Genomic DNA, 112,984 nt, shown 5'->3' on the forward strand with positions numbered 1-112,984 from the left:
GCCGCCGGAAGCTCCTCCCGAAACGCCACCAGTGCGCACGACGCGCAGCACGCCGTCCGCGCCCAGGCCGCGTTGCCGGTCGCACAGCGCCTGGACGCGCGCGGGAGTCAGGTCCAGCTGGTCATCGAGGTCGGGCAGGATGACGAAGTCGTTCTCCGTGCCGTGCCCCTTCACGAACTCCACGGCACCAGGTTACCGGCGGCTTCGACGAGATCGGGGCGTGCACCGTCCAACCAGGTGATGCGCTGGTCACGCCGGAACCACGAACGCTGCCTGCGGACGAACCGGCGGGTGGCGCGTTTGGTCTCCTCCGCGGCGAAGTCGATCGTGCACGCTCCGTCCATTGCGGACAGCACCTGCTGGTAGCCCAGGGCGCGCGAGGCCGTCTTGCCGTCGCGCAGGCCGAGCTTCACGAGGGCGCGCACCTCGTCTTCGAGACCGGCGGCGAACATCAGGTCCACGCGCAGGTCGACGCGGGTGTCCAGTTCGGACACCTCGCGGTCGATGCCGATCTGGACGGTGCCGTAGCGCGCCGGGCCGGGCTTGGGCAGGTTCGCGGAGAACGGTTCGCCCGTCAGCTCGATGACCTCCAGCGCGCGCACGATGCGGCGTCCGTTCGTAGGCAGGATCGCGATCGCGGCGGCCGGGTCGAGCTCCCGCAGGCGCCGATGCAACGCCTCGGGACCGGCCTCGGCCAGCTCGGCCTCGTAGCGCTCCCGCACCGCGTCGTCGGTGCCGGGGAACTTCAGGTCGTCGAGCACCGCCTGCACGTAGAGGCCGGAGCCGCCGACGAGGATCGGCGGACGACCGGCGGCGAGCAGGCGTTCGATGACGGCGCGCGTCTCGCGCTGGTAGGCCGCGACGGACGCGGTCTCGGTGACGTCGAGGACGTCGAGCAGGTGGTGCGGGATGCCGCGACGTTCGGCCATCGTCATCTTCGCGGTGCCGATGTCCATGCCGCGGTAGAGCTGCATGGCGTCGGCGTTGACGACTTCTCCCCCGAACCGTTCCGCGAGCGCGACGGCCAGGTCGGACTTCCCGGTCGCGGTGGGGCCGACAACTGCGATGGGTGTGATCACGGGCGCTCCCAGACGGCGACGTGGTAGCCCACGCCGAACGGTGCGAAGAACTCGGCGCTCGCGCAGCGCCACGGTCCGGGCACGCCGGCGAGGACCTGCCACGCCGCGCGGCCCTGCGCGCCCAGCTCCCTGGCGAGTTCGGAGTCGAGGTCGAGCAGGCCGTCCACGTCGGCGGCGGCCAGCAGATCGTGCACGTGCGAGTCGAAAGGTCCCGAACGCTCGTCGTGGGAACCTGGCGAACGCAAGCCGTGTCTGGTGGAGCCGTCACCGAGGATCAGCAGCCCGCAGTCCTCGGAAGCGAGTTGTTGTCCAAACGAGACACAGTCCGATGGCGGCAGATCACGAGGCACGAGCTCAATGCGTGACACCTCGACTGCGCACTGTTCCCGCAGCCAGGCGGCGATTAGCACGGGCAACGGAATCCGGGGGTCTGGAATCCCGTCACCGCCGAGTGACACGATGACATCGACCCCATAACCGAGAAAACTTCCCGACAGCGGCGGTACGTGGGTCGCCGGGCCGCTGTCGTCGACCGCGACAACGACCCACGGGGCGGGCAGTTTCCCTGCTGCCGCAAGGGTTGCGGCCCGCACGGGCTCGGTTTCTGCGGCGGCTCCCGCGACCAGTTCTGGCACCAGAAGTGGGGGGTGCGGCACCACCGCGGCACGGGTGATCACGACGAACCAGGCTACCTATCGTGGACTCCCAGTACCGAGTCGAGCTCTGACCTGTTTGAATGCGCGCGGGGAACTGGGGACGGGAGACCCTCCAGCGCCCGTATTGCATCGGCCCCGCCAGTGGCGGGGCGCCCGTGGCAGGCACGGGCGTCAGATGGGAGGAACCGGCGATGTCGGAGCAGGACAGCACACCGGAGGTCGCGGCGGAGACCGCCCCGGCCGAGGGTGGAGTCGAGGAAACGCCGAAGGAGACCGTGCAGGCGACGCCTCCGGCCGTCCCCGTGGCGTCGGACCACCCTGACCGCTGGGGGCGCGTGGACGCCGACGGCACCGTGTACGTGAAGACCGAGGACGGCGAACGCGCCGTCGGGTCGTGGCAGGCGGGCGAACCGGTCGAGGGCCTCGCGCACTTCGCGCGCCGGTTCGACGACCTGCGCACCGAGGTCGAGCTGCTCGTGACGCGGCTCCAGTCGGGAGCCGGCGACCCGAAGCATGCCCTGACCAGCGCGAAGCACGTCAAGGAGCAGCTCGCCGACGCGGCCGTGGTCGGCGACCTCGCGGCGCTGGCCAAGCGCGTCGACTTCGTGCTCGAGCGGGCCGAGGCGGGCATGGAGAAGGCGAAGGAGGCCAAGGAGGCCGCCCGAGCCCAGTCCGTGGCGCGCAAGCAGGCGCTGGTCGACGAGGCCGAGTCGATCGCGAACGAGTCGACCCAGTGGAAGGTCGCTGGCGACCGGCTGCGCGCCATCCTCGACGAGTGGAAGACCATCCGCGGCGTCGACCGCAAGACCGACGAGCAGTTGTGGCGCCGGTTCTCGAAGGCGCGGGACGCGTTCAACCGCCGTCGCGGCTCGCACTTCGCGGACCTCGACCGCCAGCGCTCGGTGGCGAAGTCCGCCAAGCAGGCACTGGTCGAGGAGGCCGAGAAGCTCGTCGACTCCGACGACTGGGGCCCCACGGCCGGTCGCTACAAGGAGCTGATGGTCGAGTGGAAGGCCGCCGGGCGTGCGCCCAAGGAGGCCGACGACGCGCTGTGGCAGCGGTTCCGCGCCGCGCAGGACGCGTTCTTCCAGAAGCGATCCGAGGCCTTCAGCGAGCGTGACGCCGAGTTCGCGGCGAACGCGAAGCTGAAGGAGGAGCTGCTCGCCGAGGCCGAGACGATCGACCCGTCGACCGATCTCGAGGCCGCGCGCCAGCACCTCTACAAGATCCAGGAGCGCTGGGACGCGATCGGCAAGGTGCCGCGCGAGCGCATCCGCGAGCTCGAGGGCAAGCTGCGGGCGGTCGAGGAGAAGGTCCGCGGTGCGGTCGACGCGCAGTGGCGTCGCTCCGACCCCGAGGCCGAGGCCCGCGTGGCGCAGTTCCGCGAGCGCGTGGAGCAGTTCGAGGCGCAGGCCGCGAAGGCCCGTGCCGCGGGCGACAAGCGCCGCACCGAGCAGGCCGAGGCGCAGGCCGCGCAGTGGCGTGAGTGGCTCGCCGCCGCCGAGCAGGCGCTGGCGACCCGCTAGTTCCGACCCTGAAGGCCTCCTCTCCCACGCGCGGAGAGGAGGCCTTCAGCGCGCGAGACGCCAGTGCTGGTCGGGCGTGCCGGTGCAGGACGCGAGGTAGAGCCAGGTCCCGTTCGCGTACGAGCCGTTGTTCGCGACGCTGAGACAGGCACCGAACTTCACGCTCGCGTACTGGGTGGTGTTCTGCGTGCGCCACAGCTGCGCCTCGCTGCCCGAGCAGATGTTCGCCACCACGTGATCACCGCGTTCGGGATCGCTCACCGGTTCCAGGCAGCGGTTCACCTGGTCGTTGCGGATGCGGAACGTCCCCGCGTCCGTGAACTCGCGCACCCAGTGCGGCTGGTAGCTCGGTTCGGTGCCGGGCGGGTGGCGGTCCCAGATGACCGCGTCGTGGTTCGGGTTGTCGTAGAAGTCGATCGCCTTCTGGTCGTTGTTGGACGGCAGCAGGTAGCCCGGCCCGTCGTTCGCCGGTGGCGTGGACGTCGGCTGGGGCCCGACAGTCTGTTGCGGCTGCTGGACCGCCGGCGGTAGCGGCCTCGGCGGAGCGACGGTCACGGCAGACGGTTGCGTCGTCGTCGCGCGCGGCACGGACGTCGTGGTCGAGGAAGCAGTGGTCGAAGCAGGCGGCGCTGACGACGAGACGCTCAAGGACGCGGGCTTCTCAGCTCTGCCCAGGTTCGCGACCACGACGAGCAGTCCGAGCACCACGACACCGGCGACCACGGCGACGCGCACCAGCAGCGAACGCTTCGGCGGCGGGTAGTTGATGGTGAGATCACGGCCGACGTCGCCCACCTGAACGACATCGCCGCCGACGTTGCCTCTGGTGCTGTTGACGACATCGGTCATTCCACCGCACCTCGACTCACGATCACCGTTGCCGGGATGGGAATCGAGCACGCACCGCGATCTATTACAGCTGAGGCGGCCGGGAAGCCGCGATCCTCACCCACTTCACCAGCAGCACGATCACCGCGACCACCGCGATGATCAACCCGGCACCCGGACCCGGTCCTATCGCCTTGTTGCTCGTGGTCGTCTGCTGCGTCCAGATCGACAGCACACCCGTGACCGAGCCGGCGAACAGGCCCAGCGCGCACACCCACGCCAGACCCCAGCGGCGGACCGCGAGCGTGATGCCGGAACCGAGCACACCGACACCGAGCGCGAAGAAGGAGAACAGCCGCGGCACGAAGCTCGTCGACTCCCCGAGCACCACGGAAAGGCCCGTGTCGTCGCCGACCCACGGCAGGATCAGCGACACCAGCAACGCCAGCACCGCGATCGAGATCGTGAGCGCGCCGGTGCCGGGATCGATGCGGCGGGCCGCCTGCTGTTCCACCGCGTCGATCTCCTTGCGCAGGTACTCCTCCTCGCTCACTGCGCCGAACACCCCGACACGGCGGGCAGCGGAGCCGGAGCCCCGAACGACGGCAGCCCCAGGCCGACACCCGCCGTCTTGGGCTTGATGCCCGCCTCGGACCGGTCGCCGGCCCTGGTGCGGCGCCACGTCAGCGGTTCGCCGTCCGCGACGAGGTAGTGCGGCGCGGCGTAGGTCACGACGGTCTCGACGACGTCACCGGGACGCGGAGCCGTGGCACCGGGCGTGAAGTGCACGAGACGTCCGTCGCGGGCACGGCCGCTCATCCGGTGCGTCTCGGCGTCGCGCTTGCCCTCGCCGGTCGCGACGAGGACCTCGACGGTCCTGCCGACCTGCTCGATGTTCAACGAGTGCGTCATCTCGTTCTGCAGCGCCACGAGCCGGTCGAAACGCTCCTGCACGACGGCCTTGGGCAGCTGGTCCGGCAGCTCGGCGGCCGGCGTGCCGGGACGCTTGGAGTACTGGAACGTGAACGCCGACGAGAACCTGGCCTGGCGCACCACGTCGAGCGTGCCCTGGAAGTCCTCTTCGGTCTCACCGGGGAAGCCGACGATGATGTCCGTGGTGATCGCGGCGTCCGGCATGGCCGCGCGGACCTTGTCGATGATGCCGAGGTACTTCTCGGTGCGGTACGAGCGGCGCATGGCCTTGAGCATGCGGTCCGAACCGGACTGCAGCGGCATGTGCAGCTGGTGGCACACGTTCGGCGTCTCGGCCATCGCGGCGATGACGTCGTCGGTGAAGTCCTTGGGGTGCGGGGAGGTGAACCGCACGCGTTCGAGGCCTTCGATGCCACCGCAGGCGCGCAGCAGCTTGCCGAACGCGAACCTGTCGCCGAACTCGACGCCGTAGGAGTTGACGTTCTGCCCGAGCAGCGTCACCTCCAGCACGCCCTCGGCGACCAGCGCCTCGACCTCGGCGAGCACGTCGCCGGGACGGCGGTCCTTCTCCTTGCCCCGCAGGGACGGCACGATGCAGAACGTGCAGGTGTTGTTGCAGCCCACCGAGATCGACACCCAGCCCGAGTAGGCGGAGTCGCGGGTGGCCGGCAACGAGGACGGGAACGTCTCCAGCGCCTCGAGGATCTCGACCTGCGCCTCCTCGTTGTGCCGCGCGCGTTCGAGCAGCACCGGCAGCGAGCCGATGTTGTGCGTGCCGAACACGACGTCGACCCAGGGGGCGCGGCGGACGATCTCGCTGCGGTCCTTCTGCGCCAGGCAGCCGCCGACGGCGATCTGCATGCCGGGCTTCGCGGCCTTCTGCGGTGCGAGGTGCCCGAGGGTGCCGTAGAGCTTGTTGTCGGCGTTCTCGCGGACCGCGCAGGTGTTGAAGACGACGACGTCGGCCTGCTCGTCCTCGGCGGCCCGCGCGTAGCCAGCGTCCTCCAGTAGACCGGCGAGCCGCTCGGAGTCGTGCACGTTCATTTGACAACCGAACGTGCGTATCTGGTAACTGCGGGTCACTGCAACCAACCTTTCGTCGGGTGCAAGCGTAGAACGCCCGCGTGGCACGATGCGCAGGTGCTGGGACGAGTGCATGCCGCCGTGAGCCTCCTGACCGCCGCAACGGTCCTGACGGGCTGTGGCAGTACGGTCGAAGACATCAAGATCACGATGGCCACCGGCAGCGAGGGCGGCGTCTACTACCGGCTCGGCAACGGCCTCGCGGACATCTGGAGCGGCCGCCTCGGCATCGTGCGCCCCCAGGTCGTGGCGACGGCCGGGTCGAAGGACAACGTCACCCGGCTGGTCAACGAACAGGCTCAGGTCGGCTTCTCCCAGGCGGACGCGCTGGAGGAGGTCGAGGGCTCCTCGCGGCTACGCGCGCTGGCCCGCATGCACGACGACTACCTGCAGGTCATAGTGCGTGCCGACCTGCCGGTGACGAAGCTGCGCGAGCTGTCGGGGCTGCGCGTGTCGATCGGCGCGGACGAGTCGGGCGTCGAGATCATCGCGAGCCGGCTGCTCAAGTCGCTCAACGTCACACCGCAGACGGTGAACCTCGGTCTCGAGGAGTCGGCCCAGTGGATGCGCGAGGGCAAGCTCGACGCGTTCTTCTGGTCGGGCGGGTTGCCGACGGCGCGCATCACCCAGCTGACCAAGGAACTCGGAGTGCGGCTGCTCGATCTGAAGGACGACCTGCCGGGGTTCCGCGAGCAATATCCCGTATACGGGTCCGCGACCCTGCCGGCTTCCACGTACAACCTGCAGTCCAAGCCGATCATCACGCTCGTCGTGCGCAACTTCCTGCTCGTCCACGAGAAGATGCCCGACGACGTCGCCGAGGCGCTGGTGCGGCAGCTGTTCGCGGGCCAGCCCGAGCTCGTGAAGGCTCATTCGGCGGCGCGGACGATAGAGCAGCGGTCGGCGATCGAGACGTCACCAGTGCCGCTGCACAACGGCGCCATGCGCTACTACCGCGACACCAAGGTCTGATATCCAATATATTAGCTTGGGGTCAGATCGCGGGTAGCTCGACGACGACCTTGAGGCCGCCGTCCTCCGGCGACTCGAGGCGCACCTTCCCGCCGACGCGCTCGACGACCAGGCGCACGATCGAGAGACCGAGACCCGAACCGGGAACGTTCTGGTGCGCCGGACTGCGCCAGAACCGGTCGGTCGCCCGTTCGAGCTCGTCGGGCTGCAGACCGGGCCCGTGGTCCGCCACCGAGAGCTGGACGACGCCGTCGGCCTTCCGGACGTCGACCACGATCAGCGTTCCCTCGGGCGTGAACTTCAGCGCGTTGTCGAGCAGCGCGTCGAGAACCGTTTCGACGCCACGCGGAGGCGCGAGGGCCATGCCCACGCGCTGCCCGTCGAGCACAAGATGGACTTCCTTGGCCTGCGCCGCCGCCTGCCACGCCGACAGCCGCGCGGCCACCGACTTGTCGACGTCGACCGGCACCGGGTCGACCGAACTGGACTCCGCGCGTGCCATGGCGAGCAGCTCGTCGAGGATCCGGTTCAGCCGGTCGGTCTCGCTCAACGCCTCCACCTGGTGTACCTCGGCCTCGGCGTCGACGTGACCCTCCAGGTTGGACAGCCGGAGTTTCAGCGCCGTCAACGGGTTGCGCAGCTGGTGCGACGCGTCGGCGACGAAAGCTCGTTGCGCGGCAAGCACATCGCTCACGTTCGCGGCCATCTGGTCGAACGAGCGGCTGAGCTGCCGCAGTTCCGGTGGCCCGCTCTCCGCCCCCACCGGCGGCACCGGCCGGCCGGACACCACCGCGGCGAGCAGCTTCCCGGTCGCGTCGTCCAGCGCCTGCACCGGGCGCAACGTCCACCGCACCACCGGCAGCGCCAGCAGCACCGCGAGCGCGAGCACCAGCAGGCTCGCCGCGAGCAGCAACCCCCACCAGGCCAGGACCTCGAACCGGGTCTTCGACGTCGGCGAGAACGTGATCACCGCTCCGCGCACCTCGCCGTCGACCAGGACGGGCTCGGCGAGCACCAGCTCGGTGTCGCTCCACGGCATGAACAACGGCGGCGCGACCGGCAGCCGTCCGGCCAGGGCCTTGCTCACGAGGTCCTGGACGGCGCTGTCGCCGAGCGCGAGGTCGTTGCGGGAGGCGACGAGCGGCACCGTCGGCGCGTCACGGCCCACCACTGCCACGCCGATGCCGTAGAGCTCGCCGTACCGCTCGAGTTCCGGCCGCAGCAGGTTCGGCTTGTTGTCGATCAGCGGGCGCTGGGCCAGCGAGGCGAACCGGCTGGTGTCGGTGAGCCGGTCGAGGAACATCTCCTGCTGTTCCGCGGCCGCCACACCGCGCCCGAGCGGCAGGCCCAGCCCGACGAGCACCAGCACGATCAGGGCGAGCACGACGCCCAGCAGCCGGGACCTCACGAGCCGTCACCAAACCCGATCAGGTGAAGATTCACGACGCCTGGCCCAACCGGTACCCGACGCCGCGCACGGTCTCCAGCAGCGCCGGACGGCCGAGTTTGGTGCGCAGCGTGGCGACGTGCACGTCCAGCGTGCGGTTCGCGCCGGACCACGTCCGCCCCCACACCTCGGCGAGGATGCGCTCCCGCGTGCACACCGCGCCACCCGCCGCCATGACCAGCGCGAGCACCTGGAACTCCTTGCGCGAGAGGGCGACGGATTCACCTGCCACGGTGACTTCGTGGCGTCCCAGGTCGACCCGCACGTCGCCGGTCTCGAACACCTCCGTCGACACCGCCCCCACACCGACGGGATCGGCGCCGCGACGACGGCGCACAGCGTGCACGCGCGCGACGAGCTCGCCCACGTCATAGGGCTTGACCAGGTAATCGTCGGCTCCCGCGTGCAGGCCCAGGATCCGGTCGTCGATCTCCCCTCGCGCCGACACCACGATGATCGCGACGTCCGACGCCGCCCTGATCGCACGGCACAGCGTCACACCGTCCATGTCGGGCAGACCGAGGTCGAGCAGCACCACGTCGACGCCGGTGAGGCGGTCGAGCGTGCCGCGTCCGGTGGCCTGCCGGTCCACCTGGAAACCCCGTCTGGTCAGGGCTGGGACCAAGGCCTCTGCGACCCTGTCGTCGTCCTCGACGAGCAGCACGCGCACTTTCGCTACCTCCCGGGCAACCGATGTCTGCCTGTGACAGAGTTGAGACCCTAAGTCTTGCTCAATGTCCTGGACTGGTGTGGTGCGTGACACCTAGGTTTCCGCCAACGCCGACGACCCCAAATGGAGGACTGGATGACTGCCGCCTCTACCTCGCCGATGATTCGCGTGGCGGGTGTGGACAAGTTCTTCGGCCCGCTGCACGTGCTCAAGAACGTCCAGCTGGAGGTGCCGAAGGGGCAGGTCGTGGTCGTGCTGGGGCCGTCGGGTTCCGGTAAGTCGACCCTGTGCCGGACCATCAACCGACTCGAGCCGATTGATTCCGGTGTCATCGAGGTCGACGGTCAGCCACTTCCCGCCGAAGGAAAGGAACTGGCCCGCCTGCGCGCCGATGTCGGCATGGTGTTCCAGTCCTTCAACCTTTTCGCGCACAAAACCATCGCCGAGAACGTGATGCTCGCTCCGGTGAAGGTGCGCAAGACGCCGGCGACCGAGGCGCGCAAGACCGCGATGGAGTTGCTCGAGCGGGTCGGGATCGCCAACCAGGCGGAGAAGTTCCCGGCTCAGCTCTCGGGTGGGCAGCAGCAGCGTGCGGCGATCGCCCGCGCGCTCGCGATGAAGCCCAAGGTGATGCTGTTCGACGAGCCCACGTCCGCTCTGGACCCCGAGATGGTCCAGGAGGTCCTGGACGTCATGACGGGCCTCGCCAAGGACGGCATGACGATGCTGGTCGTCACCCACGAGATGGGCTTTGCCCGCAAGGCCGCGGACCGGGTGATCTTCATGTCCGACGGCGAGGTGGTGGAGGACTCGACTCCGGAAGAGTTCTTCTCGGCCCCGAAGTCCAACCGCGCGAAGGACTTCCTTGGCAAGATCCTGACTCACTAGAAGTCAGCCCACTTTCGAACGAATGGCAGGAGAAGGACGATGAGGGTTCGCACCCTTGCGGCGGTGCTGCTGACGGGCGCACTGGCCCTGACCGCGTGTGGCAAGGAGGGCAGCCCGACCGACCAGGGCGCGCCCGCCGGCCTCTTCGAGGTCGCCAAGGACGTCAAGGTCGACGGCTCGCCCACGTTCGAGAAGGCCAAGGCGCGCGGCAACCTCGTCATCGGCGTCAAGGAAGACCAGCCCGGCCTGGGCTACAAGGACCCGACGACGAACAAGTACAGCGGGTTCGACATCGACATCGCGCGACTGGTCTCCGCGAAGCTGGGCTTCGATCCCGAGAAGATCCAGTTCAAGACGATCCAGTCCGCTGCCCGCGAGCAGGCGCTGATCAACGGTGACGTCGACTACTACGTCGGCACCTACACGATCAACGCCGGCCGCAAGGAGAAGGTCGGCTTCGCCGGTCCGTACTTCGTCGCCGGTCAGGACCTGCTGGTGAAGAAGGACAACACCGACATCACCGGCCCGGAGACCCTCAAGGGCAAGAAGGTCTGCTCGGTCACCGGCTCGACCCCGATCAAGCAGATCCGGGAGAAGGGCTACACCGAGCCGGAGAACATCCTGGAGTTCCAGGGCTACTCGCAGTGCGTCACCAAGCTGCTGAACGGTGAGGCCGACGCGGTCACCACCGACGACGCGATCCTCAAGGGCTACGCGGCCGCCGAGGAAGGCAAGCTGAAGGTCGTCGGCAAGACGTTCTCCAAGGAGCCGTACGGCATCGGCCTGCCAAAGGAGGACAAGGCCCTGCGCGACAAGGTGAACGACATCCTGCAGGGCGCGCTGGACGACGGCACCTGGCAGAAGATCTACGACGGGACGCTCGGCAAGTCGGGTTCGAAGGCGCAGAAGCCGACGATCGACCGCTACTGACGTCGCTCACGTGGCCGGTGGATCCCGCGTGGGTCCGCCGGCCGTTCCATTGATGGCGGACGGACGGCAAGGAAACCGATGAGCGTCCTCACCAACCACCTAGATCTGTTCCTGTACACGTTCGGGCAGACACTCCAACTCTTCGCGATCTCCGCGGTGCTGTCGCTGGTGCTCGGCACCATCCTCGCGGCGCTGCGGGTCAGCCCAGTGCCGGTGTTCCGGGGCATCGGCGCGACCTACGTGACGGTGCTGCGCAACACGCCGTTGACGCTGGTCTTCGTCTTCTTCGTCTTCGCGTACCCGCTCCTGGAGATCGTGAAGATCGAGCCCTACACCGCGGCGGTCGTGTCGTTGTCGCTCTACACGGCGGCATTCGTCTGCGAGGTCGTGCGGTCGGGCATCAACACCGTGCCGGTCGGCCAGGCCGAGGCGTCGCGCGCGCTCGGCCTCACGTTCACCCAGATGCTGGGCAACGTGGTGCTGCCGCAGGCGTTGCGCTCGGTCGTGCCGCCGATGACGAGCACGATGATCGCGTTGCTGAAGAACACGACGGTCGCCTCCGGTTTCGCCGTCGTCCAGGCGGGATCGATCCGCGACTCGCTGTCCGAGGCGGGTGAGAACGTCCTGTTCGGACTCCTGTGGGTGGCGATCGGGTTCGTCATCCTGGTGATGCCGCTGACGTACGTGCAGCAGGTCTTCGAGAAGCGGTGGAGCGTGGCCCGATGAGCATGGTGCTGTTCGACGTCCCCGGTCCGAAGGCCCGCGTCCGACACAAGATCATGGCTGTCGTCGGCATCGCCGTGGCGCTCGCGGCGGTCGTGTACGTGGTCATGCGGTTCATCGCCACGGACCAGTTCTCGGCCCGCAGGCTCGACTGGATCAACTACAAGCAGATCCAGCTCTCGCTGGTCGAGGCGATCGGCAACACCCTCAGCGCGTTCGCCCTCGGCGCGGTGCTGGCGCTCGTGTTCGGCGCGATCTTCGCGGCGGCCCGGTTGTCCGACCACGGGTGGGTGCGTGCTCCCGCGGCGGTGATCGTCGAGATCTTCCGCGCCATCCCGCTCGTGATCATGATGTTCTTCTTCTACTACGGCCTTCCCGTGGCCGGGGTGAAGCTGAGCGCGTTCACGGCGGTCGTGATCAGCCTGATGCTCTACAACGGCTCGGTGCTCGCGGAGATCTTCCGCGCGGGTATCAACGCACTGCCGAGAGGCCAGAGCGAGGCCGCGTACGCGCTGGGCATGCGCAAGACGCAGGTGATGATGCTCGTGCTGCTGCCGCAGGCGTTGCGGGCGATGCTGCCGACCATCATCAGCCAGCTCGTCGTGTTGTTGAAGGACACCGCTCTCGGCTTCCTCATCACCTACGAGGAGCTGCTGCGCTGGGGCACGCGCATCGGCAACGACGCGGTGAACTTCGGTCGTCCGATGATCCCGGTGATGATCGTCGTCGCCCTGATCTACATCGGACTGTGCCTGTTGCTGACGTGGCTCGCGAACTACCTCGAGAAGCGCAACCGCCGCAACAAGAAGGTCATCCACACCGACGACGACGCTGCCGCCCAGGTCCAGCTCGGCGCGGCGTCCACCGCCGTCGGCGGCGGACTGACCGTCTGAGCCGGCTCGAACGACGGGGCGTGTCCACACCGGACACGCCCCGTTCGCTGTTTCAGGAGTAGACGTTCCAGTCGACGACACCGCACCAGGCGTCCCCCACCGCACCGACGACGCCCAGACAGAACGTGGTGCCGGCACGGAAGTTCGTGCCGATGCGCCGGCGTGAGCGATCACCCGCCGGAAACAGGACAGGGCTGCCCGCCACCCGGTGGTCACCGTCGCGGTACCAGCGGATCTCCAGGTCGGCGGAACTGGACGTGACCCGCAGGTAGACGTCCGAGCCGTCGGCGGTGATCGTGCGGACGGCGAGCAGGTCGGCCGATGCGGTTCGCATGTGCCGCAACGTATCGACGTCAACGGAACCAGGTCGTCTCACGAACAGTGGATCTCGCGTCAACTTTCGCGGTACGCTCTCGGTTGGGGAATCTACTGCGGTGACGTCACATGAATGAGGGGCATTGTGACGCGCGTGCTTGTGGTTGACGACCAGCCGTTGTTCAGGGCGGGCCTGGTCGCGTTGCTGAACGCCGCACCGGAGCTGACCGTCGTCGGTGAGGCCGCGGACGCCGCCACCGCGGTGCGGCTGGCGCAGACGTGCGCACCGGACGTGATCCTGCTGGACATCCGCCTGCCAGGGCTCACGGCGCTCAAACGCGTCGCTACGTCCGCGCGGGTGCTGGTGCTGACGTCGTTCGACCTGGACGAGTACGTCCAGGAGGCGTTGCGGCTCGGCGCCGCCGGGTTCGTGCTGAAGGAGTCGGAGCCGGCACGGCTGCTGGCCGCGATCAGCGCGGTGGCGTCCGGCGAGATGCAGTTCAGCCCGACGGTCATGCGCCGGCTCGTCGCGGCGTATCTGCTGGGCGACGCGCGCTCCGCACCGTGGGTCCCGGTCGGTCTCGACGACCTCACCGAACGCGAACGCGAGGTCCTGAGACTGGTCGCCACCGGCATGACCAACGCCGCCATCGCGAGCAAGCTGAGCGTCACGGAGGGCACGGTGAAGACGCACCTCAACCGCGTGATGACGAAGCTGCGGCTGACCAGCCGGGCGCAGGCCGTGGTGACGGCCTACGAGTCCGGGCTGGTCACGCCGCAGCTCGCCGGGTGACTACGGACGCCGGAACAGCTTGTTGCCGAGCCAGACGATCGGGTCGTACTTGCGGTCGGCGACGCGCTCCTTCATCGGGATGAGCGCGTTGTCGGTGATGTGGATGTGCTCGGGGCACACCTCGCTGCAGCACTTGGTGATGTTGCAGTACCCGAGCCCGTGCTCGTCCTGCGCCTGGTCGACGCGGTCGGCCGTGTCGAGCGGATGCATCTCCAGTTCGGCGACCCGCATGAGGAACCGCGGCCCCGAGAACGCCTCCTTGTTCTCCTCGTGGTCACGCACCACGTGGCAGGTGTTCTGGCACAGGAAGCACTCGATGCACTTGCGGAACTCCTGCGAGCGCTCGACGTCGACCTGCTGCATCCGGTACTCGCCCGGCGCCAGGTCCTTCGGCGGCGCGAACGACGGAATCTCGCGCGCCTTGGTGTAGTTGAAGGACACGTCGGTGACGAGGTCGCGGATGATCGGGAACGTGCGCATCGGCGTGACCGTGATCGTCTCCGACTCCTCGAAGACCGACATCCGCGTCATGCACATCAGGCGCGGCCGGCCGTTGATCTCCGCCGAGCACGAACCGCACTTGCCGGCCTTGCAGTTCCACCGCACCGCGAGGTCCGGTGCCTGCGTTGCCTGCAGCCGGTGGATGATGTCGAGCACGACCTCACCCTCGTTGACCTCGACGGTGAAGTCCTCCAGCGCGCCGCCGGAGTCGTCACCGCGCCACACCCGGAACTTCCCCTGGTAGCTCATGCCAACTCCTCGGCGGTGAGGTACTTCTCCAGCTCGGTGCGGTCGAACAGGTCCAGCAGGTCGCTGCGGATCGGGATCTGCGGTTTCTCCTCCACCACCGCCCCATCACCGGATGCCGTGCACACCAGCAGCTTCCGCCGCCACTCGGCGTCCATCGACGGGTGGTCGTCTCGGGTGTGGCCGCCCCGTGACTCCGTTCGCAGCAGCGCCGCCTTCGCCACGCACTCCGACACCAGCAGCATGTTCCTCAGGTCGAGCGCGAGGTGCCAGCCCGGGTTGAACTGCTGGTGCCCCTCGACCGTCAGCGACTGGGCCCGCTCCTTGAGCTTCTCCAGCCGTTGCAACGCCTCTTCCATCTCACCGGCGCGGCGGATGATGCCGACGAGGTCGTTCATCGACTGCTGCAGCTCCATGTGCAGCGTGTACGGGTTCTCGCCGCCCTCCTGCTGGAAGGGCTTGAGCGCCGTCGCCCGCGCCTCGGTGACGGATTCCTCCGACACGACAGGGCGGTCGGTCATCGCCCGCACGTACTCCGCGGCGCCCGCGCCCGCGCGTCGGCCGAACACCAGCAGGTCCGACAACGAGTTGCCGCCCAGCCGGTTGGACCCGTGCATGCCGCCGGACACCTCACCGGCGGCGTAAAGGCCTGCGACGGACGAGGATCCGGTGTCCGGGTCGACCTCGACACCACCCATGACGTAGTGGCACGTCGGGCCGACCTCCATCGGCTGCGCGGTGATGTCCACATCGGCCAGTTCCTTGAACTGGTGGTGCATCGACGGCAGCCTGCGGCGGATCTCCTCGGCGGGCAGACGCGTTGACACGTCGAGGAAAACGCCGCCGTGGGGTGACCCGCGCCCGGCCTTCACCTCGGAGTTGATCGCGCGCGCGACCTCGTCACGGGGCAGCAGCTCCGGTGGGCGCCGGTTGTTGGCCTGGTCGGTGTACCAGCGGTCGGCTTCTTCCTCGTTGTCGGCGTACTTGTCCTTGAACACCTCGGGGATGTAGTCGAACATGAACCGCTTGCCGTCGGAGTTGCGCAGCACGCCACCGTCACCGCGGACGGACTCGGTGACGAGGATGCCTTTGACGGACGGCGGCCAGACCATCCCGGTGGGGTGGAACTGGATGAACTCCATGTTGATCAGCGACGCGCCCGCGCGCAGTGCCAGCGCGTGGCCGTCACCGGTGTACTCCCACGAGTTCGAGGTGACCTTGAACGACTTGCCGATGCCGCCGGTCGCGAGGATCACCGCCGGCGCCTCGAACAGCACGAACCGTCCGGACTCGCGCCAGTAGCCGAACGCGCCCGCGATGCGGTCGCCGTCCTTCACGAGGTCGGTGACGGTGAACTCCTGGAAGACCCGCAGGCGTTCCTCGTAGTCGCCGAACTCCCTGTGGTCTTCCTGTTGCAGCGACACGATCTTCTGCTGCAGCGTGCGGATCAGCTCCAGGCCGGTGCGGTCACCGACGTGGGCGAGGCGCGGGTACTCGTGGCCACCGAAGTTGCGCTGCGAGATGCGGCCGTCCTTGGTGCGGTCGAACAGCGCGCCGTAGGTCTCCAGCTCCCAGACCCGTTGCGGTGCCTCCTGTGCGTGCAGTTCGGCCATCCGCCAGTTGTTGAGGAACTTGCCGCCGCGCATGGTGTCGCGGAAGTGCACCTGCCAGTTGTCGCTCGAGTTCACGTTGCCCATGGCGGCGGCGATGCCACCCTCGGCCATCACCGTGTGGGCCTTGCCGAACAGCGACTTGCAGAGAACGGCGGTGCGCATGCCGTGCTCACGGGCCTCGATCGCGGCACGCAGACCGGCACCACCCGCGCCGATCACGAGAACGTCGAACGAATGCCTTTCCAGCTCGGGCAAAACCACTCCTTAGTTGATGAAGCGGAGGTCGGAGATCGTTCCCGAGGCGACCAGCGCGACGTAGAGGTCGGTCAGGCAGACGAAGATCAGCGAGGTCCACGCCAGCAGCATGTGCCGGTTGTTCAGCTTCGAGATCTGCGTCCACATCCAGTACCGGACCGGGTGCTTGGAGAAGTGCTTGAGCCGCCCGCCCGCGATGTGGCGGCACGAGTGGCACGACAGCGTGTACGCGGCGAGCAGGCCGACGTTGACGAGCAGGATGATGTTGCCCAGTCCGACGCCGGTGCCGAACGCGAGAATCGCGTCGTAGATGTTGATCAGCAGCAGGATCGAGGCCGCGTAGAAGAAGTAGCGGTGCAGGTTCTGCGCGATCAACGGGAACCGGGTCTCACCGGTGTACTTGCTGTGCGGCTCGGCGACGGCGCACGCGGGCGGTGACGCCCAGGCGGCCCGGTAGTAGGCCTTGCGGTAGTAGTAGCAGGTGATCCGGAATCCCAGCAGGAACGGGATGATGATCACCGGCGGCGTCAGGAAGCCCGGCAACGCCGGGAACCACTGACCGAAGTGCGAGGCCGCCGGGATGCACTCCTCGGTGAGGCACGGGGAGTACATCGGTGTGAGGTAGTGGTACTGGTCGACCCAGTAGAAGTCCCCCTGGAACGTGCGGAACGCCGCGTAGATCGAGATGAGCAGCAGGCCGACGAAGGTCGTCAGCGGCGGCAGCCACCATCGGTCCGTGCGCAGAGTCCTGGCGGCGATCTCTGCCCTCGCCATTACTCACCTTTCTGGGGGTCCACGCCGTTGTGGAGGAACGCACAACGGCCCCCGCGTCACGCGGGGGCCGTCTGGTCAGCTCGGCTCAGGTCCGGTTGCGGTAGCCACCGAGTCCTTCGTCGTCTGCGTCCTTCCACAACGACTCGTCGTAGGGCGTGTCGGGCACGACCACGACCTCGCGTTCCACCTGGGGAGCTTCGCGCTGCCTCGGGGTGCTGAGGTCGACGAGTTCGGTGGCGTCGATGTCCATGCGTTCTACGTCGTTGGCAAGGCGTTGAACGGCCGCCACGTCGCCGTACCTGGCGCGCAACGAGCTGACGCAGTGCCGCATCTGACCGATGACCCGGCGCAGTTCGACGATCTCCGTGGACGTCATGGGACACCTCCGTTCCAAGGTCGTGCCCCGCACTCTGCCCAATCTCAAGCCATGTGACAAGCACCACACGCCAACATTCGCAACTGGATCCTTCTCAGCTACTGAATCGTTTTTGTGTCGACGACCAGCCATGACTTACTGTGTGTGGCGTCACGCCCGTCCGTGGGACGCCACCGTTGTCGTCTCGTGAGGGCCCCACCACGGCCCGTGATGCCCCGGAGAGACCCATGAGCCAACTGCATCCCGTACTGACAGAGGTCACACGCCGGATCGCCGCCCGCAGCGCCGATTCGCGTCGCGTGTACCTCGAACGTGTGACCGCAGCCGCGCAGGAAGGTACCTCCCGCTCCGGCTTCGCGTGCAGCAACCTGGCGCACGGCTTCGCCGGCATCACCGGCGGCGACAAGGCGGCGCTGCGGGCGCTGCGCAAGTCCAACGTCGCGATCGTCTCGTCCTACAACGACATGCTGTCGGCCCACCAGCCGTTCCAGGAGTACCCGGCCTGGATCAAGGACTCGGTCCGCTCGGCGGGCGGCGTGTCCCAGTTCGCGGGCGGCGTGCCCGCGATGTGCGACGGCATCACCCAGGGCCGCGAGGGCATGGAGCTGTCGCTGTTCAGCCGCGACGTCATCGCCATGTCGACCGGTGTCGCCCTGTCGCACGAGATGTTCGACGCCGCGGTGCTGCTGGGCGTCTGCGACAAGATCGTGCCGGGTCTGCTGATCGGCGCCCTGTCGTTCGGCCACCTGCCGTCGATCCTCGTGCCGGCCGGCCCGATGTCGACCGGCCTGTCGAACAAGGAGAAGGCCCGCGTCCGCCAGCTCTACGCCGAGGGCAAGGCGACCCGCGAGGACCTGCTCGAGGCCGAGGCCGCCTCGTACCACTCCCCCGGCACCTGCACGTTCTACGGCACCGCGAACTCGAACCAGATGGTCGTCGAGGTCATGGGCCTGCACCTGCCGGGCGCCTCGTTCGTCCCGCCGGGCACCCCGTTGCGCCGCGCCCTGACCGAATACGCGGGCCGCCGCGCCGTGGCGATGGCCCGCGGTGACGACTACACGCCGATCGCGCACATCGTCGACGAGAAGGCCGTGGTCAACGGCGTCGTGGCGCTTTTGGCCACCGGTGGCTCCACCAACCACACCATGCACCTGGTCGCGATCGCCGCCGCCGCAGGCATCGAGCTGAGCTGGGACGACTTCTCGGACCTGTCGTCCGTCGTGCCGCTGATCGCGCGCGTCTACCCGAACGGCAGCGCCGACATCAACCACTTCCAGGCCGCCGGCGGCGTCCAGTTCGTCGTCGGAACCCTGCTGGACGCCGGCCTGCTGCACAACGACGTCACCACCGTGGCGGGCCGCGGCCTCGACCGCTACCGCCAGGAACCGAAGCTGGCCGACGGCTCGGTGGTCTGGGTGGACGGCCCCGGCCGCTCCCTCGACCTCGACGTCCTGCGCCCGGCCTCCGACCCGTTCGCCTCCGACGGCGGCCTGCGCATGCTCTCCGGCAACCTCGGCCGCTCGGTCATCAAGGTCTCGGCGGTGGCCGCGGAGAACCACGTGGTCGAGGCGCCGGCCCGCGTGTTCACGACGCAGGAGGCGTTCCAGGAAGCCTTCAAGGCGGGCGAGCTCGACCGCGACGTGGTCGTCGTCGTCCGCCAGCAGGGCCCCCAGGCCAACGGCATGCCCGAACTGCACAAGCTGACCCCGCCCCTCGGCGTCCTGATGGACCGCGGCCACAAGGTCGCCCTGGTGACCGACGGCCGCATGTCCGGCGCCTCGGGCAAGATCCCGGCCGCCATCCAGCTGACCCCGGAGGCCGCCGTCGGCGGTCCGCTCGGCCGGGTCCGCGACGGCGACATCGTCCGCCTCGACGCGACCGCCGGGACGCTGGAGGTCCAGGTGTCCGCCGACGAACTCGCCTCGCGCCCGCTCGTCGACTTCCCGCCGACCGGCCGCGAGTGGGTCGGCACCGGCCGCGAGTTGTTCGCCGCTCTGCGCCGTACCGTCGGACCTGCCGACCGCGGCGCGACGGTGTTCGGCCCCATCACCGCCGACCACTTCGCCCCGGTCACGCACCACTAACTCAACCCCGCACCACCAATATATTGCCCTCCCCCACCCGCTGACCTGCTCCTTAGCAACGACTCTTTGGACTTCGTCGTCAAAAGACCCATTGCAAAGGCCGCAGCGACGCCCGACCCCGCCCGCCGACCGACCAGCCCGGCAGCCCAACCCGCCCGGCTCCCGCCGCCTGCTCGACAGCCTTTGCAATGAGTCTTTTGACTTCGTCCGCAAACGTGTTTTGCATCCGGGTGGGCAGCGACGGGCCGAGGCATGCGATATATCGGTTTTCGATCAAGGAGTGCGCTCGTGACCAACGGTGACAAACTTCGGGTGACCACCGGGGCAGACCTGCTCGCGTTGTCGCCTGTCATCCCCGTCGTCGTGGTCGACGACGCCGACCACGCGGTGCCGCTCGCCCAGGCGCTGCTGCGCGGAGGCGTTCGTGTCATCGAGCTGACGCTGCGCACGCCTGCCGCGCTCGCAGCGATCGAGAACGTCGCGCGCGAGGTGCCGGAGATCGTGATCGGCGCGGGCACCGTCACGGCGCCCGAACACGCCGAGCAGGCGGCGAAGGCGGGGGCGGCGTTCCTCGTCACGCCCGGCACGACCGAGCGGGTGCTCGACGCCGCCGACGCCACCGCGCTGCCGTATCTGCCGGGCGCGGCGACGGTGTCCGAGGTGATGCGGCTGGCTGAGCGTGGGCTCACGGCGCTGAAGTTCTTCCCGGCCGAGGCGGCGGGCGGCGTCGACTACCTGAAGTCCATCGGCGGGCCGATCCCGCACGTCAGGTTCTGCCCGACCGGCGGCATCACCCCGCAGACCGCGCCGAACTACCTCGCGCTGCCGAACGTCGGCTGTGTCGGCGGCTCGTGGCTCGCCCCCAAGGACGCGCTCAAGAGCGGCGACTGGGACCGCATCGAGACGCTCGCCCGCGAGTCCACCGCGCTCGGGTAACCGGGGTCACGAACCGGAATTTCGGCTCACATCACGAGACCGGCGTTCCACCACGTTGGATTGTTCACCCAACGGGTGGTGACGCCGGTCTCCAATTGACGGGAGCTTGATGAAAGGTGAACCAAACACCCGCCAATTGAGATTTCCACCGGAATAACGCTCAGCTCCCCGGTGTCACACTTGCTCGTTGCAATGAAGCACGAGAGGAGCGGGTGTGGCTGTCCAGGAAGCCGACGTGGCGGGGTTGGTCGGGGAGCAGCTGACGATGTCGGCGTTCAACCAGCTTTCCGGCAGTCTGGGTGGTTATTCTTTCGTCAAGGTGGTCGTCGACAGGCACAACGGCACAATCCACTTCTTGAACAACGCGCGCCACGAGTTCCATGCGCTCTACATCGGCCAGGAGATCCTGGGCATCGGCGAGCAGGAGATGCGCGCGCGGATCGACGAGTTCAACCAGAGCTTCTACCACGCCGCTGACCGGCGGTTCTTCCTCGGCATCCTGTCGCTGCACCAGCGCGAGGACAAGCGGATGTTCTCGCTGGAGACCGTCGAGGTCGACACGATGTCGGCCGACATGATCGAGTTCTTCTACGCGGAAGTGCGCGGGAACATCGACGCCGCCGTGCCGTTGTTCTTCAAACCCGCCAACCACCTCCAGGAACAGGAGGTCGCAGAGGTCCCCGTGGAAAGACTTCCACGGATCCTGGCGCACGAATTGTTCTCGACCGCGGAGTTCGTGGCGTTGAATCCGGGCACCGCGAAAGGTCGGCTGCGCGCATTCCGCACCGCGCACGAGTACCGGGAGAACACGCTCGAGTGGTTCGACATCGTGGTGATGCACCGCGTTCCCGACGACATTCCGAGGCTCGCCGGCATCATCAACGCAAGCCACACCACTCCCCTGTCGCACACCAACGTCCTGGCGACCGGCTGGTCCATTCCGAACGCCATCCAGATCGGCGCGTTCGACCTGATCGACCGCGAGAAGCTGAACGGCCAGTGGGTCGAGTACGAGGTGTCGCCGAAGAACGCCGGGGTCGCGCTGCGGCTGATCGACGAGCCGGCCGACCTCTGCCAGCGCCCCGCCTGGTACGCGCAGCGCGTCACGCTCGAGGAGCCGGAGGACACCTACAACCCGATCCTCAACCTCGGCAAGATCCGCTACAACGACAGCCACCGCTACGGCACCAAGGCCGCGAACCTTGGCGAACTGCACCACGTGCTCGCCGCCGAGACGCCGCGGCGCCTCCTCGGCTTCTTCTCGGTGCCGCGTCCGCCGCGCGACAACCTCATGCCGTACCTCGCGAAACTCCTCGGCAAAGAGGAGAGCGACGACCTGCTGGCCGCATCCCGGCAGTTGCTCGCTGAACGGGTGCGGGTGCCGCGCGGGATCGCGTTGCCGTTCTCGATGCACCAGGGATTCCTGGAGTCGTCGCCGAAGATCCAGCAGGCGATCGGCAAGCTGAAGATGGCGCTGGAGCTCAACGCCCGCGAGATCGACCCGTTGTGCGTGGAGCTGCAGCGGCTGATCCGCAAAACCCGCGTGCCCGACTACCTGCTGTCCGAACTGGACACGGCTCTCATCGAGAACCTCGCGGGGGTACGGACTTTCGTGGTGCGCAGCTCGTCGAACGCCGAGGACCTCGCCGGGTTCTCCGCCGCGGGCATCTACGAGTCGTACAACCACGTCACCAGCGCCGAGAAGATCGTCGAGTCGGTCAAGGAGGTGTGGGCCTCCCTCGTCTCCGCGCGCAGCGTGCGGCTGCGTCAGCAGGCCGGCATCTCGCTCGACGACTGCTTCATGGGCGTCGTGATCCAGGAGCAGGTCAACGCGGACTTCGGCGGCGTCATGGTCACGACGAACCCCATGAACCGCAACGACTTCCGCAACGTCTACATCAACGTTTCGCCGAACGTCACCGACGTCGTCGAGGGCTCGAAGCAACCGATGCAGTACCTCTACTCCACTGTGGAGGGTGGCGGCCGCACGGTCTCGCTCGGTGACGCGAGGGAAGACCTCAGCACCAGGGCGCACGCACAGCTGCAGCGGCTCGCGATCGTGGGCCGTTTGCTGCAAGCGCACTTCTCGCCGGACTACACGTTCGACTCACCGGTCGACATCGAGTGGCTCGCCACCGACGAGGTCCTGTACGTCCTGCAGCTTCGGCCCTACTCGATCTGATGCTGGGTCTTCGCGTACCGGCGACTCCGGAAGTGGCGCGTGCCGTCCGCCTGACGTACGGCTTCCAGTTCTTCTTCGGGCTCCTGCTGTGGATCCCGATCTTCTACGAGTACCAGAAGCAGCTCGGGCTGAGCGACGCCGAGATCTTCGGCATCCAGTCGATCTACTACATCGCGTTCTGCCTCATGGAGATCCCGACCGGCATGGTCGCGGACCGCTTCGACTACCGCACGTCGTTGTGGCTCGGCGCGAGTGTGCTGGTGATCGCCAACATGGTGCCGGTACTCGCCGGCAACTACACCGGTTTCCTGGCGCACTTCCTGCTGATCGCGCTGGCCAGGTCGTTGATCTCGGGTGCCCAGAGCGCGTACCTGTACGAGTACCTCAACGCGCACAACGCCGGGCACCTCTATCTGAAGGTCGAGGGTGTCGGACGGTCGTACAGCCTGGTCGGCAAGATCGTGTACTGGCCGGTCATCGGTCTGCTGATGCAGTGGAACATGCCGTCTCCGTACTGGCTGACCGCGATCAACGCCGCGATCGCGGTCGTCCTCGCGTTGAAACTCCCACCGATTCCGGGCCGGCAACGGCCGGAAGGCAAGACTTCCAAGCTGCTCGCGGGCGTCGGCGGCGCGTTCGGAGCGCTCAGGAAGTCGCGCTGGCTGCTGCTGTTGATGGTCCAGGGCATCGCGATGTTCACGCTCGTCCGGATTCTGCAGGTGAACCTGTTCCAGCCGGTGCTCGAGTCCAAGAACGTCTCGGTCACCTGGTACGGCTCGGTGCTCGCCGCCATGACGATCTTCGAGGCGGTCGCCGCCGCACGTCCGCACTGGCTGTCGAAGAAGATCGGGCCCGCGAAATCGGTGTTCCTGCTGACCGTCGTGATGGCGTTGTCGATCGGCTTCATCGTGCCGTCCGGCGGAGTCGCGACCATCGTGTTGCTGTGCCTGTTCTCCGTGACCGCGGGCATGAGCTTCCCCATCCAGAAGAAGCTACTCAACGACGCGATCCCGGATTCCCGTTATCGTGCAACGCTTCTGTCGATGGAGTCCATCATGGACCGTGCCGTGTGCGCGGTCGTCGCGGTCGCGCTCGGCGCCTACCTCGCTGGCGGGCAGCTCAACGGGTTCCTGGTGCTGTCGTCGGCCGTCACGGTCATCCTGATGGCACTGTTGGCGGGACTGCTGATCGCGGTCAGGACCACAAGGCGGCGACGAGCTCAGCTCGTCCCGTGATGCCGAGCTTGCGGTAGGCGCTCGACAGATGCAGCTCCACCGTGCGGCGGGTCAGGTGCAGGGTCTCGGCGATCTGCCGGTTCGTCAGGCCCTGCGCCGCCATCCGCGCGACCCTGTTCTCCTGCCGGGTCAGGCCCTGCACCTGGTCGTCCCCGTCGCGAACCTCGTCACCGGCGAGCTTGGCCAGCGGGTGCGCGCTGAGCTGGCGGGCGAGGTCGAACGCGCGGCGCAGGTGCGGCGCGGCGGCGTCGGTGCGGCCCTTGCGCCGCAGGTGGTGGCCAAGCCAGTACAACGACTGGGCGTGCAGCAGCCGGTGCGGTGACGAGGCGAGAAGCTGTTCCGCCTCGGCGAGGACGTCGATGTCGTCCGTGCTGATGCCGACGCTCATCAACGCGGTTCCGATGACCCGCGTGGAACCCCACCGCTTGGCCAGATCCAGCTCCTCGTGCGCGAGCCGGGCAGCGTCGTCACGGTTGCCCAAAGCCAGGTGCGCGCGCACGGCGTGGTGCCGCCACGCCAGCAGCGCTGGGTTCGGCATGTCGCGCTCTGCGAGCCGCCGGCCCGTTTCCAGCAGATCCTCCAGCGCGCCCTCCGCGTGGCACGACGCCAGCTTGAGGCGGCCGCGGGCATAGCGGATGTTGATGTGCTGCAACAGGTCGCCGTCTTCGGTGACGAGCGGGGCGGCCTCGTCGAACTGTCCCATCTCGATGCACACCTCGGCGAGCTTCGCCGTCGCCAGCAGTACGGCAGGACAGTCCGTGTTTCCCGTCGAGACCGGCGGCGTCAGGAACGTGTACGCGCGCGAGAGATCACCGCTGTTGTGGAAGGCGGCGGCGCGAGCGATCATGCTCAGCATTCCGCGGCGCAGATGCGGGTCGTGCGAGACCGGCGCGGTGCTGTGCGTCAGCCAGAGCTTGTTGATGTGCTCCGGGTTGTCGGCGAGCACCGGCACCAGGAACGTGAAGAGGTAGGGCTCGCCGAAGACATCGACCCACTCGCCGTCGAGTGCTTCCAGTGCGCGCTCGACCGCTTCGTCGGACGAGTCACCACTGCGGGCGTTGCCGACCGCGAGCAACGCCAGCCGCGCGCGCTTCAGGTTCGGGTCCTGTGGGATGTCGCCGATGAGGTCGTCGAAGTACTTGCCCGCGCAGTTGGCCATCCGGGCGTCGCGGTTGGCGGCGAGGAGGTAGGTGGTGCAGACGATGTTCCAGACCATGTCGCGGTCTTCGGGCAGCAGCCGGGCGACCACCATGATCGCCAGCGACACCGCGAAGTGCGCGTCCGAGCCGGTGCACATGTTCTGGATCAACGACAGCGCGACGTTCGCGGCGAGGTGCGGGTCCTCGCAGGCGGTCAGCGCGTCGCGGACCCGGTCGCGGCCATCCCTGTTGTCCTTGAGGTGTTCGGCGTGACCGAGCTCGACCTCGATCGACAGTCGGTCCTCATCGGACAGGTGTTCCTCGAGCGCCCGTTCGAGGTGCTCGACGCCACCGACCTCGCGCAGCAGGTCCACCGACCACGGCAGACGGACGGACCTTGCCTTCAGCACGTGCTCGGCGACACGTTCGTCCGGAGCGTCGGACTCGAACAGCAACCAGGCGGCACGGGCGTGCGCCGCGGAGCGGACGGCGATCGGCATGTCGGCGAGAATGCTGTTGCGCACGAACGGATGCCGGAACGTCAGCGGGTCGGTGTCGGCGAGTACACCGAGGCGGACGAGCGTGTCTACGGCGGGCAGCGCGTCGAAGCCGGTCAGCGCGGACAGCAGTTCGAGTCCGGCGTCACCGTCGAGCACCGCCGCGGACCTGGCGACTTCGGCGGCGCCGGTGTACTCGCGCAGCCGCATGGCGATCATCTCGCCGACCGCGGCCGACCCTTCGCCTTCCTCCCGCAGCAACGCCTGCAGCAGGTACGGGTTGCCGCCGGTCAGCTCGTGGCAGCGCTGCGGATCCCTGTCCGGGAAGTCCTCGGTGAGTTGCGCGATGGCCGTGACGTCGAGGCCGTCGAGGTCGATGCGGTGGGGGTGGGCGCCGGCGATCTCCGGCAGCGTGACCTCGTCCGTGGACAGGTAGCCCTGGGAGGCACCGAGAGCCATGACGACCGGCATGCCCTGCAGGCGCGGGCGCAGGTAGGCGAGTGCGCGCTTGGAGAAGGTGTCGGCGACGTGGACGTCGTCGACGACCAGCAGGATCGGTCCCTTGCGGGCGGAGTTCGCGGCGCGCGCGTACAGCTCTTCCAGGTCACGCTCGTTCGCGAGGCACGGTGCCAGCTGGCGGACGACGGCACCCGGTAAGTGGCTCTCCAGGCGGGCGCTCTTGGCCAGGCGGACCGTGAAGCCGCGTTCGCGTGCCTCGGCGGTGAAGGCGTCGAGCAGCGCGGACTTGCCGATGCCGAAACCCCCGGTGACCACCACGCAGGAGGCCGTGCCGTTCAGCGCGTCGTCCAGCAAACGTCCGAGAGCTGCGAGTTCCGCGTCCCGGCCGAGTAGTGGAGATGTCACCTCTACCTGCCCCCGCCTTCGGTACCGAGAGGACCGCGGCTCGAAGGTGTCGGTGTTCCTTCGGTGCGGACCGTAAAGACCTGCGCTTCGTCGTCGGGCAAACTTACCCACAGGTAACGGTTAACGGAACTGCGAGCTGTCCGGGAGCGAGCGATGATCTGGGCCAGGCTGGTGCGCGGGTGGCTCCGCCTCGCCTGCCTGCTCACGGGATCACACGTGACGGAACAGCGGAAACGGCTCACCGCGAACGGGCTCAGCGCGAGTCAGGGTGCCGACCTCGACCGCGTCGTCGACATGCGAGGCCAGCGACTCCGCTACCGAGAGCACCGCGGCAATGGCCACCACGACGCCCGCCGCGACCAGCAGGATGCTGCGGGTGACGGGGAACTGGCGAGGCGCCTCGGGCTGACTGACGACCTGACGCAGCACCGGCGCGAACACGCCGAAGTCGGCCGCGTCGCGCCGGCAGCTCTGGCACCCGGCTAGGTGCCGGGAGAAGATCACGTGCTGGGCGGGGTCGAGGACCCCGAGCACATAGGCCGCAACATCACCGCACGGCCCATCGGGGCTCGTGCGGTTGCCGTCGTTCATGGCTGTGTGCACCTGCCCGTGATGTGGTTGACGGATCACCATCACGCTAGCTCCTGTCCTGCAGCGCCCAGCGGATCGTGTGCATCGCCTTGTACAGCCGGGACTTGACGGTTCCTTCGGGCACTCCGAGAATGATCGCCGCCTCCTTCACCGTTCGTCCCATGACATAAGTTTCGTAGATAGCCGAACGGTGTTCGTCACTCAATTGGCGTACAACATCGGTAATGACCATCACCGAAAGTGTCTGCTCCGTGTCGTCCGGAGATTCGGCGATGTCGGGGCGAAGCAATTCCACTTCCTGTGGGCGCGCCTGCCGGCTGCGCCATCCGTCGATCACAATGCGACGAGCGACAGTACAAAGCCATCCGCGCAACATCCCGGGTTCACGAACAAGGTGCGCGGAGTTCTGCCAGGCCCTGATCAACGTCTCCTGGACGACATCTTCAGTCCATTGACGGTCGTAGTTGGTCAGACACAGGACCTGCGAGAACAACATCCGCTGGAACTGTCCGTAGAGCAGCGTCAGCAATTCCTCGTCCTGCTGGGCTTCGGCAACCCTGCCCTGATCGACCATGAAGCTTGCGACCTCCCCAGATATCGGCGACGTCTTCGCTTCGGGCGGCGGGCCTAGCGACTCGGTGGCCGAGTGGAATCTCTCGCATAGTACCCCGCGAACGCGAAATCCTCTCGGGTACGTAAATTCAGCCCGAATGGTTCGCAGATTTTAGTGTGATGCACGTCACATCGACATCTGCGCATGTCCCGTGAACCGGCGGCCAACCTGCGCGTATCACCTTTGAAGGCAGCTCGATCGCGGGAGGGAACGGGCACTATGCGTCACCGGTTGGGCACTCTGGGGCAGCACGCAGCGCTTTTTGCCGTTACGTCAGCCGTATTCGTCGGGGCTTTCATCGGAACAGTTCCAGCGAATGCACAGTCCACAGAGGTGCAACCCTCGGACCGCTCTTTCATGGTATCCCTTCGCCAAGCCGACTCGTGGTTGATACCAGTCAGCAAAGAAGCCCCGGCACGCTCGACCAATGCGGGTATCAGCAATGCCGGAAGGGACATCTTCGAAGGGCATTCCCGACTCGACGTCGATCTCCTCAAAGCCGCCGGCGAACTCGGCGTGGTGCTGCCGAACGACGTGAGCAGCGAACACCAGTCCATCATCAACGAGATGGCAGGACGCACCGGTGACAACCACGACCGCGCCTACGCGACGATCGTCCGGCAGGCGCAGGGTGGCCTTCTCGTGATGGCGACGCAAACGCGCGCCACAACGCAGAACACCACAATTCGCACACTCGCCCACCAAACCGTGCAAATGCTCATCCGCACGATGACGGTCCTCGAAAACACCGGACTGGTCGACCCGTCCGCTTTCGAATTGGTGACGGCCAAAGCTCAGGTGAACGCGGTCCGCGTCATCGGCAAGAACGTCGAACCGTCGGACCGGGAATTGCTCGTTCTGCTGATGCAGCATGCGCTGTGGCAGAAACCGGCCAGCCGGGAGAGCTCCGACCGCGCCCGTGACGCGAAGGTCCGCAAGGTGGCCGGCCAGCTCGCCGCCGAGCACACCCAGCTCGCCGCCGCGGTGAACGAGGCCGCCGGCCAGATCGGCGTGGATCTCCCGGCCGAACCGACGACCGAACAGAAGTCGTGGGCCAACGCCATCTCGTCCAGCTCAGGCGAGGAACTCGACCGCATGTACGCGAATCTGTCGCGTGCCGCCGACGGCTCACTCATCGTCCAGGTCGCCCAGGCACGCGCGACGACCAAGAGCGTCCCCGCACGGGTCGCCGCACAAACCGGTCTGACACTCCTCCTCAAGCACATGCTCCTGCTGGAGGGCACCGGCCTGGTGAAGTCGAACTCCCTGCAGATGACCGACGTCCCCGCCATCACCCAGCCCAGGTCCAACGCCAGCCCGCAGGCCCAGCCGGACGACTCCTCCACGAGCATCGGCTTCCTCACCGGCATCGCGGTCCTCGTCGTCGCCGGCGCGGGCACCCTCTGGCTCGTCCGAGCCATCGGCCACCGCGGCGAACACCGCCGCTAGCTCCACCGATATATCGGCCGCCGCCCTCGCCGACCGATATATCGCCGCCCGGCAAGCCTTCCGCCGGCCCGCCGGGCCAGCCGTCCCGCAGCCTTAGCAACGACTCTTTTGACGACGTCGTCCAAAGACTCGTTGCTAAGGCGCAGGTCCGCTGGGTGGTGGGTTGACATAATCAGGGTGAAAGGCGAAAAGTGCCGAGGACCTCGATGCCGGAGCTATCGGCGTTCTGACCGTTGGCTCGGCTGTCTCGGACGACCGCGACGTGGTCCGCATCGGGCGGGGAGGCACCACGACGGTGAGGACGCGTGGGGTGTCCGAGCTGATATATGGATCTTGAGGGAACGTTTCGACGTTGCTGCCGATGCCCGCCCAGACCGGTACGCGACTGATGGTGCGGCCGTCGCGGTTGCGGACCTCGACGTAGTCGCCCGCGTCCTGGTCGCGGAAGAGGCCTACGGTGACGTTGACGGGGTGTTGCTCCAAGAGCCGGACGCCGTCTGCGGCGAACTCGAAGATCAGGCGGACGGATCTGGTCAGCGGAACGTCGGTCATGGCGCGCGCCTCCAGGGGTGGGCAGGGCTCCCTTGTATGAGGCATCGGCCGCGAGGCTAAGTACGTGTCGGCGTCTGTGCTGTGTCCACCCGTTCGACGGCATGCGCTTCGGTGATGTCGACCGCTTCCCACTTGTCGACGAGCCGGTCGATCACCGAGGCCGGCACCGGTTCCGGGCGGGCGCGGTTGCGGGCGTGGATCACGGACTTCGGGGCTTCGAGGCCGATGAGCGTGACTCGAGCGCGGTAGTCGGCGGCCAGGCCGATGCAGCGGTCGCGGAGCTGGCGGGAGATGTTGGTCGCGTTCCAGACGAACCGCTCCCCCGCGCGGAGCAACGTCCGCGCCTCTTCGAAAGCCGCAGCTGCTACGGCGCGTTGATCGCCGTAAGGGGCGATGCCAAGCCGTGAGCGCACGGAGTCGAGACTCACCACCTGCCAACCGGGCCGATTGGCAGCGATCCAGTGGTCCTTACCCACGCCCGGCAGGCCGGACAGCACGGTCACCTCGACGCGCGTGTCGTCATAAGCGGCGTAGTCCGGATCGCGGCCGGGAGTGCGGAAGTACTGGAACCGCGCGTGGTCGGACGGGAAGTCGCGCGGGCGGTCGAGGCAGTCGCGTTCGCGGCAGTACTCCTCGAACAGGGCGATGTTCTCCAGCACGGACTCGGCGTCGCCGCAGATCCGGCCGAGGATGTCGGCGCGGGCCAGTGTCGCCAGGTCGTCGTTGCGGGCGAGCAGGCTCACCCGGAACGCGATGCGGTCGAGGTCGGGTCGTTCCAGCGCCCAGAACGGCACTTGGTGGTGGCGCACCAGCGCGGCGACGTGCTCGCGCCAGGCGATCGGGCGGTCCATCTCCCACAACAGCTTGCGCACCAACAGGTCGCCGGCGCGGGAGTGGCCGTGTGCGGTGACGCGGCCGTCCTCGATCTGGGTGCGGAACGGCTTGGCGACGTCGTGCAGCAACACCGTCGCGAACAAGCGCACCCGATCGAGTTCCGAACGGGCTCGCCACTCCGGCAACGAGACGAGCGCCTCGCAGGCCATCCGGGTGTGCGTGGCGACGTCACCTTCCGCGTGGTGGATCGGATCCTGTGGCACGCCTTCCAGTGCGCGCGCCCACGGGAACACCGAACGGACGGCTTCCCAGGAGAAAGTCCATTGTGGACCAGTTGGACAGAGTTCCTCAAACACCGGACACCACCCGGTTCGGCAGGATCGGGCGGTCCTGCCAGTGGCTGCCCGAGTCCAGCACGGCGGTGAGGAACGTCGGCCGCACCCACTTGTAGCGTTCGACCGTGCGCCCGTCCTCCTCCACCTTGATGTAGAGGCCTTCCATGTGGTCGTCGGAATCTGTTTCCGCGACAACGGTTTCCGGGTCCTGGCCCACGGCAACGGCCGCCTCGACGAGCACGTCACGCCAGCCGGGCGTGCGGCACGTGGACGGGCCGATCAGCGAGGTCAGGTCCGTCAGCTTGCGCAGCGGGCCCTCGTGCAGCACCGGCACGGACACCACCGGCGTTCCTTCGAGCACGCGGCGACGTTCCGGTGTGGACAGGAAGTCACCGGTCTCGCGGTCGAGCAGGTCGAACTCGCAGAAGTGGTGCGGCAGCGCGTCGTAGAACACGGTGTGCTTGGCGTACAGCCATTCCCCGTAGAGGACGTAACGCGTGCCGAGCCGCTCCCACAGCACGCTCTGGTGCGTCGCGGCCCACGCCTTCAGCGGCGCGAACTGCCGCTCGCGCGGTCCGCCCGTCAAGAAATGGCCGCGTGACTGCAACTTCAGCGCACCGGCGGAGTCGAAGCTGATGCCCGCGTTGGCACCGTCGAGCTTCTCCTCGACGACCAGGTGCCGTCCCGCGATCACGCGGAACGGCACCTGGTCGAGGTCCTCGTCGCCCGGTTGCAGGCGCGAGCCCTCGAGGTGGGGCGTTCGCGGATACTTGCGCAACATGCCCCGATTTGTAACCCGTCCGAGCGCCCGCTCGCGAACGGTTTACGCCTGACCGACGAACGCGGCCTTGTCCGAGTTGAACGTCGGCTCGAACACGAGCTGCATCTCACCCGGCTCCGCGCCGACGGAATACGCCACCTCGTAGGTGTAGGTCTTGCCGGGCAGCACCGTCGTGTTGTCGACGGTGCTGCTGCAATCTCCGCTGCTGTCGAACACCTTCGAGACCTTCTTCCCGTTGAACTGCGCGTCGTTGCCGAGCGACAGCAGCGCGGTCTCGAACGCGGCGCTCGCGCCGTTGGTGATGGTGACCTTGAACTTCACCGCGCGGGCGATGTCCTGCGGCACCGCGTACTGGCCGGGTGTACACGCGACGGGTGCCGCGACCTCGACCGAGAGGCCGTTCGCCCACGTGTAGCGCTTGCCCCACGTCGGAGGATCGGTGAGCGCTTCCTGTTTCAGGGTTTCGCTCCCGGCGCCCTGGTCGAGGATCTTGTCGAGCTCTTTGACCGCGGCCTGCTGTGCCACCACGGTGAAGACGATCGCCAGGACGCACAGGACGACGCCGATTGCCGCGAGGATCTTGCGCGTGCCGAACAACGCGATGATGCCCAGCACGAGCCCGACGAAGGCCGCGATCGCGGTGAGGTTGTTGAAGATGATGATCGGCGAGCCGACGACACCGACGATCCCGAGGATCAACGCGGTCCAGGCCAGCGCACCGAACCGCGTGGGCTTCGGCGGTGCGACCGGTGGCGGTGCGTAGACGGGCTGCGTCGGATATGTCATCACGGCTCCTGGCGGTTGCGGTGTGTGACCACGACGTCGATTGGTCTGCCTTACCCGTTAGCGCCCGCACTGCGGCGTCACTCGATCGAGTTGCCGATGGCACGTCAGCCGACTTCCGAAGGTAGCGAGATGGCTACGATCCGTACAGGCTGGCACTGGATGCCATCCCCGAAAGGAACCCTGCACATGGCACGACGACTCGTCGGAACCCTGCTCGCGGCGATCGCCGCACTCGGCGTGACGACGGCACCCGCACAGGCCGCCGTCGACTTCACCGGCACCGTGAGGCTCAGCAACTGCTCCGGCTCGCTGGTCCGCTTGCCGAGCTCAACCTCCGCGGACAAGGCGCTCGTGCTCACGAACGGGCACTGCGTCGAACTCATGAAGGCCGGCCAGGTGATCGTCGACCGGACGCTGTCGCGGGCGCGTACCTTCGGCCTGCTCGACGGCTCGGGTTCGGAGATCGCGACGTTGAGGAGCACCAAGCTCCTCTACGCGACGATGACCGGCACCGACGCCGCGCTGTACCAGCTCGACACGACGTACGGGCAGATCCAGCAGCAGCACGGCAGCCGTGCGCTGGAACTGTCGGCCTCGCACCCCGTGGCGAAGACGGAGATCCGTGTCGTCTCCGGCTACTGGAAGCGGATCTACTCCTGCCAGATCGACGGCTTCGTGAACCAGCTCAAGGAAGCCGACTGGACCTGGCGTGACTCGCTGCGCTACACGTCGTCCTGCAACACCATCGGCGGCACTTCGGGTTCGCCGATCATCGACAACGTCAGCGGCAAGGTCGTCGGTGTCAACAACACCGGCAACGAAAGCGGCGGCCGCTGCACGATGAACAACCCGTGCGAGGTCGACGCCAACGGCAAGGTCACCGTCCGCAAGGGCATCAACTACGGCCAGCAGACGTTCGACTTCGTGTCCTGCTTCGGCCCCGGCACGGCGCTGGATCTGTCGCTGCCCGGCTGCAAGGTCGCGAAGCCGTAGACACGACGAAAGCCGGGGCGCCCCTGCAGCGCCCCGGCTTTCCGCTTTCACTACCGCGCCGCGCGGACGATCAGGTCGGCGACGGTCTCCGGGTGGGACACGGCCACCGAGTGCGAGGCGCTGCCGACCTCGACGACGGCTCGGGCGTGGGCGCGCTCGGCCATCCACTTCTGCGCCGCGACCGGGATGTTCTTGTCCTTGCCCGCCACCACGAAGTACGACGGGATGGTGCGCCACGCGGGCTCGCCGGCGCCTTCGGTCAGCGCGCTGTCGTTGACCGGTCGCTGTGTCGCCGCCGCGATGGTCGCGTCCTTGCGGGAGAGGTCGGCCGCGAACTGCTGCCAGTACTTGTCCTGCTGGATCGCGAAATCCTTGGTGCCGTCACCGAGATCGATGATCTGCAGCGTGTCGCCCAGCGTGCCGCCGGGGAACTTGTTCGACAGCTCGAGCGCGCTCTCGCCCTTCTCCGGGGCGAACGCCGCAACGTAGACGAGCGACTTCACGTTCGGGTTGCCCAACGCCGCCTGTGACTCGACCATGCCGCCGTAGGAGTGTCCGGCGAGAACGATCGGGCCGTCGATCGAGGCGAGCACCTTGCGCAGGTAGTTGGCGTCGTAGCTGAGGCCGCGCAACGGGTTCGCGACCGCGACGACCGGGAAGCCCTTGCGCTGTAGGCGTTCCACGACACCGTTCCAGCTGGACGCGTCGGCGAACGCGCCGTGCACGAGCACGATGGTCGGCTTCTTGACGCCGGACTTCTCGGCGTCGTCCGCGGCACCGGCACCCGACGGAACAGAAGCAGCCAGGGCCAGCAGGGCACCGAGAAGGACGAACACCTTACGAACTCGCATTGGTCTCTCACTCTCTCGTCAGGCACCGCGGTGGCGGTGCATCGCGCTCGATTGGATCGTGCACGATGTAAATTACCCGACGAGATACCTCGCGCGCGACGTGTTTCAGGCCACTAACGCTCGGCGCCGTGCTTGACCCGGTGCAGGGCCTTCCTCAGGACGGCGATCTCCTCATTGGTCATGCCGAGTGCCTCGCCGAGGCGGTTGGTCATCTCGGCACCGATCCACCGCAGGTCACGCCCCTTGTCGGTGAGCTGGACGAGCACCGAGCGTTCGTCGTCTGGGTGCGTGACGCGGACCAGCAGGCCGCTCTTCTCGAGCCGTTTGATCAACGGTGACAGCGTGCTGTACTCGAGGTCGAGCTCCTGGACGAGCTCCCGGATCGGCCGTGAGTCCCGCTCCCACAGCAGGAGCATCACCAGGAACTGCGGGTAGGTGATGCCGGCCTTGTCCAGGATCGGGCGGTAGAAGCCCGTGACCGCTCGCGACGTCGTGTACAGGTCGAAGCAGAGCAGGTCTGCCACGGTGGGGGTGGCGGCGGACGGCGCGTCGGGAGTGGTGCTCACGGGCTTCAGGCTACTCGGGACGAACCGGTCGAGCGGCGAGATCGGTTACACCGCGTCGCCGGACGGTTCGGGCCAGGCGAGCACGGGGGTGGGGCGGACGACGAGGTTGAACACGTCGGCCAGGCCATACGGGGCGTAGACGCGCCACCGGTCGTCGCGGTCGGTGCGGATGCCGAGACAACACGTTGTGGCCGCGAAAGAGTCGATGGCCGCTTCGGTGGACGGATAGGGCTCGCAGGGAACTGCCGAAGTAGTCGGAATACCAGAGGTGCACGCGGGCCTCGTTGCGGATCTCGATCTCGACCGGCAGGTCGCCAAGGCGTGCACGCCCGCCTGAATGACCTCGTTCTCGGCGTTCCAGCCGAGGTCGGAGTCGTCGAAGCAGAACAGGTCGTAGTCCCTGATGCCCTGCCGGCGGAGAAGCGCCTCGACCTGGGCGTCCAGGGCCAGTCGGCCGATCTGCACGCCAGCGGGCTCTACGACCAGGGCTCGTCCAGAGCCGACGCCTCGTCGCCTGCCGCGCGCAGCTCGTCGCGCACCACCCGGTACGCGAGCCCTTCCGCGTAACCCTTGCGCGCCAACGCCCCCACGAGACGGCGGATCTTCACCGTCTCGTCCACACCGGACATCGTGCGCAGGCGTTTGCGGACCAGCTCGCGCGCCTTCTCCTCCTCGGCCTCGCCGTCGACCGCGGCGACCGCTTCGGCCACCAGCTCGTCGGCGACGCCCTTGCGGCGCAACTCCATGGCCAGGGCGCGGCGGCCCAGGCCGCTGTAGTTGTGCCGCGACTGCACCCACATCTCGGCGAACTGGGCGTCGTCGATCAGGCCGGCGCGGTCGAACTTGCCGAGGACGGTCTCGGCCACGCCGGGGCTGATTCCCTTGCGCAGCAACGCCTCGTTCAGCTCGTGCCGGGATCGGGCGCGAGCGGTGAGCAGCGCGTAGCAGATGTCGCGTGCTTTGCGCTGCTCCTCAGCCTCGTCCAATCTCGCGCCCTCTTAGAACTCGACCGGCGCGGCGGGAGCCGACTCGTCGGCGTCGAGGGTGGCGCCGATGCCGAGCTTGTCCTTGATGCGCTTCTCGATCTCGTTGGCGATGTCCGGGTTGTCGCGCAGGAACTTCCGCGCGTTCTCCTTGCCCTGGCCGAGCTGGTCGCCCTCGTAGGTGTACCAGGCGCCGGACTTGCGCAGGATGCCCTGGTCGACGCCCATGTCGATGAGCGAGCCCTCACGCGAGACGCCCTGGCCGTAGAGGATGTCGAACTCGGCCTGCTTGAAGGGCGGCGCGACCTTGTTCTTCACGACCTTGACCCTGGTGCGGTTGCCGACGGGCTCGCCGCCGTCCTTCAGGGTCTCGATGCGGCGGACGTCCAGACGCACGGAGGCGTAGAACTTCAGCGCCTTACCACCGGTCGTGGTCTCCGGGGAGCCGAACATCACGCCGATCTTCTCGCGCAGCTGGTTGATGAAGATCGCGGTCGTGTTGGACGCGTTGAGCGCACCGGTGATCTTGCGCAGCGCCTGGCTCATCAGGCGGGCCTGCAGACCGACGTGGTTGTCGCCCATCTCGCCCTCGATCTCGGCGCGCGGCACGAGGGCGGCGACCGAGTCGATGACCAGGATGTCGAGCGCACCGGAGCGGACCAGCATGTCCGCGATCTCGAGCGCCTGCTCACCGGTGTCGGGCTGGGACACCAGCAGCGCGTCGGTGTCGACGCCCAGCTTCTTCGCGTACTCGGGGTCGAGCGCGTGCTCCGCGTCGATGAACGCCGCGATGCCACCGGCCTTCTGCGCGTTCGCGACGGCGTGCAGCGCCACGGTCGTCTTACCCGAAGACTCCGGACCGTAGATCTCGACCACGCGCCCCTTGGGCAGGCCGCCGATGCCGAGCGCCACGTCCAGCGCGATCGCGCCGGTCGGGATCACCTCGATCGGCGCGCGGCCCTCTTCGCCGAGGCGCATCACCGAGCCCTTGCCGAACTGCTTGTCGATCTGCGCCAGGGCCAGCTCGAGCGCCTTGTCCCGGTCGGGTGCTGCGGGTGCCATCTTGGGTCCACCTTTTGTCGTCTGCCGTTGCTTCGTCATGTTGGACCTGACGCTACTGGCGGGGTCTGACAATTTTGCGAAGCCGGGGTCGGAGCCACTCTAGCCGAACACGTGTTCGAGCACACGCGACACTCCGAACAGCCAGCTCAGCGACGATTTCCGGGAACTTCGAACGCGTCGCAGACCGCGATCCAGACCTCCTTGGCGCCGATCCCGGCCTCCAGCGCCTGGTCCGCGGTGCGGCCGCCGAGGGACGACAGCACGTGGTCGTGGGCGATCATCTCGGCCCTGACCTGGCCGAACTCCCCTGCCATGAGTTTGCGGAACATGGTGATGCGCACCGGAAGACACTAACGAACGGGCCTGCGCAGCGATGCGAAGAGGCACACGATCAGCAGCGGCAGCGCTGTGCACCCGACGATCAGCCCGAGCACGCCGTACGACCATGTCGTCACGACGATCCCGGACACTGCACCACCAACGGCCCCACCGACGTTCATCAGCAGATCGGACAGCCCCTGCGCGGCCGGCCTGTCCTCGACCCGCACCGACTCGGTCAGCAACGCGGACCCCGACACCAGCCCCGCCGACCAGCCGAAGCCGAGCACCGCGAGGCCCGCGGCGAGTTGCGGAGCGTCGTGAGACGGCGCCATCCCCGCGATCGCGGACGCCGCCACCACAAGCGACGCGCCGATCGCGAGCACCGGCACCCGTCCCAGCCGGTCCGCCATCCACCCGAACAACGGGCTCGCGGCGTACATCGCGGCGACGTGCAGGCTGATCACGACGCCGACCACGCGCAACGACGACCCGGCGTGGTTCATGTGCACCGGCGTCATCGACATCAGCCCGACCATCGCCGTGTGGCACAACATCACTCCAACGAGTGCAAGTCGAGCCATCGACCCGAGCGATCCCCAGATCTTCAGGCCACCGGGCGTGCCACCGCCGGAACAGTGCTGGGATTCAACCGGTCGAGTGCTTTTCACGACGACCAGCGGGTCCGGCCGCAGCCCGAACTGGATCACCAGCACCGCCGCGCCGAGGACAAGAGCGGCGAGCAGGAACGGTCCCGAACCCACCGGCAGGCCGAGGGAAGCGGCCATCCGCCCGGCGGGATCCGCGAGGTTGGGACCGATGATCGCGCCGATCATCGCCGCCCACACCACACGGGAGAGCTCACGCGCACGACGTTGCGGATCCGCCAGATCCGTTGCGGCATAACGGGCCGCGTAGTTCGCGCTGGACGCCCCTCCGAACAGGAGGAGTCCCACCAACAACATCTGCCACAACCCGGCGCTCACGGCGACAGCGGCCACCAACGCACCGAGCGCGCCCATGCCGTAGCCGAGGATGAGCGCGGGACGACGCCCACGCCGTTGCGCGAGACGGGCACCGGGCAGGGCGAGCAACGCGGCACCGGCGACGGCCGCGGTCTGCGCGAACCCGCCGACGGCATCGGACCCGGACAACGACGCGGCGATCAACGTGCTGATCGCGAGGCCGATCGTCACCGCGGCCGCCCCCAGGACCTGGGTGCCGGTCAGCACACGAACGACCTTGCGCTGCACGCGTTCGACCTGCGGCGCGACGGTCACCATGATCGCGATGGTGGCACGCTCGGACGGCACACCGACAGGTCCATCAGTGGCGCTTACTCACCCGGCTGAACGGACTTCTCGAAGAAGTCGGCGATTTCGTCCGGCTTGAGCTCGTCGGCGTTCTCCGCGGCGGTCTTGGTGAGGATGCCGAACATGGGACGGCTCTTGGCGGTGAACACCAGCACGCCGGTGCCGCTCGACGTCGCCGCGCGGTAGTTGCCCTCCAGGCCGTTGCCGGTCCAGTCGGCCTCGACGTGGTCGGTCTGGAACGACTTCGCGATGGCGGCGGCGTTGTTCTCGGCGCCGGTGACGCTGTCGGTGAGGATGTACTGGACCGCGTAGCCGTCACGGATCGTGCAGCTCACGACCGTGCCCTTGATCTCCTCCATGCCGGTGATCTGCGCGGAGTCGGCCTTCTCGCAGCCACCGCCGTCCGGCACGTGGCCCGCGAGCTGGCGCAGGCACTTCGTGAAGCCCTGGCCGTCCTGGGTGGTGTCGTCCTTGCACTGGTCCGCGCTGGGCAGGTCCGGTCCGGAGAACGCGAACACCGCGCCGATGACCACGGCCAGCGCCACCACCGCGCCGCCGATGCCGAGGAGGACCTTCTTGTTGTCCTTCTTCGGCGCCTGCTGCGGGAAGTTCATCGGGTAGTTGCCGCTGACGTTCGGGTTCACCGGGTACGGCGACGTCAGCTGGTAGGTGCCGCTCGCCGAGTACGGCCCGCTCACGTTCGGGTTCGGATACGAGCCGCTGATCACCGGGTTCGGGCCGCTGACGTTCGGGTTGACCTGGTGCGGGCCGCTCACGGCCGGGCTGACCGGCGTCGTCACCACCGTGGGCGGTTCGACGAACTTGGGCTTGTCGTCCTCGGCCTTCAACGTGATCGTCGCGCGGTCCACGACCTGGGCGCCGGACGCGACGATCGTCTCCGGGTGGTCGGGGTTGGTCGGGACGATGCCGACCTTCTCCGCGATGACCTGCGCGACCAGCGGCATCCGGCAGGAGCCGCCGACGAGGTAGACGTGCTCGGGCGTGACGCCCGCCTTGCGCACGGTGGAGATGAGGAGCTCGGCGCTGCGGATCAGGCTCGGCCGGATCAGCGCCTCCAGCTCGCCGCGCGTGACGACGACCTTCTCGAACGGCTCCGGCATCATCACCTCGACCTGAGGCAGCTCGGAGAGGTCCTCCTTGGCGAGGCGCAGCTCCTCGCGCAGGCCGAGGCGGGCGCGGTGGTCGTCCACGGTGGCCGGGCGCAGCAGCCGCTGCCAGCCTGCCGGGTCCTTGTGGGAGACCGAGCGGCCGATGTGCTCGAGCAGCGCCTGGTCGACGTCGAGGCCACCGACGTCGCCGAGGCTGCCGTCGGCGAGGATGCGGTGCTGGGAGTCGAGCACGGAGACGTCGAACGTGTCGGCCCCGAAGTCGTAGACCGCGAGCGGGCGGCCACCGCCGAGCGATGCCACCGCGATGGCCTCAGGGACCGGCACGAGCTCACCGGTCATGCCCGCGAGCCTGGCCGAGGACAGCAGCTTGTTGCGCCTGGTCGGGCCCCATTCGGCGGGGTGCGTCAGCCGGATCTCGTCGAGCTGGCCGCCACCGAGCAACGGCGTGACAGCCTCCATCACACGCGCGTAGATGGCCGCGATCGCGTCGTTGACCGGCAGGGTCGTCTCGCCGAGCTTGATCGTCACGTCGTCGATGTGCCGCTTGGGGTTCGGCTCGTAGCGCGACGGGTCCTGGCGCGAGCGCCGCTCCGCTTCTCTGCCGACGTGCAGGGTGCCATCCTCGTCGAGGTAGACGGACGAGGGCATGGTGGGCCCTCCGTCCAGATCCACCACACCGTGGTCGGACAGCACCGCAACCGTGTTGGCGGTGCCCAGGTCGACGGACAGGACGCGCACCGTGCTCCCCTCGAAGGACGTACGGAGGTGATCGTGCCACAGCGGCCTTCGGCGGGTGCCCGGACCTGCGCAATCAGAAATTGTCAGACCCCGGCGTCATGATGGTCGCCATGGACGTGATGAAGGCTTTCTCACCGGCGACCAGGCAGTGGTTCGCCGGAGCCTTCGCCGCGCCCACCCAGGCGCAGACGGGTGCGTGGGCGGCCGCGGCGGCTGGCGAACACGCGCTGGTCATCGCCCCGACGGGCTCGGGCAAGACGCTGGCCGCGTTCCTGTGGGCACTGGACCGGCTGGCTTCTTCCCGGACGCCCGCGGAGCCGAAACGACGGTGCCGGGTGCTTTACGTGTCGCCGCTGAAAGCGCTGGCGGTCGACGTCGAACGAAATCTGCGCGCGCCGCTGGCCGGCATTCGGCAGGCCGCGCACCGGCTGAACCTCACCGAGCCGTCGATCACCGTGGGCATGAGGACCGGCGACACCTCTCCGGAGGAACGGCGGGCGTTCGGGCGCACTCCCCCCGACGTGCTGGTGACGACTCCGGAGTCGTTGTTCCTGCTGCTCACGTCGTCGGCGCGCGAGTCGTTGCGCGGCGTGGAGACGGTGATCGTCGACGAGGTGCACGCGGTGGCAGGCACCAAACGCGGCGCTCACATGGCGTTGTCGCTCGAACGGCTGGACGCGCTGCTGGACCAGCCCGCCCAGCGGATCGGCCTCTCCGCGACGGTGCGTCCGGTCGAGGAGATCAGCACGTTCCTCGCCGGCGGTCGCCCGGTGTCGGTGGTGCAGCCGAAGACGCCGAAGACCATCCAGGTCGAGGTGGAGGTGCCGGTCGAGGACATGTCGCTGCTCGGCCAGCCCACGGGTGAGGTGTCGGGCTCGGCGGCAGGAGCCGAGCAGCGCACCTCCATCTGGCCGTCGGTCGAGGCACGGGTGCTCGAACTGGTGCGGGCACACCGGTCGACGATCGTCTTCGCCAACTCGCGGCGGCTCGCGGAACGGCTGACCGCGCGCCTGAACGAGCTCGCGGAAGAAGCCGCAGAACTGGAGTCGTTCCCGGCCGAGGCGATCGGGCAGTCGGGTCTGACCGTCCAGAAGACGGCGTCCGTGGCCCGTGCGCACCACGGGTCGATGTCGCGGGAGCAGCGCACCGCGGTCGAGGAAGACCTGAAGTCGGGGCGGCTGCCGTGCGTGGTGGCGACGTCGTCGCTGGAGCTCGGCATCGACATGGGCTCGGTCGACCTGGTGGTGCAGGTCGAGGCGCCGCCGTCGGTCGCCTCTGGTCTGCAGCGCGTCGGGCGCGCGGGGCACCAGGTCGGCGCGGTGTCGCGGGGCGTGATGTTCCCGAAGTTCCGCGGCGACCTGGTGTCGTGCGCGGTGGTGGCGGAACGGATGCAGAACGGCGCGATCGAGGCCGTGAAGTTCCCGCGCAACCCGCTGGACGTGCTGGCCCAGCACATCGTCGCGATGGTGGCGATGGAGACGTGGACGGTCGAGGAGCTGACGGCGCTGGTGCGGCGAGCGGCGCCGTTCGCCGGTCTGCCCGACTCGGCGCTGCACGCCGTGCTGGACATGCTGTCGGGCCGGTATCCGTCCGAGGAGTTCGGTGAGCTGCGGCCGCGGATCACCTGGGACAGGGTGAACTCCGAGCTGCGCGGCCGTCCCGGCTCGCAACGGCTCGCGGTCACGTCCGGCGGCACGATCCCCGACCGCGGGCTGTTCGCGGTGATGACGCCGCCGTCGGACAACGGCCCCGGTTCGCGCGTCGGCGAGCTCGACGAGGAGATGGTCTACGAGTCCCGCGTCGGCGACACGTTCCTGCTGGGCACGTCGTCGTGGCGGGTCGAGGACATCACCCACGATCGGGTGATCGTGGTGCCGGCGCCGGGTCAGCCCGCGCGCATGCCGTTCTGGAAGGGCGACGCGCCGGGCCGTCCGCTGGAACTCGGCCGCGCGATGGGCAGGTTCCTCCGCGAAGTGTCCACAATGGAGGATTCGGCCGCGCGCGAACGGGCCGCTTCCGCCGGTCTGGACGAGTGGGCGACGGACAACCTGCTCGCGTACCTCGGCGAGCAGCGGGAGGCGACGCGGCACGTCCCGAACGACAGAACCGTTCTCGTGGAACGGTTCCGCGACGAGCTCGGCGACTGGCGGCTCGTGGTGCACTCGCCGTTCGGTGCCCAGGTCAACGCGCCGTGGGCCCTCGCGATCGCCGCACGGCTGCGCGAACGCCGTGGTGTCGAGGTGCAGGCGGCGCACTCCGACGACGGCATCGTGCTGCGGTTGCCCGACGCTTTGGACTACGAGGGCATGGAGGTCACGGCGGGCGCCGAGGACGTGCTGCTCGATCCCGACGAGGTGGAGCAGATCGTCGTGGCCGAGGTGGGCGGTTCGGCGTTGTTCGCGGCCCGGTTCCGCGAGTGCGCCGCCCGGTCGCTGCTGCTGCCCCGGCGTGATCCGAAACGGCGCACCCCGTTGTGGCAGCAGCGGCAGCGCTCGGCCCAGCTGCTGTCGGTGGCGGCGAAGTACGAGCGGTTCCCGGTGGTCCTGGAGGCGATGCGCGAGTGCCTGCAGGACGTCTACGACGTGCCAGGTCTGCGCGAGCTGATGTCGGACGTCCGCGCACGCCGAGTCCGCGTGGTCGAGGTGGAGACACCGTCGCCGTCGCCGTTCGCGCGCAGCCTGCTCTTCGGCTACGTGGGCATGTTCCTCTACGAGCTGGATGCTCCTCTGGCGGAACGCCGCGCGGCGGCGCTGTCGTTGGACTCGACGCTGCTCGCGGAACTGCTCGGCTCGGAGGCGATCCGGGAGCTGCTCGACCCGGAGGTCGTGGCCGAGGTCGAACGCAGCCTGCAACGCCTGACAGAAGACCGCCGCCCGCGCCACGCCGAGGACACCGCGGACCTGTTGCGGTTCCTGGGAGATCTCTCCGACGCGGAGGCTCTCGACCGAGGTGTGCCCCGCGAGTGGCTGGACGAGCTGGTGGCTCAGCGCCGCGCGATCCGCGTGCGGATCGCCGGTGAGGAACGCACGATCGCGATCGAGGACGCGGGCCGGGTCCGGGACGCGCTCGGCGTGGCCTTGCCGGTCGGCGTCCCGGAGGCGTTCACCGAACCGGTGGCCGATCCGCTGGGCGACCTGCTGAGCCGCTACGCGCGCACCCACGGCCCGTTCGCGGCCACGGAACCGGCGGCGCGCTTCGGCCTGGGCGTGGCCGTGGTGACGGGTGTCCTGGAACGGATGGCCGCCACAGGCAGGCTGGTGCGCGGTGAGCTCCGGCCCGGCGGCACCCACACCGAGTACTGCGACGCGGACGTGCTCCGCCGCCTGCGCCGTGCGTCGCTGGCCCGCCTGCGTTCGGAGGTGGAGCCGGTCGAACCGGCGGCGCTGGGCCGGTTCCTCCCTGCGTGGCACGGCCTCGGCCGCCGGCTGCGGTCGGCGCCGACGGTCGACGACGTGTTCTCGGTCGTGGAACAGCTCGCGGGAGCGCCACTTCCCGCGAGTGCGCTGGAATCCCTGCTGCTGCCGTCCCGCCTGCCCGGCTACTACCCGGCGTTGCTGGACGAGCTGACCGCGTCCGGTGAGGTGACGTGGACCGGCTGCGGTGCTCTGGCCGGTGGCGACGGTTGGATCGCCCTGGCTCCGACGGATGTGGCGGACCTGCTGCTGCCTGATCTGGTACCGGACTCGATCCCTGAGTCGCCGCTGCACACGGCAGTGCTGGAAACGCTCTCCGGTGGTGCGTTGTTCTTCCGGCAGGTGGTCGATCGCGTCTCGCTGTCGGTGGAGTGCACGGACGCCGAAGTCGTCGGCGCGTTGTGGGATCTGGTGTGGGCGGGCCTGATCACCAACGACACCTTGTCTCCGTTGCGCGCCTTGGTATCCGGCGGCGGCGCGGCCCACAAACCTCGCCGCAGCGCACCGCGTGGTCGCTATGCGCGGCTGCGTGCCGCGCGTCCGGACATGCCGTCGCGCACGGGTCCGCCGACAGCCGCGGGCCGCTGGTCGCTCGCGGTGAGCCCGGCGGAGGACCCGACTCGGCGGGCGCACGCCCGAGCCGAGGCGTTCCTGGAACGCCACGGCGTGCTGACCCGTGGTGCGCTCGACACCGAACGCGTGACGGGTGGGTTCAGCGGCGTCTACAAGGTGCTTCGGGCGATGGAGGAGTCGGGCCAGGTGATCCGCGGCTACGTCGTCGAAGGGCTGGGCGCCGCCCAGTTCGCGGCACGAGGCGCGGTGGACCGGCTGCGGGCGTTGTCCCGTCCGCCCGGCCAACCGGCGCAGGACGACCGGGCGGCCGTGGTGCTCGCCGCGGCCGACCCGGCTCAGCCGTACGGTGCCGCGTTGCCGTGGCCGGACCCGTTGGGCGAAGGCAAGCACCGTCCGGCGCGCAAGGCGGGTGCGTTGGCGGTGCTGGTCGACGGCAGCCCGGCACTGTACGTCGAGCGGGGCGGTAAGTCCCTGCTTTCGTTCACCGACGACGACCCGACGCTGCGCACCGCCGCGAACGCGTTGAGCCGGGCGGTCCGGGACGGCTGGCTGGTTCAGCTGGCCGTTCAGCGGGCCGACGGCGAGGTCGCGCTGACCTCCCATCTCGCGACGGTGCTGCAGGAAGCCGGTTTCCGCGCCACACCGAAGGGACTGCGCTTGAGAGCTTGATCAAGCCGGGAAGAGTGAGCTGTAGGCGTTCAGGGCGGGCTGGCCGCCGAGATGGGCGTAGAGGACCGTGGAGTCGCGGTCGATCTCGCCCGACGACACGAGGTGGATGAGCCCTGCCAGCGACTTCCCCTCGTAGACGGGGTCGGTGATCATGCCTTCGAGCCGGGCGCCGAGCCGCATGGCGTCCACAGTGGACTCATCGGCGATGCCGTAGGTGCCGGCGTGGAAGCGGTCGTCGAGGAGGATGTTCTCTTCGGACACCGTGACCTCGCGGAGCTTGGCGGTGTTGTGGGCGATGCGGGTGATCTGGTCGAGGGTCTCGGCGGGTTTGGCTGACGCGTCGATGCCCAGCACGCGACGGTTGGTGTCGTTCGCGAAACCGGCGACCATGCCCGCCTGGGTGCTGCCGGTGACCGAGCAGACGATGATGGTGTCGAAGAAGACGCCGAGCTGGGCTTCCTGCTGGCGGACCTCGTCTGCCCAGCTCGCGAAGCCCAGGCCGCCCAGCGGGTGGTCGGAGGCGCCGGCCGGGATCGGGTAGGGCTTGCCGCCGGACGCGCGGACGTCCTCGATGGCCTGTTCCCAGGCGGGTTTGATGCCGATGCCGAACTCGGCGTTCACCAGGCGGACGTCGGCTCCCATCATGCGGCTGAGCAGGATGTTGCCCACCCGGTCACTGCCCACGTCGGTCCAGTCGACCCAGCTCTCCTGCACCAGCACGGCTTTCAGACCCGCACGCGCCGCGGCGGCCGCGACCTGACGGGTGTGGTTGGACTGGATGCCGCCGATCGACACGAGGGTGTCGCAGCCGGTGGCGAGCGCGTCGGCGACGAGGTACTCGAGTTTGCGGGTCTTGTTGCCGCCGTAGGCGAGGCCGGAGTTGCAGTCCTCGCGCTTCGCCCAGACAGAGGCGCCGCCGAGGTGCGTGGACAGGCGATCCAGGCGGTGGACCGGCGAGGGTCCGAAGAGGAGCGGGAACCTGTTCATAGTTCCTCCCGAAGCGTGTTCCAGTTCTTGTCGACCAGGGTGGAGGCCAGCACGTAGTCGCCTTGCTCGCACGCCTCGATGATCTGCTCGTGCTGCGTCACGGAGTGGCGGGCGTGCGGCGACGAGAAGCGGCTGTGCTCGAGCCTGCGGATGAGCGGGGTGTAGCGGTCGATGGTCGCGGCGATCGCGAAGTTGTTGCAGCGGTGGACGGCCACCGCGTGGAACTCGTCGTCGGCGGCCAACGCGGCGTCGGCGTCGTTGGCGTCGAGCGCCTTCTTGAAGGCCTTGTTCGCGGCACGCATGGCGGCGATGTCCTCGGCCGTGATCGATTGCGACTGCACGATCATGCCGGTGGCGAGGGAGTGCATCGACTGCACTACGACGAGAGCGTCGAGCACCGGCTCCGCTTCCAGCGCGGTGACACGGGTGTACGCGTGCGGCTTGGTCTCGACCAGGCCCTCGTCGGCCAGCGTGGCGAGCGCTTCGCGCACCGGGGTCCGGGAGAGGCCGAGCTTCTCGGCCAGTTCGATGTCCTTGATGGCCGTGCCCGGTTCGAGGTCGCCGCGCACGATTGCCGACCTGATCTCCGCGGCCGCCCGCTCCTTCAGCGACCCATATCCAATATATTGCATATCGGTGAGAGTAGGGCGGTGGCCCGGTGATCGCAACCTAGGCTGGATGGCATGGCAGTACGCGATATCCGATATTTCGGCGACCCCGTGCTGATGAGCCGCGCCGACCCGGTGACGCGGTTCGACCGCAACCTCGAAGCGTTGATCACCGACCTGCTCGACACCGTCAAGCCGGACGGGCGGGCGGGGCTCGCGGCGCCGCAGATCGGCGTGGGGCTGCGGGCGTTCAGCTACGACGTTCCGAGCGAGAACGGCCGCCGGCTCGGATACGTGATCAATCCGGAGATCGTCGAGCTGTCCGAGGAAACCCAGGACAGCGACGAGGGATGCCTGTCAGTTCCAGGGCTCTGGTATCCGACGGTGCGCGCACGGGAAGCCGTGGTGCGCGGTGTGGATCTGCGCAACGAGCCGGTGATCGTGCGCGGGACCGGATTGCTGGCGCGATGCCTGCAACACGAGACCGATCATCTCAACGGGAAGCTGTACCTGTCCCGGCTCACGCCCGAACTGCGACGCAAGGCGTTGCGCGCGGCACGGGAGTCGGAGTGGTTCTGGGCGAGCTAGCTAGACGGGGAGCTCGCGGCCGAGCACCGCGAACGGCCGCGGGTCGCCGGTGAACTGGTAGTGCCGCAACACGTCCACGAAACCGACGCGGCGGTAGAGCTTCCACGCCTTGCTCGGGCCTTCCGGCGTGGACAGCAGCACGCGGGACGACGACACGCCCTCCAAGAGGCGGCGCAACAGGTCCTCGCCCAGGCCACGACCCTGCGCGCGCGGCAGCACGTGGAGCTCGGTCAGCTCGAAGTAGTCGGTGAGCCAGTGCTCGACCACAGCGGGCGACGCGACGGCCATCAGCCCGCGCCGCACCTGTTCGTGCCACCACTGCCCGGCGGCGCCGCGGTAGCCGTAGCCGATGCCGACGAGTTCGTCCTGTTCCCCCAGGGCCACGACGCAGCGCCAGTCCTCGCGCATCATGTGCGCGAGCCACATCGGAGCGCGCTGCTCGACGGTGCCGGGCGGGTAGTTCATCGCGGTCACGTACAGCGCGAGCGCTTCGCCCAGCCGGACGTTCAGCTCGGAAGCGGTCATCTCGACGATGCGCTCCAGGCGCGGCGACGCCGTCATGACGACACCACCGCCACACGCCCACCCGTCAGTGCCACCAGATCGGCGAAGGTCGTGGGGTACACGGCGTGCGGATGTCCCGCGGCCGCCCAGATCTCCTCGTAGCCTGCCAACGCCTCGTCCACCACCGTCTCGATCGGCGCGGGGTGCCCGACCGGCGACACGCCACCGATCACCTGGCCCGTGTGCTCGCGCACGAACTCCGGGTCGGCGCGCTTCACCGCGTCCGCGCCGACGAGCTCGGCCACCAGTGCCGTGTCCGCCCGGTGCGCGCCCGAGGTCAGGACCAGCAGCGGGGTCGCCACGCCGTCGCGCACGGCGGCGAACAGCAGGCTGTTCGCGATCGCGCCCACCTGTACGCCCACCGCCTCGGCCGCGGCCGCCGCGGTCCGCACGGCGTCCGGCAGCACGACGATGCGTTCGGCGGTGGCGGGTGGCAGGGCTTCCGCGACTTTGCGGATTCCGGGGTGTTCGAGCGCACTCACGTAACCATCAGACCACGACTGGCCACCACGTGGTGGGGCGGGTTGAGGAATCCATCGGCCGGGAGCTACGCTGGGAGAGACTCGAACATGTGTTCGAGTCTCACCATGCCTCGGAGGTGGGGTGGGGGAAGCACCCCACCTCCGAGAGCCGCCGGCTTCCCCTCGGCGGAGACGTCGTTCACCGACGCCACGAGGAGGCCGAGATGACAGCTGAGATTTCGAATCCGGCGGACTTCCCCCTCCCCTTGCCACCCGCGTCCGCGCTCGCGCTGCTGCAGCAGGCCCGCGACTCGCTCGCAGAGTCGGAGCGCACGCCGGAGCCACCGGAGCGGTTCGCCACCGCCTACCTCGCCGCGTTGCGTGCTGCAGCCGCGGTGCTCGCGTTGCGGGGACGACCCCATCGCGGACGTTCGAAGCCGACCAGCGCGTGGGTGCTGCTCGCAGCGATCGCGCCGGAAATGCAGGAGTGGGCTGCTTTCTTCGCGTCGTGGTCGTCGACGCGGGCCGCTGTGCTCGCGGGCATCACCCGGCACGTCACCGCCCGCACGGCCGACGACCTGGTGCGCCAGACCGATCAGTTCGTCACTCTCGTCGACCGCGTCATGAACGAGGCGAGTCGGTGAACTCTCTCGAAGTACTGCGTCGTGAGGCCGAACTGCTCGCCATGTCCGCGATCGGCCAGCCGCCGCACAAGGGTGTGCCCGCGTGTCCGGGACTCAATCTCGGCGAGACCGTGCGGCACGTCGGCAGCGGCTACCGCATCGCGCTGGAGTGGATCAGGCTCGGCCGCAAGCCGGAAGCCGGGGAATGGCAGGAGTTTCCCGCGGACGGCGAGGACCCGTTGGACTTCATGCGTTCGGGTGCGGAGGCCGTGTTCGAGGAACTGGGCGCGCACGAGGAGAACGAACCGTGCGCGACGTGGTGGCCGGTGCAGCAGAACTACGCGTTCTGGCGGCGACGGCTCGCGCACGAGACCACGTTGCACCGCATGGACATCCAGGGCGCAGCGGGGATGCAGGTCGGCGCGGTCACCGACGAGGTGGCGACCGACGGTGTCGACGAGGTGCTCACGTTGTGGTTGGGACACAAGCTGGACGTGCTCGGGGTGCGGGGGTCGCGGGACGGGCTGGTCGCCATTCGCGTGGAGGACGAGGTGTGGCTCACGCGTTGCGGTCCGCACGGCGCGTCGGCGTGGCGCGTCGTCGACCCGGAGGACGCCCACGTCGCCGACGCACAGGTGTCGGCGCCTCCGATGACGATGTACCGCTGGCTGTGGGGACGCCTGCCGGACCGGATGGTCGACGTGATCGGCGACCACGACGCGATCGCGCAGCTCTGGGCGCTACTGCGGCTAGCGACCAAGTAGCACCGACGCGGTTTCCGCACCCGTTGCCGACAACAGCCGGTAACGGGTGCGGCGGCCGTCGAACTCCAGCAGTGCCACGGAGTTCCCGAAGTGCGGGCCGCTGGTCTTGCGCCAGTGCACCAGGTCCTTCGGCACACCGGCGAGAGTCGCGAGACCGCGGAACACCCACGCCGCGACGCGCGACCAGGACAGCCGGAAGATCGGCAGGAACACGTTCGGCGGCTCGTTGTGCACGGGCGAGCAGACGAGCTGCGTGACGGTCGCCTTGGTGGGCGCGGGGAACTCGGCTTCGGCGACGTAGCTGTGGTGGACGTCGCCGGAGAGGACGCACACCGTTGCGGCGCCGTTGTTCGCGGCCTTCTCGATCATGCGGGTGAGCCGGTCGAACGACTCGCGGAACGCCGGCCAGTGCTCGAGGTCGGCCGCCTGCCTGATCTTCTCGGCCGCCCGCCCCTGCCAGCCCTTCTTGCGCGCGCCGATCTCGTTGAGGGACTGGAAGTGGCTGAGCGAGTGCGGCATCAGCCACGGCAGTGACGAACCGATCAGCAGGTGGTCGTAGTCGCCTTCGGCGTTGCGTTCGAGCCACTCGAACTCCTCGTCGCTGACCATCTTCCGCACGTCGTTCCCGAGGATGCGGCCGCAGCGCGTGTCGACCATGAGCAGCCTGGTGCGTCCGAAGTCGCGGCGGTAGCTCCACCACGTGGACTTGCGGCCCTGGTTTTCCTTGTCCGCTTCCTCCGCGAACTCCTCCAGCAACGGCAGCACGTCCGTGCCCTGGGCCTTCACCTTGGCGTACAAGGGATCCCTGCCGAGCTCGTCCGGGCCCAGATTGCCAAGGTGCTGGTACACCCAGTAGGAGGAGATGGCGCCGCGGATCCTGTCGCGCCACCAGAGTTTGCCTTCCATCTCCTTGCGCCACACGGCAGACGTGTTCCAGTCGTCGCGCACGTCGTGGTCGTCGAAGATCATCGACGTCGGCACGACCGACAGCAGCCAGCGGATCTCGGGGTCGCCCCAGGTCTCGTGGTAGAGGTGGGCGTACTCGGCGAAGTGCACGACCTCGCCATCGGGTTCCCGCGTGCCGTGGCGGTGTTCGCGCAGCCATTGCTTGGTGGCTTCGGTGGGTTCGTCGGCGTAGACCTGGTCTCCCAACAGGATCAGCGCCTGCGGCCACTCCTGCTCGGGGACGCCCATGAGCCGTTGCGCGAACGCGTCGAGCGCGTCGGGACCCACTGGCTGGCTCGGCGCGGCGCGGCACGACCCGAAGGCGATCCGGCGGACCTCGCCCGTGCGGATCACGGGTTTCGGGAACCGGCTGCCGGGTTCCGGCCAGACGATCTCCTGGTTCAGGCGGACGTCGTACTCCGTGCGCGGCCCCAGGTTCTCCAGTCTGACGAGGGCGAAGTGCTGCTTCCCGACCTGGAACGTGCGCGCGGTGTGCCCCGCGATCGTGACCTCGCAGGAGGCGTCCGTCTCGACCCACACGGTCGCGGACGTCTCGTTCACATGCCTGAGGAGCGGTCCGAGCACCAGCTTCGCCACCCGCGAGACAGTACCCTCGCACGAGTGGAAATCACGTTCGACGCAGCCGATCCTCCCGCGCTGGCCGCGTTCTGGTCCGAGTTCGCCGGCGACGAGATCGAGCTGACGTTCGTGTGGAGCGACGCCCCGAAGATCGAGAAGAACCGGGTGCACATCGATCTCGCCTCGTCGTCGGCCGAGCACCAGGCGGACATCGTGGCGCGCGCACTGAAGCTCGGCGCCGAACACGCCGACATCGGGCAACGCGGCGTGCCGTGGGTCGTGTTGCGTGACCCGCAGGGCAACGAGTTCTGCGTCCTGGAACCCCGACCCGAGTACACCGGGGCGATCGCGGCCGTCGTCGTCGACTCCCCGGATCCGCTGGCTTCGGCCCAGGCGACCGGGCATCCGGTCGTGCGCAGCGGTGACGGGTGGGCTTCGGTGCGGCCGGAGCCAGGCCCGTGGCTCGAGTTCGTACGGACCGACGACTCCGAGCCGATCACGAACCGCGTCCGCGTCCGGTGGGCCGACCCGCGCTGATCCCGTCGGTCGGGCTGTGGGGGGCGTGGCAGCACTGGAGCACGGGCGCGTCCAGGCAGCAGGTCGTACTGAAGGGCATGCCGCTCGCGTAGTGGGGCGGGCAAAGCCGCTCAGTTCCTGGCGGGACTCGTCGTGCTGGTGGACCTCACATGCGTTGGTTCGGCCTGCTCGCCACCTGACATCCAATATCCCATATATCAGTTATGCAAAATACGTTTGCGGACGTCCGCAAACGTATTTTGCATAACGGGGCGTTGACGCAGGTCAGAGGGTTGCGACGCGGAGGTGGGTCAGAGAGCCGCCAACCGTTCACGCAAGGTGTCGAGGCCCATCGAGCCCATCTCCAGGGCGTCCTTGTGGAAGCGCTTGAGATCGAAGTCGGCGCCCTTGCGGGCCCGTGCGTCCTCGCGGGCGGCGAGCCAGAGGCGCTCGCCGAGCTTGTACGCCGGTGCCTGGCCCGGCCAGCCGAGGTACCGGTCGACCTCGTCGCGGGCGGCCGCCGGCTCCTGCAGCGTCCTCGTCAGCATGAACTCGAGGCCCAGCTCCGGGGTCCAGCGCTCGCCTGGGTGGAAGCCGGTCCCGGCTGGGATCTCCAGCTCCAGGTGCATGCCGATGTCGATGATCACGCGGGCCGCGCGGAACAGGTGCGCGTCGAGCATGCCGAGCAGGTCGCCGTCGTCGTCGAGGTAGCCGAGCTCGCGCATCAGGCGCTCCGAGTAGAGCGCCCACCCCTCGCCGTGGCCGGAGACCCAGCACATCAGGCGCTGGAAGTCGTTGAGCGTCTTCGACTGGTACACCGCCGTCGCGCACTGGAGGTGATGGCCCGGCACGCCCTCGTGGTAGACGGTCGAGGTCTCGCGCCAGGTCGGGAACACCGTCTTGCCCTCGGCGATCGACCACCACATGCGGCCTGGGCGCGAGAAATCGGCGGTCGGTGGCGTGTAGTACGCACCGACGCCACCGCCGGGCGGGGCGATCTTGCACTCGAGGTTCATCAGCGCGTCCGGCAGGTCGAAGTGCACGTCGCGCAGGTCGAGCAGGGCCTTGTCGGACAGCTCCTGCATCCACGCCTGCAGGCCGTCCTGGCCGTGGACCTGGTAGCGCGGGTGCTCGTCGAGGTAGGCGGCCGTCTCCGCCAGCGAGGCGCCCGGCTTCAACCGTGCCGCGACCTCCTTCATCTCGGCCTCAATGCCGAGGAACTCCTCCCAGCCCCACGCGTAGGCCTCGGCCAGGTCGAGCCGCGAGCCGGTGAAGTAGCGCGAACCGAGGCGGTAGCGCTCCTCGCCGACGGCGTCCTTCTCGGGCGCCTGCGGGGCGAGCGTCGTGCGCAGGAAGGAGGCGAAGTCGGCGTACGCGGCCGAAGCGGCGGCGGCACCGGTGTCCAGCGAGGAACGCAGCGCGCCCTCGGCATTGGACGAGGCGACGAACGAGGTGAAGAACGTCGAAGCCCAGACGTCGCACTGTGCGGCGACCTTGGTCACCTGGCGCAGCGCGGAAACGTGGCCACGGGAGGCGGCGTGTGAGAGAGAAGCGCGCAGACCTTCCAGAGCGGCGGGCACAGCGGAAAGACGACGCCCGATCGTGGCCCACTGTTCCGGCGTGTCGGTCGGCATCTGGTCGAAGATGTCGCGGATCGACTGGATCGGGCTGGCGATCACGTTCAACGACGACTCGGACTGCCCGGCCTCGTAGAGCTCGTGCTCGAGACCCGTTCGTTCCAGGAAAACGGCGCGTGCCGCGTCTTCGGAAGCATCCGCGGGGTCGGCGGCGGCGATGTCGGCCAGAGCGCGGACGGCGAGTTCGTCGCGTGCCGCGTGCCCTTCCGGCGAGAAGTCCGTCAGCTGGTCGTCGGATCCCGCGAAGCCCAGGTTGGTGGCGGTGATGGGGTCGAGCGCCACGTAGTCGCTGACGTACTTGTTGCTGATGTCGTGCACGGATGCCATGGCGCGAGACGCTACCTCCCGGTTCTCGACACCAAAAGGTAGTTAGTCAAGCTCACGACCAATGGAGGTGCTGCGTCGTTTGGACCGCCCTGGCAGGATGTCCGCCGTGCGTCGATCCCGGGCACTTCTGGTGCCGGTCTTCCTGCTGCTCACCCTGTTCTCGTTGAGCGGTTGTGTTCGCGTGTACGCGGCCATGGCCGTGTCGGACGACGACCGCATCTCGGGTGAGATCGTCGCGGCCACGCCGCCCACGCAGGACAACGACCCCGGCCCTCAGCTGAAGGTGCCACCGGAGCTCGCGAGCCGCGTCACCACCAAGCCGTACCGGGTGGAGTCGTACGCGGGCACGCAGTTGTTCTTCAACGGACTGTCGTTCGAGGAGATGCGCACGCTCTCCTCGGCCACCAGTTCGTCGAACAGCCGGTACAGCCTCAACTTCCGCCGGTCGGGTGATCTTGTCACGCTCTCGGGCTCCGTCGACCTCACCCAGGTGCCCGTGGAGCGCGCGGACATCCAGGTGAAGGTCAGCTTCCCCGGCAAGATCGTGAACACCAACGGCCGCGACGAAGAGAACAACACCATCGCGTGGTCTCCGAAACCCGGCCAGGCGTCGATGCTCCAGGCCACCGTGCAGTACGCGGGCGCGGAGTCCGACTCGTTCCTCGGCTGGGCGCTGCTCGTCGCCGGGCTCACCGGCGGCGCCGCGCTGATCGTCGTCGTCCTCGCCCTCATCGCGCACAAGCGCAACGTGATGGTCTAGGCGCGAGTCACCAAACCCAGGCGCCCCAGGACTTCCCGCGTCGCCTTCGACCGGTTCATCGTGTAGAAGTGCAGCGCGGGCACGCCCTCCTCGAGCAGCCGCTGGCACATCTCGGTCGCGATGTCGATGCCCGTCGCGCGGAATCCGGCCGGGTCGTCGGCGTACGGCTCCAGCCTGCGCGAGATCTCCACCGGCAGGTCTGCGCCGGACAGCTCCACGATCTTGGACAGGCCGCGCGCCGACAGCATCGGCATGATCCCCGGCAGCATCGCCGCCGAGCAGCCTGCCGCCGCGACCCTGTCGCGCAGCCGCAGGAACGGCTCCGGCTCGTGGAACAGCTGCGCCACCGCGTAGTCCGCGCCCGCGTTGAGCTTGCGCAGCAGGAACTTCAGGTCGGTGTCGAGGTCGGTCGAGCGCGGGTGCCCGTACGGGAACGCCGCCACGCCGACGCAGAAGTCGCCGAGCTCGCGCACCAGCCGCACCAGCTCGTCGGCGTAGTTGAGGCCCTCGGGGTGCGCGACCCACTCGCCCATCGGGTCACCGGGAGGGTCGCCCCGCAGTGCCAGGACGTTGCGCACGCCGATCGCCGCGTACCAGCCGATCACGTTGCGCAGCTCGGCCACCGAGTGGTCGACCGCGGTCAGGTGTGCGACCGGCAGCAGCGTCGTCTCCTGCGCGATCCGGCCGGTCGCACGGATCGTGCGGTCCCGCCGTGACCCGCCGGCGCCGTAGGTGATCGACACGAAAGCCGGGTCCAGGCCTTCCAGTTCGCGGACGGCCTTCCAGAGGACCTTCTCGTCCTCGGCGTCCCGCGGTGGTAGGAACTCGACCGAGAACTTGGGTGCCGAGACACTGGAATGTCCCCGCAACCGCTCCACCACCGACGTCATGCTCACAACCCTAGTGCTACTTCCGCTGAGTGAGACTTGAGCCCAGCATGTGGTACGCGGGCCCCGGCATACGGGTGGCCCCGGACACAGCGGACCATGGACATGTGTCCCACCACCCCATCGACGTTGCTTTGCCCCAGCACGTCGAAGAAGCGTTGACCACGTACCTGGCCTCCCGCCGCGCGTCCGGAGAGGCGATGGACCCGAGCTTCGCGAGCGCGGTGGACGCGCTCTCGGACTTCGTGCTGGGCGGCGGCAAGCGCATCCGCCCGACCTACGCGTGGTGGGGGTGGCGCGCGGCGGGCGGCGATCCGGACGGTGAGCTCGCGGACGAGGTGCTCACGGCGGTCAGTTCCCTGGAGCTCATCCAGGCGTGCGCACTCATCCACGACGACCTGATGGACGCCTCGTCGGTGCGCCGGGGCAAGCCGACCGTGCACATCGCGTTCGGCGCACGGCACCGCGAGCTCGGCTGGCTCGGCTCGTCGGAGCGGTTCGGCATGTCGGCGGCGGTCCTGATCGGCGACATCGCGCTGGCGTGGGCGGACGACATGCTCTTCGCAGCCGGGCTGCCGTCCGAGGTGCTGCGGCGGATGAGCGAGCCGTGGCGGGACATGCGCACCGAGATGCTCGCGGGTCAGTACCTCGACGTGCTGACGCAGGCGCGGGGCGACTCGTCCGCGGACGCGGCGCTGCGCATCGACCGGCTCAAGACCGCGGCGTACACCGTTGAACGGCCGTTGCACATGGGCGCGGCGATGGCGGGCGGCTCACCGGAGCTGATCGACGGGCTGCGGGCGTTCGGTGCCGACATCGGCGTCGCGTTCCAGCTGCGCGACGACCTGCTCGGCGTGTTCGGCGACCCGGAGATCACCGGCAAGCCCGCTGGTGACGATCTCGCCGAGGGCAAGCGCACGCTGCTCGTGGCGCTCGGCATGCAGTTCGGCGCCGATATATTGGATATCGCTCTGGGCAAGCCCGACCTCGACATCGACACCGTCGAGGAGGTGCGCCGCGCGCTCGTGAAGGTGGGCGCCGTCGACGCCGTCGAGGAGCGCATCGACGAGCTGACGAAGAACGCGCTGGCCGCCCTCGACGCGGCTCCCGTCGCCGAGCCCGCCGCGACGAAGCTGGCCGAGCTCGCGATCAGTTCCACGAAGCGGGCCTTCTGAAGTCGATCATGACTCACCTTCGGGTTCCTTGATTAACACCTCGTGACCAGTCTGGGCCGTTGCTTGCTGACGCTTCCACGCGTTGTGCAACGATGTTCGGGCGATGGCAGCAACTCCGTCCCTTCCCCGCACGAGCTCCGAGGTGTCTCCGCTGGAGCCCTCACCTGTCGTGCGCGCGAACACCTACGCCATCCCCATCCGCACGACCATGCTCGGCCTCCTGGGCGTGGCGCTGGTCGCGCTCGGCGGCATGGGCGCGGGCGCGATCCTGGAGCGCGATCCGCTGCTCGCCCAGGTCGGGCTGAGCTGGCTGCGCTACGGCCACGGCCGCGATCTCGCGAGCATGGTGCTGTACCTGGGTCTGGGCCTCGTCATCTGGGCGTGGATCCGGCTCGGCAGGCTCGTGCGATGGGGTGAGATCGGCGACTTCGCGGTGCTGGTCGCGGTGACGGTCTGGACGTTGCCGCTGCTCTTCGCGCCGCCGCTGTTCAGCAAGGACATCTACAGCTACCTGGCGCAGGGCCAGCTCGCACTGAGCGGCTACGACCCGTACGAGGTCGGGCCCGCCGTGCTGCAGAGCACGCTCAGCGAGAACGTCAGCTGGGTGTGGCAGCACACGCCGGCGCCGTACGGGCCGCTGTTCATCCTCGTGGCCAAGGCGATCGTGTGGCTGACCAACGCGAGCGTGATCCTCGGCGTCGTCGCCATGCGCTTCTCGCTCGCAGGCGGGCTCGTGCTGCTGTGCTGGGCGCTGCCTGGCCTCAGCCGTCACCTGGGCGGCAAGTCGGCGGTCGCACTCTGGCTGGTGGCGGCGAACCCGTTGCTGCTGATCCACCTGATCGGGGGCGCGCACAACGACCTGCTGATGATCGGGCTGATGGCCGCGGGCGTGCTGCTGGTGCTCGACCGCAGGCACGTGCTGGGCTTCGTGCTGCTCGGCCTCGCGTTCTCGGTGAAGGCGACCGCCGTCGTGATCGTGCCGTTCCTCATCTGGATCTGGGCCGCGCGACTGGAGGGCGACAAGCGCGCCCAGTTCCGCAAGGCGCTGCTGCCGGGTGCGGCGGCGTTCCTCGGTGCGTTCGTGGCGTGCACGCTGGTCGCCGGGGTGAGCCTCGGCTGGATCCCCGCGCTGCGCAGCTCGTCGATGATCATCAACTGGCTGTCGATCCCGAGCGCGGTCGGCGACTTCGTGCGCATGGTCGTGAACTGGTTCGTTTACGTCGACGGCGGCATCTTCATCGGCGTGGCGCGGGCGCTCGGCTCTGTCGTGCTGATCTGGATCGCGTGGACGCAGTGGTGGGCGGCGCGGGACGGCGAGGTGCGCGACAGCATCCGGCGCGGCGCGCTGACGATGCTGGCCGTCGCGCTGCTCTCCCCCGCGACGCTGCCGTGGTACTTCAGCTGGCCGCTGGCGCTCGCCGCCGGGTTCCTGTGGAGCACGAGCGCGCTCGTGACGGTGTCGCTGGCGTCGGTGTTCCTGCTGCTGGTGACGTACCCGAACGGCGACACGGCGCTCTACTCGTGGGGCTACCTGTTCTTCGCGCTGGTCGTGTCGGGGCTCGCGGCGCGGTCGTTGGTGAAGCCGGACCCGTTCGGCCTGTCGACCCGCTACGAATGAACGCCAATATATTGGATTTGACGTCCGCGTACGCCGCGTGCCGGCGGGTGAACGCGCGGTACGGCAAGACCTTCTTCCTCGCCACGAAGCTGCTGCGCCCCGAGCAGCGGCCCGCGGTGCACGCGCTGTACGCGTTCGCGCGGTGGGCCGACGAGATCGTCGACGCGGCTGGCGTCGACGACCGTGAAGGCGAGCTCGACCGCCTTGAGCGACTGCTGGACAGTTGCATGAAAAGCGGTGAACCGTCGAACCCTGTCCTGAACGCGCTGACGGACACGATGCGCCGCTACAACATCGACCGGACGCTCTTCACCGACTTCCTCGAGTCGATGCGGATGGATCTCCACGTCACCGAGTACGCCGACCTCGACGCGCTCGGCGTGTATATGCACGGTTCCGCGGAGGTCATCGGGCTGCAGATGCTGCCGGTGCTCGGAACGGTCGTGCCTCGCGCGGACGCCGAGCCGTACGCTGCCCGGCTCGGGGTGGCCTTCCAGCTGACGAACTTCCTGCGCGACGTCGGCGAGGACCTCGACCGCGGCCGCGTGTACCTGCCGCAGGACGTTCTGAGCGCGCACGGCGTCGACCGCGACCTTTTGCAATGGTGTCGTTGCGGTCGTCGCGCAAACGTCCGGGTGCAAAGGGCGCTCGACGACCTCGTCGCCCACACGCATGCGATATATCAGTTGGCCGAGCCGGGCATCGACATGCTGTCGCCGGCGTCGCGGCCTTGCATGCGGACGGCGTTCACGCTGTATCGCGACATCCTCGGCCTCGTCGGCTGCGAGGTGCTGTGGCGGAGGGTCGCTGTGCCGAACTCACGACGTCTCGCGGTGGCAGTGCCCGGCGCGGGCCGGGCACTGCTCGCACGTGCGATGAGCAAATGAACCCGGCTTTAGATCACGACGACGCCGACGATGTTGGACGTCGAGGACGCGTACACGCTGGTGCCTGGGAAGTAGAGGCGCAGATCAGCCGACGCGTCGATCGCGAGCTTCGCGGTGAACGTCGAGTTCGGCGTGCAGGACCGGGTGTAGATGTTGGTCCATGTCGACGCACCGACCTTGACCTGTGCGAACACATTGAGGCCGAGGGTGAGCTGACGCTCGCCCGCAGCACCGAGTTTGCCCTTGATCTGGAGCTGGTCGCCCTTCTTGAGCTTGACCCTGGCGCCACCCGCGTCGAGCTCCAGCGTGGTGGGCTTGGCCTGCACGGCCGGGGCAGCACTTGCCTCAACCGGCGAGAGAAGCAGCCCGACGGCGGTGAGGCCGGCGAGCACAGTCTTGGTGATCACGCGCACCAGTTCAGGGGTTCCGGGCGTCTCTCGCCAGGAGAGACGCCCGGAACCGCCACATCGGGTGAACTAGAAGCCCATGGCTTGCGCGCGTCGCTTTACCTCACGCCCACGGTCTCCGCGCAATGCTTCGATCGGAGTGCCAGGGAGGCTCGAGTCCTCCGTGAAGAGCCAGCGCAGAATCTCGTCCGTGGAGAAGCCCTGGTCGCGCAGCACCGTGATGGTGCCGGGCAGACCCTTCACCACGCCTCCGGCGGCGAGGAACGCTTCGGGAACGACGAGAACGCCGTCGCGCCGCTCGGCGAGCAGTTGCCCGTCGCGCAGCAGTTGGTGGACCCGGGTGACCGGAAGTCCCATTCGGTCGGCCACCTCGGGGAGAGGAAGAACCTCCAGGTCGGCAGCCAGTACATCCGCAGCGGCAGGAATCGCACTCACGGGGGTCACGATGCCATAACCGAACTGTGAACGCCCTTCCGCCAACCGGGTCATCCTGAGCTTTACCATCTCGCACTGTGGAGAGGTCGGTTTCGAACGTGATGGGTGGACTGCTCGAGCAGCGCTACCGGGTGGACTCCGTGCTCGCGCGCGGCGGGATGTCCACCGTCTATCGAGGTCGCGACACCCGCCTCGATCGGGATGTGGCCATCAAGGTGATGGATCCGCGCCTGACGGCGGACGCGGCGTTCGTCGCGCGCTTCGAGCGCGAGGCGCGTGCGGCGGCTCAGCTGCATCACCCTGCCGTGGTGTCCGTGCACGACCAGGGCGTCGACGGTGACCAGGTCTACCTGGTGATGGAGCTGATCGACGGCGGAAACCTCCGTGACCTGCTGAACCAGCGCGGCAAGCTGCCTCCCGCCGTTGCGTTGAGCGTCCTCGGCCCGGTGTTGTCTGCGTTGGGCGCCGCCCACCGCGCCGGGCTGGTGCATCGCGACGTGAAGCCGGAGAACGTCCTGATCGGGCCGGGTGGCCAGGTCAAGGTGGCGGACTTCGGGCTGGCCCGTGCGATCGCCGAGAACGGCGTCACGAGCGACAGCGAGATCCTCGGCACCGTCGCCTACCTCTCACCCGAACAGGTGGAGACCGGCGCAGCGGACGCGCGCAGTGACGTCTATTCGGCCGGAATCGTGCTCTACGAGATGCTGGCAGGGCAGGCGCCCTATCGCGGCGACACGCCCATCTCAGTCGCCTACCAGCACGTGAACTCGGACGTCCCGTCCATCCCCGACGTGCCCCTGGCGCTCGACACTTTGGTGCGCAAGGCGACGCGACGCGACCCGTCGCTGCGGCCGGCGAACGCGGACGCGTTCCTCGCCGAGCTCGAGCGCGTGGGTGCGGAGGTCGGCCTGACACCGCAGCCGGTGCCCGTTCCCGGTTCGGCGCCCGAGGAAGACAAGACGATGGTGATGCGGCCGGTGCCGGTCGCTGTCGCGGTCGGCGCCACTCCGCCGTCGATAGCGGAGGCGACCCGGCCCGTTCAGCCGGTGCAGCCCGCGATGACGACCATCAACACGGGCCCGCCGACTCCCCCGCCCGGCATTTCCGCCACGCGCACGATGGCTCGCCCCGAGCAGCCCCGTCGTCGCCCGCCCCAGGCCCGCGCGAAGAAGCCGAAGGTCGACCCGGTCGAGGAAGAGCGCAAGCGCCGCAAGAAGCTCTTCATCATCTGGGGCTTCGTGGTCGCCGTGCTGGCGTTGATCGTCGGCATGTTCGCCTGGTACCTCGGCGCGGGCCGCTGGACTGCCGTCCCCGCGGTGGTCGGGCAGACCGAGGCCAACGCCACGCAGCTGATGAAGGCCGCGGACCTCACGGGGCTGGTCGAGAAGGTGCCGTCCGACGACGTGCCGAACGGTCAGGTCATCAGCACCGACCCCGCCGCGGGGACGGAGCTACGCAAGAGCCAGACCGTGAGGGTCGTCGTGTCGCGCGGCAAGCCCGTGGTGCCGTTCGTCAACGTCGGCGTCGACGTCGAGGCCGCGACGAAGGAGATCGAGGCGGCGGGTCTGAAGGCCGCGAAGGATCCCACGAAGGACGCGTTCCACGACACCGTGCCGATCGGCAAGGTCGTCGCGCTGGACCCGCGCCCCGGCACGGCACTCAAGATCAACGACCCGGTGATCCTGGTGCTCAGCAAGGGCCCTGCGCCGCGCAGGCCGGTACCGAACGTCGCTGGCAAGTCGAAGGACGACGCGTTCGCCGAGCTGCAACGGGCCGGTCTGGAGCCGGTCGAGGCGACCGGTGAGGACGCCGCCGACGGCGCCGAGGCGCGCGTGGTGCGGACGGATCCGCCCGCGGGCACGGTCCTGGACGGCACGGCGAACAAGCGCGTCACCGTGTTCTTCCAGAGCAACAAGGAAGTCGAGGTCCCCGAGGTGACCCGGCAGAAGGTGCGCGAGGCCAAGGAGGAGCTCGAGAAGCTCGGCCTGAAGGTGCGGGTCGAGTTCAACAGGAGCAACAACGCGACCGTCGTGAACCAGTCGATCCCACCGGGCACGCGCGTGAAGCGCGGTACGGAGATCACGATCGTCGGCCTCTGATCAGGACAAAGCGAAGGGCCCCGCGTTCTCGACGCGGGGCCCTTCGTTCTTCAGCTCGTCTTCAGGAAACTCGCTACGAGCGCAGCATCTCGGCGACGAGGAACGCGAGCTCGAGCGACTGCTGCGTGTTCAGGCGCGGGTCGCACGCCGTCTCGTAGCGGCCGGCGAGGTCGTCGTCCGAGATCTCCTGCGCGCCGCCCAGGCACTCGGTGACGTCCTCACCCGTGAGCTCGATGTGGATGCCGCCGGGGTGCGTGCCGAGACGGCGGTGCACCTCGAAGAACCCCTGGACCTCGTCGACGATCCGGTCGAAGTGCCGGGTCTTGTAGCCGGTGCTCGACTCGTGCGTGTTGCCGTGCATCGGGTCGCACTGCCAGATGACCTTGTGGCCGCTCGCCTCGACCTTCTCGATGATCGCAGGCAGCACGTCGCGCACCTTCTGGTTGCCCATGCGCGAGATGAGCGTCAGGCGGCCCGGCTCGTTGCGCGGGTCGAGGCGCTCGACGTACTCGACGGCCATCTCCGGCGACGTCGTCGGGCCGATCTTCAGCCCGATCGGGTTCGCGAGCATCTCCGCGAACGCGATGTGCGCGCCGTCGAGCTGACGGGTGCGCTCGCCGATCCACACGAAGTGCGACGACAGGTCGTACAGCTTCGGCTGGTCACCCGTGGTGTCCAGGCGCAGCAGCGCACGTTCGTAGTCGAGCAGCAGCGCCTCGTGCGAGGCGAAGATCTCCGTGCCGTGCAACGACTGGTCGTTGACGCCGCAGGCCGACATGAACTTCAGGCCGCGGTCGATCTCGCTGGCCAGCGCCTCGTAGCGCTCGCCGGCCGGCGAGGTGCGCACGAAGTCACGGTTCCAGTCGTGCACCCGGTGCAGGTCGGCGAGACCCGCGCCGGTGAGCGCCCGCAGCAGGTTCATGGCCGCGCCGGCGTTGGCGTAGGCGCGGATCATGCGGCCCGGGTCTGGGATCCTGGCCTCGGGAGTGGCGACCAGGGAGTTGATGATGTCGCCGCGGTAGGACGGCAGGCCGAGCGCGTCGATGTTCGACGAACGCGGCTTGGCGTACTGGCCGGCGATGCGGCCGACCTTCACCACCGGCAGGCTCGCGCCGTAGGTCAGCACCACGGCCATTTGCAGCAGGGTCCGGATGTTCGCGCGGATGTGCGGCTCGGTGTTGTCCGCGAACGTCTCGGCGCAGTCACCGCCCTGCAGAAGAAACGCCTCACCGTTCGCGACCTGCGCCAGTTGCGTGTGCAGCCGGTCGATCTCGGCGGGCACGGTGATCGGCGGCACGCTCTCGAGCACGGTCCGCACACGACGCACCTGTTCGGCGTCGGGCCATTCGGGCTGCTGGGCGGCCGGGCGCGACAGGGCGTCGTCCAGGCGCTTGCGCATCTCGGGAGGCAGCGGCGGAAGCTCGGGAAGCGTGTCGATGGGCACGTCCACGGTCCAGTTCACGCTGCTCATCCTAGTTGTCCCACACTGAGAGACCGGGCCGGGCCTGCCAGTTACCCCGTTAGGTGGCTGTGAGGTAGCCCAGGTGAAGTCTGTTACTTGTCAACTATCAGCCACTGCCCAATTGAGATAACGCATTGCATGATGTGGCCATGAACGCCACCCGTTTGGATGACGGCGCCGCGACCCGGCTGCTGGCCATCGCGGTCGACAACATCCAGCGCGATCACCCGGTGCACTGGACGCACGTCATCGACGGCGACGACCGGCTGATACCGCAACGGGTTCTGCACCCGGTCTTCGCCGGCTCGTTCGACTGGCATTCGTGCGTGCACCAGACGTGGCTCGCCGTGCGGCTGCTGCGGCTGCGACCGTCGCTTTCCGGCGCCGACCTGGCCCGTGACGCGCTGGACAAGCTGATCACGCCCGACAACTGCGCCGTCGAGGCCGCCTTCTTCACCTCGCCGGCGGGACGACACTGGGAGCGGCCGTACGGGTGGGCGTGGCTGCTGCTGCTCGACGCGGAGCTGCGGACGTCCGGCCTGCCGTGGTCGGTGGCGCCGATCGCGGACGTGCTGCGCGACCGGTGGCTGGAGTGGATCTCGGTGGCGCGGCTGCCGGTGCGGACGGGCACGCACGGCAACACCGCGTTCGCGACCGGGCTGGTGTTCGACGCCGCGCGGGCGAACGGGGACACTGAGCTGGCTTCGGCATGTGTCGACGCCGCCCTGCGGTGGCACCGGGACGAGGCCGCGTACGGCGGGTTCGAGCCGGACGCCGCCGACTTCCTGTCGCCCGCGCTGACGACGGCCGACCTGATGCGCCGTGCTCTGGACACCTCGGAGTTCGGTGCCTGGTTCGACGCGTACCTGCCCGAGCTCTACTCGGAACGGTGGCGCGTGCTCCGCGAGCCCTTCCCCGTCGACGACCCCAGCGACCCCTACGGCTCACATCTCGCCGGGCTCGCGTTGTCGCGCGCCTGGAACTGGCAGGCGATCGCGGACTCGCTGCCGACCGGTCATCGGTATGCCGAGCTGGCCCGCACGGCTTCTACGGTGCATCGCGAGGCCGGGTGGACCTACGTCTTCGGCGGACATGGCTACATGGCCGACCACTGGCTCGGCACCTTCGCCGCCTACCTCGACGTCAAAGCCTTCTGACCAGCGCGAACACCTGCTTATGCAAAAGACGTTTGCGGACGACCGCAAACGTCTTTTGCATAACTGATATATCGGCGGGGCCGCGCGACGTTGCGAAGGACCGCGATATATCGGATATCAGGCGCCGAAGAAGACCTCGGCCTCTTCGTAGCGCTCCGCCGGAACGGTCTTGAGCTCGGCCGTCGCCTCGGACAGCTTCACGCGCACGATGTCGGTGCCGCGCAGCGCGACCATGGTGCCGAAGTCGCCGGCGGCGACGGCGTCGACGGCGTGCAGGCCGAAGCGGGTGGCGAGGACGCGGTCGTACGCGGTCGGCGTACCACCGCGCTGGATGTGGCCGAGGATGGCCGCGCGGGACTCCTTGCCGGTGCGGTCCGCGATCTCCTCCGCGAGCCACTGGCCGACGCCACCGAGGCGGACGTGGCCGAAGGCGTCGCGCTCACCGGAGTGCAGCACCTCGGCGCCGCCCTCGGGCATCGCGCCCTCGGCGACGACGATGATCGGCGCGAACTCGCGCTCGAAGCGGCGCTCGACCCACTCGACGACCTTGTCGACGTTGAACGGGCGCTCCGGCACGAGGATGACGTTCGCGCCACCGGCGAGACCCGAGTGCAGCGCGATCCAGCCCGCGTGGCGGCCCATGACCTCGACGACGAGCGCACGGTGGTGCGACTCGGCCGTGGTGCGGAGGCGGTCGATGGCCTCGGTCGCGATGTGCACGGCCGTGTCGAAGCCGAACGTGTAGTCCGTGGCGCCGAGGTCGTTGTCGATGGTCTTCGGAACACCGACGACGCCGATGCCGTCGTCGGTGAGGCGCTTGGCGACACCGAGGGTGTCCTCGCCACCGATCGCGATCAACGCGTCGATCTGGTTCTCCGCGATGACCTCGCGGATGCGGTCGACACCGCCGTCGACCTTGTACGGGTTCGTGCGCGACGAGCCCAGGATGGTGCCACCGCGGGTGAGGATGTCCTCGACGTCCGTGAGGCCGATCGGCTTGGTGAGGTTCTCGATCGGACCCTGCCAGCCGTTGCGGAACCCGACGATCTCCCAGCCGTGTGCCTTGATGCCCTTTCGGACGACGGCCCGGATCACGGCGTTCAGACCGGGGCAGTCACCACCGCCAGTGAGCACACCGATGCGCATCTGCTTGCCCAATCTCTCGTGTTCTGTGTCACTCAGACTTTCACGAGCTGGATCGGTGCAGCAACGCGGGTCTCACTTACCGGACGGGAAAACCGAGTTTCCGCCGCTGTTCCTCGATCACCTTCCACCGGGCGAGGTTGTGGCGGGCGTCGGCGAGGGCGTCGTGCGCGTCGGCCGGCGGGGCGGGCAGCCTGGGGCGGCCGACGTCCTCCCAGCGTTGCCGCAAGTCGCGGGTGAACCGGGGCAACGCGCGAGGCAACGCCGGCATCGCACCCCACAGCTGCGCCAGCGCGACGTGGTCGTAGGCGGCGAACCAGGCCCACAGCTCCACCTCGTCACGGGCGGCGTTGCGGGCGCCGAGGAAGTCGAGCAGGTCCTCGCGGATGCGTTCGCGGCTGCGCCACGCCTTGTCCGCGGGCGAGGGCAGCTGGTTGAGCACGTTCTGCCGCACCCACGGCCCCGCGCGCTCGGGGTCGAACTCGGTCGACACGGCGTAGAACTCGCGGCCTTCCTCGTCGACCACACCGATCGACACGAGGTCGATCGTCACCCCGTCCTCGATGAACTCACAGTCGTAGAAGAACCGCACCGCGACACCCTAGGGGGTGCGGTCAGCTCGCCTTCGTCTCGGGCACCCGGTCGGCGGCCTTGCCCTGCTCGGGCACGGTCGTGGCCTGCTCCTTCGCCTTGGCCGCGTAGACGTCGACGTACTCCTGGCCGGAGAGCTCCATCAACGAGTACATGATCTCGTCGGTGATGGACCGCAGCACGAACCGGTCGCCGGACAGGCCCTCGTAGCGGGAGAAGTCGAGCGGCTTGCCGATCTTGATGCGGATCGGGTACGGCTTCCACATCTTCGAGCCGATGGGGTTGGCCTTGTCCGTGCCGAACATGGCCACCGGGATGACCGGCGCGCCGGACTCCAGCGCAATCCACGCGACGCCGACCTTGCCCTTGTAGAGGCGGCCGTCGGGCGAACGCGTGCCCTCGGGGTAGATGCCGAGCAGCTTGCCCTCGCGCACGATCCGAACACCGGTGTCGAGCGCGCCCTGGGCGGCCGAGGCGCTGGACCGGTCGATCGGCACCTGGCCGACGCCGGAGAAGAACCACTTCTGGAACTTGCCCTTGAGCCCCGTGCCGGTGAAGTACTCGATCTTGGCGGGGAAGGTCACGCGCCGCGACAGCATCAGCGGCAGGAAGAAGGAGTCGGAGACGGCGAGGTGGTTGCTCGCCAGGATGGCACCGCCCTCCTTCGGAATGTTCTCCGCGCCCTCGATGATCTTCGGCTGGAAGAACAGCCGGAGAATCGGCCCCAGGAGGATGTGCTTCATCAACCAGTACAGCACCTTGGGAAGCGCCTCCTCAGACCCCGCGAACCTTGATCCCGGCAACCAGCCTACGGAGCCGACCGCTGCTCACACAACGAGTCCCAAAGTTGTGCGTCACGGTCCGGACTGAGCCGACTGCCGTAACCCGCAACACATCCCGCCCGTGCAACGATGAGGGGTCAAGAGGGTTGCGGCACATGGAGAGGCTCTGGATGAACGCCCGGCGCGACTCGACCGACGGCCCCGAGAACGTCGACGAGCTCTTTGCCGAGATCGTCGCGGGTCTCGAGCGGGACGGGGTCGGCAAGGACTGGCTCGACCTCGACGAGGCGAGCCCAGAGGACCTCGGGCCACGCGACGACGCGGCCGACGACATCGTGTCCGAACCCGCGGACGAGCCTGAACGGCGAGACCGCGACGACGAGGACCATTACGTGCCACCGGAACCGCCGCCGTTCCCGGTGCTGCGCGCGTCCACGATCGCGGCGCTCGGCCTCTTCGTGCTGGGCATCGTCCTGCTGGTCGCTCCGGGCATCTTCGGCCTGCAACCACGCATCGGCACCCCGCTGTCGCTGGTGGCGCTCTGCGCGGGCGTCGGCTGGCTGATCCTGCGGATGCGCAACACCCCGCCGCCCGACTCCGGATGGGACGACGGCGCCCAGGTGTGACAGGTCACGTCTCAGTTGGTAACGGCGTGATAACGGCCACTCAAACCTTCAGATAACGATTCGGTCATGCCTACGGTGTCGGGCATGGACCAGATGCAGCACCTGATGATGGCCCGCGCCTTGGCAACCCTGAGCAAGAAGGACGCGGAGCGCGCCAAGCGCCGCCGCCCGCGCATCCTGCGCATGCTCGGCCGCTGACCGGAGCTTCTCGCCGGAGCCTTCCCCGGCTCCACGCTGACGCAGGCGTCCCCCGCGAAGGGGGACCCCTTGCTTTCATTCTCCTCGCGACGTCCGACAGTTCTGTGCCCGCGGCATGCACGAAGCGGGCATTTCAGACAAGGTGTTCGCGGCGGGCGAACAGACCCGACAACGTCCGCCGCGACACCTTTTCCAGGCGCGTCACCCTGACGCGCACTCGAGGTTCGGCTGGACGACGCCGGTCGGAACAGTGCCGGCCGTCATCCTTCGAGCGGTGAGTTGCTTCCTGCCGGAGAAGCGACCCAACTGGCCGGCAGCCGCGGACGTTCCCCGGCCGGGCTGCCTGCCGGGGCCGAATAGACGACGAGAGCCTGGTCGCCGGGAAGCGCCAGCGTCTCGAGGGAGAGATCGAGGTCGCCGGCCACCTCGTGGCGCAGGCGTTTCGTGCCGTAGATGCGATCCAGCACCGGATGCTTGGCCCACAGCGTGCGGAACTCCTCGCTTTCACCGCGAGTTCGCCGCGATCCACTCCTCGCTCACCGACCGGATCTCCGACATCACCGCCCAGGCCGAGACCGACGCCAGGAACGAATGAAGCCATTCATGGGCTGCGTCAGTTGGCGACCAGACGCCAGCGGTTGTCCGTCGTGCCGTTGTCCGGGTCCTGCACGACCTGTGCACCGGCACTGGTGGAGCCGTTGAGGATGCCGAGCAGCTTGCCGCTGTTGGCGTTGCGGATCTTGTAGGTCCCGTCGCCGTTGGCGATCAGGGTCCACCGGTGGTCGGCGGTGCCGTTGTCAGACCACTGCAGCACACGGGCGTTGTCGGCCGTGGACATGTTCTCCACGCCGAGCACCTTGCCGCTGTTGACGTTGCGCAGCCGCACGTCGGAGCCGTCGGTGATCAGCTGCCAGTTGTGGTCGGCGGTTCCGCTGTCGTGCCACTGCACGGCCAGGCCGCCGTCCGCGGTGGACATGTTCTGGATGCCCAGCACCATGCCGGTGCCGGCGTTGACCAACCGGTAGCTCGTCGCGGCGCCGCCCGTACTCCAGTAGACGGTGTAGTTGAAGCCGTGCGCGTCGTGGAACGGTCCGAGGTTCACCTTCGTCCCGTTCGCCGTCGCGGTGAACGCCAGCGATGACGTGCTGGTGCGGGTGACGGAGTTGACGTCCAGCGACGGCAACGCCGACAGGCTGGCGTTGCCGAAGTTGCCCGCCAGCACGGCCGGGCCGTAGGTCAGGGCGACGACGTTGGCATTGTCCTTTGCCGCCTGGACGGTCACGCGCATCGGCAGGCGCAGCGTCACGACGTCGCCGGAGGTCCACGACCGCGTCAGGGACGCGTAGGTGCCTGGCGTGGCAGTCACGTTCTGCGCGACGCCGTTGACGCTGATAGCCGCGTCCTTGGTCCAGGCGGGGATGCGGAGGCGCATCGTCCACGAGCCGCTCGCGTTGCCGGTCACGGTCAGGGTCGTCGTGTCGCTCGCCGGGTAGGTCGTGGTCTGCGTGACGGTGATGCCGCGGGCCGACCACGTCAGCACCGACGGCGTGTACAGGTTCACCATGAGCGTGGTGCCGTTGAAGAAGTAGATCGAGTCGGCCAGCTTGGTGTTCGTCTCCAGCCCGGTGCCCTGGCAGCACCAGAACGTGCCGTAGTCGGTGCTCCAGTTGCCGCCGCCCCACGCCGGGCCGGTGTTGCCCCGCCGGTGACCGGGGTTGAGGCCGGTGAAGTAGCAGATGTGGCCGTGCGGGTCCGCCGGGTTCTGCGCGCCGATCAGATGGTTGAGCAGGGCGCGCTCGTAGAAGTCGAAGTAGGACGCGTTGTTCGGGTCCAGCAGCCACAGCTCACGGGTCAGCTTGAGCATGTTGTAGGTGTTGCACTGCTCGCACGTGTCGGTGTTCAGGTACGCGGCGATGGCGTTGGGCGCGCGGAAGTGCTCTGCCTGGCTGTTGCCGCCGATGACGTACGTATGAGCGCCGACGGTGATGTTCCAGGCGTTGGCGGCGATGTCGCGGTAGCGGGTTGTCCCGGTGGCCTTGTACTCGCGAGCCGCGCCGATCCACTTCGGCACCTGGGTGTTGGCGTGCAGACCGGCCAGCCGGTCCTGGTTGGCGGCCAACGGGTCGAACACCGCGGCGTGGTCGAACCGCTGAGCGGCCGTCAGCCAGCGGGAGTCGCCCGTCTGCTGGTACAGGTCGGCCAGCACCGCGTTCATGCCGCCGAACTCGGTGCCCAGGACGCTCTGCATCTGGCTGTAGGAGAGCCTGGCGGTGCGCCAGTCCACCCACCCGGCCATGCGCAGTAGCACGTCCCGCGCCTGCGTGTTGCCGATGTAGCGCCACGCGTCCAACAGCCCGGCGAGGGTCTTGTGCAATGAGTAGTACGACACGGACTTGGGCGAGCCGGCCTCCATGGCGTCGAAGTCCGACTCCGGGAAACCCGACAGGTAGCCGGTGTTGAACCCGGCCGCCGAGTTGTTCGCCTGGCACTTGGCCAGCTCGGCCACCATGTAGTTCGCCCTGTCCCGGCACGTCGTGTCGCCCAGGACCGCCCACGCCTGTGCCCATGCGGTGAGGAAGTGGCCTTGGCTGTGCGTGCGGAACGGGAAGTCCGGGGCTTCCCAGCCACCGAGCGCCGCGGCGCCGTTGGTGGGCAGCCGGTGGTTGGCGCGGAAGTTGTAGAGCAGCCGGTCGACGTCGACGAACCGCAGGTAGGACAGCGTCCGGTTCTGGTTCTCCAGCCACCGGCCCGACGTCAGCCGCACCTCGGACAGGTCGAACGGGTGGGCCGCCACCCCCGCGTCGCCACGGACAGGGGGCACTGTGGCCGCCTGCGCCGCACCCGCCACGAGCGACGGCGCCGCGGTGGCGACAGCTGCCACACCCGCCGCCTGGAGGAGCTTGCGTCGACTCAACGATGAGGACATGGGGATGCTCCGGCTTCTCGGCGAAACGGGTGCGGTTCGGCGTCACCGCACAGTGGCGACGCTGCGACGGAATGTAGCCATGACCTGCCGGATGGTCAACGCTGGATGTTAGCGTTAACTCACGGGCATATCGTTGAATTTCGTTCGACAGTCCGTCGAATGACGCTCGAATGCGCAAGTCCTGTTAACGCTCACATGCGCTTCTGGGCGTTGCTGGCGACAGATGCCAGCCGTGTCCTCCGATGAGACAGGTTGTTGTCGTCCGATCGGCCATTAGTGGCTCGCGGGGATGGATGTCGATCACGCCAACAGTCACGTTGAACGCATCAAACGCGCTGATCGGGGGCTGGGTCATGATTCGACACACCGAAGTGGACGGCGTTCCCACCTTCATCACGCCGACCCGCGGCCCGATGAGGGCGGGCCTGGTGTTCCGGGTCGGCGTGGCCGACGAGACGCTGGCCACCTCGGGCATCACCCACCTCGTCGAACACCTGGCGCTCAGCGAGTTCGCGTTGCCCGACTCGCACGCCAACGGCATGACCGGAATGATCAACACCCACTTCTACGTGCAAGGCGCGCCAGAGGACGTCAGCACGTTCCTCACCCGTGCGTGCGACGCGATCACAACGCTCCCGCTCGACCGACTGGAGAGGGAGAGGACGATCGTGCGCACGGAGGCCGCGAGCCGCAGCGGGGCGGCCTTCGAGATGCAGGTCTGGCGTTACGGCGCGCAGGGCTACGGTCTGGCGGGCAGCAACGACTTCGGAGTCGAGGTGCTGGGGCCGGAGGACGTCCGCGCCTGGGCAGCGGACTGGTTCGCCCTCGAGAACGCGGTGCTGTGGATCGCCGGAGAGGACGTGCCACCCGGCCTGCGCCTGCGCCTGCCCGGCGGCGTCCGACGCCCGCCACCGCCCGCGAAGTCCATCCTTCCGCTCCTGCCCGCCTACTTCGCCAACGGCAGCGGGCAGGTCATGATGGATTCCGTCGTGTCACGGTCCATGGCGGCACACGTGTTGTCGACTGTCATCGAGCGCCGGCTGTTCCAGAAGCTGCGGCACGAGCAGGGCGGGTCGTACGTGACCACGGCCGCCTATCGGTGGCGGGACGCCGAGTACGGGACCATCACCGCACTCGCCGACACCCTGCCGGAGAACCAGGACGTCGTGGTCAACGGCTTCATCGAGGTACTGGCGGCGTTGAAGGCGGGTGACATCCCCGCCGTGGACGTCGAAGCGGGCAAGACGATGCTGCGGGAGTTCGTCCGCGACCCCGACTTCGAGGTGGGCAGCCTGCGCAACGACAGCGCCGACTTCCTCAACGGCGGCAGGCCCTCGACCGTCGAGGAGTTGCTCGCGGAGTCGGACGCGATCACCACCGACGACGTGCACGCGGTCGCCGTCGAGGCGATGGGGTCGGCGCTGCTGCACCTTCCGGCGGGGCACGAGGCGGACTGGGCGGGTTTCGCGCGAGCCCCGTTGTTCTCCCCCGCCGTGGTCAGAGGCACCAAGTACGCCACCCACGAGCCCTCAGGCGAGAGCATCGTCGTCGGCACCTCCGGCGTCAGCCTGATCACCCCCGGCGGGCCGATCACGATCCGGTACGACCAGTGCGTCGCCGCGGAAGCGTGGCCGCACGGCGCACGCAGGCTGGTGGGCGTGGACGGCTTGATCGTCGGCATCGACCCGAGGTACTTCGCCATCGACCAGAAGGCGACGGCGATGATCGACGCGGGTGTGCCTCCCTCGGCTGTGGTCCGGCGGCCGGCGCTCCAGGAGGAGCCGGACAAGCCTGCGGCGGTCGAGGAGCCTCGGGCCGAGCAGCCACCCGTGCGCTCCGCGTTGAGAACCGCGGTCCGAGCGCTGACCGGGATCTTGTTCACCGCGTGGTTCGTGTTCGCGCTTCTCGCGACGGCCGGTGTGGCGACGAGGGCCGACGCGGACGCCACCGACTGGGTCGCCATCGCCCTCATCTGGTTCATCGGCTGGCCGTTCAAGAACGTCGTGCTTCGCTACTTCACGAAACTTCGCGCCGCGCACTGACCCCGCCTTCAACCGATATATCAGTTTGCGAGGCGGTCGCTGACCTGCACCTTAGCAACGAGTCTTTGGACTTCGTCCGCAAACGAGTCATTGCAAAGGGGCGAAACGGAGGGCGGGTCAGTCGGCGAACGAGGAGCGGTGGCGGCGCAGAGCCTTGGGCTTGGGGACGGCATCGACGACGGCTCCCAGCTCATGCGCAAGGTCGTCGGCTACGTGCACCGGCGCTACTCGCCCATGAACTGGGGCCAGGCCCTTGAAGAAATCGTCCTGAAGAGGATCAGGGGCGGCGTGAGCTGTTCCGCGTCATCGAGGCGGCCATCTCACGGGCCAGGGCCGCCGCGCCCACGATGCCGGCGTCGTCGCCGAGCTGCGCGGTGCGGATGCGGGCCAGCGGGCGGTGGCCCGCGCCGGTCACCACGGCCGCGTAGCGCTCGCGGGCGTCGTCGAGGAACAGCGGTGCCGACTCCGACACGCCTCCCCCGATGACGATCACCTCGGGGTCGTAGACGTCGGCCACCAGCGCCAGGCCCTCGCCCAGCCAGCGGGCCAGGTCGGCCATCGCGCGCTTGGCCAGCGGGTCGCCGTCGCGGGCCGCTCCGGCGACGCGGCGGCCGGTCACCGCGCGGGAGTCGCCCGCCGCCTCGCGGGCCAGGACCGTCGAGACGCCGGGGTGCTTGGCCAGCAGTTCCACCGCGGTGGCCGAAAGGGCCGTGCCGCTGCAGTAGCGCTCCCAGCAACCGTTCTTGCCGCACGGGCAGGGGCGGCCGTCCGGGACGACGCGCAGATGGCCCAGTTCGGGCGCCACGCCGTGGGCGCCGCGGAAGACCTCGCCGTTCAGCAGCAGCGCGGCGCCGATACCTGTGCCGATGGCGACCAGCACGGCCGTGTGGGCGCCACGTGCGGCGCCGAAGCGGTGTTCGGCGAGGGCGGCGGCGTTCGCGTCGTGTTCGAGCACGACGGGCATGCCCAGGCGGTCGGCCATGCGGTCGGCCACATTGGCCTGCCGCCACGCGAGGTGCGGTGCGAAACGGACCGTGCGGCTGTCCGAGGCGATGAAACCGGCCACGGCGAGACCGACGGCGTTCACCGCGTGGCGGTCCGCCACCTCCTCCACGGCGGCGACGATCGCGTCTTCCAGGGCGCGTTCGCCGGCCGGTGTCGGGGCGCGTGAGGTGTCCAGCACCGAGCCGCGCGCGTCCACGACGCCCGCGCGCACGCTGGTGCCACCGATGTCCACTCCTACGGTGAGCACTAGTCGGTCTTCCTGACTACCTTGATGTGCTGCACCCGCTGGCCGGAAGGCTCCTCCGCACCACCACCGGAAGGCTCCGGTGGCTGCGGCGCACCGGGTTCGCGCAGGGCCGCGCGCAACACCGCGACCAGGCCCGCCGCGTGCTCGGCGGCCTTCGCGGCCAGCTCCGAGCGGTCGCCGCGCAGCAGCGCCACGCCGTTGCACAGAGGGCACCAGCCGCACGTCTCGGGCGTGTGCGAGCCGTCGCCCGCCTCCGCCACGCGTTGCAGCCACGGCTGCATGCGCTCGGCGGCCGCGTCGATCAGCAACCGCAGCTCCTCGGCGAGCTTTCCGGTGTTGTCGTGAGTCATGAAAAGCTCCTGATCAGCGCCACAGCGAGGGGTCTGGGCGGAACCCCACCGTCACGCCACCCGAGTCCATCTCCGCGCCGGTCACGATGCAGCGCCTCAGCAACGAGGGCAGCGCCACGAGCCGACGCCGGCGGTCGACGGTCAACGCGAGGTCGTCGCCCACGCGCGCGAGGTCCAGCTCCGTGTCCTCGGCGAGCGGCAACGCGATCCGCAGCGAGTATCGGGCGTCGAGGCCACGTCCGCTGCCCGACACCTCCAGCAGCGACTCCGCAACCGAAGCGGCGGGCAACGGGTCCTCGGAGCCGTAGAGCTGCGAGGCCACCTCGAGCAACGCCGGCACGCCGACGGGCTCGGAAGCGCGGTGGTCGACCGTGCGGATCTCGCCGATACCGGTCAGCTCGGCCAGCACCGCGTCCTGCTCGTGCCGGCGCGTCCGCAGCCACGTCGCGGCGCCACCACGCGCGGAACCCGGCGACGGCACCAGCCGGTTCGCGATCACGCTGTCGACGCGGATTCCCTGCAGCGCCAACGCGGTCAACGTTCGCCGCGTCTCGGCGGCCACGACACGTTCCGGCGTCAGCACCAGGCGCACCGAACACGACGACGGATCGGCGAGCATGCTCCGCAACGCGTCCAGCCGTTCCGCGAGCCGGCTCAGCGCATCGGCCGTCGCGTCCCACTTCTCGACGGTCCCGGTGCCGGCCACGCCGGCCAGCAACCCGCGCACCACCCGCCGGTGCGTCGGGAAAAGCCGTTCCAGATACCCCGCGAACGCCTCGGGCAACGACAGCAGCCGCAACGTCTCCGCGGTCGGCCCGCAGTCGACGACCACGACCTCCCACGGCCCGACCGACGCCAGCCGCCGCACCTCCGCGAGCGCGAGGAGTTCCTCGACGCCCGGCAGCACAGTGAGTTCCTCGGCGTCGAGCTCGTTGACGCCCGCACCCGCCAGCACTGTCCTCAGGTGGCCGCGCAGCTCGCCCCAGGCCTCGTCGACGAGACCGCGCGGGTCGATCTGGCAGGCGAACAAGCCCGTGTCCACTTCGGACGGTGCGGCGCCCAGGCGGACGTCGAGGGCGTCGCCCAGCGAGTGAGCGGGATCGGTCGACACCACGAGCGCCTTGCGGCCGTGCGCCGCCAGCGAGGCCGCCGTCGCGGCGGCCAGCGTCGTCTTGCCGACCCCGCCCTTGCCGGTGAAGAGCAGGACCCGGCTCAAGCCGCCTTCTCCGCGCGCTTCTTGAGCTCCTTGAGCGCGGTGTCGAGGATCAGCTTCTCCGCCTTGCGGCGGAACAGCCCGATCATCGGGATCACCAGCTGCACCGACAGCGTGTAGGTGACCTTGGTCCCGGAACCGGACGGCTCCAGCACATAGCTGCCGTGCTGCGACTTCTGCATGGTGCCCTTGACGAGGTCCCACTGCACCGACAGACCGTCGGCGGCCCAGTCGTACTTCAGGACGTACTCGTCCTTGACGGGACCCTGGTCGATCGCGAAGCGCACCTGCTCCGCGCGGCCGTCGTCGCGGGCGTCGAGGATCTCGACCTCCTTCATCCCGTTCGCCCAGTCCGGGTACGACGGGAAGTCCGCGATGATCGCCATGATCTTCTCAGGCGGCGCGTCGATGACGATGGACTGAGTGGACTCGTCGGCCATGTGTGAGGAGGTTACTCGCGTCTTTACCAGTTGAGGACGTGAGGCTTGCCGACGCGCTGGAAGTGCCCGACGTTGACGCATTCGGTGTAGCCGATCCGCACCCGCCGGGCCAGCGGCTGGTGCACGTGCCCGAACACCGACCAGCGCGGACGCTCGCGCAGGATCTTCTCCAGCGCGGGCCTCGAACCCCACTCGGGACGACGGGCGACGACGTCGTAGGTCAGATCGGCGACAGCGGGCGGGATGTGCGTGCACAGCACGTCGACCGGGCCCATCCGATCGAGCGCCTCCGCCATGTCCTGCTCCGTGCGCAGGTACGGGAACCACGGCGCGTTGGGGTTGCGCACGAGACCGGGCAGCATCAGCCCGCCGCCAGCGAACCCGAACTTCAACCCGCCGATCTCCACTGCGTCGCCGTCCAGAACGTGCACTCCGTCGCCGGCGAACTGAGGCCACAGGTGCGGACTGTCCACATTGCCCGGTGTCGCGTACGTCGGGGCCGACATCGCCGAGAACAACGCGTGGTACTGCTCCAGCACCGCCTCTTCCACCACCGAACGGGCGTCCGCGAGACCGTCCCAGAGGGACCGGATGTAGCCCGCCGTGTCCGCGCGCTTGGTGCCGCGTCTCAGCTCGGCGAAGATCCCCACCTTCTCGGGCCCGAAAACGCGCCCGAGAATCCCCTTGGAATGGTCGTGGTAGTCGACGAAGTCGATCAGGTCGCCCAGCACGACGAGCGCGTCGGCCCCGTCGCCGGCGCGTGCCAGCGCCTCCGCGTTGCCGTGGACGTCCGAAACCACGTGAACCCGCACGGTCCCCAACCTAGTTCGTGAGACGCACGTCAACCAAGATCACTCACCTGGCGGGCAGCCAGGCGGACGACCGTCCTCCAGAGTCAGCTTCAGACCCAGAGCAACGGACTTCGCGTCGAGCTGCCGGCGTTGCACCTCACGACGCGCGTTGCGCGGGGTGAGCGAGCCTGCGGGCGGATCGGCGCGGAGGAAGTAGTGCAGCAGGGTGCCGTCGAGCATCGGCTCGAGCCAGACCTCCATCGTGCCCACGAGCGCGCCGCCGACCGTCCAGCGCAGGCCCTCGTCGCCCCGGTTGGCGTAGACGTCCAGCTCGAGATCCGGCCAGAACGTCCGCCACGACGATGGCGACGCGAAGGCGGCGGCAACCACTCTGGGTGGTACCGCCAGGAAAGTCTCGTCAACGACGTCCACGCTGGCCATGGGCTCAAAAGGTAACGGAAGGGCGTACCGACCTTTGTATCGCTGGAATCACACGCTAAGTTTCCCCACCAGTAACAAATCACCGTACGGAGGTTGACGTGCGCGAGTTCAGCGTCCCCGCCACCGCCGCAGTGGCTCCGGAGGAGAACCTCACCGACATGGTGTGGGCCAACGCGGAACGCTTCGGCAACGCCGTCAGCTTCCGCCGGCAGATCGACGGCACCTGGGTGGACATCACCGCGCGTGACTTCGCCGCGCAGGTCATGGCCGTCGCCAAGGGCCTGGTCGCCGCGGGCATCGAGCTGGGCGACCGGATCGGCCTGGTCTCCAAGACCCGCTACGAGTGGTCGCTGCTCGACTTCGCCATCTGGGCGGCCGGCGGCATCGTCGTGCCGATCTACGAGACGTCGTCGGCGGACCAGATCGAGTGGATCCTGTCCGACTCCGGCGCGAAGGCGGTCTTCGTCGAGACGTCGGCGCACCGCGCGTCCGTCGACGAGATCGTCGGCAAGCTGCCCGAGCTGCGCCACGTGTGGCAGATCGAGGGCTCGGCCGCCGCGGTCGACGAGCTGACCGCCCTCGGTGCCGAGATCACCGACGAGCAGGTGCACGAGCGCCGCAAGAAGGTGCAGGCGGACGACACGGCGACGCTGGTCTACACGTCCGGCACGACGGGCCGCCCGAAGGGCTGCACGCTGACGCACCGCAACCTGCTGTCCGAGGTGCGGTCGGCGCTGTCGCGGTTCCCCGAGATCCTCACGGCGGGCAACTCACTGCTGCTGTTCCTGCCGCTCGCGCACATCCTGGCGCGCGCTCTGGCGCTGGCGTGCGTGTACTCGCGCGCGACGCTGGGCCACACCGCCGACGTGAAGAACCTCGTCGGGGACCTGGGTCAGTTCCGGCCGACGTTCGTCGTCGCGGTGCCGCGCGTGTTCGAGAAGGTCTACAACGGCGCCAAGCAGAAGGCGCACGCCGGTGGCAAGGGCAAGATCTTCGACGCGGCCGAGGCGACCGCCGTCGAGTACTCGAGCGCCCTGGACAACGGTGGCCCCGGCCTGGTGCTGCGGCTCAAGCACGCCGTGTTCGACAAGCTGGTGTTCGCGAAGCTGCGGGCCGCGCTGGGCGGCCGGGCGATCGCGGCGGTATCCGGTGGCGCGCCGCTGGGTGACCGGCTGTCGCACTTCTTCCGCGGCGCGGGCATCCCGGTGTACGAGGGCTATGGCCTGACGGAGACGTCGGCCGCGGCGTGCGTCACGTTCCGCGGCCAGGAGAAGGTCGGCACGGTCGGCCTGCCGGTGCCCGGCACGTCGGTGCGGATCGGCGAGGACGGCGAGATCCTCATCAAGGGCGACATCGTCTTCACCGGCTACTGGAACAACGAGGCCGCCACCAAGGAGGCCCTGGAGGACGGCTGGTTCCACACCGGTGACATCGGCGAGCTCGACAGCGAGGGCTTCCTGAAGATCACGGGCCGCAAGAAGGAGATCATCGTCACCGCCGGTGGCAAGAACGTCTCCCCCGCGCAGCTCGAGGACCGCATCCGGGCGCACCCCCTGGTGTCGCAGTGCATGGTCGTCGGCGACAAGCAGCCGTTCATCGGCGCGCTGATCACGATCGACCCCGAGTTCTTCCCGGCGTGGAAGGAGTCGCACGGCAAGCCGGCGTCGGCGGACGTCGCGGACCTGATCGAGGACGCGGAGCTGCTGGCCGAGATCCAGGCCGTGGTGGACGAGGCGAACAAGTCGGTGTCGAAGGCGGAGGCGATCCGCAAGTTCCGGGTGCTGCCGGTCGACTTCACCGAGGCCGGTGGCGAGATGACGCCGTCGCTGAAGCTCAAGCGCTCTGTCGTGGCGACGACCTACGCGTCGGACATCGACGCCATCTACGCGAAGTAAGCGGGTCAATGCGCGAAAGGCCCAGGAACTCGGACGAGTTCCTGGGCCTTTCGACCCCCAGCGATCGTGATCCGCGGATCTCCGCGGAACCCGAGAAGTTTGTTGCCCCGGCCCCCCGACCGGGACGTGTAGAAGATTGCCGTACGGCGCTGACGTATCGCTGACGCGTCGATGTCACTCGGCGACAGCGCGCTAATAGGCTGTCCGTAGACGGGGATCATTCGACACGTACGAGGGGAAGGCAATGGCTCCGGGTCCGCAGTTCCGGCTGCTCGGCCCGATGGAAGTGCGCCTGAACGACACACCGGTGGTGCTGCGGGCGGGCAAGCATCGAGCGTTGCTGGCGGCGTTGCTGCTGCGACCGAACCGCGTCGTACCCGTGACGGAACTCGTCGAGCACCTCTGGGGCGACGCACCGCCCGCACGCACGCGTGGCACGTTGCAGACGTACGTGATGCGGCTGCGGGCGGCGCTGGGCGACCCCTCGTTGATCCAGACCGCCGCCGACGGCTACCGGATGCGCGTCGACCCGCTGGCCGTGGACGTGCACCGGTTCGCTGACGCGGCTGCTCGCGGACGTGCGGCAGCGGCGTCGAACGACCTGGTCAGCGCGCGGAAAGCGTTTGCCGAGGCGTTGGAGCTGTGGCGTGGTCCGGTCCTGTCGGACGTGCCTTCGGAGACGCTGAACTCCGAGCACGCGCCACGGCTGACCGAGCTGCTGATGACCGTGCACGAACAGCGCGTGGACGTCGAGCTCGCGCTGGGCAACCATGCCGACCTGGTGCCGGAGCTGTTCGCGCTGACGCGAGACCACCCGTTGCGCGAACGGTTCTGGGGTCAGCTGATGCTCGCGCTGTACCGCAGCAGCAGGCAGGCGGAGGCGTTGGAGGCGTTCCGGCAGCTGGACCGGACGCTGGACGAACAGCTCGGCATCGACCCGACCGAGGAGCTGCGCGAGCTGCACCAGGCGATCCTGATGGGAGCGCCGGAACTCGCGGCACCTGTCGCCGCGCGTGAACCGGAACGCGCGCCCGCGTCGCCGATGCGGCTGCCCGACGACATCGCCGACTTCACGGGGCGCGTGTGGCACGTGGAACGGGTCTCCGGTCTGCTCACGGGCGGTTCGGTGCCGATCGTGACGCTGGCAGGGCAGCCGGGCGTGGGCAAGACGACGCTGGCGGTGCACGTGGCGCACCTGCTGCGCGACCACTTCCCGGACGGGCAGCTGTACGTCGACCTGCGCGGGTACTCGCTCGGGCCGCCGGCGGACGGGATGGACGTGCTGTCGCGGTTCCTGCGGGCGCTGGGCGTGCCGCCGGACGAGATCCCGCCGGACGCCGACGAGCAGAGCACGATGCTGCGGTCGCTGCTGTCGGGCCGCCGGATGCTGCTGGTGCTCGACAACGCCTCCGCGCCCGACCAGGTGCGGTCGTTGCTGCCGGGAACGGCGTCGTGCCGGGTGATCGTGACATCGCGGGACGACCTGCGCGGCCTGATCGCGATGAACGGCGCGCGGACGGTGTCGGTCGACGTGTTCACGCCGTCGGAGTCCTCGGCGTTGCTCACCACACTGCTGGGGCCTGGTGATCACGCGGAGCTGGCCGCCCGGTGCGGGCACCTGCCGCTCGCGTTGCGGGTGGCCGCCGCCTACCTGGCGGGCCGCGACGACGTGACGATTTCGGGTTCGCCGATCGAGCTCGCCTACGCGGCTCTGCCGCCCGCACCGCAGCGGTTGTTCCGGCTGCTGTCGCTCGTGCCGGGCCCCGACTTCACCGCGGAGGCCGCCTCCGCACTGGCCGATGTGGACGCAGAAGGCCTGCTGGCGGTGCTGGCGATCGCGAAGCTGGTGGTGCCGGTGGCGCCCGGCCGCTACCGGTTCCACGACGAGCTCGTGCGCTACGCGGCGACGTTGCGCGAACAGTCGGACAGCGCCGCCGAGCAGGAGGTCGCGTGGACGGCGTTGCTCAACCACTACATGCGCGGCGTGGAGCGTTGTGCCGAACTGCTCTACCCCGGGATCGTGCGGCTGCCGTCGTCGGCTTCCGGTCCGGCGCCGCGGATCTCCAACTCGGCAGAGGCGCTGGCGTGGCTCGACGCGGAACGCCCGAACCTGACCGCGGCCATCCGGCACGCCGCCGACCACGGCCCGGCGCCGATGGCGTGGCAGCTGGCCGACGCGTTGCGGGGGTACCTGTGGATGGGCCAGCACATCGGTGAGTGGCTCGCGACCGCGCACCACGGGCTGCAGGCCGCGCAGGTGTCCGCGCACCGCCCGGCGGAGGCCGCGATGCACGCCAACCTCGGCACGCTCTACCTGCGGCTCGGCGAGTACGCGCTGTCGGTGGAGCACCACAACCAGGCCATCGAGCTGTACCGGGCGCTGGGCGACGAGGATGCCGAGGCGAGCGTTCTGAACAACCTGAGCCTCGTCCACCGGCGTTCCGGCCAGCTGCCCGAGGCGAAGCAGGCGCTGGTCCGCAGCCTGGAGATGCTGCGTTCCGCCGACAGCGTCAGCAGCAGCCTGTACAACCTCGGCCAGCTCGCCGTGGAGCTCGGCGAGATCGACGGCGCCGTCGAGCACTTCTCCCAGGCGCTGGCTCTCGCGCCGAACGCCGACAGCCACACCTACCTCGGCATGGCGCTGCGCCTGCAGGGCCGGTTCGACGAGGCGCGCACCCATCTCGAACGCGCCCTGGAGCTCGGCAACGTGGCGGCGGGCGAGGCCGAGGCCCTGGACAACCTCGCCGCGCTGGAGCTCGCCGCGGGCAACCCCGAGGCCGCGCTGTCGCTGGCGTCGCGGGCGTTGTCGCTGGTCGCCGATGGTGGTGATCCACAGGTGGCGACGTCGGTGCGGATCACGCTCGGCGAGGTCCGCCGCGCGCTGTCCGACCTCGACGCCGCGGCCGAGCTGTTCGAGCAGGCCCTGGTGACGGCTCGTCGGATCGGTTACGCCTCCGGTGAGATCCGCGCGCTGATCGACCTCTCCGTGGTGTGGCGGGATCTCGAACGCGACTCCGATTCCCGGTCCGCCGCCGACGAGGCCGCACGGCGCAGCGCCGAACTCGGGTTGCGCGCCCTGGAGAACCGGGCCCGCGAACTCAGCCGATGAGGCCTTCGAGGCGGTGTGCGAGCTGGTCCCACCGCCAGTGGTCGCTCACCCACTCCCGCCCGGCACGGCCCATTTTGGCCGCCATCTCGGGGTCGGCGAGCAGGGCGGCGACCCTCTCGGCGACGTGCTCCACGTCGCGGCCGTCGACGACGTTGCCGGTGATGCCGTCGCGCACGGTCTCCGGCGCGCCGCCGGACCGTCCGGCGATCACCGGCAGCCCGGTCGCCGAGGCCTCCAGGTAGACGATGCCGAGGCCCTCGACGTCGAGGCCGCGTCCGCGGGTGCGGCAGGGCATCGCGAAGACGTCGCCGGCGTTGTAGTGCGCGGGCAGTTCCTCCCACGGCACAGAACCGGTCAGCACCACGTCGCGGTTGCCGGCGGCCAGCTTCTCGAGCGTGCCCCGGTACGGTCCGCCGCCGACGATCAGCAGTGCCGCGTCCGGCGCCGTGCGCTGGATCAGCGGCAACGCGCGGATCAGTACGTCCTGCCCCTTGCGCGGCACCAACCGTGACACGCACACGATCACCGGACGGTCGCCCAGCCCGTAGCGGCGGCGGATCTCGGCACGCGCGGCCGGGTCCGGGCGATAGAGGTCAGTGTCCACACCGGACGGAAGATGCTCCAGCGCCGCCATCGGACCGAACGCCGCGGCGAACCGCGAACGCGTGTAGCGGCTCACGTAGGTCACAACGTCCACACCGGACCCGATGGCCCGCAACGCCTGCCGTGCCACCGGCAGCATCGACCAGCCGACCTCGTGGCCGTGGGTGCACGCGACCGCGCGGCTCAGGTCGAGCGAGGGTGCCAGCAACGCCAGCGGAGCCGCCGCACCGAACCACGCGGCGTCGCACGACTCGGCACGCGCGATCTCGCGGGCGCGCTTGAGGACGTCAGGCGTCGGCAGCATCAGGGACGTGGGATGCCGGACGACAGGAAAAGGCTGCTCCGCGTCGAACTCCGCCGCGCCCTTCCACTTCGGCGCGTACACGACGAGGGAGTCCTCGGGCAGCCGTGTCGCCAGCGCGTGCAGGTAGGACTGGATGCCACCAGGGCGGGGTGGGAAGTCGTTGGTCACCAGCAAGGTTCGGCGCACGGGACCAACGCTATCCGATGCTCGATCGCAGGAAATCGCGCCAGCCCGGCACGTCGACCGCCCGCGGGTCCACAGCGGACAGCGACGCGTGCTGCAGGAAGAAGGCCACGACGCCCCGCTCGCCCAGCTTCGACTCCAGGTAGACCATGATCGAGTACGCCTGCTGGTAGGCCAGGTCACGACCGGGACCGCCGAAATCGGTCGGCAGCGCCGAGACGTTCGAGGTGAGCAATGGCGCGGCCTGGCGCAACGGCACCCCGAGGCCGTGGAACGCCACCCAGTCCGCGAACCCCTCCACCAGCCACAGCGGAGCCGAGTCCGACGTCAGGTCACGCGTTGCCACATGCGTGATCTCGTGCCGCAGCAGCACGCGCAATTCCAGCTGCGTGAGCGACGCCGCCCGCGCCCGGTTGAGCACCACGCGCTGCCCGGCACCGTCACGAATCGCGACGCCGGCCATGTCCGTGAACGCCGGTCCGACGAGCGACACCAGGTCCGCATCCGTCGCCGGAATGACGACGTCGACCCGCTTCACCCAGCTGATATCCAATATATCGGCGACGCCGGCCACCGACTCGTCCACGAGCCCCGACACCCGGGAGGCCAGCTCACCATCGCAAGAACTGCTGGTCACAGTACCGGCGGAGACCTTGAGCACCGCCTCTTTGCAATGAGCTGTTGCAGTCGGCGGCAACTCAACGGGCCGTGTTGCAATGGTGAGGCCGAGCAGGAACGTCATGGCGACCGTGATCGCCAGCAACGTCCGTACGTATTTCACCGGCGCAACGCTAGCCCTCGATACGCCGAATCACCGCGATAGGCCCGATGGCGTCGATCGGGGCGATCTTCACCGGCTGACCCTCGGTCGAGGCGTGCACGGCTCGCATGTTGTCGACAGCCATCGCGACGTGCGACCGGCTCGCGTAGTAGATGATCAGGTCGCCCGCGCGGACGTCACCGCGCGACACGACGCGCCCCACCCCGGCCTGTCCGCCGGACGTCCGCGGGATCGCGTACCCGGCGGCCGCGTAGGCCTTCATCGTCAGACCGGCGCAGTCCCACTCGTCGAGCCCGGTCCCGCCGTACTTGTACCCGTCCCCGCGCTGCTCCAGCGCGAACGCCAGCGCGATGCCCGCCGCCCCCTCCGGCACGCGGACCGGTGACCGGTCGCCCGGATCGCGCAACTGGTTCACGACCGGCGCCGGCAGCCGCGTCAACGCCGCACGTACCTCGCCGATCTGGGCCTGCAACGCGCGGTTGCGCGCGTCGAGGTCGTTCTTCAGCTTCTCGGCGGCCGAGGTGGCCTCGGCGGCACGGGTCCGCGCGTTCTCCGCCACCTGGTGCGCCTGACGGGCCTTCTCCACCGCACCGGACAGCCGCGCCAGCGAGTCGGCCTTGTCCGACGCCAGCACCCGCATCATCTCGAGGCGGTTCAGGAAGTCCTGCTGCGAGTCGGCGACGAGCAGCGCCGACAGCTGGTTGAACCGCGCGCCCTCGAACGACGCCTGCGTGATGAGGTCGACCTGGCCGCGGTAGTCGTCCTCGTCGGACTTCGCCTGCCGCTCGATCTGCTGCGCCGCCGCGACATCCGCGGTCGCACGCTCGAGCTCGGCCCGCCGCTGGACGAGATCCTCCTGCGCGCGCAGGACTTCCTCGTTGAGCTTTGTCGCCTGTTCCGTCAGCGCGGCGTACGCGCGCGCCGGATCAGCCGGCTGTGCTGCGAACGACACGGCCGGAAGTGCGGAGAAAACCAGGGCGGTAACCAGAACACCGCGGGTGAGCTTGCGCGACATCACGTCGCCGATCCCCTTCGCGAGAACAAGACCGTCAGATCGACCCCAAAGATCGACCCCCAAAGATCGACAGGGCGTCAGGCTACCGGGTGATCAAACGCGCCCGAGACGGGCCAGCAACACAGCGGACGGCACCGGGTGCGCGCCACGCCGGCGCACCGAGTCGGCGACCGCGCGATCCGACGTCACCACCACCACGGGACGCCCCTCCGGCTCCGCGGTGACCAGCGCACGAATGACGTCATCGGCCAGAACACCGGGATCGCTGAAGAGGACGCGCACGCCCCGTGGCGCCGCCGCAGGCACGGCCACCACCCCCGCACCATCGAACACCAACGTGACCTCGGCGCCCGTGCGCGCGGCCAGCACGGCCAGCTGGTGCACGAGCCGATCACGTTGGTCCGACAGCGACAGCTCCGGATAGCCGGTCTTGGTGACGTTGTAGCCGTCCACCACCAAATGGACAGCGGGCAACGCCAGCAGTCGATCCAGGGCGGCGGGGTCCTCCACGCGTCCGACGGCACCCTGCGAGGCACTGGCGCCTCGCACGAGGTCGGCAGGACGCGGTCCCGTGCCACCCAGCGCGAGTTCACGACGCAGACCCGTCACGGCACCGTCGAGCGTGTCCACGAGCAGCGCGAGCCGCACCTCGTCCGCCTGCCGGGCCTCCCGCGCGGACTGGCGCGCGACCTCGGCGTCGGCGATGGCCCGTTGTGCCTTGGCCCGCTCGGTCTCGGCCCGTTCCCGTTCGCGGTCGCGTTCGGCGGTGAGTCGCTTGACCTCGTCGGCCGTGCGTTCCTGGATCCTGTCCACCTCGGCGGCGGCGGCTTCCGCGGCGTCCTTGGCCTCGCGCAGCTTCACGCCCTGCTCGCGCAGCCGCTTGCGCAGCCGTTCCAGTTCGATCTCGGCGTCCGCGCGGACGCGTTCGGCAGCCCCGTCGAGCTGGCTGCGTTCCGCCTTCAGCCGTTCCAGTTCGACCTCGAGCCGTTCCGCTCGTGCTACCGCGGCGTCCCGTTCGGCACGCAGCGTCGCGTCGCCGACCCGCCGCGACACCAGCTCCACGTAATGAGGCGCGACCTCGTCACCGGTCAGCACCGCCGCCGCGGCAGCCGTCACCGGGTCGGGCGAGGTCACCTCCAGCGTCGACGGCCTGTTCTTGCGCAGCCACTCCACGACGGCCGTGCGGAAGTTGGCCGAGTCCCGCAGGCCGGCGACGACCTGAGCCCCGCCCAGCCGAGCACGCTTCGTCGGGGCGAACTTCGCCACCGGTCGGAGGTGCTGGGGAACGTCGACCTTCGCCATCTCGCCGAGCGCGTCGGCACCGAGCTCCGCCAGCCGCACCCGCAACGGCTCCGGCAGGGCCGACCAGTCCACAGTGGACTCGCCTGCGTCCTCGGCAGGCTGGTCGAACTCGGGCTCGGGCATCGGGTCTGGCACCCCAACAGGCTAGAGCCCCCGTGCTCGAGCAGCGCACGGACATCTCCCGGCTTCGGAACAACGATCTGGACAAGACCGCCGGACGACCTCCTGCCGACCTGACAACCGCAGGTCAACGCCCCTGCGAATGATCGCCGCCGAAAATTGTCAGACCCCGTCGCTAACGTCCCACATCGTGACCGGTCAACTGTCCTTCGACGAGCTCGGGACGCCCCTGCACGACACGACGTTCGTCGTGTTCGACCTGGAGACGACAGGCGGAAGCGCCGAGGAGGACGCCGTCACCGAGATCGGCGCGGTGAAGGTGCGCGGCGGTGAGGTCATCGGCGAGTTCGCCACGCTCGTCGACCCCGAACGCGGCATCCCGGTCCAGGTGGCGCAGCTGACCGGCATCACACAGCTGATGGTCACGGGCGCGCCGAGGCTGCAGACGGTGCTGCCCGCGTTCCTCGAGTTCGCGGCCGGAGCGGTGCTGGTGGCGCACAACTCCGGCTTCGACATCAGCTTTCTCAAGGCGGCCTGCGAGCGGTACGGCTACCGGTGGCCGAAACCGCCGGTGGTCTGCACGGTGAAGCTGGCGCGGCGCGTGCTGAGCCGCGACGAGGCCCCGTCGTGCCGCCTGTCCGCACTGGCCGACCTCTTCCACACGTCGACCAGGCCGACGCACCGGGCGCTGGCCGACGCGCGCGCCACGGTCGAGGTGCTGCACTCGCTGCTGGAGCGGGTCGGCAACGTCGGCGTGCACTCCCTGGAAGAACTGCTGGCCTATCTGCCGGAGGTGACGCCGGAACAACGCCGCAAGCGCAGCCTGGCCGCGCACCTGCCGTCCAAGCCGGGCGTCTACCTCTTCCGCGGCCCGAAGGAAGAGGTGCTCTACGTCGGCACGGCGTCAGATCTGCGCCGCCGCGTCCGGCAGTACTTCACGGCCAGCGAGGGCAGACGCAGGCTCCGCGAGATGGTCGCGCTCGCCGTCCGCGTCGACGCCGTGGAGTGCGCTCATCCGCTGGAAGCCGAAGTACGCGAACTGCGCCTGCTGCGGGCACATCGTCCGGCATACAACCGCAGATCGAAAAACCCTCACCACGCGTGGTGGCTCGTGCTGACCGATGAGCCTTTCCCACGGCTGTCCATGGTCAGAAACCCTCGTGACGGCGCATTGGGTCCGTTCCGCACGCGCCAGGCAGCCGAGTCGGTGGCGAGCGCGCTGCTCGACGCCGTGCCGTTGCGCTCGTGCACCATCAAGATCCCGGCGACCAACCAGCGGGCCACTCCGTGCGCCCTGGCCGAACTGGGCCGCTGCCAGGCCCCGTGCGCGGGCCGCCAGACCGTCGAGGAGTACTCCCCCGCGGTCGTGGCGGTCCGCGATCTGGTCGTGGGCCGCAGCGCCGATCCTTTACGCAAGCTCATCGACCAGCTGGGCACCCTGGCCTCAGCCGAACGCTTCGAGGAAGCGGCCACCCGCCGCGACCGCCTGGCCGGCCTGGTCCGGTCGCTCGACCGTGCCCAACGCCTGGCCGCCCTCGCCGCGCTGCCCCAACTCGTGGCTGCCCGCCCCGACCGCGAAGGCGGCTGGGAGTTCTCCGTCGTCCGCTACGGCCGGCTCGCCTCCGCCGGAGTCGCCCGACGAGGCACCCGTCCGATGCCGGTGGTCGACGCCCTCGTCGCGTCGGCCGAAACAGTCGTGCCGACCGCCGGCCCGCTGCGCGGCGCACCGCCCGAGGAGACCGGCGTCGTGCTGCGCTGGCTCGACCAGCCGGGCACCCGCCTGGTGTACGCGGACGAGCCCTGGTCCTCCCCCGCCGGCGCCGCCGCGGCCTGGCTGCCGTGGGCCGAACAAGCCGCGGGCGCCCGCCCCCTGCACGACCGCTGGACCTGACCCGCACACGCCTTAGCAATGAGTCTTTTGCGGACGAAGTCCAAAGTCTCATTGCTAAGGCACAGGTCAACGTGGTGCCGGACAACTGATATATCGGATGTGGCACGGCCGGGGGTGCGCCCGGCGCAGAATCGCGATCATGAGCGACATCGGGTACGCACTGCACCACGTCCAGCTGGCGATCCCGGCGGGCGCCGAGGACGACTGCCGCGCCTTCTACGTCGGCGTGCTCGGCATGAAAGAGGTGGAGAAGCCTCCAGCACTCGCCGCCCGAGGCGGGCTGTGGGTGCGGTCGGGGTCGTTGGAGATCCACCTCGGGGTCGAGGCGGAGTTCCGGCCGGCCCGCAAAGCGCATCCGGGCATCCTGGTCGGCGACCTGGACGCGCTCGCCGAGCGGCTCGCCGGCGCGGGCATCGAGATCACGTGGGACGAAAACTTCCGGGCCTTCCGCCGGTTCCACACCTTCGACAACGTCGGCAACCGGCTGGAGTTCATGGCGCCGGCGTGACGTGCGCGCGGCGACGTCCTCACGTCGGCGACGGGCCGGTAGGGCAGACTACGAGTGCTTTAGTCACCCGTGCTGAGACCAGAGGAGGACGCCGTGGTCACCGCCATCGTGCTGATCCAGGCCGCCGCCGAACGCATTCCCGAGGCGGCGCAGGAGATCGCCGACATCGACGGAGTCACGGAGGTGTACTCCTGCGCCGGTGACGTGGACCTGATCGCGCTCGTGCGGGTGAGCAAGCACGAGGACCTGGCCGCGCTGGTGCCGGGCAAGATCAGCAAGGTCGCGGGTGTGCTGAACACCGACACGCACATCGCGTTCCGCAGCTACTCGAAGCGCGACGACGAGGCGGCCTTCGCCATCGGGCTGGACGACGCCCAGTAGTCAGAACCTGACGCAAACGAAAAGCCCCCGTGAACCATCACGGGGGCTTTCGCGGTTCGGAACGTCAGGCCTTCGGGTCGGCCGGCTTGCCAGCGAGCTCGCCTGCCTTGTCCTCGGCGCTGATCTCCTCGGAGGCGTGCGCCTTCTTGCGCGCGTTCTCCAGGGCCACGGTCTCCTCGACCGGGTCCGGCGACCACGTGCTGCCGGCGACCGGGTGACCGGCCGAGCCGAGCTTGTTCATCTTCTTCGGCACCGACGCGCCCTGGTAGGCGAGCGGGAGCGGGTGACCGTGGTCGTCCACCGGGCCGAGCGGCTGGTGGATCTCGATGAACTCGCCGTGCGGCAGGCGCTTGATGATACCGGTCTCGACACCGTGCTCGAGCACCTCGCGGTCGCCGCGCTGCAGGCCGATGCAGATGCGGTAGGCGACGAAGTACGCGATCGGCGGCAGGATCAGCATGCCGATGCGGCCCATCCACGTCGTCAGGTTCAACGAGATGTCGAACTTGTACGCGAAGATGTCGTTGCCGCCCATGAGCAGCAGGACCATGAAGTACGTGATCGCCATCCAGCCGAGCGCGGTGCGGACGGGCACGTCACGCGGGCGCTGCAGCAGGTTGTGATGCGCGTAGTCCTTGGTCATCTTGCGCTCGATCCACGGGTAGACCGCCGCGATGCCGGTCAGCAGCGGCAGACCGAGGATGAACGGCAGGAACGGCGCCGGGATCGTGTAGTTGCCCAGGTAGAACTCCCACGCGGGCCAGATGCGGACCAGGCCGTCGGTCCAGCCCATGTACCAGTCCGGCTGCGAACCGGCGGACACCTGCGCGGGGTTGTACGGGCCGAAGTTCCAGATCGGGTTGATCTGGAAGACGCCACCCATGATCGCGATGACACCGACGACGATGGCGAAGAAGCCACCGCCCTTGGCCGCGAACACCGGCATGATGCGGACGCCGACGACGTTGGTCTCCTTGCGGCCCACGCCGGGGAACTGCGTGTGCTTCTGGTACCAGACCAGCGCGAGGTGCGCCGCGATCAGGCCGAGGATGATCGCCGGGATCAGCAGGATGTGCGCGGTGTAGAGCATCGGGATGATGTCCGTGCCGGGGAACTCCCCGCCGAACATCAGCCAGTTCAGCCACGTGCCGATGACCGGGAACGAGATCAGCAGCGCCGCCATGACGCGGAGACCGGTGCCGGAGAGCAGGTCGTCCGGCAGCGAGTAGCCGAGGAAGCCCTCGATCGCGCCGAGCATGAACAGCACGATGCCGATGACCCAGTTGATCTCACGCGGCTTGCGGAACGCGCCGGTGAAGAAGATCCGGAACATGTGCACGACGATCGCGGCCATGAACAGCAGCGCCGCCCAGTGGTGCACCTGGCGGACGAACAGACCACCGCGCGTCTCGAACGAGATGTCGAGGGTCGAGGCGAACGCACGCGACATCTCGATGCCGCGCAGGTTCTCGAACGCGCCGTTGTAGGTGACCTCGGTCATCGACGGGTCGAAGAACAACGCCAGGTACGTACCCGACAGCAACAGCACGATGAAGCTGTACAGCGCGATCTCACCGAGCAGGAACGACCAGTGCGTCGGGAAGACCTTGTTCAGCTGTTTGCGCAGGCCAGCGGCTGCGTGGTAGCGCTCGTCGGCAGCGTTGGCCGCCGCTCCGGCGACGCGCGCGGCCGCGTTGGCCGGCTTCGTCGGCGTGGTGATGGCACTCATGACTTCCGCTCCCAGAACGCCGGACCCACAGCCTCGATGAAGTCGCTGCGGGCAACCAAGTATCCCTCTTCGTCCACAGTGATAGGAAGCTGGGGAAGAGGACGGGTCGCCGGACCGAACCGCGGCTTGGCGTACTCGAACACGTCGAACTGCGACTGGTGGCACGGGCAGAGCAGCAGACCGGTCTGCTGCTCGAACAGCGAGGTCGGGCAACCCAGGTGCGTGCAGATCTTCGAGTACGCGTACAGGTCGCCGTAGTTGAAGTCTTCCTGGCCGGCGCGCTTGGTGATCGCCTGGTTCGGGCGCATGCGGATGAGCATGACCGGCGCGTCGGACCGCTTGAGGGCGGCGACCAGGGCTTCCTCGTTGTCGCGCTCCGACTCGCGGAACGGGAACACCGTCTCGAAGCCGCCCGGCTCGACGTCCTCGGGACGCACCAGGGAGACCTCGTGGAAGTTGCCGGTGTGGCGGCGGAGGTAGACCTTCTCGCCCTTCTCGGACTTCCAGCCGGTGTGCCACAGCGAGGCCTTGGTCTCGCTGTCGGAGTGCGGGTTCTTGATGAGCGCGCCCAGCGGGACGGCCGCCACGCCCAGACCCAGCACGCCGGCGCCGAGGCCCGCGGTGCGCTTGATCAGGCTGCGGCGCGCGATGCCGCTGCGCTCACCGGCGTCGGCGAGCTCGGCGACCAGCGTGGCGCGGTCGACCTCGGCCGACGCGCCGTCGTGACGCTGCTGCACCGCGAGCTCGTCCGGGATGAACTTCTTGGTGTAGAGCAGCGCGCCGACGCCCAGGCCCACCACCGACAGGCCCAGGAAGAGACCGATCAGCGGGTTGTAGAGCATGTGCAGCAGGTGGCCGTCGGTGTGCGGGGCCTCGTACTGCCACGGCCAGAACAGGAACACGCCGAGGAAGGCGAGCCCCGACAGCGCGGAGATCATGAACCACAGCGCGACGACCCGCTGAGCGCGACGCTCGGCGCGGGTGCCGGGGACCGGCCACTTCTCCTCGTAGTGGACGAGCTCGACGCCGTCCATCTTCGTGCCGAGCTTGACGAGGTCGTCCCGGCTCATCTCCGCGAGCTCTGCCTCGCTGGGCAGCTCGGTCGGCTTGTCGCCGCTCATGCCTTGGCTCCGATCCAGAGGGTCACGCCGATGAGCGCGGCGATACCCACGATGAACGCGATCAATCCCTCGGACACGGGTCCGAACCCGCCTAGGGGGTTACCGCCGGAGTTGTTGTTTCCGTCGGTGACCGACTTGACGTACGCGATGATGTCTTTCTTCTCTTCCGGCGTGAGCTGGCGCTCGCCGAACTTCGGCATGTTCTGCGGGCCGGTCAGCATCGCCGTGTAGATCTGCTCCTCGGCCACACCGTCGAGCGTCGGCGCGAACTTGCCGGACGACAGCGCACCGCCACGACCCGTGAAGTTGTGGCAGCTGGCGCAGTTGAGGCGGAAGAGCTCGCCACCGCGCGCCGGGTTGTCGCCGCGCAGGGCCTCACCGGTCTCGGAGGGCTTCTTCGGGCCCTCGCCACCGTTCGCGGTGATGTAGGCCATCAGCGCGTTGATCTGCTCCGGAGAGAGCTTCGCGGGCTTGCGGACGGCCTGCGCCTCCTGCCGCGCCATGGGCATGCGGCCGGAGGAAGTCTGGAAGTAGACCGCGGCGTCGCCGACGCCGATCAGGCTCGGCCCGCGGTCCTTGACGCCCTCGAGCGAGCTGCCGTGGCAGCTCAGGCAGGTGTTGAGGTAGATCTGCTCGCCCTGGCGGACCAGTGCGTCCTGCTGCTGTGCGTTGGCGGTCTGCGCCTGGGGCGCGAACGCGGCGAACAGCATGCCGGCACTCAGCAGGCCGAAGCCCAGCGCGAGCAGGCCGGCGACCCGGCGGCGCAGCTTCGTGCGGGCGCCGCGAGGGCGTTTCGTAGTGGTGGTCATGGTGTGCGGCAACCCTTGCTGTCAGTTCGGGAGCTCGTGGCTTTGCTGTGTGCTGACTAGGTCAGGGCACGATGTAGATGACGGCGAACAGGCCGATCCACACGACGTCGACGAAGTGCCAGTAGTACGACACGACGATCGCCGAGGTGGCCTGAGCCGGGGTGAACTTGCTGAGCTTCGTCCGGATCAACAGGTAGACGAACGCGATCAGACCACCGATGACGTGCAGGCCGTGGAAGCCGGTCGTCAGGTAGAAGACCGTGCCGTAGGCCGACGACGGGATGGTCGTTCCCTCGTGGACGAGGTGGTAGTACTCACCAGCCTGGCCGCCGACGAAGGTCGCGCCCATGATCAGCGTCACGATGTACCAGCGACGCAGACCGAAGACGTCACCCCGCTCGGCCGCGAACACGCCCCACTGGCACGTGAACGACGACGCCACGAGGATGATCGTGAAGAACGACGCATAGGGGACGTTGAGCTCAGTGGGCGGCGGAGGCCAATGCCCCGTGTCGTTCTGGGCCTTCACCGTGAAGAACATGGCGAAGAGGCCAGCGAAGAACATGAGCTCGCTGGACAGCCAGACGATCGTGCCGACGCTGACCATGTTCGGACGGTTCAGCGAGTGCACGCGCTGGCCGATTGAAGGCGCTGCCGTGGTCACGGGCAGCATTATTGCTTGCGCTATTTCCGTCCGCCCATCGGGTCCTGGGCGGATCATGGGTCGGCTGGGTCACACAGCGGGTGATCGCGAGGAGATCAACGGATGGGCTTGCTGAGCCGATTGCGGGACTTACTGCACCGACAGGACGAACCGGCGTTGTCGATCGGCGATCCGGCGCTCGTCGTGGTCGTCGAGGCGTTCGACATCGCGGAGGCCGATTCGGCCGCTTTGGCCCGTTCCCCGCAGTGGCGTGCGGGCGAGCTCGCGGTGCTGCGGCACCACGTCCGTATCCCCGCTGACCAGGTAGAACGCGCGCGTGAGCTGCTCGCGCCGGACGGCTGGGTGCTCGCCGCAGGTGATATATCGCATATCAGTCGTGTGCAGAAGCTGGATGCTCTGCACTGCGCCCAGGAACGGTCGCGGATGGCGTCGCTGGCTCAGCGGCTGGGCGGCGAAGCCCTGGGGTGGGACGCCCTTCAACCATCACCACCGCCCGCCCGATAGCATCGCGGCGACCTTGGTCACTTTTCTTCAGGACCGCAGTCGCAGCAGCAGCGGAGGATCGTGAGATGAGCACGCAGACCACGAAGATCCTGGTGTTCAGCCACCGGCCCGAGGTGCGTGAGACGATCATCACTGCCGTCGGCCGCCGTCCCGCGCCGGACCTGCCGCGCGTCGACTACGTCGAGGCCGGTGCGATCGCCGACGTCCTCTACGAGGTCGACAACGGCTCGATCGACCTGCTGATTCTCGACGGCGAGGCGCAGCCGACCGGCGGCATGGGCCTGTCGCGCCAGCTCAAGGACGAGATCACGAACTGCCCGCCGATCGTCGTCGCGGTGCGCCGCAAGGACGACCGCTGGCTCGCGACGTGGTCGCAGGCCGACGCGGTGCTCGTGCACCCGCTGGACCCGCTGGCCGCCGCCGAGACCGTGGCCGAGGTGCTGCGGGGCTCGGCTGTTCCTGTCGTCAAGGGCTGATCGGCCATGAGCCAGCGCACCTGGCCCTCGCTGCTCAACCGGCTGATCGACGGCGTCGACCTGACCGCCGACGACACCGCCTGGGGAATGGACCAGGTGATGTCGGGTGAGGCGACCCCGGCGCAGGTCGCGGCGTTCGTCGTCGCGTTGCGTGCCAAGGGCGAGACGCCGGAGGAGATCGACGGCCTCGCGACGATGATGCTGAACCACGCCCGCCGCTTCACCGTGGACGTGCGGGCGACGGACATCGTGGGCACCGGCGGCGATCATTCCGGCTCGGTGAACATTTCGACGATGGCCGCGATCGTCACGGCCGCCGCGGGCGTGCCCGTGGTGAAGCACGGCAACCGCGCGGCGTCGTCCCAGTGCGGCACGGCGGACGTGCTGGAGGCGCTGGGCGTCGCGATCGACCTGCCGCCTGAGGGCGTGCAGGCCACGGTGCGGGAACTGGGCATCGGCTTCTGCTTCGCCCCGGTGTTCCACCCGGGATTCCGGCACGCGGGCCCGGTGCGCCGCGAGATCGGCATCCCGACATCGTTCAACCTGCTCGGCCCGCTGACGAACCCGGCACAGCCCACCGTCGGCCTGATCGGCTGCGCGAGGGCCGCCGCGGCGCCGCTGATCGCCGGTGTGTTCGCCCGGCGCCGCAACACCGCGCTGGTGGTGCGGGGCGACGACGGCCTCGACGAGATCACCACGACCACGACGACGTCGGCCTGGCTCGCCCAGGACGGTGTCGTGCGCACGGCGACCATCGACCCTGCCCTGCTCGGGGTGAAGCCCGCACGCGAGGAGGACCTGAAGGGCGGCGACGCGTCCGTCAACGCTCAGGTGGTCCGCGACCTGGTGGCAGGCAAGACGGGTTCGGTGCGGGACGCGGTGCTCGTGAACGCCGCCGGTGCGATCGCGGCGCACGGCGGATTCTCCGACGACCTGAACGCCGACCTGGCGGCCGCGCTGAGCCGTGCGGCGGACGCCGTCGACTCGGGCGCGGCGGCGACGCTGCTGAGTCGCTGGGTGGAGCTCTCCACGGCCCTGAAGGGCTAGTTCGGTCACGCGCCGTCCCCGGCGCGTGACCCTTCTCGCACGGAAGCCGCATCGGTGTAGCCCGAGCGAGTGACCGGCCGGAGATGCGCACCACGTGGTAACGCGTCGGCAATCGCCACCTGGAATGCTGGAGGCATGGTCCTCTACCCGGTGATGAAGCATGTCGTCGCACGCGCAGCCCGTCTCGTTTACCGCCCGGTGGTCGACGGTCTGGAGAACATCCCCACCGACGGCCCCGTCATCCTGGCTGCGAACCACCTCAGCTTCATCGACAGCGTCGTGATCCCCATGGTCGTGCCGCGGCGCGTGTCGTTCCTCGCGAAGGCGGAGTACTTCACCGGTACCGGGGTGAAGGGTTCGCTGTCCCGCTGGTTCTTCTCGTCGCTCGGGCACGTGCCGGTGCACCGCGGCAAGGGCCGCGACGCGCGCGCCGCGCTCGACACCGCCGCCGAGATCCTCGGGCGCGGTGAGGCCTTCGCGATCTACCCGGAGGGCACCCGCTCGCTCGACGGCATGCTGCACCGCGGCCGCACCGGTGTGGCCCGCATGGCCCTCGAGTCCGGGGCGCCGGTCGTGCCGGTGGGCATCATCGGCACGGACAAGGTGCAGCCCGTGGGCAGCAAGATCCCGAAGATCGTCCCCGTGACGGTCCGTTTCGGCGAGCCGCTCGACTTCAGCCGCTACGACGGCATGCAGGAGTCGCTGCCGGTGCTGCGCAGCGTCACCGACGAGATCATCTACCGCATCCTGGACCTGAGCGGCCAGGAGTACGTCGACGCGTACCAGAAGACCCCGGTCGCGGCGTAGCGCCTCTGCGACGCTCTCAGGACCTGCAAAGGGCCCTTCCTGCCACCACGCGTGGCGGGGAGGGCTCTTTCGCGTGATATATGACATGCGAGATGCGATATATCGGATATCGGATATCGGATACGACACATCGCATATGGGATCTCCGGCGCGCGCGGAGGGTCGGACGCGTTGGCCGGAGATATCCAGTATGCGATGTATCACAGGTGGGATATCGGCCCGGACAACCGCGGAAACGCCTGAGGCCCCCTCCGTGACGGAGAGGGCCTCAGACGCGAGCTATATCCGATATACCGGATATCAGTCGTGGTTGGGTCCGGTGTGGTACTCGAACACCAGGCCGCCGACCATGACCAGCACCAGGATGATGGCGACCACGAGCAGCCACACGTGCCAGAACGCCACCGCGACACCGGCGGTCGCCGCCGCGGCCGCGAGGCCGACCGGCCAGTACGAGCCCGGGCTGAAGAAGCCCAGCTCACCGGCGCCGTCGGAGACCTCGGCCTCGGGGTTGTCCTCCGGCCGCACCTCGATGCGACGGGCCACGAACCGGAAGTAGGTGCCGGAGATGAGGGCCAGGCCGCCGGTCAGCGCGAGCGCCACCGTACCGGTGGGCTCGACGTGGCCGGTCGCCGCGTGCGTCCAAAAGCCGTAGACGATGGCCATGAAGAACGAGAAGGCCATCACCAGGTCGAATACGCGAGCTTCGATCTTCATCGCGGGGCGTGTCCCTACTTCTGACCCGCGCCGGAGGCCTCACGGGCCTTCCGGTCGGTGTTGAACGGGGTGGTCGTGGTGGCCAGCGGCGCGCACAGCTCACCGCAGTTCACCTGCGAAAGCGCCTCGGCCGTGGTGTACGGCTTGCCCGTCTTGGAGTTGATCTCCTTGCGGAGCTCGATGTACTTGTCGAAGTCGGCCTCGTCCAGGGCGCGGACCTCGAAGTTCATCACCGCGTGGTAGGAGCCGCACAGTTCGGCGCAACGGCCGACGAACGCACCGGGACGGTCGATCTGGTCGATCTGGAAGACGTTGTCCTGGTTGTTCTTCTCCGGCATCGGGAAGACGTCGCGCTTGAAGTGGAACTCCGGCACGAAGAACGAGTGGATGACGTCGGTCGAGCGCAGCTTGAACTGGATGCGCTTGTGAGCCGGCAGCACCATGATCGGGATCTCACCCGACGTGCCGACCGTGCTGACGACCTTGCCGTCCTCGGTCTTGTGGTCCGGGTACTGGAACTCCCAGTTCCACTGGAACGCGATCACGTCGACGTTGACGTCGGGCTTGCCCGACTTGTCCGTGACGTAGTTCTGCGTGATGGCGGTGAAGTAGAAAAGCACCGCCACGATCACCGTCGGCACGACGATGAGCACGATCTCCAGCGGGAGGTTGTACGCCGTCTGACGCGGCAGCTCTTCCGACTTCTTGCGGTGGAAGACCACCGACCACAGGATCAGGCCCCACACGATGACGCCGACGACGAGCGCGGCGATCACGGACCAGGTCCAGAGCTCGCGCATCCTCTCGGCCTGCGGCGTGACGGCCACCGGCCAGCCGAAGCGCAGCACCTCGTCCGTGGAGCAACCGGTGGCCCCGATACCGACCAGGCCGACCAGCCCGGCGGTCTTCGCCAGCCGGGATGCCCTGGTGCCCTCCTTCAGGCCCACTGCTCGCCCGCCTCCTCGTTCACAACAACTGGCCATGCCAACGGATCAAGCGGGAGCGTAGCCCAGCGCAACCGCGCTCACCCCTTGGGGGCACCGCCCTTGCGGTGCAGTTTCGGTCACACAGAGCCGCTTCGGCATACTGGGGCCTTCCCCGTCGTGATTCTGAGAGGTGCGAGAGCCTTGTGCGGCCTGGCAGGACTGGTATGCCCTAGCGAGAACGAGGCCGAATCCGCCCGCCCGGCTGTGGAGGCCGCGCTGCGCTGCATGCGGCACCGCGGGCCGGACGAGAGCGGCACCCGGCGGGTCGACGAGGTCGTGTTCGGCTTCAACCGCCTCGCCATCATCGACATCGAGCACTCCCACCAGCCCCTGACCTGGGGTCCGCCGGAGTCGCCGAACCGCTACACGATCAACTTCAACGGCGAGATCTACAACTACCTGGAGCTGCGCGCCGAGCTCACCGAGAAGTACGGCGCCGTCTTCCACACCGACGGCGACACCGAGACGATCGTCGCCGCGTACCACTACTTCGGTCCCGCGGCGATCACGAAGCTGCGCGGCATGTTCGCCTTCATCATCTGGGACGCCGAGCGCCGGATCCTGTTCGGCGGCCGCGACCCATTCGGCATCAAGCCGCTGTACTACGCGAAGGGCGCCGCCGGCGTCGCGTTCTCCAGCGAGAAGAAGATCCTGCTGGAGATCGCCCCCACGCTCGGCATCGAGCCGAAGATGAACGTCAAGGGCCTGCAGCACTACCTCACGCTGCAGTACGTGCCCGAGCCCTCCTCGCTGCACGACTCGATCTTCCGCGTGGAGTCCGGCCACTCGTTCACGCTGGTGCCGGGCGAGGCGCCGGTGTTCGAGCGCTACTTCCCCGCGAATTTCAGGGTGCGCACGGTCCGCAGCGAGGCGGAGGCGGACGCGCTGTACGACGAGATCACGGCGGCGCTGCGCGACTCGGTCGCCAAGCACATGCGCGCGGACGTGACGGTCGGCTCGTTCCTGTCCGGCGGCATCGACTCGACGGTGGTCGCTGCGCTCGCCAAGGAGCACAACCCGGACCTGATCACGTTCACGACGGGCTTCGAGCGTCAGGGCTTCTCCGAGGTCGACGTCGCGGCGGAGTCGGCGGCGCTGATCGGTGTGAAGCACGTCGTCCGCACGGTGAGCGCGCAGGAGATGATGGACTCCCTGCCGCTGATCACCTGGTACCTGGACGACCCGGTGGCCGACCCGGCGCTGGTGCCGTTGTGGTTCATCGCGCGTGAGGCGCGTCAGCACGTGAAGGTCGTCCTGTCCGGTGAGGGCGCGGACGAGCTGTTCGGCGGCTACACGATCTACCGCGAGCCGCTGTCGCTGGCGGCGTTCGAGAAGGTGCCCGGCGCGCTGCGCAAGGCGATGGGCAAGGTCTCCACGAAGATCCCGCAGGGCGTGCGCGGAAAGGACCTGCTGCGTCGTGGCGCGCTCACGCTGGAGGAGCGCTACTACGGCAACGCCCGGATCTTCCTCGATCCGCAGCTGCGCGAGGTGCTGCGGACGTACGACCCCAACGTCTCGCACATGAACGTCACGGCCCAGCCGTATCGCGAGTCGCAGCACTGGGACCCGGTCACACGCATGCAGCACGTCGACCTGTTCACGTGGCTGCGCGGCGACATCCTGGTCAAGGCCGACAAGATGACCATGGCGAACTCGCTGGAGCTGCGCGTCCCGTTCCTGGACCCGGAGGTCTTCAAGATCGCTTCGCAGATCCCGAGTGAGCTGAAGATCACGAAGGACACCACGAAGTTCGCCCTGCGCAAGGCGATCCGCGACATCGTGCCCGCGCACGTGCTGAACCGCCGCAAGCTCGGCTTCCCCGTGCCGATCCGGCACTGGCTCAAGGACGAGATGCACGACTGGGCCGTCGACATCGTGCGCGACTCGCAGACCGACCAGTACCTCGACAAGCACGCGGTGCTGCGCCTGATCGAGGAGCACCGCTCGGGGATCATCGACCACAGCCGCCGCATCTGGGCGCTGCTGGTGTTCATGATCTGGCACGGCATCTTCGTCGAAGGCCGCATCAAGCCGGAGATTCCGGAGCCGCACTACCCCGTCAAGCTCTGATGGAAGGGCCCCTCTCCGGAGGGGCCCTTTTCAGTCACCTGCGGCCTTGCGCGCTACACATCGCATACGAGCTGACGACGGTCTCGGGCGACGCCATCAGCGCCAGATACCGGTCGAACTCGTCATCGGACAACGGCAGCTTCGCGCGCACCTGACGTGCGCTGGTGGCGAGCAGCCGGCAGCCGGGTGAGCCGCCCTCCCACTCCTGCACCTCGCGGGAGCCACTCACGTCGTGCAGACCGGTGTCGAGCAACGCCTTCTCGATGCGCGCTCCCCCACGCCAGCTCCGCGCCCGCCTGTTGGAGCAGCGTCAGCAGGGCGTTCTTCACCCGCATGATCAGCTTCGCGTCGTCGGGGGCGGCTTTGAGCACTTCGAGCGGCAGGCAGTCGAACTCGTCGAGCACGAGCCAGCCGCCGGGACGCAACGAGTCGCGCAGCTTGCGCAGGACGGCGTCGCGGGCGGGGAGGTAGAAGAGCACCAGGCGGGCATGGACCAGGTCGTACGCATTGCCGGGCAATATATTGGATACCACGTCGTGTTCGAGGAGGACGGTGACGTTGTCGCGTTCCTCGAGCCGTGAGATGTCCAGGTCGGTGACTGTCACATGCCCGGACGGCGCGACGACGTCGGCGAGCCAGTTCGCCACCGATCCCCCGCCACCGCCGACCTCCAGGCAGCGCCAGCCGTCCGTGACGCCGAGCCGCTCGACGCGGGCGAACGTGCCCGCGTCGAGCAGGGAGCTCAGCGCGTCGAACTGCGAATCGAGCAACTCACCGGTGTCGCCGAACAGGTACGTCCCCATTGTCCGATCATGGCAGGACCGGGGCGATCTCCTCAGCGGCTTCGTCACCAAAGGCACCACGAATGCGGGCGAGCGCCGACTCCCGGTCCAGCACCCACTCCTGCGTTCCGACGGTCTCGAGCACCTCGACGGCGATCAGCGAACCGAGCTGAGCAGCGCGCTCGATGCTCAGGCCCGAGGTCGTGCCGGCGAGGAAGCCCGCGCGGAAGCCGTCGCCGACACCGGTCGGGTCCGTCTTCGCGACCTCGGCGACCGCGGGGACGTGCAGCGAGAAGCCGTCCTTGTCGACGATCTCGACGCCCTTGGCGCCGAGCGTGGTGACGCGCTTGCCGACACGAGCGAGGACGTCGGCCTCGCTGAAGCCGGTCTTCTGCAGCAGCAGCTCCCACTCGTAGTCGTTGCTGAAGAGGTACTCGGCGCCCTCGATGAACGCCCGCGCCTGGTCGCCGTCCATGCGGGCGAGCTGCTGCGACGGGTCGACGGCGAACCGGTAGCCGCGCTGACGGCACTCCTCGGCGTGCCGGAGCATGGCGGCGGGGTCGTCGGGGCTGATGACGACGAGCTCGAGGTTCTCGACGCGGCTCGCGATCGGCGCCAGCTCGATGTTGCGCGCCTCGGCCATCGCACCGGCGTAGAAGGAGGCGATCTGGCACATGTCGTCGTCCGTTGTGCAGACGAACCGCGCGGTGTGCGCGACCTCGGATACGTACACGCCGGACGTGTCGACGCCGTGCCGCTCGAGCCACGAGCGGTAGTCGTCGAAGTCCTTGCCGACGGCGCCCACGAGCACCGGACGCACCCCGAGGACACCGAGGCCGAACGCGATGTTCGCGCCGATGCCACCGCGGCGGACCACGAGGTCGTCGACCAGGAAGCTCAGTGACACACGGTCGAGACGCTCCGCGACCAGCTGGTCCGCGAAACGACCCGGAAAGTGCATCAGATGGTCGGTCGCGATGCTGCCGCACACGGCTACCGGCACGTCGGCTCTCCCATTCCCTTGTTGCGCTACGTGACAACCCACCCGGATGAGTGCAGCTGTGAAGACTACCGTTTGGTAGGGCTACCGCAGGTCAGACCGCCGACATACGGTCGGGACGTGACGATCCCCGAGGCAACCACGATGAGTGAGCTGATCGACGACTGCGCGCAGCTCCCCTTCGCTCTGACGCACCCCGAGCACCCCCTTCCGGCGCCTCGCGCGGCCGCTCCCTGGCAGGTCGACGATCAGTGCACCCGCCAGGTCGAAGGCCTGACCGAGTACGGAGCCTGACAGCCGGAACTTGACGGACTCCTGAGCGGCACTTCCGCCAGGTACTTTCCTCTGGCACAGCGCGAGGCCGCGTTCCCGTCGGTGCGGGAACGCGGCCTCGCGCGTGGTTCGCCTTAGTGGAACGAGTCGCCGCAGGCGCACGACCCGCCGGCGTTCGGGTTGTCGATCGTGAAGCCCTGCTTCTCGATCGTGTCCACGAAGTCGATGACAGCGCCTTCGACGTACGGGGCGCTCATCCGGTCAACGGCGACCTTCATGCCGTTGAAGTCGCGGAACGCGTCACCGTCGAGCGTGCGCTCGTCGAAGAACAGCTGGTACCGCAGACCCGCGCAACCACCGGGCTGGACGGCGATGCGCAGGTGCATGTCGTCGCGGCCCTCCTGGTCGAGCAGCGCCTTGGCCTTGACGGAGGCGGCGTCGGTCAGCGTCACGCCGTGGGTGGGCGCCTCGGAGGTCGAAGCTGCATCCTGAGCGGTCGTCATGGCACTCCTAAGAGGTCCTTGCGGGCGGTTCGCCCATCAACAACACGGGCGTCTCCCGCTTTGTTCCACTTCCATGGTCCCACAGCGAGCACCCATGTCGAACGTCACGTGGACCACCACGCACTCCCCAACCAATATATCAGTCGCGCTCCAACAGGCCTCGTCGTCGCTCTAACGCGACCACTGCCGCGCCACATGCCGCGCCGTTGCAATGAGACTTTTGCGGGCGTCCGCAATCGACTTTTGCACAGAGCCGACGTGGTCGGACACCGAGTAGGCCTCCTGGACGCCGGCGGCGGCCATCTCGCGGCGGCCGACGGCGACCTGGCCCGCGATGGCGATGCACGGGATGCCGCGTTCGGCGGCGCCGGCGGCTACGGCGGTGATGAGCTTGCCGCGGAGTGACTGCCAGTCGAAGCTGCCCTCACCGGTGATCACGACATCGGCGGCGTCGAGGGCGGCGTCGAGGCCGGTCAGTTCGCGGACGAGGCCCGCGCCCGACGTCACCGTGGCGCCGAGAGACAGGAGGGCGGCACCCAGACCGCCGGCGGCTCCGGCGCCCGGTATGTCGGATACGGGCTTGAGGACGTCCATCGCGGCGAGCTTGACCTCGAGGCGTTCTACGGCTTCCGGGGACGCGCCCTTTTGCGGGCCGAAGGTGTGCGCGGCGCCGTGCGGGCCGAGGAGCGGGTTTTCGACGTCGGACGCGGCGACGAGCGATATATCAGTGAGCGAGACGCCGGCGTCGGACAGAGCGGCGAGCATTCCGGCGCCGCCGTCGGTCGTGCCGGAGCCTCCCAGCCCAACCGTGATGACATCGTTGTCATCCGCCGCTGCCGCGATGAGCTCGCCGACGCCGCGGGTAGTGGCCGTCTCGCAGGATTCCGGACGGAGTTCCGCCGGGATGAGGTGGAGGCCGCACGCCTCGGCGGACTCGATGTACGCGGTCCGCACGCCGTCGGCCGACACGCTGAGCCAGCGGGCCTCCACGGGCTTGCCGAGCGGGCCGGTGACGTCGATATATCGGATATCGGCTGGCACGCCGGCAGCCGACATCGCAGCGTGCAGGACGTCCACGAAACCGGGGCCTCCGTCGGCCAGTGGGCGTTGGGTGATGGCGTCGTCTGGTTTGGCCTCGCGCCAGCCGGTGGCGATGGCGTCGGCGGCCTCACGGGCGGTCAGGGTGCCGCCGAAGCAGTCCGGAGCGATGAGTACGCGCACCTCGCGAAAGGTACAGAAGAACCCCTGTCCTACCCTTGTGCCGTGAGGTTCCTGCGTCGCAACTCCGACACCACTGCCGAAGCTCCCGAGTCGGGAGCCGAGCTCGCCGAGCCGCTCGAGAAGGCGCGCAGCGCGGGCAAGGGCAGGCCGACGCCGAAGCGGCGTGAGGCGCAGGGCAGGCGCAGCGGTCCGGTTCCGCCGCCTCCCCGCACGCAGCGCGAGGCGTTCAAGCGCATGCGCGGCAACAAGGTGAGCAAGGAAGAGCGCCGTGCCGCGGCCGTCGAGCGTCGTCAGCGCATGATGGCGGGCGACGACAAGTACCTGCTGCCGCGCGACCGCGGACCGGTCAAGGCGTACATCCGCGACCTGGTCGACTCGCGCCGCAACCTCATGGGCCTGTTCATGCCGCTCGCGATCCTGGTGTTCGTGGCGCTGCTGACGCCGTCGCTCGCCGTGCAGCAATACGCGACGATGGCGACGACGTTTGTGCTGATCGTGATGGTCATCGAGGGTCTCGTCCTCGGCCGGATCATCACGAAGAGGGTTCGGGCGAAGTTCCCGAACGAGCCGATCAAGGGCATCTCGATCGGCTGGTACTCGTTCATCCGCGCGAGCCAGCTGCGTCGCCTGCGGGTCCCGAAGCCGCGCGTGAAGCCCGGCGACACTGTCAAGTAAAACAGGCAGGTACGTGCGCGAGAAGCAGCGCAAGCTTCAGCTGCCGGAGAAGCTGCGGTGGAGCCACAACGAGTGGTACCGCCGCTGGCTGCTCCGGCAGTTGCCGTCTCAGGTCGGGTCCGCGCTCGACGTTGGCTGCGGACTGGGTGACCTGGCGCGGTCGATCAACGCCGAAGAGGTCACCGCGATCGACGCCAGCGCGCGCATGATCGAGCGTGCGCGGGCGACCAGCGATGATGTCCGATGGATTCACGGTGACGTGCTCACGCAGGAGCTGGGCCGCTACGACGTCGTCACGGCCGAGGCGAGCCTGCACCACCTGCCGTTGCGCGAGGGCCTCACCAGGCTCGCCGAACTGACCAAGCCCGGCGGGCTGCTGATCGTCATCGGGCTGTACAAGATGGCGACGCCCGCCGACCGGGCGATGGAGCTCGTGACGTTGCCCGCGAACGCGCTCGTCGGACTGGCGAAGGCCCTCAACGGCACCGGCGGCAAGCCCCACGACGCGGAGATGCCGGTGGTGATGACGGCGCCGGCGTTGCCGGAGATCCGCGCGGTGGCAGCCGAGATCACGCCTGGCGCACGCATCCGCAGGCACGTGTTCTGGCGGTATTCGCTGGTCTGGCGGGCACCGAAGTTCATTAGCAGTACGAACGATTTCGGTTTAAGCTCCGATGTATGAAGTTCCGTCGACTCGGCCGCAGCGGCCTGTCCATCAGCGAGATCTCGTACGGCAACTGGCTCACCCACGGGTCGCAGGTTGAGGAAGAGCAGGCGCACGCCTGCGTGAAGGCGGCGCTCGAGTCGGGAATCACGACCTTCGACACCGCCGACGTCTACGCCAACACGGCCGCGGAGTCGGTGCTCGGCCGCGCGCTCAAGGGTGAGCGGCGCGAGTCGCTGGAGATCCTGACGAAGGTCTACTGGCCGACCGGTCCCGGCGGCCCCAACGACCGCGGGCTCGGCCGCAAGCACATCATGGAGTCGGCCAACGCGTCGCTGAAGCGCCTGCAGACCGACTACGTCGACCTCTACCAGGCCCACCGGTTCGACTACAGCGTGCCGCTGGAAGAGACGATGCTGGCGTTCGCCGACCTCGTCCGCCAGGGCAAGGTCCTCTACGTCGGTGTGTCCGAGTGGACCGCCGAGCAGATCACCCGCGGTGCCGCGCTGGCGCGTGAGCTGCAGATCCCGTTCGTGTCGCACCAGCCGCAGTACTCGATGCTGTGGCGCGTCATCGAGCCGCAGGTCATTCCGGCCTGTGAGCGCGAGGGTCTGAGCCAGATCGTCTTCTCCCCGGTCGCGCAGGGCATCCTGACCGGCAAGTACCTGCCGGGAGCCGACGTGCCCGAGGGCTCGCGTCTCGCCGACGCGCGCGGGTCGCAGATGATCGCGCGCTGGATGCGTGACGACGTGCTGAACGCCGTGCAGCAGCTCAAGCCGATCGCCGAGGAAGCCGGCGTCACGATGGCGCAGCTCGCGGTCGCGTGGGTGCTGAAGAACCCGAACGTCGCGTCCGCGATCATCGGCGCGTCACGTCCGGAGCAGGTCTACGAGAACGTCAAGGCCATCGACGTCGAGCTCGACGACGACGTGCTCAAGCAGATCGACACGGTTCTCGAAGGCGTCATCACCGACGACCCGAGGCTGACCGCCCAGGGTTAGTTGACCGGGTGGAGGCTCATCGGGCCGTACACCTCGGATTCCGAGCGCAGCAGCGTGACCTGCTCGACCCCGGCGTCGAGCAGGTCACGCCACTCGGCGCTGAACCACTCCTCCGCCTCCGTCTGGTCGGCGAACGCCACGTCCGGGCCCGCGACGTCGCGGCCTTGTGCATCCTGGTAGCGCCAGCGGAACTCCATGGACGAAGGCTAACTCTTGTCATCTCGCACGCTCGTGCTCGGCGGAGCGCGTTCAGGCAAGTCAGCGCACGCGGAAGGCCTGCTCACCGACGCGGCCGTGACTTACGTCGCAACCGCGCGCAGGTACCCCGGCGACCCGGACTGGGACGCGCGCATCGCTCTGCACGTCGCGCGCCGTCCGTCCACCTGGCACACGGTCGAGGCACCGGCGCCACCCGACCTGCCCGCGCTGCTCACCGCGACGCAGTACGAGGACCCGCCGATCCTGGTCGACGACCTGTCGACGTGGCTGGTCGGCGTGCTCGACGACGCCGACGCGTGGGAAGGCCACGGTGCGGACTTGATCGAACGCTACGTGGACGAGCTGGTGCGTTCAGTAGCGATGTGTCGAACGCGACTCGTGCTGGTGACCGCGGAGGTCGGCCTCGGGGTTGTTCCGTCGACGCGCTCAGGCAGACTCTTCCGCGATCACCTCGGTGCGCTCAACGCGCGCATCGCCGAGGTGTGCGACGAGGTAATGCTGCTCGTCGCGGGCATCCCGTTGAGACTGCGTTAAGGAGCGACCTGGTGAGCACCGAGTTCCCGCCGGTTGAACCGCCGGACGAGACAGTTCTGCGCGAGGCCGAGGCCCGGCACGCGGTGCTGACCAAGCCGGTCGGCTCGCTCGGCCGGCTCGAGGAGCTGGGCAACTGGATCGCGGCGTGCCAGGGCGTCGTGCCGCCGAAGCCGTTCGTGCGGCCGCGCGTCGTCGTGTTCGCCGGCGATCACGGCGTGACGGCTCAGGGCGTGTCGGCGTACCCGAGCGAGGTGACCGGCCAGATGGTCGCGAACTTCCTCACGGGCGGCGCTGCGGTGAACGTGCTCGCGCAGGTCGCGGGCGCCACGGTGCGCGTGGTCGACATGGCCGTCGACGCCGACACCCCGGACGCGGTCAGCACGCACAAGGTGCGGCGCTCGTCCGGGTCGATCGACCGCGAGGACGCGCTCACCCGCGAGGAGTGTGAACGCGCGATCGCCGCCGGGCGCGCCATCGCCGACGAGGAGGTCGACGCGGGCGCCGACGTGCTGGTCGCCGGCGACATGGGCATCGGCAACACGACGCCGTCCGCCGTGCTGATCGCGTCGCTGACGGGGTCGGAGCCGGTCGCGGTCGTCGGCCGCGGCACGGGCATCGACGACCAGGCGTGGATGCGCAAGACGGCGGCGATCCGGGACGCACTGCGCCGGGCGCGCCTGGTGATCAGCGACCCGATCGCGTTGCTCGCCACGGCCGGTGGTGCCGACCTCGCCGCGATGGCCGGGTTCCTGGCGCAGGCCGCGGTGCGACGGACTCCTGTTGTGCTCGACGGCGTCGTCGTCGGTGCGGCGGCTGTCGTCGCCGAGGAGCTGGCGCCGGGTGCGCGTGAGTGGTGGGTCGCCGGGCACCAGTCGGCCGAGCCCGCGCACGCGATCGCGCTCGGGCACCTCAACCTGAAGCCGCTGCTCGAGTTCGAGATGCGGCTCGGCGAGGGGTCCGGTGCCGTGGCGGCGCTGCCGTTGCTGATCTCGGCGGTGAAGGTGCTCGCGGAGATGGCGACGTTCAAGAGCGCCGGCGTCACGAACAAGGAATGAAGCTCGCGTTCTCCTGGCTGACCGTCTTGCCGTTGCGTGTCGACGACGTCGACGTCAAAGCGGCAGGACGGGCCATTGCATGCACGCCCGTTGTCGGCGTGGCGCTCGGCGCGTTCGTAGTCGGCGTGCTCAAGCTGCTTGCGATATCCAATATATCGGCGTTGGTGGCCGGGTTTTTGGTCGTCGGCGTCGTCGCTCTTGCAACGCGGGGCATGCACCTCGACGGGCTCGCCGACACCGCCGACGGGCTCGGTTGCTACGGACCGCCGGAGCGCGCGCTCCAGGTCATGAAGGACGGCGGCGCCGGGCCGTTCGGTGTCGTCACGCTGATCGTCGTGCTGGGAGCGCAGGCCGCTGCGCTCCCCCACGCTCGGTGGGGCGTCGTCGTGCTGGCGTTCGCGGCGAGCCGGGCCGCGTTCGGGATCTGCTGCATGCGTGGCGTGCCCGCCGCACGACCTGAGGGGCTTGGTGCGCTTGTTGCGGGCACACAGCATCCGATGGTGGTCGCCGGGACCTGGGTGGTTCTTGCCGCCGCGGCTGTTCCGCTCGGCTGGCGGGCGGTCGTCGCCGTCGTCGTGGCGGCCGCGCTGGTGTGGTTGCTCGTGAAGCACACCGGAAAGCGTTTCGGCGGCATCACCGGTGATGTGCTCGGTGCTGCCGCCGAAATCGCGCTTCTGGCCGTTCTGGTGATCGCCTAGCCCAGGAGCCCTACGAGTGCAGGACGGTCATCCAGCCGTGGGTGTCGGCGACGTGGCCGTGCTGGATGCCGGTCAAGCGCTCGCGCAGCTTCATCGTCACCGCGCCGGAGCCACCGTCGCCGATCGTGAACTCGCCGCCCGCGTGCTTGACGTGGCCGACCGGCGTGATGACCGCGGCCGTGCCGCAGGCGAACACCTCGGTGAGCTCACCGGAAGCGTTGGCCTTCTCCCACTCGTCCGTCGAGATGCGACGCTCCTCAACGGACAGTCCGAGGTCGGAAGCCAGCTGCAGCAACGAGCTCCGGGTGATGCCGGGCAGCAGCGTGCCGGTCAGCTCCGGGGTGACGACCTTGTCGCCGAAGACGAAGAACAAGTTCATGCCGCCCATCTCCTCGACCCAGCGGCGTTCCACCGCGTCGAGCCAGACGACCTGGTCGCAGCCCTTCTCTGCGGCCTGCGCCTGCGCCACGAGGGACGCGGCGTAGTTGCCGGCGAACTTGGCGGCGCCGGTGCCACCGGGGGCGGCGCGGACGTACTCGGTCGAGAGCCACACGCTCACCGGGCGGATTCCACCCGTGAAGTAGGAGCCCGCGGGGGAGGCGATCAGCACGTAGATGTACTCGGACGCGGGTCGCACGCCGAGGCCGGCTTCCGTGGAGAACATGAACGGCCGCAGGTAGAGCGACTCCTCCTCGGCCGTCGGCACCCAGCGGCTGTCGACCGCGAGGATCTGCCGGACGGACTCCAGGAAGAGCTCGTCGGGAAGTTCGGGCATCGCCATGCGGCGGGCCGAGGCGCGGAAGCGCTCGGCGTTGGCCGCGGGGCGGAAGGACGCGATCGAACCGTCGGGCTGGCGGTAGGCCTTGAGCCCTTCGAAGATCGCTTGGCCGTAGTGCAGCACCATTGCCGCGGGGTCGAGTGAGAGGGAGCTGTAGGGGCCGACTTCAGCGTCGTGCCAGCCCTTCTCGCGGTTCCAGCGGATCGTCACCATGTGGTCGGTGAAGTGCTGCCCGAAGCCCGGCTTGGCAAGTACCTCCGCTACGCGCTCCGGGGTCGCCGGGTGCGGGTGGGGAGTCCGGGTGAAAGGCAACTCGCTCGTCATGTGAGCACGGTAACCCGCTGGTCGGGATACAGAAAATCGTCTTCTCAAAACTCGGACGTCCTACTAAGTCAGGCTCTATAGAGTGGCCCGCCATGACCAAGGAAGAAGGATCTTCGTTAGGGGCCGACGTCCGCACTGTCGCGCAGGCCGCGCTGCTCGTCCTCGGCACCGGCGTGACGGTTCTGGACGGCTGGATGCTCGGTGGCGTCGGGGGCGTCGTCGGCGCGGTGATCGCCGCCGTGATCTTCCTGTTCTGCTACTACTCCATCGCGAAGGGCAGCGAGGCGAACAACGGCCGCATCATCGGGCTTGCGGTGTGTGTTGGCGTGACGCTGCTCGTCTTCCTCTCAGTGTGGCTGTCAAACCGATGAGTCCCGTGCCCGCGCCCAGCCCCGCGACGGAGATGAGCAGCGCGGGCACCGGCGTGCTCATCGCGAGCAGCACCGAGAGCCCGAGGCCGAGGCAGGCCGTGCGCATCGGCCACGTGCGGTCGTTCTGTAGCAACACGCGCGCCGACGCGTTCGTGAAAGCGTAGAAGAAGAGCGTCGCGCACGCGGCCACGCCCAGTGCGATCGCCATCGGCAGAAGCGTGGCGAGCGCGGAACCGGCGACGACGGTGAGCGTGAGCACGACAGGCTTGAGGCGGGCAGGCAGGTCGCCCTCCTCCACGAGTCCGGTGAGCGTGCGGTGTGCGGACAGCAGAACGAAGTGCAGTGCGGCCACTCCGGCCACCGCCGCGGCGATCTGCACGAGCGGCACCAACGCGGACGCGTCCGCCGCGACGAGCGCGTCTCGCAGCGGCGCCGGTGACAACGCGAGGCGCGCGCTGCCGAGTTGGCGAAGCACACCGGCGCCCACGGCCAGATAGACCACGAACGACAGTCCGATGAGGACGGGAATCGCGATCCTCAGCACGGACGCCGAGTGCGGCCGCTCGCCGCGGTGAGGCGCGGTGATGCGTTCGAAACCCGCGAACGCCATGAACATCAAGCCCGCCACGCCGACGAGTTCGTTGGCCGTGCCCGTCTCCCCCGCCGACGGCACCGGCTGGATCGAGAAGCTCGACGCGATGACCAGCGCGAGCACACCGAGGACCACGAGCGACACCAGCGCACTGACACCGGCGGTGAAGCGGAACCCGACTGCGCCGAGCAGCGCCGTTCCGACGAGGAGGGCGAACGCGCCGATCACCGGCTGGCCCGGCACCACGTACGCGCCGAACATCAGCGCCACCACCGCCGCCATCGCGCACCGGCCGAGCAGGTGGGCGCTCGCTGTCATCCGTGCGGGCCACACACCGAGCTGCGCGCGCACATATCCGTAACCGCCGCCGACGTCCGGGTAGGCCCGTGACTGGTCAGCGGTCGAGAAGGCCGAGCACAGGGCGGCGAACGCGGAGATGGCCAGCGCAGGGAGCGTCCACCAGCCCGCAAGGCCTGCGGCTGGGGCGAATCCGGCGAAGACCCCCGCTCCGAGCACCGCGGGAAGACCGAGCGCGACCGTGACAACGATCTCGCGAGGCGTGTGGGTCACCGGTACACATTCGCAGATGCGGCATCCGGTCGTAACCACCCGGTCGACTGATGAGCGAAATGGGCGAATCGCCACCCAGAGCAACTGTCAACGTCACTGATTGCCGCCGAACGGGGCGGGGTACGACGTTGGTGGACCAATGGACCTTTAGCATTGGTCACGATTCCGAGCACCCCTACCACGCACAACCCTGGAGCAGCACGTGACAGCCCCGAAGCTGGCCCTCACCGAAGGTGACCTGAGCACCACCGCCGCGGACGCAGTCGTCGTGGGCACCCTGCAGGGTGCGGACGGTCTGGAGCTCGCCCCCGGTGCCGAAGCTGTCAGCGCCGCGTTCGACGGCGCGCTGCTCGACGTGCTGGGCACCCTGCGCGCCTCCGGCAAGGCCGACGAGCTCGTGAAGGTGCCGACGTTCGGCAGGCTCGCCGCCCCGCTCGTGCTGGCCGTCGGCCTCGGCAAGACGGCGGGTGAGGAGCAGGTGCGCCGCGCGTCCGGTGTCGCCGCCCGCGCGCTGGCCGGCAAGAAGCGCGCGGTCAACACGCTGGCTTCGCTGCACGTCGCCGCGGCCGCCGAGGGCACGCTGCTCGGCGCCTACTCGTTCACCGAGTACAAGTCGGAGAAGGGCGAGGCCCCGGTCGCGAAGGTCGACCTGGTCGCCGCGGGCTCCAAGGAGAACAAGGCCGCGCTCAAGGCCGCCGTCGCGATCGCCGAGGCCGTCGCCATCGCGCGCGACTTCGTGAACACGCCGCCGAACGACCTCTACCCCGCGTCGTTCGCCGACCGCGCCGCCAAGCTGGCCACCGCCGCCGGTCTCGACGTCGAGGTGCTCGACGAGAAGGCGCTGAAGAAGCAGGGCTTCGGCGGCATCCTGGGCGTCGGCGGCGGTTCGTCGCGCCAGCCGCGGCTCGTGCGCATCTCCTACAAGGGCGCGAAGGCCACCAAGAAGGTCGCGCTGGTCGGCAAGGGCATCACGTTCGACACCGGCGGCATCTCGATCAAGCCGGCCGCGAACATGGACGAGATGACCTCGGACATGTCCGGCGCCGCCGCGATCGTCGCCACGATGGTGCTCGCCGCGAAGCTCAAGTACCCGCTGGAGATCATCGCGTCGATCCCGATGGCGGAGAACATGCCGTCCGGCGACGCGTACCGCCCCGGCGACGTGCTGACCATGTACGGCGGCAAGACCGTCGAGGTGCTCAACACCGACGCCGAGGGCCGCCTGATCCTGTCCGACGCCATCGTGCGCGCGTGCGAGGACGGCCCGGACTACCTGATCGAGACCGCGACGCTGACCGGCGCGCAGGTCGTGGCGCTGGGCAAGCGCACCGCGGGTGTCATGGGCTCCGACGAGTTCCGCGACCGCGTGGCGGCCATCGGCACCGCGGTCGGCGAGTCGGCGTGGCCGATGCCGCTGCCCGAGGAGCTGCGCG

The 112,984-nt window shown here is 68.7% G+C and carries 111 protein-coding genes and 1 pseudogene (2 of these 112 only partly in view); 46 read left to right on the forward strand and 66 right to left on the reverse strand.

From position 1 onward, the window contains the following. The 3 genes in view from dapF to JOD27_RS46850 are tightly spaced (each overlapping or abutting the next) and all read right to left on the reverse strand, a layout consistent with a single transcriptional unit that may run on beyond the window. On the reverse strand, positions 1–183 hold the 5' end (the start) of the coding sequence (dapF, locus tag JOD27_RS28910; protein WP_204765444.1) for a diaminopimelate epimerase. The gene continues 651 nt to the left of window position 1, outside the view; only the first 183 of its 834 coding nucleotides appear in the window; the start codon lies at positions 181–183; the stop codon falls past the left edge of the window. After that, the gene (miaA, locus tag JOD27_RS28915; protein WP_204765445.1) at positions 171–1,079 is read right to left on the reverse strand and encodes a tRNA (adenosine(37)-N6)-dimethylallyltransferase MiaA; all 909 of its coding nucleotides are present in this window, start codon (positions 1,077–1,079) and stop codon (positions 171–173) included. Before miaA ends, dapF begins: the two co-directional genes overlap by 13 nt. Beyond that, positions 1,076–1,273, reverse strand: a complete 198-nt coding sequence (locus tag JOD27_RS46850) for a class III extradiol ring-cleavage dioxygenase family protein (protein ID WP_307830381.1) — start codon at positions 1,271–1,273, stop codon at positions 1,076–1,078. The genes miaA and JOD27_RS46850 overlap by 4 nt, the downstream gene beginning before the upstream one ends. Before the next feature lie 653 nt (positions 1,274–1,926). On the opposite strand from JOD27_RS46850, the gene JOD27_RS28925 reads away from it, so the two are divergent. Next, a complete protein-coding gene (locus JOD27_RS28925) occupies positions 1,927–3,261 on the forward strand; it encodes a DUF349 domain-containing protein (protein ID WP_204765447.1) in 1,335 nt (444 codons plus the stop codon). Between the two features lie 45 nt (positions 3,262–3,306). On the opposite strand, the gene JOD27_RS28930 is transcribed toward JOD27_RS28925, so the two are convergent. From JOD27_RS28930 to miaB, 3 genes are all read right to left on the reverse strand, one after another. After that, positions 3,307–4,110, reverse strand: coding sequence for an RICIN domain-containing protein (locus JOD27_RS28930; protein ID WP_204765448.1), 804 nt, complete (start codon positions 4,108–4,110; stop codon positions 3,307–3,309). Positions 4,111–4,174: 64 nt separating this feature from the next. Beyond that, positions 4,175–4,642 (reverse strand): Rv2732c family membrane protein, encoded by a 468-nt coding sequence (locus tag JOD27_RS28935; protein WP_307830382.1) that lies wholly within the window; start codon positions 4,640–4,642, stop codon positions 4,175–4,177. Further along, complete coding sequence (gene miaB, locus JOD27_RS28940; protein ID WP_307830383.1) at positions 4,639–6,105, reverse strand: tRNA (N6-isopentenyl adenosine(37)-C2)-methylthiotransferase MiaB; 1,467 nt, start codon at positions 6,103–6,105, stop codon at positions 4,639–4,641. The genes JOD27_RS28935 and miaB overlap by 4 nt, the downstream gene beginning before the upstream one ends. Before the next feature lie 57 nt (positions 6,106–6,162). Here miaB and JOD27_RS28945 point away from each other — a divergent pair, with 57 nt between their 5' ends. Beyond that, on the forward strand, positions 6,163–7,077 hold the full coding sequence (locus JOD27_RS28945; RefSeq protein WP_307830384.1) for a TAXI family TRAP transporter solute-binding subunit: 915 nt from the start codon (positions 6,163–6,165) through the stop codon (positions 7,075–7,077). A 22-nt stretch (positions 7,078–7,099) separates the two neighbouring features. Here JOD27_RS28945 and JOD27_RS28950 read toward each other — a convergent pair whose 3' ends face one another. Continuing rightward, positions 7,100–8,485, reverse strand: a complete 1,386-nt coding sequence (locus tag JOD27_RS28950) for a sensor histidine kinase (protein WP_204765451.1) — start codon at positions 8,483–8,485, stop codon at positions 7,100–7,102. Between the two features lie 31 nt (positions 8,486–8,516). Continuing rightward, the gene (locus tag JOD27_RS28955) at positions 8,517–9,194 is read right to left on the reverse strand and encodes a response regulator transcription factor (protein WP_204765452.1); all 678 of its coding nucleotides are present in this window, start codon (positions 9,192–9,194) and stop codon (positions 8,517–8,519) included. Between the two features lie 159 nt (positions 9,195–9,353). On the opposite strand from JOD27_RS28955, the gene JOD27_RS28960 reads away from it, so the two are divergent. From JOD27_RS28960 to JOD27_RS28975, 4 genes are all read left to right on the forward strand, one after another. Further along, entirely contained in the window at positions 9,354–10,082 is a 729-nt protein-coding gene (locus tag JOD27_RS28960; protein WP_204765641.1) for an amino acid ABC transporter ATP-binding protein, read from the forward strand. A 39-nt stretch (positions 10,083–10,121) separates the two neighbouring features. Beyond that, a complete protein-coding gene (locus JOD27_RS28965) occupies positions 10,122–11,012 on the forward strand; it encodes a glutamate ABC transporter substrate-binding protein (RefSeq protein ID WP_204765453.1) in 891 nt (296 codons plus the stop codon). Between the two features lie 78 nt (positions 11,013–11,090). Then, on the forward strand, positions 11,091–11,738 hold the full coding sequence (locus tag JOD27_RS28970; protein WP_204765454.1) for an amino acid ABC transporter permease: 648 nt from the start codon (positions 11,091–11,093) through the stop codon (positions 11,736–11,738). Continuing rightward, complete coding sequence (locus tag JOD27_RS28975) at positions 11,735–12,628, forward strand: amino acid ABC transporter permease (protein ID WP_204765455.1); 894 nt, start codon at positions 11,735–11,737, stop codon at positions 12,626–12,628. The genes JOD27_RS28970 and JOD27_RS28975 overlap by 4 nt, the downstream gene beginning before the upstream one ends. Before the next feature lie 52 nt (positions 12,629–12,680). Here the strand turns inward: JOD27_RS28975 and JOD27_RS28980 are convergent, their stop codons facing one another. Further along, the gene (locus JOD27_RS28980; RefSeq protein WP_204765456.1) at positions 12,681–12,962 is read right to left on the reverse strand and encodes a hypothetical protein; all 282 of its coding nucleotides are present in this window, start codon (positions 12,960–12,962) and stop codon (positions 12,681–12,683) included. A 126-nt stretch (positions 12,963–13,088) separates the two neighbouring features. Here JOD27_RS28980 and JOD27_RS28985 point away from each other — a divergent pair, with 126 nt between their 5' ends. After that, the gene (locus JOD27_RS28985; protein WP_307830385.1) at positions 13,089–13,736 is read left to right on the forward strand and encodes a response regulator; all 648 of its coding nucleotides are present in this window, start codon (positions 13,089–13,091) and stop codon (positions 13,734–13,736) included. Here the strand turns inward: JOD27_RS28985 and JOD27_RS28990 are convergent, their stop codons facing one another. The 4 genes from JOD27_RS28990 to JOD27_RS29005 all read right to left on the reverse strand — a co-directional run bounded on the left by JOD27_RS28990 (position 13,737) and on the right by JOD27_RS29005 (position 17,501). Further along, positions 13,737–14,486: a succinate dehydrogenase/fumarate reductase iron-sulfur subunit gene (locus tag JOD27_RS28990; RefSeq protein ID WP_204765458.1), complete on the reverse strand. Its 750-nt coding sequence runs from the start codon at positions 14,484–14,486 to the stop codon at positions 13,737–13,739. Continuing rightward, positions 14,483–16,351 carry a fumarate reductase/succinate dehydrogenase flavoprotein subunit gene (locus tag JOD27_RS28995; protein WP_204765459.1) on the reverse strand — a complete coding sequence of 623 codons (1,869 nt, stop codon included), beginning with the start codon at positions 16,349–16,351 and terminating at the stop codon, positions 14,483–14,485. The genes JOD27_RS28990 and JOD27_RS28995 overlap by 4 nt, the downstream gene beginning before the upstream one ends. A gap of 9 nt (positions 16,352–16,360) precedes the next feature. Next, on the reverse strand, positions 16,361–17,125 hold the full coding sequence (gene sdhC, locus JOD27_RS29000; RefSeq protein ID WP_204765460.1) for a succinate dehydrogenase subunit SdhC: 765 nt from the start codon (positions 17,123–17,125) through the stop codon (positions 16,361–16,363). An 85-nt stretch (positions 17,126–17,210) separates the two neighbouring features. Further along, positions 17,211–17,501 (reverse strand): Rv0250c family protein, encoded by a 291-nt coding sequence (locus tag JOD27_RS29005; protein WP_109640511.1) that lies wholly within the window; start codon positions 17,499–17,501, stop codon positions 17,211–17,213. A gap of 227 nt (positions 17,502–17,728) precedes the next feature. Between JOD27_RS29005 and edd the strand changes: the two genes are divergently transcribed. The 4 genes from edd to JOD27_RS29025 all read left to right on the forward strand — a co-directional run bounded on the left by edd (position 17,729) and on the right by JOD27_RS29025 (position 23,938). After that, positions 17,729–19,585, forward strand: a complete 1,857-nt coding sequence (gene edd, locus JOD27_RS29010; protein WP_204765461.1) for a phosphogluconate dehydratase — start codon at positions 17,729–17,731, stop codon at positions 19,583–19,585. 312 nt (positions 19,586–19,897) lie between these two features. Next, positions 19,898–20,521 carry a bifunctional 4-hydroxy-2-oxoglutarate aldolase/2-dehydro-3-deoxy-phosphogluconate aldolase gene (gene eda / locus JOD27_RS29015; protein ID WP_307830404.1) on the forward strand — a complete coding sequence of 208 codons (624 nt, stop codon included), beginning with the start codon at positions 19,898–19,900 and terminating at the stop codon, positions 20,519–20,521. 214 nt (positions 20,522–20,735) lie between these two features. Further along, positions 20,736–22,703, forward strand: a complete 1,968-nt coding sequence (locus tag JOD27_RS29020; RefSeq protein ID WP_307830386.1) for a PEP/pyruvate-binding domain-containing protein — start codon at positions 20,736–20,738, stop codon at positions 22,701–22,703. Continuing rightward, the gene (locus JOD27_RS29025; protein WP_204765463.1) at positions 22,703–23,938 is read left to right on the forward strand and encodes an MFS transporter; all 1,236 of its coding nucleotides are present in this window, start codon (positions 22,703–22,705) and stop codon (positions 23,936–23,938) included. The genes JOD27_RS29020 and JOD27_RS29025 overlap by 1 nt, the downstream gene beginning before the upstream one ends. Here the strand turns inward: JOD27_RS29025 and JOD27_RS46855 are convergent. The 3 genes from JOD27_RS46855 to JOD27_RS29040 all read right to left on the reverse strand — a co-directional run bounded on the left by JOD27_RS46855 (position 23,898) and on the right by JOD27_RS29040 (position 27,603). Then, positions 23,898–26,438 carry a BREX system ATP-binding domain-containing protein gene (locus JOD27_RS46855; protein WP_204765464.1) on the reverse strand — a complete coding sequence of 847 codons (2,541 nt, stop codon included), beginning with the start codon at positions 26,436–26,438 and terminating at the stop codon, positions 23,898–23,900. The genes JOD27_RS29025 and JOD27_RS46855 overlap by 41 nt on opposite strands. A gap of 210 nt (positions 26,439–26,648) precedes the next feature. Then, positions 26,649–27,029, reverse strand: coding sequence for a zf-HC2 domain-containing protein (locus tag JOD27_RS29035; RefSeq protein WP_204765465.1), 381 nt, complete (start codon positions 27,027–27,029; stop codon positions 26,649–26,651). A 46-nt stretch (positions 27,030–27,075) separates the two neighbouring features. After that, positions 27,076–27,603: a sigma-70 family RNA polymerase sigma factor gene (locus JOD27_RS29040; RefSeq protein ID WP_204765466.1), complete on the reverse strand. Its 528-nt coding sequence runs from the start codon at positions 27,601–27,603 to the stop codon at positions 27,076–27,078. A 258-nt stretch (positions 27,604–27,861) separates the two neighbouring features. Between JOD27_RS29040 and JOD27_RS29045 the strand changes: the two genes are divergently transcribed. Then, the gene (locus tag JOD27_RS29045) at positions 27,862–29,091 is read left to right on the forward strand and encodes a DUF4142 domain-containing protein (RefSeq protein WP_204765467.1); all 1,230 of its coding nucleotides are present in this window, start codon (positions 27,862–27,864) and stop codon (positions 29,089–29,091) included. 135 nt (positions 29,092–29,226) lie between these two features. On the opposite strand, the gene JOD27_RS29050 is transcribed toward JOD27_RS29045, so the two are convergent. The 4 genes from JOD27_RS29050 to JOD27_RS29065 all read right to left on the reverse strand — a co-directional run bounded on the left by JOD27_RS29050 (position 29,227) and on the right by JOD27_RS29065 (position 32,379). Next, a complete protein-coding gene (locus tag JOD27_RS29050) occupies positions 29,227–29,643 on the reverse strand; it encodes a hypothetical protein (protein ID WP_204765468.1) in 417 nt (138 codons plus the stop codon). Positions 29,644–29,699: 56 nt separating this feature from the next. Next, a complete protein-coding gene (locus JOD27_RS29055) occupies positions 29,700–30,740 on the reverse strand; it encodes an AAA family ATPase (protein WP_204765469.1) in 1,041 nt (346 codons plus the stop codon). 85 nt (positions 30,741–30,825) lie between these two features. Then, a complete protein-coding gene (locus JOD27_RS29060) occupies positions 30,826–31,593 on the reverse strand; it encodes an RNA ligase family protein (protein WP_204765470.1) in 768 nt (255 codons plus the stop codon). Between the two features lie 42 nt (positions 31,594–31,635). Next, positions 31,636–32,379 carry a hypothetical protein gene (locus tag JOD27_RS29065; protein WP_204765471.1) on the reverse strand — a complete coding sequence of 248 codons (744 nt, stop codon included), beginning with the start codon at positions 32,377–32,379 and terminating at the stop codon, positions 31,636–31,638. A gap of 186 nt (positions 32,380–32,565) precedes the next feature. On the opposite strand from JOD27_RS29065, the gene JOD27_RS29070 reads away from it, so the two are divergent. Next, positions 32,566–33,372 carry a S1 family peptidase gene (locus JOD27_RS29070; RefSeq protein ID WP_204765472.1) on the forward strand — a complete coding sequence of 269 codons (807 nt, stop codon included), beginning with the start codon at positions 32,566–32,568 and terminating at the stop codon, positions 33,370–33,372. A gap of 50 nt (positions 33,373–33,422) precedes the next feature. Here JOD27_RS29070 and JOD27_RS29075 read toward each other — a convergent pair whose 3' ends face one another. The 8 genes from JOD27_RS29075 to JOD27_RS29110 form a co-directional block, all read right to left on the reverse strand. Beyond that, positions 33,423–34,223 carry an alpha/beta fold hydrolase gene (locus JOD27_RS29075; protein WP_204765473.1) on the reverse strand — a complete coding sequence of 267 codons (801 nt, stop codon included), beginning with the start codon at positions 34,221–34,223 and terminating at the stop codon, positions 33,423–33,425. Between the two features lie 113 nt (positions 34,224–34,336). Continuing rightward, positions 34,337–34,789: a MarR family winged helix-turn-helix transcriptional regulator gene (locus tag JOD27_RS29080; RefSeq protein ID WP_307830387.1), complete on the reverse strand. Its 453-nt coding sequence runs from the start codon at positions 34,787–34,789 to the stop codon at positions 34,337–34,339. A gap of 45 nt (positions 34,790–34,834) precedes the next feature. Then, positions 34,835–35,254 (reverse strand): nucleotidyltransferase family protein, encoded by a 420-nt coding sequence (locus JOD27_RS29085; RefSeq protein WP_204765474.1) that lies wholly within the window; start codon positions 35,252–35,254, stop codon positions 34,835–34,837. 11 nt (positions 35,255–35,265) lie between these two features. Then, positions 35,266–35,775: a regulatory protein RecX gene (locus JOD27_RS29090; RefSeq protein WP_204765475.1), complete on the reverse strand. Its 510-nt coding sequence runs from the start codon at positions 35,773–35,775 to the stop codon at positions 35,266–35,268. A gap of 12 nt (positions 35,776–35,787) precedes the next feature. Continuing rightward, positions 35,788–36,834 (reverse strand): recombinase RecA, encoded by a 1,047-nt coding sequence (gene recA / locus JOD27_RS29095; protein ID WP_204765476.1) that lies wholly within the window; start codon positions 36,832–36,834, stop codon positions 35,788–35,790. Between the two features lie 146 nt (positions 36,835–36,980). Then, positions 36,981–37,175: a DUF3046 domain-containing protein gene (locus JOD27_RS29100; RefSeq protein WP_204765477.1), complete on the reverse strand. Its 195-nt coding sequence runs from the start codon at positions 37,173–37,175 to the stop codon at positions 36,981–36,983. A gap of 9 nt (positions 37,176–37,184) precedes the next feature. Continuing rightward, entirely contained in the window at positions 37,185–38,465 is a 1,281-nt protein-coding gene (locus tag JOD27_RS29105; RefSeq protein ID WP_307830388.1) for an MFS transporter, read from the reverse strand. A 23-nt stretch (positions 38,466–38,488) separates the two neighbouring features. Next, positions 38,489–40,333, reverse strand: a complete 1,845-nt coding sequence (locus JOD27_RS29110) for an Hsp70 family protein (RefSeq protein WP_204765478.1) — start codon at positions 40,331–40,333, stop codon at positions 38,489–38,491. 110 nt (positions 40,334–40,443) lie between these two features. On the opposite strand from JOD27_RS29110, the gene JOD27_RS29115 reads away from it, so the two are divergent. After that, positions 40,444–44,988: an ATP-dependent helicase gene (locus JOD27_RS29115; protein ID WP_204765479.1), complete on the forward strand. Its 4,545-nt coding sequence runs from the start codon at positions 40,444–40,446 to the stop codon at positions 44,986–44,988. Here the strand turns inward: JOD27_RS29115 and JOD27_RS29120 are convergent, their stop codons facing one another. After that, complete coding sequence (locus JOD27_RS29120; RefSeq protein WP_204765480.1) at positions 44,989–45,975, reverse strand: 1-aminocyclopropane-1-carboxylate deaminase; 987 nt, start codon at positions 45,973–45,975, stop codon at positions 44,989–44,991. Then, positions 45,972–46,607, reverse strand: coding sequence for a GntR family transcriptional regulator (locus tag JOD27_RS29125; protein WP_204765481.1), 636 nt, complete (start codon positions 46,605–46,607; stop codon positions 45,972–45,974). The genes JOD27_RS29120 and JOD27_RS29125 overlap by 4 nt, the downstream gene beginning before the upstream one ends. Before the next feature lie 51 nt (positions 46,608–46,658). Here JOD27_RS29125 and def point away from each other — a divergent pair, with 51 nt between their 5' ends. After that, entirely contained in the window at positions 46,659–47,171 is a 513-nt protein-coding gene (def, locus tag JOD27_RS29130; protein WP_204765482.1) for a peptide deformylase, read from the forward strand. Here the strand turns inward: def and JOD27_RS29135 are convergent, their stop codons facing one another. Beyond that, the gene (locus JOD27_RS29135; protein WP_204765483.1) at positions 47,172–47,732 is read right to left on the reverse strand and encodes a GNAT family N-acetyltransferase; all 561 of its coding nucleotides are present in this window, start codon (positions 47,730–47,732) and stop codon (positions 47,172–47,174) included. Further along, complete coding sequence (locus JOD27_RS29140) at positions 47,729–48,217, reverse strand: YbaK/EbsC family protein (protein WP_204765484.1); 489 nt, start codon at positions 48,215–48,217, stop codon at positions 47,729–47,731. The genes JOD27_RS29135 and JOD27_RS29140 overlap by 4 nt, the downstream gene beginning before the upstream one ends. A gap of 203 nt (positions 48,218–48,420) precedes the next feature. On the opposite strand from JOD27_RS29140, the gene JOD27_RS29145 reads away from it, so the two are divergent. Together JOD27_RS29145 and JOD27_RS29150 are read left to right on the forward strand one after the other, a co-directional pair. Further along, positions 48,421–48,840, forward strand: coding sequence for an SAV_6107 family HEPN domain-containing protein (locus JOD27_RS29145; protein WP_204765485.1), 420 nt, complete (start codon positions 48,421–48,423; stop codon positions 48,838–48,840). Beyond that, the gene (locus JOD27_RS29150; protein WP_307830389.1) at positions 48,837–49,583 is read left to right on the forward strand and encodes a maleylpyruvate isomerase N-terminal domain-containing protein; all 747 of its coding nucleotides are present in this window, start codon (positions 48,837–48,839) and stop codon (positions 49,581–49,583) included. The genes JOD27_RS29145 and JOD27_RS29150 overlap by 4 nt, the downstream gene beginning before the upstream one ends. Here JOD27_RS29150 and JOD27_RS29155 read toward each other — a convergent pair. After that, a complete protein-coding gene (locus JOD27_RS29155; protein WP_204765486.1) occupies positions 49,569–51,125 on the reverse strand; it encodes an alkaline phosphatase D family protein in 1,557 nt (518 codons plus the stop codon). The two genes, JOD27_RS29150 and JOD27_RS29155, sit on opposite strands and share 15 nt — an antisense overlap. A gap of 24 nt (positions 51,126–51,149) precedes the next feature. Here JOD27_RS29155 and JOD27_RS29160 point away from each other — a divergent pair, with 24 nt between their 5' ends. Further along, positions 51,150–51,644: a VOC family protein gene (locus JOD27_RS29160; protein ID WP_307830390.1), complete on the forward strand. Its 495-nt coding sequence runs from the start codon at positions 51,150–51,152 to the stop codon at positions 51,642–51,644. Positions 51,645–51,934: 290 nt separating this feature from the next. Here the strand turns inward: JOD27_RS29160 and JOD27_RS29165 are convergent, their stop codons facing one another. Then, entirely contained in the window at positions 51,935–53,587 is a 1,653-nt protein-coding gene (locus tag JOD27_RS29165) for a DUF885 domain-containing protein (protein ID WP_204765488.1), read from the reverse strand. A gap of 97 nt (positions 53,588–53,684) precedes the next feature. On the opposite strand from JOD27_RS29165, the gene JOD27_RS29170 reads away from it, so the two are divergent. Next, positions 53,685–54,347, forward strand: a complete 663-nt coding sequence (locus JOD27_RS29170) for a DUF3153 domain-containing protein (RefSeq protein WP_372441757.1) — start codon at positions 53,685–53,687, stop codon at positions 54,345–54,347. Here the strand turns inward: JOD27_RS29170 and metF are convergent. Continuing rightward, positions 54,344–55,237 carry a methylenetetrahydrofolate reductase [NAD(P)H] gene (gene metF / locus JOD27_RS29175; protein WP_204765490.1) on the reverse strand — a complete coding sequence of 298 codons (894 nt, stop codon included), beginning with the start codon at positions 55,235–55,237 and terminating at the stop codon, positions 54,344–54,346. The two genes, JOD27_RS29170 and metF, sit on opposite strands and share 4 nt — an antisense overlap. 104 nt (positions 55,238–55,341) lie before the next feature. Here metF and JOD27_RS29180 point away from each other — a divergent pair, with 104 nt between their 5' ends. From JOD27_RS29180 to JOD27_RS29190, 3 genes are all read left to right on the forward strand, one after another. Continuing rightward, the gene (locus JOD27_RS29180) at positions 55,342–56,409 is read left to right on the forward strand and encodes a polyprenyl synthetase family protein (protein WP_307830391.1); all 1,068 of its coding nucleotides are present in this window, start codon (positions 55,342–55,344) and stop codon (positions 56,407–56,409) included. A 103-nt stretch (positions 56,410–56,512) separates the two neighbouring features. Next, a complete protein-coding gene (mptB, locus tag JOD27_RS29185; protein WP_204765492.1) occupies positions 56,513–58,027 on the forward strand; it encodes a polyprenol phosphomannose-dependent alpha 1,6 mannosyltransferase MptB in 1,515 nt (504 codons plus the stop codon). A gap of 17 nt (positions 58,028–58,044) precedes the next feature. Further along, complete coding sequence (locus JOD27_RS29190; RefSeq protein WP_307830392.1) at positions 58,045–58,914, forward strand: phytoene/squalene synthase family protein; 870 nt, start codon at positions 58,045–58,047, stop codon at positions 58,912–58,914. 8 nt (positions 58,915–58,922) lie between these two features. On the opposite strand, the gene JOD27_RS29195 is transcribed toward JOD27_RS29190, so the two are convergent. Next, the gene (locus tag JOD27_RS29195; RefSeq protein ID WP_204765494.1) at positions 58,923–59,321 is read right to left on the reverse strand and encodes a hypothetical protein; all 399 of its coding nucleotides are present in this window, start codon (positions 59,319–59,321) and stop codon (positions 58,923–58,925) included. A 69-nt stretch (positions 59,322–59,390) separates the two neighbouring features. Beyond that, complete coding sequence (locus tag JOD27_RS29200) at positions 59,391–59,756, reverse strand: Rv2175c family DNA-binding protein (protein ID WP_307830405.1); 366 nt, start codon at positions 59,754–59,756, stop codon at positions 59,391–59,393. 77 nt (positions 59,757–59,833) lie between these two features. Here JOD27_RS29200 and pknB point away from each other — a divergent pair, with 77 nt between their 5' ends. Then, positions 59,834–61,855, forward strand: a complete 2,022-nt coding sequence (pknB, locus tag JOD27_RS29205; RefSeq protein ID WP_307830393.1) for a Stk1 family PASTA domain-containing Ser/Thr kinase — start codon at positions 59,834–59,836, stop codon at positions 61,853–61,855. 73 nt (positions 61,856–61,928) lie between these two features. Here pknB and JOD27_RS29210 read toward each other — a convergent pair whose 3' ends face one another. Beyond that, a complete protein-coding gene (locus JOD27_RS29210; protein WP_109640543.1) occupies positions 61,929–63,317 on the reverse strand; it encodes a class II 3-deoxy-7-phosphoheptulonate synthase in 1,389 nt (462 codons plus the stop codon). Between the two features lie 149 nt (positions 63,318–63,466). Between JOD27_RS29210 and JOD27_RS29215 the strand changes: the two genes are divergently transcribed. After that, positions 63,467–64,474, forward strand: a complete 1,008-nt coding sequence (locus tag JOD27_RS29215; protein WP_204765496.1) for a DUF2891 domain-containing protein — start codon at positions 63,467–63,469, stop codon at positions 64,472–64,474. Between the two features lie 117 nt (positions 64,475–64,591). On the opposite strand, the gene JOD27_RS29220 is transcribed toward JOD27_RS29215, so the two are convergent. The 3 genes from JOD27_RS29220 to JOD27_RS29230 form a co-directional block, all read right to left on the reverse strand. Next, a complete protein-coding gene (locus tag JOD27_RS29220; protein WP_204765497.1) occupies positions 64,592–65,620 on the reverse strand; it encodes a 6-phosphofructokinase in 1,029 nt (342 codons plus the stop codon). Positions 65,621–65,696: 76 nt separating this feature from the next. Then, complete coding sequence (locus JOD27_RS29225; protein WP_204765498.1) at positions 65,697–66,209, reverse strand: polyadenylate-specific 3'-exoribonuclease AS; 513 nt, start codon at positions 66,207–66,209, stop codon at positions 65,697–65,699. 22 nt (positions 66,210–66,231) lie between these two features. Further along, positions 66,232–66,966 carry a lysophospholipid acyltransferase family protein gene (locus JOD27_RS29230; RefSeq protein ID WP_204765499.1) on the reverse strand — a complete coding sequence of 245 codons (735 nt, stop codon included), beginning with the start codon at positions 66,964–66,966 and terminating at the stop codon, positions 66,232–66,234. A gap of 179 nt (positions 66,967–67,145) precedes the next feature. On the opposite strand from JOD27_RS29230, the gene JOD27_RS29235 reads away from it, so the two are divergent. After that, positions 67,146–67,616, forward strand: coding sequence for a hypothetical protein (locus JOD27_RS29235; RefSeq protein ID WP_239569383.1), 471 nt, complete (start codon positions 67,146–67,148; stop codon positions 67,614–67,616). A gap of 66 nt (positions 67,617–67,682) precedes the next feature. Then, a complete protein-coding gene (locus JOD27_RS46215) occupies positions 67,683–67,814 on the forward strand; it encodes a hypothetical protein (RefSeq protein WP_275591829.1) in 132 nt (43 codons plus the stop codon). A 260-nt stretch (positions 67,815–68,074) separates the two neighbouring features. Here the strand turns inward: JOD27_RS46215 and JOD27_RS29240 are convergent. Together JOD27_RS29240 and JOD27_RS29245 are read right to left on the reverse strand one after the other, a co-directional pair. Then, positions 68,075–68,314 (reverse strand): annotated as a pseudogene (locus JOD27_RS29240) (MmyB family transcriptional regulator); the annotation flags it as partial. Positions 68,315–68,427: 113 nt separating this feature from the next. Beyond that, the gene (locus JOD27_RS29245; protein WP_204765500.1) at positions 68,428–70,740 is read right to left on the reverse strand and encodes a beta-L-arabinofuranosidase domain-containing protein; all 2,313 of its coding nucleotides are present in this window, start codon (positions 70,738–70,740) and stop codon (positions 68,428–68,430) included. A gap of 353 nt (positions 70,741–71,093) precedes the next feature. Here JOD27_RS29245 and JOD27_RS29250 point away from each other — a divergent pair, with 353 nt between their 5' ends. Further along, the gene (locus JOD27_RS29250) at positions 71,094–72,782 is read left to right on the forward strand and encodes a M16 family metallopeptidase (RefSeq protein WP_204765501.1); all 1,689 of its coding nucleotides are present in this window, start codon (positions 71,094–71,096) and stop codon (positions 72,780–72,782) included. Positions 72,783–73,059: 277 nt separating this feature from the next. On the opposite strand, the gene JOD27_RS29255 is transcribed toward JOD27_RS29250, so the two are convergent. Genes JOD27_RS29255 through JOD27_RS29280 form a run of 6 tightly spaced genes read right to left on the reverse strand, consistent with a single transcriptional unit; the run spans position 73,060 to position 77,269 of the window. Next, positions 73,060–74,019 (reverse strand): ROK family glucokinase, encoded by a 960-nt coding sequence (locus JOD27_RS29255; RefSeq protein ID WP_204765649.1) that lies wholly within the window; start codon positions 74,017–74,019, stop codon positions 73,060–73,062. Positions 74,020–74,033: 14 nt separating this feature from the next. Then, the gene (locus JOD27_RS29260; protein ID WP_204765502.1) at positions 74,034–74,384 is read right to left on the reverse strand and encodes a hypothetical protein; all 351 of its coding nucleotides are present in this window, start codon (positions 74,382–74,384) and stop codon (positions 74,034–74,036) included. 13 nt (positions 74,385–74,397) lie between these two features. Beyond that, positions 74,398–75,600 (reverse strand): ArsA family ATPase, encoded by a 1,203-nt coding sequence (locus JOD27_RS29265; RefSeq protein WP_204765503.1) that lies wholly within the window; start codon positions 75,598–75,600, stop codon positions 74,398–74,400. Continuing rightward, entirely contained in the window at positions 75,597–76,037 is a 441-nt protein-coding gene (locus tag JOD27_RS29270; RefSeq protein WP_204765504.1) for an SRPBCC family protein, read from the reverse strand. Before JOD27_RS29270 ends, JOD27_RS29265 begins: the two co-directional genes overlap by 4 nt. Positions 76,038–76,060: 23 nt before the next feature. Then, positions 76,061–76,849: a metallophosphoesterase family protein gene (locus JOD27_RS29275; RefSeq protein WP_204765505.1), complete on the reverse strand. Its 789-nt coding sequence runs from the start codon at positions 76,847–76,849 to the stop codon at positions 76,061–76,063. A gap of 39 nt (positions 76,850–76,888) precedes the next feature. Next, positions 76,889–77,269, reverse strand: a complete 381-nt coding sequence (locus tag JOD27_RS29280; RefSeq protein ID WP_204765506.1) for a polyketide cyclase / dehydrase and lipid transport — start codon at positions 77,267–77,269, stop codon at positions 76,889–76,891. A gap of 98 nt (positions 77,270–77,367) precedes the next feature. Between JOD27_RS29280 and JOD27_RS29285 the strand changes: the two genes are divergently transcribed. Both JOD27_RS29285 and JOD27_RS29290 read left to right on the forward strand, forming a co-directional pair. After that, on the forward strand, positions 77,368–79,164 hold the full coding sequence (locus tag JOD27_RS29285; RefSeq protein ID WP_204765507.1) for an AMP-dependent synthetase/ligase: 1,797 nt from the start codon (positions 77,368–77,370) through the stop codon (positions 79,162–79,164). A 244-nt stretch (positions 79,165–79,408) separates the two neighbouring features. Further along, positions 79,409–82,273 (forward strand): AfsR/SARP family transcriptional regulator, encoded by a 2,865-nt coding sequence (locus JOD27_RS29290; protein WP_204765508.1) that lies wholly within the window; start codon positions 79,409–79,411, stop codon positions 82,271–82,273. Here JOD27_RS29290 and JOD27_RS29295 read toward each other — a convergent pair. The 4 genes from JOD27_RS29295 to JOD27_RS29310 all read right to left on the reverse strand — a co-directional run bounded on the left by JOD27_RS29295 (position 82,263) and on the right by JOD27_RS29310 (position 86,584). After that, the gene (locus JOD27_RS29295; protein WP_204765509.1) at positions 82,263–83,366 is read right to left on the reverse strand and encodes a glycosyltransferase family 4 protein; all 1,104 of its coding nucleotides are present in this window, start codon (positions 83,364–83,366) and stop codon (positions 82,263–82,265) included. The genes JOD27_RS29290 and JOD27_RS29295 overlap by 11 nt on opposite strands. Positions 83,367–83,376: 10 nt before the next feature. Continuing rightward, on the reverse strand, positions 83,377–84,144 hold the full coding sequence (locus JOD27_RS29300) for a hypothetical protein (RefSeq protein WP_204765510.1): 768 nt from the start codon (positions 84,142–84,144) through the stop codon (positions 83,377–83,379). Positions 84,145–84,154: 10 nt separating this feature from the next. After that, entirely contained in the window at positions 84,155–85,096 is a 942-nt protein-coding gene (locus JOD27_RS29305; RefSeq protein ID WP_307830395.1) for a C40 family peptidase, read from the reverse strand. A gap of 156 nt (positions 85,097–85,252) precedes the next feature. Then, a complete protein-coding gene (locus JOD27_RS29310) occupies positions 85,253–86,584 on the reverse strand; it encodes an NYN domain-containing protein (RefSeq protein ID WP_204765651.1) in 1,332 nt (443 codons plus the stop codon). A gap of 187 nt (positions 86,585–86,771) precedes the next feature. Here JOD27_RS29310 and JOD27_RS29315 point away from each other — a divergent pair, with 187 nt between their 5' ends. The 3 genes from JOD27_RS29315 (at position 86,772) to JOD27_RS29325 (ending at position 89,361) form a co-directional block, all read left to right on the forward strand. Beyond that, positions 86,772–88,472: a DEDD exonuclease domain-containing protein gene (locus JOD27_RS29315; RefSeq protein ID WP_307830396.1), complete on the forward strand. Its 1,701-nt coding sequence runs from the start codon at positions 86,772–86,774 to the stop codon at positions 88,470–88,472. A 139-nt stretch (positions 88,473–88,611) separates the two neighbouring features. Beyond that, positions 88,612–88,980, forward strand: coding sequence for a VOC family protein (locus JOD27_RS29320; protein WP_204765512.1), 369 nt, complete (start codon positions 88,612–88,614; stop codon positions 88,978–88,980). Between the two features lie 93 nt (positions 88,981–89,073). Beyond that, complete coding sequence (locus JOD27_RS29325) at positions 89,074–89,361, forward strand: Lrp/AsnC family transcriptional regulator (protein WP_045309335.1); 288 nt, start codon at positions 89,074–89,076, stop codon at positions 89,359–89,361. Positions 89,362–89,425: 64 nt separating this feature from the next. Here JOD27_RS29325 and qcrB read toward each other — a convergent pair whose 3' ends face one another. The 4 genes from qcrB to ctaE all read right to left on the reverse strand — a co-directional run bounded on the left by qcrB (position 89,426) and on the right by ctaE (position 93,693). Next, on the reverse strand, positions 89,426–91,090 hold the full coding sequence (gene qcrB, locus JOD27_RS29330) for a cytochrome bc1 complex cytochrome b subunit (protein WP_204765513.1): 1,665 nt from the start codon (positions 91,088–91,090) through the stop codon (positions 89,426–89,428). Next, entirely contained in the window at positions 91,087–92,211 is a 1,125-nt protein-coding gene (qcrA, locus tag JOD27_RS29335) for a cytochrome bc1 complex Rieske iron-sulfur subunit (RefSeq protein WP_204765514.1), read from the reverse strand. Before qcrA ends, qcrB begins: the two co-directional genes overlap by 4 nt. Continuing rightward, complete coding sequence (qcrC, locus tag JOD27_RS29340; protein ID WP_204765515.1) at positions 92,208–93,020, reverse strand: cytochrome bc1 complex diheme cytochrome c subunit; 813 nt, start codon at positions 93,018–93,020, stop codon at positions 92,208–92,210. The genes qcrA and qcrC overlap by 4 nt, the downstream gene beginning before the upstream one ends. Positions 93,021–93,081: 61 nt before the next feature. Next, complete coding sequence (gene ctaE / locus JOD27_RS29345; RefSeq protein WP_204765516.1) at positions 93,082–93,693, reverse strand: aa3-type cytochrome oxidase subunit III; 612 nt, start codon at positions 93,691–93,693, stop codon at positions 93,082–93,084. Positions 93,694–93,786: 93 nt separating this feature from the next. Here ctaE and JOD27_RS29350 point away from each other — a divergent pair, with 93 nt between their 5' ends. The 4 genes from JOD27_RS29350 to JOD27_RS29365 all read left to right on the forward strand — a co-directional run bounded on the left by JOD27_RS29350 (position 93,787) and on the right by JOD27_RS29365 (position 96,518). Beyond that, positions 93,787–94,188, forward strand: coding sequence for a hypothetical protein (locus tag JOD27_RS29350; protein ID WP_204765517.1), 402 nt, complete (start codon positions 93,787–93,789; stop codon positions 94,186–94,188). A 65-nt stretch (positions 94,189–94,253) separates the two neighbouring features. Continuing rightward, entirely contained in the window at positions 94,254–94,664 is a 411-nt protein-coding gene (locus tag JOD27_RS29355) for a hypothetical protein (protein WP_204765518.1), read from the forward strand. Between the two features lie 6 nt (positions 94,665–94,670). Next, complete coding sequence (gene trpD / locus JOD27_RS29360) at positions 94,671–95,711, forward strand: anthranilate phosphoribosyltransferase (RefSeq protein ID WP_204765519.1); 1,041 nt, start codon at positions 94,671–94,673, stop codon at positions 95,709–95,711. A gap of 135 nt (positions 95,712–95,846) precedes the next feature. Further along, the gene (locus JOD27_RS29365; RefSeq protein ID WP_204765520.1) at positions 95,847–96,518 is read left to right on the forward strand and encodes a lysophospholipid acyltransferase family protein; all 672 of its coding nucleotides are present in this window, start codon (positions 95,847–95,849) and stop codon (positions 96,516–96,518) included. Between the two features lie 300 nt (positions 96,519–96,818). Here JOD27_RS29365 and JOD27_RS29370 read toward each other — a convergent pair whose 3' ends face one another. Both JOD27_RS29370 and ctaC read right to left on the reverse strand, forming a co-directional pair. After that, entirely contained in the window at positions 96,819–97,235 is a 417-nt protein-coding gene (locus JOD27_RS29370) for a cytochrome c oxidase subunit 4 (RefSeq protein ID WP_204765521.1), read from the reverse strand. Positions 97,236–97,249: 14 nt separating this feature from the next. Next, entirely contained in the window at positions 97,250–98,182 is a 933-nt protein-coding gene (ctaC, locus tag JOD27_RS29375) for an aa3-type cytochrome oxidase subunit II (RefSeq protein ID WP_307830397.1), read from the reverse strand. A gap of 180 nt (positions 98,183–98,362) precedes the next feature. On the opposite strand from ctaC, the gene asnB reads away from it, so the two are divergent. Next, complete coding sequence (gene asnB / locus JOD27_RS29380; RefSeq protein WP_204765523.1) at positions 98,363–100,291, forward strand: asparagine synthase (glutamine-hydrolyzing); 1,929 nt, start codon at positions 98,363–98,365, stop codon at positions 100,289–100,291. Between the two features lie 122 nt (positions 100,292–100,413). Here the strand turns inward: asnB and JOD27_RS29385 are convergent, their stop codons facing one another. Beyond that, positions 100,414–101,094, reverse strand: coding sequence for a class I SAM-dependent methyltransferase (locus tag JOD27_RS29385; RefSeq protein ID WP_204765524.1), 681 nt, complete (start codon positions 101,092–101,094; stop codon positions 100,414–100,416). 7 nt (positions 101,095–101,101) lie between these two features. Continuing rightward, positions 101,102–102,034, reverse strand: a complete 933-nt coding sequence (locus JOD27_RS29390) for a carbohydrate kinase family protein (RefSeq protein ID WP_204765652.1) — start codon at positions 102,032–102,034, stop codon at positions 101,102–101,104. 159 nt (positions 102,035–102,193) lie between these two features. On the opposite strand from JOD27_RS29390, the gene JOD27_RS29395 reads away from it, so the two are divergent. Continuing rightward, a complete protein-coding gene (locus tag JOD27_RS29395) occupies positions 102,194–102,367 on the forward strand; it encodes a hypothetical protein (protein WP_170155222.1) in 174 nt (57 codons plus the stop codon). 113 nt (positions 102,368–102,480) lie between these two features. Here the strand turns inward: JOD27_RS29395 and JOD27_RS29400 are convergent, their stop codons facing one another. Both JOD27_RS29400 and JOD27_RS29405 read right to left on the reverse strand, forming a co-directional pair. Beyond that, a complete protein-coding gene (locus tag JOD27_RS29400) occupies positions 102,481–102,849 on the reverse strand; it encodes a HesB/IscA family protein (RefSeq protein ID WP_109640568.1) in 369 nt (122 codons plus the stop codon). 171 nt (positions 102,850–103,020) lie between these two features. Next, the gene (locus tag JOD27_RS29405) at positions 103,021–104,070 is read right to left on the reverse strand and encodes a glycerate kinase family protein (RefSeq protein ID WP_204765525.1); all 1,050 of its coding nucleotides are present in this window, start codon (positions 104,068–104,070) and stop codon (positions 103,021–103,023) included. Positions 104,071–104,112: 42 nt separating this feature from the next. Between JOD27_RS29405 and JOD27_RS29410 the strand changes: the two genes are divergently transcribed. From JOD27_RS29410 to JOD27_RS29420, 3 genes are read left to right on the forward strand one after another with little or no spacing between them, the layout of a single operon-like run. Next, positions 104,113–104,745 carry a DUF3043 domain-containing protein gene (locus tag JOD27_RS29410; protein WP_204765526.1) on the forward strand — a complete coding sequence of 211 codons (633 nt, stop codon included), beginning with the start codon at positions 104,113–104,115 and terminating at the stop codon, positions 104,743–104,745. Positions 104,746–104,758: 13 nt separating this feature from the next. Beyond that, positions 104,759–105,427 carry a class I SAM-dependent methyltransferase gene (locus JOD27_RS29415; RefSeq protein ID WP_204765527.1) on the forward strand — a complete coding sequence of 223 codons (669 nt, stop codon included), beginning with the start codon at positions 104,759–104,761 and terminating at the stop codon, positions 105,425–105,427. Then, entirely contained in the window at positions 105,424–106,410 is a 987-nt protein-coding gene (locus tag JOD27_RS29420) for an aldo/keto reductase family protein (protein WP_204765528.1), read from the forward strand. The genes JOD27_RS29415 and JOD27_RS29420 overlap by 4 nt, the downstream gene beginning before the upstream one ends. Here JOD27_RS29420 and JOD27_RS29425 read toward each other — a convergent pair. Continuing rightward, a complete protein-coding gene (locus JOD27_RS29425) occupies positions 106,407–106,607 on the reverse strand; it encodes a hypothetical protein (RefSeq protein ID WP_204765529.1) in 201 nt (66 codons plus the stop codon). The genes JOD27_RS29420 and JOD27_RS29425 overlap by 4 nt on opposite strands. Before the next feature lie 16 nt (positions 106,608–106,623). Between JOD27_RS29425 and cobU the strand changes: the two genes are divergently transcribed. From cobU to cobS, 3 genes are read left to right on the forward strand one after another with little or no spacing between them, the layout of a single operon-like run. After that, positions 106,624–107,163 carry a bifunctional adenosylcobinamide kinase/adenosylcobinamide-phosphate guanylyltransferase gene (gene cobU / locus JOD27_RS29430; protein ID WP_204765530.1) on the forward strand — a complete coding sequence of 180 codons (540 nt, stop codon included), beginning with the start codon at positions 106,624–106,626 and terminating at the stop codon, positions 107,161–107,163. 11 nt (positions 107,164–107,174) lie between these two features. Further along, on the forward strand, positions 107,175–108,218 hold the full coding sequence (gene cobT / locus JOD27_RS29435) for a nicotinate-nucleotide--dimethylbenzimidazole phosphoribosyltransferase (RefSeq protein ID WP_204765531.1): 1,044 nt from the start codon (positions 107,175–107,177) through the stop codon (positions 108,216–108,218). Beyond that, positions 108,215–108,916, forward strand: a complete 702-nt coding sequence (gene cobS, locus JOD27_RS29440; RefSeq protein ID WP_204765532.1) for an adenosylcobinamide-GDP ribazoletransferase — start codon at positions 108,215–108,217, stop codon at positions 108,914–108,916. Before cobT ends, cobS begins: the two co-directional genes overlap by 4 nt. Positions 108,917–108,926: 10 nt before the next feature. On the opposite strand, the gene JOD27_RS29445 is transcribed toward cobS, so the two are convergent. Then, on the reverse strand, positions 108,927–110,018 hold the full coding sequence (locus JOD27_RS29445) for a branched-chain amino acid aminotransferase (RefSeq protein WP_204765533.1): 1,092 nt from the start codon (positions 110,016–110,018) through the stop codon (positions 108,927–108,929). A gap of 92 nt (positions 110,019–110,110) precedes the next feature. Here JOD27_RS29445 and JOD27_RS29450 point away from each other — a divergent pair, with 92 nt between their 5' ends. Continuing rightward, positions 110,111–110,389: a hypothetical protein gene (locus JOD27_RS29450; protein ID WP_204765534.1), complete on the forward strand. Its 279-nt coding sequence runs from the start codon at positions 110,111–110,113 to the stop codon at positions 110,387–110,389. Here the strand turns inward: JOD27_RS29450 and JOD27_RS29455 are convergent. Continuing rightward, complete coding sequence (locus JOD27_RS29455) at positions 110,319–111,551, reverse strand: APC family permease (protein WP_204765535.1); 1,233 nt, start codon at positions 111,549–111,551, stop codon at positions 110,319–110,321. The genes JOD27_RS29450 and JOD27_RS29455 overlap by 71 nt on opposite strands. A gap of 202 nt (positions 111,552–111,753) precedes the next feature. On the opposite strand from JOD27_RS29455, the gene JOD27_RS29460 reads away from it, so the two are divergent. Next, positions 111,754–112,984, forward strand: the 5' portion of a protein-coding gene (locus tag JOD27_RS29460) for a leucyl aminopeptidase (protein ID WP_204765536.1). 242 nt of this gene lie beyond the right edge of the window; only the first 1,231 of its 1,473 coding nucleotides appear in the window; it begins with the start codon at positions 111,754–111,756; its stop codon lies beyond the right edge, outside the window.

The sequence above is a fragment of the Lentzea nigeriaca genome (assembly GCF_016907955.1).
Taxonomy (GTDB): Bacteria; Actinomycetota; Actinomycetes; order Mycobacteriales; family Pseudonocardiaceae; genus Lentzea; species Lentzea nigeriaca.

Excerpts from the sequence above, each read along its gene's own strand:
- JOD27_RS29165 (WP_204765488.1), bottom strand. The coding sequence starts at position 53,587 with ATGGCATCCGTGCACGACATCAGCAACAAGTACGTCAGCGACTACGTG.
- JOD27_RS28980 (WP_204765456.1), bottom strand. The coding sequence starts at position 12,962 with ATGCGAACCGCATCGGCCGACCTGCTCGCCGTCCGCACGATCACCGCC.
- JOD27_RS29220 (WP_204765497.1), bottom strand. The coding sequence starts at position 65,620 with ATGCGCATCGGTGTGCTCACTGGCGGTGGTGACTGCCCCGGTCTGAAC.
- JOD27_RS29420 (WP_204765528.1), top strand. The coding sequence starts at position 105,424 with ATGAAGTTCCGTCGACTCGGCCGCAGCGGCCTGTCCATCAGCGAGATC.
- JOD27_RS29235 (WP_239569383.1), top strand. The coding sequence starts at position 67,146 with ATGGAGAGGCTCTGGATGAACGCCCGGCGCGACTCGACCGACGGCCCC.
- JOD27_RS29290 (WP_204765508.1), top strand. The coding sequence starts at position 79,409 with ATGGCTCCGGGTCCGCAGTTCCGGCTGCTCGGCCCGATGGAAGTGCGC.
- JOD27_RS28975 (WP_204765455.1), top strand. The coding sequence starts at position 11,735 with ATGAGCATGGTGCTGTTCGACGTCCCCGGTCCGAAGGCCCGCGTCCGA.
- JOD27_RS29050 (WP_204765468.1), bottom strand. The coding sequence starts at position 29,643 with ATGACCGACGTTCCGCTGACCAGATCCGTCCGCCTGATCTTCGAGTTC.
- recA (WP_204765476.1), bottom strand. The coding sequence starts at position 36,834 with ATGGCACCCGCAGCACCCGACCGGGACAAGGCGCTCGAGCTGGCCCTG.
- JOD27_RS29260 (WP_204765502.1), bottom strand. The coding sequence starts at position 74,384 with ATGACTCACGACAACACCGGAAAGCTCGCCGAGGAGCTGCGGTTGCTG.
- JOD27_RS29280 (WP_204765506.1), bottom strand. The coding sequence starts at position 77,269 with ATGGCCAGCGTGGACGTCGTTGACGAGACTTTCCTGGCGGTACCACCC.
- edd (WP_204765461.1), top strand. The coding sequence starts at position 17,729 with ATGAGCCAACTGCATCCCGTACTGACAGAGGTCACACGCCGGATCGCC.
- JOD27_RS29070 (WP_204765472.1), top strand. The coding sequence starts at position 32,566 with ATGGCACGACGACTCGTCGGAACCCTGCTCGCGGCGATCGCCGCACTC.
- qcrA (WP_204765514.1), bottom strand. The coding sequence starts at position 92,211 with ATGAGCGGCGACAAGCCGACCGAGCTGCCCAGCGAGGCAGAGCTCGCG.
- JOD27_RS29400 (WP_109640568.1), bottom strand. The coding sequence starts at position 102,849 with ATGACGACCGCTCAGGATGCAGCTTCGACCTCCGAGGCGCCCACCCAC.
- JOD27_RS29245 (WP_204765500.1), bottom strand. The coding sequence starts at position 70,740 with ATGTCCTCATCGTTGAGTCGACGCAAGCTCCTCCAGGCGGCGGGTGTG.
- JOD27_RS29170 (WP_372441757.1), top strand. The coding sequence starts at position 53,685 with ATGTCCGCCGTGCGTCGATCCCGGGCACTTCTGGTGCCGGTCTTCCTG.
- JOD27_RS29320 (WP_204765512.1), top strand. The coding sequence starts at position 88,612 with ATGAGCGACATCGGGTACGCACTGCACCACGTCCAGCTGGCGATCCCG.
- JOD27_RS29145 (WP_204765485.1), top strand. The coding sequence starts at position 48,421 with ATGACAGCTGAGATTTCGAATCCGGCGGACTTCCCCCTCCCCTTGCCA.
- JOD27_RS29025 (WP_204765463.1), top strand. The coding sequence starts at position 22,703 with ATGCTGGGTCTTCGCGTACCGGCGACTCCGGAAGTGGCGCGTGCCGTC.
- def (WP_204765482.1), top strand. The coding sequence starts at position 46,659 with ATGGCAGTACGCGATATCCGATATTTCGGCGACCCCGTGCTGATGAGC.
- JOD27_RS29125 (WP_204765481.1), bottom strand. The coding sequence starts at position 46,607 with ATGCAATATATTGGATATGGGTCGCTGAAGGAGCGGGCGGCCGCGGAG.
- JOD27_RS28990 (WP_204765458.1), bottom strand. The coding sequence starts at position 14,486 with ATGAGCTACCAGGGGAAGTTCCGGGTGTGGCGCGGTGACGACTCCGGC.
- JOD27_RS29120 (WP_204765480.1), bottom strand. The coding sequence starts at position 45,975 with ATGAACAGGTTCCCGCTCCTCTTCGGACCCTCGCCGGTCCACCGCCTG.
- JOD27_RS29385 (WP_204765524.1), bottom strand. The coding sequence starts at position 101,094 with ATGGGGACGTACCTGTTCGGCGACACCGGTGAGTTGCTCGATTCGCAG.
- JOD27_RS29045 (WP_204765467.1), top strand. The coding sequence starts at position 27,862 with ATGCGTCACCGGTTGGGCACTCTGGGGCAGCACGCAGCGCTTTTTGCC.
- JOD27_RS29065 (WP_204765471.1), bottom strand. The coding sequence starts at position 32,379 with ATGACATATCCGACGCAGCCCGTCTACGCACCGCCACCGGTCGCACCG.
- metF (WP_204765490.1), bottom strand. The coding sequence starts at position 55,237 with ATGACGTCGGTGGTGGAGCGGTTGCGGGGACATTCCAGTGTCTCGGCA.
- JOD27_RS29005 (WP_109640511.1), bottom strand. The coding sequence starts at position 17,501 with ATGACGTCCACGGAGATCGTCGAACTGCGCCGGGTCATCGGTCAGATG.
- qcrB (WP_204765513.1), bottom strand. The coding sequence starts at position 91,090 with ATGAGTGCCATCACCACGCCGACGAAGCCGGCCAACGCGGCCGCGCGC.
- JOD27_RS28965 (WP_204765453.1), top strand. The coding sequence starts at position 10,122 with ATGAGGGTTCGCACCCTTGCGGCGGTGCTGCTGACGGGCGCACTGGCC.
- sdhC (WP_204765460.1), bottom strand. The coding sequence starts at position 17,125 with ATGGCGAGGGCAGAGATCGCCGCCAGGACTCTGCGCACGGACCGATGG.
- mptB (WP_204765492.1), top strand. The coding sequence starts at position 56,513 with ATGGCAGCAACTCCGTCCCTTCCCCGCACGAGCTCCGAGGTGTCTCCG.
- JOD27_RS29060 (WP_204765470.1), bottom strand. The coding sequence starts at position 31,593 with ATGTTGCGCAAGTATCCGCGAACGCCCCACCTCGAGGGCTCGCGCCTG.
- JOD27_RS29370 (WP_204765521.1), bottom strand. The coding sequence starts at position 97,235 with ATGAAGATCGAAGCTCGCGTATTCGACCTGGTGATGGCCTTCTCGTTC.
- JOD27_RS29135 (WP_204765483.1), bottom strand. The coding sequence starts at position 47,732 with ATGACGGCGTCGCCGCGCCTGGAGCGCATCGTCGAGATGACCGCTTCC.
- JOD27_RS29040 (WP_204765466.1), bottom strand. The coding sequence starts at position 27,603 with ATGGTCGATCAGGGCAGGGTTGCCGAAGCCCAGCAGGACGAGGAATTG.
- JOD27_RS29390 (WP_204765652.1), bottom strand. The coding sequence starts at position 102,034 with ATGCACTTTCCGGGTCGTTTCGCGGACCAGCTGGTCGCGGAGCGTCTC.
- JOD27_RS28925 (WP_204765447.1), top strand. The coding sequence starts at position 1,927 with ATGTCGGAGCAGGACAGCACACCGGAGGTCGCGGCGGAGACCGCCCCG.
- JOD27_RS29355 (WP_204765518.1), top strand. The coding sequence starts at position 94,254 with ATGAGCACGCAGACCACGAAGATCCTGGTGTTCAGCCACCGGCCCGAG.
- JOD27_RS29445 (WP_204765533.1), bottom strand. The coding sequence starts at position 110,018 with ATGACGAGCGAGTTGCCTTTCACCCGGACTCCCCACCCGCACCCGGCG.
- JOD27_RS29115 (WP_204765479.1), top strand. The coding sequence starts at position 40,444 with ATGGACGTGATGAAGGCTTTCTCACCGGCGACCAGGCAGTGGTTCGCC.
- JOD27_RS29250 (WP_204765501.1), top strand. The coding sequence starts at position 71,094 with ATGATTCGACACACCGAAGTGGACGGCGTTCCCACCTTCATCACGCCG.
- JOD27_RS46215 (WP_275591829.1), top strand. The coding sequence starts at position 67,683 with ATGCCTACGGTGTCGGGCATGGACCAGATGCAGCACCTGATGATGGCC.
- trpD (WP_204765519.1), top strand. The coding sequence starts at position 94,671 with ATGAGCCAGCGCACCTGGCCCTCGCTGCTCAACCGGCTGATCGACGGC.
- JOD27_RS29270 (WP_204765504.1), bottom strand. The coding sequence starts at position 76,037 with ATGGCCGACGAGTCCACTCAGTCCATCGTCATCGACGCGCCGCCTGAG.
- JOD27_RS29310 (WP_204765651.1), bottom strand. The coding sequence starts at position 86,584 with ATGCCCGAGCCCGAGTTCGACCAGCCTGCCGAGGACGCAGGCGAGTCC.
- JOD27_RS28960 (WP_204765641.1), top strand. The coding sequence starts at position 9,354 with ATGATTCGCGTGGCGGGTGTGGACAAGTTCTTCGGCCCGCTGCACGTG.
- JOD27_RS29215 (WP_204765496.1), top strand. The coding sequence starts at position 63,467 with ATGAACGCCACCCGTTTGGATGACGGCGCCGCGACCCGGCTGCTGGCC.
- JOD27_RS29035 (WP_204765465.1), bottom strand. The coding sequence starts at position 27,029 with ATGAACGACGGCAACCGCACGAGCCCCGATGGGCCGTGCGGTGATGTT.
- ctaE (WP_204765516.1), bottom strand. The coding sequence starts at position 93,693 with ATGCTGCCCGTGACCACGGCAGCGCCTTCAATCGGCCAGCGCGTGCAC.
- JOD27_RS28930 (WP_204765448.1), bottom strand. The coding sequence starts at position 4,110 with ATGACCGATGTCGTCAACAGCACCAGAGGCAACGTCGGCGGCGATGTC.
- JOD27_RS29450 (WP_204765534.1), top strand. The coding sequence starts at position 110,111 with ATGACCAAGGAAGAAGGATCTTCGTTAGGGGCCGACGTCCGCACTGTC.
- JOD27_RS29425 (WP_204765529.1), bottom strand. The coding sequence starts at position 106,607 with ATGGAGTTCCGCTGGCGCTACCAGGATGCACAAGGCCGCGACGTCGCG.
- JOD27_RS28970 (WP_204765454.1), top strand. The coding sequence starts at position 11,091 with ATGAGCGTCCTCACCAACCACCTAGATCTGTTCCTGTACACGTTCGGG.
- qcrC (WP_204765515.1), bottom strand. The coding sequence starts at position 93,020 with ATGACCACCACTACGAAACGCCCTCGCGGCGCCCGCACGAAGCTGCGC.
- JOD27_RS29365 (WP_204765520.1), top strand. The coding sequence starts at position 95,847 with ATGGTCCTCTACCCGGTGATGAAGCATGTCGTCGCACGCGCAGCCCGT.
- JOD27_RS29075 (WP_204765473.1), bottom strand. The coding sequence starts at position 34,223 with ATGCGAGTTCGTAAGGTGTTCGTCCTTCTCGGTGCCCTGCTGGCCCTG.
- cobS (WP_204765532.1), top strand. The coding sequence starts at position 108,215 with ATGAAGCTCGCGTTCTCCTGGCTGACCGTCTTGCCGTTGCGTGTCGAC.
- JOD27_RS29350 (WP_204765517.1), top strand. The coding sequence starts at position 93,787 with ATGGGCTTGCTGAGCCGATTGCGGGACTTACTGCACCGACAGGACGAA.